This is a genomic window from Thiobacillus sp. (genome assembly GCA_024235835.1).
In the GTDB taxonomy this organism is placed as follows: Bacteria; Pseudomonadota; Gammaproteobacteria; order Burkholderiales; family Thiobacillaceae; genus PFJX01.
Genome location: JACKLQ010000002.1, coordinates 628,094 through 740,330, shown reverse-complemented (window position 1 = coordinate 740,330; position 112,237 = coordinate 628,094). Strand labels below are relative to the sequence as shown.

Genomic DNA, 112,237 nt, shown 5'->3' with positions numbered 1-112,237 from the left:
GTCAGGACGCAGCCAGGGCAGCCGGCCGTCCTTGCGCAGCATGGCCTGGCGCTCCACCAGGCGGTGGGCCAGGTAGATGGGCATGGGCATGAGGGAAGGCGTTTCGTCGCAGGCGTAGCCGAACATCAGGCCCTGGTCGCCCGCGCCCTGGTCCAGGTTGTCGTCGTAGGCCTTGTCCACGCCTTGGGCGATGTCCGGGCTCTGCTTGTCGTAAGCCACCAGCACGGCACAGCCCTTGTAGTCGATGCCGTACTCCGTGTTGTCGTAGCCGATGTTCTTGATCACGTCCCGGGCCACGCCAATGTAGTCCACGTTGGCGTGGGTGGTGATCTCGCCTGCCAGCACCACCAGGCCGGTGTTGCAGAGGGTCTCGGCAGCGATGCGGGCGTGCCGGTCCTGGGTGAGGATGGCGTCGACGATGGCGTCGGAAATCTGGTCCGCCACCTTGTCGGGGTGGCCTTCGGACACGGATTCCGAGGTAAACAGATACTCATTGCTCATGGATGGCTCCTGTAAGTTTCCCCTTACTCTTGGGCGTGGCCGCCTCCGGGGACAGGAGCGGGACGCTTTAGCTGCATTTGTACCCCGCCCGCAATTTGTCTCAATGCATGGCTGCAATTAACTCGGCGGCTGCGATAATTCTAGGCATTCGCCTGCTTATCGGTCAAACCTGCGCTATTTTTCCCGCCATCGTCTTGCATTCGACCCTGATCCTCGGCCTGCGGCTGTTTGCCCATCTCCCCTTGCCGCTGGTGCACCTGCTGGGCACAAGCCTGGGCATCCTCAGCCTGCTGCGCACCCGGCAGCGCCGTCTCATCGCCGACAACCTGCGCCAGGCGGGGTTGTATTCCTTCCCCATGCTGGTCGCTGCAGGCAGGGAGTGGGGCAAGAGCATGCTGGAAATGTTTCCCATCTGGCTGCGCCCCCTGGAAGAAGCCACTTCCTGGGTGCGGGAAATCCGTGGCTGGGAACACGTGGAGGCTGCCCGGGCACGAGGACGGGGCATGGTCCTGCTGGGACCCCACCTGGGCTGCCTGGAACTGGCGGGACTTACCATCGCCGCCCGGCTGCCCGTCACCGCCCTGTATCGCCGCCCCCGCCAGGATTGGGCCCACGAGATCATGCAGGCAGGACGCAACCGGGGCCAGGCCCACATGGTGGAACCGAACATGAGGGGCGTGCGCGCACTGCTCACCGCCCTGAATCGCAACGAGGCGGCCTGGGTGCTGCCGGACCAGAAGGCCAACAAGGGCGAAGGCATCTGGCTGAAGTTCTTTGGCCGCTGGGCCTACATGCCCACCCTGCCTTACCGACTGATCGAAAGCACGGATGCCGCCCCCCTGCTGTTCCACTGCGAACGCCTGTCCTGGGGCAGAGGCTTCAGGCTTGTAATCGAACCCCTGTCTCCTTTGCCCGATGACATGAGCGAGGCCGGCCAGCAGTTGATCGCCGCCCTGGAGGACCTCGTCCGGCAACACCCGGAACAATATCTCTGGACCTACCGTATCCACCGCCTGCTCATCGGGGAAGTCACCCCCGACGGAGAAACCGTATGAGCCGCCTCGGCATCGGCCTCCTCTGGCTGCTTTGGCGTCTGCTGCCTTCCCGGGCCCTGGGCCAGGTGGGCGCCTGGCTGGGTGCCGCCCTGTACAGGCTGGCCCGGGCACGGCGCCGCATCGCCGAAATCAACCTGGGCCTGTGCTTCCCGGAATGGGGCCACGAGCACCGCACCCGGGTATTGAAAGCCAACTTCCGCGCCATCGGCCAGGCCACCCTGCAGGAGTCCGTGTCCTGGTGGGGCAGCCGCGCGGAGATGGAAAAACTCACCCGCATGGAAGGCCTGGAAAACATCCGTCCCCATCTGGGCAAGCCGCTCATCTGCCTGGCACCCCACTTCGTCGGCGTATCCATCGCCGGCATTCGCTTCGCCTCGGCCTTTTCCCCCGCCGTCACCGTCAACGCCCGGATCAGGAACCCCCTCATCGAGCGACTGGTGTTCAACGCCCGCAACCGCTTTCCGGGCAACGAGGTCTACATGCGCCACGAGGGCATCAAGCCCGTGCTGCGGGCCCTCAAGAAGGGGCTGCCCTTCTACTTCGCCCCGGACATGGACTTCGGTCGCAAGGATGCGGTGTTCGTGCCCTTCTTCCACACCTCCGCCGCCACCCTGGCCGCCTTGCCCCGCCTGTGCAAGGCCACGGGGGCCGTGGTGGTACCCGCCATCGCCCGCCAGGACAGGGACGGCTACGTATTGCGCTTCTACCCGGCCTGGCAGGATTACCCCACGGGTGACGTGGAAGCCGATGCGCGCCGCATGAACGCCTTCATCGAGGACCGCATCCGGGAAATGCCGGAGCAGTACTTCTGGGTGCACAAGCGCTTCAAGACCCGACCTGAAGGGGAACCCGGCGTCTATGGATGAAATGGAATTCGGCCTGCTGCGACTGGAAGAGGCGGAGGCCCTGGTGGAACTGGCGGGCCTGGTCTGGCGGCGCCACTACCCGGGCATCATCACCGAGGCCCAGATCGAGTACATGCTGGCCCAGCGGTACAAGCCGGGCCTCGTACGCCAGCTCCTGGCCCGGGGCGATCTTTGGCTGGCGGCCCGGGCCGGCGAAGAGCTCATCGGTTTCGCCCATGGCCACCCCCTGGCGGAGGGGGATTACAAGCTGGACAAGCTCTACGTGCACCCGGACTGGCAGCGCCACGGCATCGGCGGCCGGCTCATCGGAGAAGTGGCGCGGCATGCCCGGGAGCATGGCTGCACCCGCCTGGCCCTGCGGGTGAACCGGCAGAACCACGCCGCCATCCGGGCCTACCTGAAGCACGGCTTCCAGGTGGCGGATATCATCATCGAAGACATAGGCAACGGATTCATCATGGACGACTACATCATGGTTAAGGACCTGGCATGAACTTCCGCAATCCCTCCCCGGACGAGATCAAGGCCCTGCTGCAACGCGTGAAGACCATCGCCGTGGTAGGCCTGTCGCCCAAGCCGGACCGGCCCAGCTTTGGCGTGTCCCGGGCCATGCAGGGCTTCGGCTACCGCATCGTGCCGGTGCGCCCGGCGGTGAGCGAAGTGCTGGGGGAAAAGGCCTACGCCCGCCTGGCGGATATCCCCTTCCCCGTGGACCTGGTGAACGTGTTCCGGGAATCCGCCGCCATTCCCGGCCTGGTGGAGGAATCCCTGGCCATCAACGCCCCGGCCCTCTGGATCCAGGAAGGCATCGTCCATGACGAGGCGGCGGAGCGGGCCCGGGCCGCAGGCCTAACCGTGGTGATGGGCCGCTGCATCTGGAAGGACTACGTGGGGCTGATGACCTGAAGAGGCACCATGGACCTGGAAACCTGGGAACTCCTCTCCTACGTGGTCACGGTGGTGGGCCTGCCCTTCGCCATCGGCGTCTTTCTGTATGAACAGCGCCGGGAGCGGGAAAACGAGGACGAGGCCATCTGGCAGGAACTCTCCGATGCCTACGTGGAATTCCTCAACGTGGTGCTGGCCAACCCGGACCTGAAGCTGCGCAGCCATGCCCAGGTGGCCAACCGCAGCGAGGAGCAGGTGGAGCGCATGCTGGTGATCTTCGACATGCTGGTGTCCCTGTTCGAGCGGGCCTACCTGCTGGCCTACGAACCGGACATGTCGGACAAGCAGCGCCGCCGCTGGCATTCCTGGGAGGACTACATGCGGGAGTGGTGCCGGATCGAGGACTTCCGCACCCGCCTGCCGGACCTGCTGCGAGGCGAGGACAGCGAGTTCTCCGCCTACATACTCAGGCTGGCGCAAGAGGAAAGCCCTTGATCCCACCGACGTCATTCCCGCGAAAGCGGGAATACAGCGCATTCCCGGGCCCCCGCCTGCGCGGGGGTGACACCCCCCTTTACGACTTTATCAATCCGCCATGGCCAGCATCTACGACCTGAAGCCTGCCTTCCAGAACCTGCTCCGGCCCCTCGTCCGGGGCCTGGCCCGGGCCGGCGTCACCGCCAACCAGGTCACCCTGGCGGCCCTGGCCCTGTCCCTGGCCACGGGTGCCGCCATCGCCTGGCGGCCGGACGAGCCCGCCCTGCTGCTGCTCCTGCCGGCGATGCTGTTCCTGCGCATGGCCCTCAATGCCGTGGATGGCATGCTGGCCCGGGAGCACGACCAGAAATCCCGCCTGGGGGCGGTGCTCAACGAGCTGTGCGACGTGTTCTCCGACGCCGCCCTGTACCTGCCCCTGGCCTGGGTGGCGGGCTTCAATGCGCCCCTGGTGGTGGGCATCGTGCTGCTGTCCGCCGCCTCGGAGATGACCGGCGTGCTCATGCAGACCCTGGGGGCCAGCCGACGCTACGATGGCCCCATGGGCAAGAGCGACCGGGCCTTCGTCTTCGGCGCCCTGGGCCTGGTCCTGGGGCTGGGCTTGCCCGCCGAGAGCTGGCTCACCCCGTTGCTGGCCGCTGTCCTGGCCCTGCTGGCCTGGACCATCCTGAACCGGGCCCGGCGGGGCCTGGCCGAAGGGGGCGCGTGATGCTGCATGCCCTGACGCCCAATGCCGCCTGGTTCCTGGCGGGCATCTTCGCCCTCCTGGTGTTCGCCAGCCTCATCGTCCTGGCCTTGAAGCGGGCCCATCCCGACCGGGACTACGCGGAACTGGCGGCCCGGGTGAATTCCTGGTGGGTCATGGCGGGCGTGTTCGCCGCCGCCATGGCCCTGGACCGGGCCCTTTCCCTGGTCTTCCTGGCCTTCGTCAGCTTCCTGGCCCTGAAGGAGTATTTCTCCCTCATCCCCACCCGGCGGGCGGACCGGCGGGTGCTGTTCTGGGCCTACCTGGCCATTCCCGTGCAGTTCTGGTGGGTGCACCTGGGCTGGTACGGCATGTTCATCATCTTCATCCCCGTGTACCTGTTCCTGCTGCTGCCCCTGCGCATGGTGCTCATCGGCGAGACCTCGGGCTTCCTGCGGGCGGCGGGCAGCCTGCACTGGGGGCTGATGCTTACCGTGTTCAACCTGTCCCACATGGCCTTCCTGCTGGCCCTGCCCGAGACCGGCAACCCGGCCGGGGGCAGCGCGGGCCTGGTGCTGTTCCTCATGTTCCTCACCCAGTTCAACGACGTGGCCCAGTACGTGTGGGGCAAGACCCTGGGGCGCCACAAGATCATCCCGAAAGTGAGCCCCAAGAAGACCTGGGAGGGCTTCCTCGGCGGCGTGGCCACCACCACCCTCATGGCCTGGCTGCTGGCGCCCCTGCTGACCCCCCTGACGGGCTGGGAAGGTCCGACCGCTGGCCTGCTCATCGGCCTGGCGGGCTTCGTCGGCGACGTGAACATCTCGGCGCTCAAGCGGGATCTGGGCATCAAGGACAGCGGCAGCCTGATCCCCGGCCACGGCGGCGTGCTGGACCGGGTGGACAGCCTCACCTTCACCGCGCCGCTGTTCTTCCACTTCCTTTACTACCTGCACTATTGATGGCCGCGTTCCTGGCCCAGCCCCTGCGTCTGTTGTTCTACGCCCTGGTGGCCCGGCCCATCGCCTGGGTGGTGCTGGGCCTCAACGTGCGCCACCGGCAGCGCCTGCCCCAGGCCGGCCCGGCCATCGTCGCCGCCAACCACAACAGCCACCTGGACACCCTGGTGCTGATCTCCCTCTTTCCCCTGCGCCTGCTGCCCAGGCTGCGCCCCGTGGCCGCAGCGGACTACTTCACCCGCAACCCCCTCCTGGCCTGGTTCTCCCTCAACGTCATCGGCATCCTGCCCATCCGCCGGGAGGCCAAGGGCGGCGCCGACCCCCTCAAGCCCTGCGAGACGGCCCTTGAGCGGGGCGACATCCTGGTGCTGTTCCCCGAGGGCAGCCGGGGGGAGCCGGAGGTCATGGGCCGCTTCAAGCGGGGCATCGCCGTCCTGGCGGCGCGGCGGCCGGACGTGCCGGTGACCCCCGTGTTCCTGCACGGCCTGGGCAAGGCCCTGCCCAAGGACGACCCCCTTCTGGTGCCCTTCTTCTGTGACGTGTTCGTGGGCGAGGCCCTGGGCGGCGGCGGGGACCAGGCCGCCTTCATGGCGGAACTGGAAGCCCGCATGCGCGGCCTGGCGGCGGAGATGCCCCAGGACGCGTGGCAATGAAGGCTCGGCTCCACCCCGCCGCCTTCCTCTGGGGCCTGGCGGAGGCGACCCTGTTCTTCATCGTGCCCGACGTGCTGCTCTCCGCCGCTGCCCTGCACCGACTGAAGACGGCCCTGGTGGCCTGCGCCTGGGCCACGGCGGGCGCGCTGCCGGGCGGGCTGGCCCTGTACCTCTGGGGCAGGGCCGCGCCGGCGGAGGCCTGGACCGTCCTGGACCGGGTGCCCGCCATCCGCCCGGCCATGCAGGCGGACGTGAGCGCGTCCCTGGCCGAACACGGCCTCGCTGCCCTGTTTCTGGGGCCCCTCACCGGCACGCCCTACAAACTCTATGCCGTGGCCGCCGGCCAGCAGGGCTTCGACCTGATCCCGTTCCTGCTGGCGAGCGTGCCGGCAAGGGCGGCGCGTTTTGTCCTGGTTTGCCTGCTGGCTTACACTGTTTCCCGGCTGCTGGCCGGCCGTTTCTCCACCCCCGCCCGTTACGGCATCCTGGCGGCGTGCTGGCTGGTTTTCTATGGTGCCTATTTCGCCCACATGGGCTGGTAAACAAGACCCAAGATGCGTCTCCGCTTCACGAAAATGCAGGGTGCCGGCAACGACTTCGTCGTGCTGGACGGCATCAGTCAACGCGTCGAGTTGGGCCCAGCGCAATATCAGGCCCTGGCGGATCGTCACTTCGGCGTGGGCTGCGACCAGATTCTGCTGGTGGAACGCCCCAGCCGGGACGACGTGGATTTCCGCTACCGCATCTTCAATGCCGACGGCGGCGAGGTGCAGCAGTGTGGCAACGGCGCCCGTTGTTTCGTGCGTTTCGTGCACGACAAGGGCCTGACCCCCAAGCGGGAAGTCCGCGTGGAGACGGCCTCCGGCATCATCGTGCCGAAGCTGGAAAACGACGGCCGGGTCACCGTGGACATGGGACCACCCCGCTTCAAGCCCGCCGAGATTCCCTTCATCGCCGATGCCCAGGCCCTCACCTACGTCATCGACGTGGATGGCCCACTGGGCGTGGAGCCCATCGAGATTTCCGCCCTGTCCATGGGCAACCCCCATGCCGTGCGGGTGGTGTGCAATCTGGACGCCGCTCCAGTGCAGGAACTGGGGGCCAGGATCGAGCATCACCCCCGCTTTCCCGAACGGGTGAACGTGGGCTTCATGCAGGTGCTGCACCGGCGCGAGGTGCGGCTGCGGGTGTTCGAGCGGGGCAGCGGCGAAACCCTGGCCTGCGGCACCGGCGCCTGCGCCGCCGTGGTGGCGGGCATCAACCGGGGCCTGCTGGACCATACCGTCACCGTGCATACCCGGGGCGGCGATCTGTCCATCCGCTGGGCAGGCGGGAATGCCTCCGTATTCCTCACCGGCCCGGCCGTCACCGTTTTCGAAGGTGAAATCGAGTTATGACCCCCCTATCCGTCATTCCGGCGCAAACCGGGATCCAGGCTCCTACTGGACATCGGCTTGCGCCAATGTGACGTCCTTGTAAGGCACCCACATGAATATTTCCCCCGAACAGATCAAGGAATTCCTCCAGCTCAACCCGGACTTCTTCCAGGGCCATCCAGAACTGCTGGCGGACATCACCGTCCCCAACCCCTATAGCGGCCAGGCCATCTCCCTGGGTGAACGCCAGGTATTGGCCCTGCGGGACAAGTCCCGGGGGCTGGAGCAGAAGCTGCGGGAGTTCATCCAGTTCGCGGAGGAAAACGACGCCATCGGCGACAAGCTGCACAAGCTGGGCCTGGGCCTGATGCGGGCCCGCAGTCTGGAAGCGGTGTTCCAGTCCCTCTATCTGGGCCTGTCCGACAGCTTCGCCGTGCCCCATGCCGTGGTCAGGATCTGGGCGGACGAGGACAGGGGTCTCCCGGAATTTGCCGCCGTGAGCCCGGATATCCGGGTGCTCATGGCGGGCCTGACCCAGCCCCAGTGCGGCCCCGACGTGCCGGACGAGATCCGCGCCTGGTTCGACGCTGCCGGCCCCCATCAAAAGTCCTTCGCCATCGCCCCCCTGCGGGAGGACAACCTGAACGGCTTGCTGGTGCTGGCCTCCGAGGATGCCAAGCGTTTCTATCCGGAGATGGGTACCCTCTACCTGTCCTGGCTGGCCCAGCTTTCCGGCGCGGCCATCTCCCGCTTCATCTAGTCCATGGTTATGGGAGCCTCCCCCGCGGCTCCCCCCTTTGCAAAAGGGGGGTTGGGGGGGATTCCCGCCGCCTCCACCCCCACCGACACTCAAATCCCCCCTGCCCCCCTTTACAAAAGGGGGGAACGGCATGGCTGACGACCGTGGGGAACTCGGCATCGCCATCGACGCCTTCCTCCTGAACCTGCGGGCCCGCAGCTACAGCCCCGCCACGGTCACCACCTACGCCTTCGACCTGGGCCACCTGCTGGAGCGGGTGGGCGAAGTGGACCCGGCCAGCCTCACCAGCCATCACATCCGCCGGGCCCTGGCGGGCCTCCATGCCCGAGGCTCGGCCCCCAAGACCCTGGCCCGCACCCTGTCCGCCTGGCGCAGCTTCTTCAACTGGCTGGCCCGCCAGGACCGGGTGGAAGCCAATCCCTGCCTGGGCCTGCGCCCCCCCAAGGGCGACAAGCGCCTGCCCAACGCCCTGTCAGTGGACGAGATGGCCCTTCTGCTGGAACCCGAGCCCGAGGATACGGTGTGGTCCCGCCGGGACACGGCCATGTTCGAGCTCATGTATTCCTCGGGGTTGCGACGGGCGGAGCTCATCGGCCTGGACCTGGGCCAGGTGGACATGAGGGAAGCGGAGGTCCATGTGCTGGGCAAGGGCAGCAAGGCCCGCATCGTCCCCGTGGGCAGCCGGGCGCTTGCCGCTTTGGAACACTGGCTGGCGGTGCGGGACAGCGTGGCCAAGGACACTCCGGCGTTGTTCGTGGGCGCCCGGGGGGAGCGCATCGCCCCCGGCGTGCTCACCCAGGCGTTGAAGAAACGGGCGCTGCGCCACGGCGTCAGCGCCCACGTGCACCCCCACGCCCTGCGCCACTCCTTCGCCAGCCACGTGTTGCAGTCCTCCGGGGATTTGCGCGCCGTGCAGGAGATGCTGGGCCACGCCAGCCTGTCCACCACCCAGGTTTATACGCACCTGGACTTCCAGCACCTGGCCAAGGTGTATGACCAGGCCCATCCCAGGGCGAAAAAGAAGTAATCAGGCTGCGGTCGATTCATCGTGAGGCATGCGCATGGTGCATGACCTCACCGATAGAGCGGGCACCGGGTGCATAGGCTGCCATGGCCACACCCACAAGCGCCAGAAAAACCGCCGTCAACCCAAACGGCAACATGGTTCTTCGCAGTGCCGTTGTCAGCCAGTGCTGGTGATCGACCCCACGCCACCTGCGATAGAGGGTGTAGGAAAGCGCACCGTCTATAAGCAGTTCGGCAAAAAGCACTGGTGCGATATACACGACATAGAACGACGCCAGGGCCAAGCCTATTGCCAAGAGCACAGCAACGATGGGAATGGCCAGTTCATCCGCGTCGAAAGCAGAGCCGGCCGCATCGCCGATTGATGAAAGCGGTTCGGAGTCCGTCATGGATATGGGTTCCTGGCCGAAGAACGACCCGTTGGCTCCTCCACCGCCAAAATTGCCACCACCACCCTGGATTGAATCTATTACGTTTCCGGTGCTTCTCGAAGGCACAAGATTGGTGAGATCCGGAAGGTCTACGAAATCGTCGGCCCGAGTCCGCAACCACAGCCAGAGCAAGAACAGGAAGACCAGATACGCCCCTGCCAATGCAAGCGGGTAACGCAGAGCCATGCTTTCAACGCCTGAATGCAGAAGCAGGAAAGACCACAGCAACCCTGTTGCACCTGTCAGGGTCACGATGAGCCCCATCTGGATGCGGGGGTACGACTCCCGCTCCAAGTGGCGCCTCATGCGAAAAACAGCCAGTGAGCGGGTGAAGCGCATGCCTACGAAATGATTCGGTTGTCGCGGGCCTCGGCATGCAGCTTCAACCCCAACGCCCCGATAACCTTGAGGATGGTGTCAAAGCCGGGGCTGCGGTCGCCGGATAACGCCTTGTAGAGGCTTTCCCGGGACAGCCCTGCGTCCCGGGCCACCTGGGACATGCCCTTGGCGCGGGCGATGTCGCCCAGGGCCTTGGCGATGAAGGCGGCGTCGCCGTTGGCTTCCTCAAGGCTGGCTTCCAGATAGGCGGCCATTTCCTCCGGAGTCCGAAGGTGCTCGGCCACGTCATAGCGGGTAGTGGCGGTGTTACCCATGGTGATTACTCCAATAGATCGCACGCAAGACGGAGGGCGGTCTTGATGTCCCTGGCCTGGGTACGCTTGTCGCCGCCCGCCAACAGGATGATCAGTTCCTGCCCCCTCTGCTTGAAATACACCCGGTAGCCGGGACCGTAGTTGATGCGCAATTCCGAGACGCCCTCACCAACGGGTTGGACATCCCCCGGATTTCCCATGGCCAGCCGTTCGATCCTGACCTGGACACGGGCCGGGCCTGGATGTCGCGTAGGCCATCGAGCCAGTGCGCGAAGGCTTCGGTCTTGCGGACCTCAAGCATGGAACAAACGTAGCCAACGGGCTACATATTATCAATGAAGAGTGTGAGCCCGGTTGGAATGGCCTGTCTGGATTTGCCGTGGCGCATGGCTGTTTCTCCCTGTTTTTATTGATTTCGGGTGGCCTGTTTGACCATCCCATCCCCTCCGCGTCTGGATGGCGAAGTGGGGTGCTGCTCTTAAACCTTGTACCCCACGTGCAAAGCCACCACCCCCGCCGTCAGGTTGAAGTAGTCCACCCGTACGAAGCCCACCTCCTCCATCATGCCCTTCAGGGTTTCCTGGTCCGGGTGCATGCGGATGGATTCGGCCAGGTAGCGGTAGCTCTCCGAGTCCTTGGCGACGATGTCGCCCATGCGGGGCAGGAGCTGGAAGGAATACAGGTCGTACAGGGGGGCCAGGGGTTTCCACACCTTGGAGAACTCCAGCACCATGAGCTTGCCGCCGGGTTTGAGCACCCGGCGCATCTCCGCCAGGGCGTTGTCCTTGTGGGTCATGTTGCGCAGGCCGAAGGCCACGGTGACCAGGTCGAAGTAGTCGCCGGGGAAAGGCAGCTTCTCGGCATCGCACTGGGCCACGGGCAGCATGAGGCCCTTGTCCAGCATGCGGTCCCGGCCCACGCCCAGCATGGAGCCGTTGATGTCCGTGAGCCAGACCTCGCCGGTGGGGCCCGTCTCCTTGGCCAGCAGGCGGGCGATGTCGCCGGTGCCGCCGGCGATGTCCAGCACCCTGGCGCCGGGCTTCAGGCGGGCCTGCTGGGCCAGGAAGTGCTTCCAGGTGCGGTGCAGGCCGGCGGACATGAGGTCGTTCATCACGTCGTAGCGGTCGGCCACGGAGTGGAACACCTCGGCCACCTTGCGGGCCTTCTCGCTTTCGGCGACGGTCTTGTAGCCGAAGTGGGTTTCTTTGTCGGACATGGATTTTGCGGTGAGGGGTTCGGTAAGGGGGGATTGGCGAGCGGCCGGATGGGACGGGGTTTCCCCCTCACCGCTAACCGCTCCCGATATCCGTCAGTGGGGCCGGAAGCCTTCCGGGGCCCCCACGCCCTCGCCGAAGAAGTACTTCTCCGCCTGCTCCATCAGGTACTTGCGGTGCTGGGCATCGGCCAGATTGAGGCGGTTCTCGTTGATGATCATGGTCTGGAGCTTGATCCAGCCTTGCCAGGCTTCCTTGGAGATGCTCTCGAACACCCGCTTGCCCAATTCACCGGGCAGGGGGGGGAAGTCCAGACCTTCGGCCTCGCGGCCCAGTTTGACGCAGTTGACCATGCGTGCCATGGAAGTGCTCCTGATTTCAAGACAAAGGGATTGAATGGGATGGTAGCCCAGGGGGGGGTGGGGCGTCACCCAACACCTGGGGTGTCGTCCGGTTGCGTCAACTGCTTCTCCAGACGCCTGGCGAACACCTGCATTTCCTTCACGGCCTGGATGTCGCCCTTTTCCTGGGCGGCGGCGATGCCCTGGCGGTAGGTGTCCAGGGCCTCCCGGGCCTGGCCGGCCTCCGCCAAAAACTTGCCCAGGAGCTTCCAGGCGGCGGAATAGCGGGCATCGAAACCCAGGGCGGCCCGCAGGTGGGCGATGGCGTCCTCCAGGCGTCCGGCCTTGTGGCATTCGTTGCCCAGGGAAAAGCGTAGCATGGCGCTGTCCTTGCCTTGGGCCAGCAGCTTTTCGAAGGTTTCCAGGGCGCTCATGGCGATGCTTTCATAGGGAAAGCCCGTATATGGGTATAAGGCAAGGGAAAGCAAGCCGCAGAGGCCGAGCCGACCATCAGGCGCCACCGCAATAGCCATTCTGCCGCCAGCCTTCGAAAACCGCCACGGCCACGGCGTTGGACAGGTTCAGGCTGCGTTGTCCGGGCCGCATGGGCAGGCGCAACCGCCGCGCGGGGGGAATTCCTTCCAGCACTTCCGGGGGCAGGCCACGGGTTTCGGGCCCGAACACCAGTACGTCGCCGGGCCGCATCGAGGCCTGGGCGAAGGCTCCCCGGGCACGGGTGCTGAAGGCGAGGAAGCGGCGCCCCGCCAGGGCCGTGGCCAGGGCAGACCAGTCCTCATGCACCCGCAGGCTGGCGTATTCATGGTAATCCAGGCCAGCGCGGCGCAATTGCTTGTCTTCCAGGTCGAACCCCAGGGGTTTCACCAGATGCAGGCCGCAGCCCGTATTGGCGCAGAGGCGAATGACGTTGCCGGTATTGGGGGGGATTTCCGGCTGAAAGAGCACGATTTCGAACAGATTGTCGGGCATGTCAACGAAGTTGGGATTTTCCCGTCAATATACGAGTACTGGAGGGCGAGGACATCCGTTCTTGGCACGGGCCGAGCGTTTCCGTCTATTTCTCACGCCGGCGTAATCCGGGATGTACGGTCAAAGCAAAGATCTGGGCCCGGCCTTCCGCCGGGCTCACGCGGTGGTGTCACGAATTGATCCAAGCATCCCTTACACTCGTCACTCGCATACCTGATCTTGCCTATCACGCCCACCATGGTCCCCCATCTCACCACCGCCCTCACCGGCCCCCTGCTGGACATCGAGCGCCACGTCATCGAGGCCCAACCGGACATCGAGCACTGGTTCCGCAAGCAGTGGCTGGACCACCCGGCCCCCTTCTATACCTCCGTGGACCTGCGCAACGCCGGTTTCAAGCTGGCCCCCGTGGATGCCAACCTGTTCCCCGGCGGCTTCAACAACCTGAACCCGGACTTCCTGCCCCTGGCTCTCCAGGCCGCCCAGGTGGCGGTGGAGAAGATGTGCGTCTCCGCCAAGCGCTTCCTGCTGATTCCGGAGAACCACACCCGCAACGTGTTCTACCTCCAGAACGTGGCCACCCTGGCGGACATCGTGCGCAAGATCGGCCTGTCCGTGCGCATCGGCAGCCTTATCCCGGACCTGAAGGCCCCCCTGACCCTGGACCTGCCCGACGGCGGCCAGTTGACCCTGGAGCCTGTTGTCCGGGTGGGAGACCGCATCCTGCTCAAGGGTCGGGACGAGGAGCCGGACTTCGACCCCTGCGCCATCCTGCTCAACAACGACCTGTCCGCAGGCATCCCCGAAGTGCTCAAGGGCCTGAACCCGGCCCAGACCCTGCTGCCGCCCCTCCACGCCGGCTGGTCCACCCGGCGCAAATCCCTGCACTTCAAGGCCTATGACGAAGTGGCCGGCAAGTTCGCCGCCCTGGTGGGCATCGATCCCTGGCTCATCAATCCCTTCCATGCCAATTGCGGCGAGGTGGACTTCCACGCACGCAAGGGCGAGGAATGCCTGGCCCAGCACGTGGAGGAAGTCCTGGCCAAGACCCGGGTGAAATACAAGGAATACGGCATCGACCGGGAACCCTTCGTCATCGTCAAGGCGGACGCGGGCACCTACGGCATGGGCATCATGACCGTGAAATCCTCCGACGACGTGCTGGACCTGAACCGCCGTGCCCGCAACAAGATGGCCGTGGTGAAGGAAGGGCTGGCTGTGAGCCACGTGCTGGTGCAGGAAGGCGTGCCCACCTATGAAAGCATCAACCAGGCCGTGGCGGAACCCGTGGTGTACATGATCGACCACTTCGTGGTGGGCGGCTTCTACCGGGTGCACACGGGCCGGGGCGCGGACGAGAACCTGAATGCCCCGGGCATGCATTTCGTGCCCCTGGCCTTCGACCTCACCGGCAGCTTCTGCGACTGCGGCGCCCGCCCGGATGCGCCGGTGAACCGCTTCTACACCTACGGCGTCATCGCCCGCCTGGCGGCCCTGGCATCGGCCATCGAGCTGGAGCAGACCGCGCCATGAGATTTCTATTCGTGGCCGACCCCCTGGCCGGCTTCAAGACCTACAAGGACACCACCTACGCCATGATGCGGGAGGCGGCCCGGCGGGGGCACGCGCTCCATGCCATGGTGGCGGACGACCTGGCCTGGCGGGATGGCCTGGTGTTGGGCCGCTGCCAGGCCATCCGCATGACCGGGGGCGAGCCCTGGTACGAGGCGGGCGAATACACATGGCAGGACCTGGCGGACTTCGATGCGGTGCTCATGCGCAAGGACCCGCCCTTCGACCAGGGCTACCTCAACGCCACCTGGCTCCTGGAGATGGCGGAGCGTCAGGGGGCCCGGGTGTTCAACCGGCCCCAGGCCCTGCGGGACTACAACGAGAAGCTGGCCATCGCCCGCTTTCCTGCTTTCATCGCCCCCACTTTGGTGAGCAACGATGCCGGCCTCATCCGCGAGTTCCTGGCGGAACAGGGGGACATCGTGGTGAAGCCCCTCAACGCCATGGGCGGGGCTGGCGTGTTCCGCCTGCGTCCCGCCGACCCCAACCTGGGGGCCATCCTGGAGACCGTCACCCGGTATGGCGGGGAAACCATCATGGCCCAGCGCTACCTGCCCCAGATCGCCGAGGGCGACAAGCGGGTGCTGGTCATCGACGGCGAGGCCGTGCCCTTCGCCCTGGCCCGCATCCCGGCTGAGGGCGAGACCCGGGGCAACCTGGCGGCGGGAGGCACCGGCGTGGCCCGGCCATTGACGGATCGGGACCGGGAGATCGCCCTCGCCCTGGGGCCCACCCTGAAAGAGGCGGGCATCCTGCTGGCGGGCCTGGATGTCATCGGCGACTGTCTTACGGAGGTGAACGTCACCAGCCCTACCTGCTTCCAGGAGATCACCCAGCAGATGGGCTGCGACGTGGCGGCGATCTTCGTCGATGCCCTGGAACGGAACGTGAAGGGGAAAGGGTGAAAGGGGGAGGGTGGATGTGGCGCGGATGGCTGGCCCTGGCGGCGCTGTTCTTGCTGGCGGGTTGCGGACCCAAGCTCCACAAACAGCAGTCCTACGTATTCGGTACCCTGGTGGAGATCACAGTCTACGGCGAGGAGGAGGCCAAGGCCCGCCAGGTGACGGATCAGGTGCTGAAAGACTTCGACGAACTGCACCAGACCCTGCACCCGTGGGAACCAGGCACCCTGGAGCGCATCAACGCCATTCTGGCCCTGGCCTCGCCGGAGGCCCCCGCCCGGGCGTCGCTACCCCCCGGCGTCCTCCCCATCCTCCAGGACGCCGCCCGCTTGTCCGAGTTGTCGGTAGGCCTGTTCAACCCGGCCATCGGCAACCTGGTGCGGCTGTGGGGCTTCCATGCCGACACCTTCGAACCCCGCCTGCCGGACCCGGCGGCCATTGAAAAGCTAGTCCAGGCCCATCCCCGGATGTCCGACCTGCGCCTGGAGGGCTTCACCCTCAGCGGCACCAACCCGGCGGTGCGCATCGACCTGGGGGGCTATGCCAAGGGCTACGCCCTGGACCTGGCAGCGGCCTATCTGAAACGCCAGGGCGTGGACAACGCCCTCATCAACATCGGCGGCAACGTCATGGCCCTGGGGCAAAAGGGGGGGGAGCCCTGGAAGGTGGGCATCCAGCATCCCCGCAATGCCGGGGCCCTGGCGGTGCTGGAACTCCATGACGGCGAGGCCATAGGCACCTCCGGCGACTACCAGCGTTTCTTCGAGGTGGACGGAAAACGCTATTGCCACCTGATCGACCCCCGCACCGGCTGGCCGGCGGGCCAGGCCCAGGCGGTGACGGTCATCGCCCGGGGCCCCCATGCGGGCACGCTTTCGGACGTGGCCAGCAAACCCCTGTTCATTGCCGGCCCCGGGGAATGGCAACGCCTGGCGGCCAGGATGGGCGTGGCCGAGGCCCTGTTCGTGGCGGCGGACGGCAGTATCTCCGTTACCCGTCCCCTGAACCGTCGGCTGATTTGGGAGAATGGGGTACCCCAAGCCCGGGTAGTGGACTGATCACACAAGGAGGAGACCAACATGTATTCATGGAAAACCCATTTCGTCAGCCAGGCGGACTACCAGCACTGGGCCAACGAGGTCATGTTCACCGCCCTGGACCATTTCCAGCCCGAGGTCATCGGCAGCGACCAGGGCCTGTTCTTTCGCAGCATCCACCACACCGTGGACCACATGCTGGTAGTAAGCCAGGCCTGGCTGGCCCGCCTGAAGGGAGAGTCCTTCTCCCCCGATTACAAGGTGATCAACCACCCGGACTGGCGGGAGTTGAAGCTTGCCCTGCGCAAGGAGATGCGCCACCTGCAGGACTGGCTGGATACCCGGCCGGAGGGTTTCTACGAGGGGCATATCCGCTTCAGCGGCAGCGACGGCAAACCCAGGGAAATGTGGACGCGGGACGCCCTCATTCACCTCTTTACCCACTATGCCCATCACCGCGGCCAGGTATCGGCCGTGGCCACCCGCCTGGGGGGGCCCTGCCCGGAGATGGATTTCGTGTACTACCGGCGGGAAATGGACAAGCTCATGGCAGAAGCCCAGGCCGAGGCTCGGCAAGCAAAGGACCAATGAGATCCTCCAGGCGGCCGGCATGGAGCTGGCCGCTGACCTTGTGGCGGACGCGCCCCTGGCGGTCGATGATGAAGGAGGTGGGCAGCCGGTCCACGCCGCCGAAAGCGGCCTCCACACCGGCTGGAACCAGGGGGGCCGGGAAGGTGTAGCCTTCCCTGGCCATGAAGGCATCCACCTCCTGCTGGGTTTTATCCGTGCTGTAGGCGACAATCTCGAATCCCCGGCCCTTCTGGGCGCGGTAGTAGTCCTCCATGGCAGGCATCTCGTGGCGGCAATAGGGGCACCAGGTGGCCCAGAAGTTAACCAGCACCACCTGGCCCCTAAGGGCCACCAGTTCCGGCACCGCCGGCGCAGTCTGGTCCAGGTCGCTCACCCAGGCCGGGGGACGGAACCACAGGTAGGCGATGAGGCCCAGCAGCACCAGCGTCACCGGGCTGGGAATGAATTTCTTGAGGAACGCACTTGTCGGCATCTGACAAACCCAAACAACGTAAGACCCTGGGCATCAAACCCGAAGGCAAGGCCGACACGCAAGCGTCGGACAAACACCGGCCCCCCGTGCGGGGTCGCCACCTGGCCGGCGCGGCCAAGCCCCGCACCAAGACCGTCCAGGAGGAGCGTCAACCCCGGCCCAAGGCCGGCGGCACCCCGGCACCGTCCGAAGGCAGGCCAGCCAAGCCCCGCCGCCAGGAGGCAAGGCCCGGGCAAGAGAGGAATGGTCGCCATCGTGAAAATGCCCGACCCGACACCCGCAATGACCGGCGCGGCGAAGATATGCCCCGCCGCCGTCCTCGCCCTGCTCCGGAGCAAGCCGCCGCTCATGCCTTTTTCGTGCCATGCCCCAAGGGCCTGGAAGCCGAACTGGTGAATGAACTGGCGGAGATGGGCATCACCGACGCCCGCCCCGCCCCCGGAGGGGCCGCCTTCAAGGGCAGCCTGCCCCAGGCATGGAAGGTCAACCTGTGGAGCCGTCTTGCCGTGCGGGTGCTATGGCGGGTGGGGGAAGGCCCCTACCGGCTGGAGTCCGACCTCTACGACGGTGCCATCAAGGTGGATTGGCCCACCCTGTTCGAGGTATCCCGCACCATCGCCGTCCACACCGTGGCGCGCCACAGCCCCCTCAAGAGCCTCAATTTCGCCAGCCTGAAGGTGAAGGACGCGGTGTGCGACCGTTTCCGCGCCGAGCTGGGGGAGAGGCCCAGCGTGGACACCCACGCCCCCGAAGTGCCCCTGGTGCTGTACCTCACGGAGGAGCGCTTCAGCCTTTACATCGACCTCTCCGGCGAGCCCCTCAACCGCAGGGGCTTCCGCGTGGAACCTGCCGCCGCGCCCCTGAACGAGAACCTGGCGGCCGGCATGCTGCGCCTGGCGGGCTGGCGACCCGGCACCCCCTTCTTCGACCCCATGATGGGGGGCGGCACCCTGCTCATGGAGGCGGCCATGATGTGGCTGAACCGGGCCCCCGGCCTGAAGCGCCATTTCGCCTTCGAGAACCTGAAGGATTTCCAGCGCATCGAGTGGCAACGCCTGCGCAAGGACGCCGAAGCCGCCGCCCACGATCCGGTATCCCTGCCCATCTTCGGCTCGGACATCGACCCGGCCATGGTGCGGGCCACGGGCCTCAACCTGAAGGCGGCTGGCCTGCTGGACTGCGTGCAACTGCTGGAGGCGGATTTCCTGGAGGTGGACGCGCCCCCCGTGGACCCGGGTGTCATCGTCAGCAACCCGCCCTATGGCGTGCGACTGTCCCTGGAGGAGGCTCACGCAACCCCGGCCGCCTTCTACCGGCAACTGGGCGACGTGCTGAAGCGAAAATATCCCGGCTGGTCCGCCTATCTCATCTCCGCCGATCCGGAACTTCCCAGGCACATCGGCCTGTCCGCCAGCCGGCGCACCCCCCTGTTCAACGGTCCCCTGGAGTGCCGCTTTTACGAGTTCCGCCTGGTTTCCGGCTCCAACCGGCGCTGAACGTCACGGCAACTCGGCACCCTACTGTAATGATTTTGTGCAAAAATATGTAAACGAGTTTTTGCCAACCATCGAAAGGATCTCCATGAACCCCAGCAAGCACCTCCTGGCCCTGAGCGCCCTGTTGATGCTGGCCGCCTGCGGCGGCAAGGAAGAAGCTGCCCAGCCGGCCCCCGAGGCCACCGCCGAAGCCCCTGCCGTTGCAACCTCCGAACCTGCGGCGCCCGCCCCGGACGCCGGTGCCGAGCCAGCCTCCGGCCCAGGCGTGGATGCCTCTGCACTCTACGCCGGACGCTGCGCCAGCTGCCACGGTCAACTGGCGGAAGGCCAGGGCGGCAACCCCAGCCTGGTGGGCCTGTCCGCCGCGGACATCCAGACCAAGCTGGAAGGTTACCGCGCCGGCACCACCTTGGGGCCCAAGACCGCGGTCATGGCACCCATGGCCAAGAGCCTCACCGACGAGCAGATCCAGGCCCTGGCCAGCTATCTGGGCGGCTGAGCCGGCTCCTCAAAGGACGGCCAAGCCGCCTTGGTGCTTTTGCGGCACCGGACCACCGTCCGCAGCAGGGATTCCCGGTCAAAATCACCGCCCCGGCAGGTTTGCAGGGCGTCATCCAACCGGCGGGCAGCCTCGCTGACCATGACGTAGTCGACGCCGCCGGCACGGTCCAGGCCCGGCTTGACGGTGGCCAGCAGCACGGCTTCCGCCACTTCCGGAAGCCCGGTGTGTCGCGCCAGGCCCTCAGCCACATCCCGGGGCCTGCGGAACCAGTCCTCGTAGTGCACGATGTGGCATTCCCCCCGGGTGTGCCACAGGGCGTCACAGACCCGTTGCAGCCAGACCCGCTCGGCCACCTCCGGCGGGGTGTCGTAGGCCCGCATGAAAGAGCGGATGACGCTGCCCGGCTCCCGCAGGGCCAGGATGTACTTGGGCATCAGGCCCTCCTCCGCGAACAGCTGCTGCCAGACAGGCAGGAAGGCGGCGGTGCGGGGATCCTTGAAGCCCCATAGGTTGTCCAGTCCAAGGCGCCGGCCCAGCACGGTTCGCAAGGCCTCCCGAGCCGCCGCCGTGGCGGGCAGTTCCAGCCAGTCCGCCGGCAGGGGATGATAGGGCCAGGCCCCCAGGGCCCGCAGCAGGTCGGCCTGGATCCTGACGATGGGGGCGTCCTCGAAGAATCCCTCCGGGTTGTCCCGACGGGCCTGGATCAGTTCTTCCGACACCCCCATGCCCAGGACGGCCAGCACCTGCATGAGCAGGGAGGTGCCACTGCGGCCAGAGCCCAGGACGACGATGACGGGGCGGGCGGCGGTGGGCGGCATGGGGCAGTGGGCAGGCGTTTTCATGGGCAGGGGATTGTATGTCGACCGGTGCGGGGAAAAGCCTGTCCAGTAACAAGGTTTCCCCGGGGGGCTTCTTGTGCTCAAATCCCCTCCTTTTCTCCGCACCGGATTGGAGCATGGCGGGCCAAATGGGTCACCTGGGCCACCGCCGCCCAATTGAAATGAAAGTCAGCGTCAGCGAACTGATCGTCCGTTACCTGGAGCGCCTGGGCGTCCAGGTCATCTTCGGCATGCCCGGGGCCCACGTGCTGCCCATCTACGACCAGCTCCATGCCTCTGCGGTGAAAACCGTGCTGGTGAAGCACGAGCAGGGGGCCGCTTTCATGGCGGGAGGCTATGCCCGGGCGTCCCACCGGGTGTCCGCCTGCATCACCACGGCGGGCCCCGGCGCCACCAATCTGGTGACGGGCATCGCCAATGCCCACGCGGACCGGCTGCCGGTGCTGGTGATCACGGGCGAGACCTCCACCTACATCTTCGGCAAGGGCGGCCTCCAGGAAAGCTCCGGCGAGGGCGGCGCCATCGACCAATGCGCCCTGTTCGCCGGCATCACCCGCTACCGCAAGCTCATCGAGCGCACCGACTACCTGGGCCAGGTACTGAACCAGGCCACCCGGGCCCTGCTGGGGCCGAATCCTGGGCCGGTGCTCCTGTCCATCCCCTTCAACCTGCAGAAGGAGATGGTGGATACCCGGGTGTTGGAGCAGGTGCACATACCCCATGCCCACGCACCTGCCCCGGCCCTGGCCGGTCCCTTGCCTGCCCTGGCGCAACTGGTGCGGGAGGCCAGCTACCCCGTCATCGTCGCCGGCTACGGCTGCATTCGGGCCGGGGCCCGGGGCGAGGTGACCCGACTGGCGGAGGCCCTGAACATCCCCGTGGCCACCAGCCTCAAGGGCAAGGGCGTGGTGGCGGAAGGCTCGGAGCTGTCCCTGGGCTGCCTGGGGGTTACCTCCAACGGCGATGCCTACCGCTACATCACGGACCAGGCGGACCTGGTGCTCTTCCTGGGGGCCGGCTTCAACGAGCGCACCAGCTACCTGTGGGATGCCCGGCTTCTGGAGGGCAAGCGTCTGGCCCAGGTGGACCGGGACGCCGCCCAGCTGGGCAAGGTTTTCAACCCGGACGTGGCCGTCCAGGGCGACATCCGGGAGGTGGTGGGGGACCTGCTGGACCTGCTGGAGGCGGAGCCCTGCCCCCCCAAGAACCTGGACCGGCTGGCCGGCCACCGCCATGGCCTGGCCAACCCCAACGATTCCAGGTCCGCCCTGCGGGCCAAATTCCGCCTCATGGAGGCTTTCTTCCAGGGCCTGGCCCGGCGCTTCCCGGAAGACGCCCTGATCTTCGACGACAACATCGTCTTCGCCCAGAGCTTCCTGGACGTCTCCCACACCAACCACTACTTCCCCAACTCCGGCATCTCCTCCCTGGGCCACGCCCTGCCGGCGGCCATCGGTGCCAAGCTCTTCTTCCGGGATGCCCCGGCCTTCGCCATCCTGGGGGACGGGGGCTTCCAGATGTGCGGCATGGAACTCATGACCGCCGTGAACTACGGCATCCCCCTGAACACCGTGGTCATCAACAACGGCAGCATGAGCCTCATCCGCAAGAACCAGTTCCAGCTCTACGGCGAGCGCTACATCGACTGCGACTTCGTGAACCCGGATTTCAAATTGCTGGCCGCAAGTTTCGGCATCCAGCACCATCGCATCGAGACCGAGACCGACCTGGATGAGCTGTTTGCCCGGGCCGACCTGACCGGTGGCCTCAACCTCATCGAAATCCTGTTGGACAAGCATGCGTTCCCCAGCTACTTATCAGCCCGTTAGTTGCGGTCTCGCTGATCTCGACGAGCAGATCGCCGCCCAGCGGCAGGCCATCGCCCGTTTCGAGGCCGCCCTTTGGGAAGGCGGCTTCAACGATAAGCTGTTGCCCTCCTACCAGGCCGCCTGGCGCCGGCTGGAGACCCTGATCCAGTCCCGGGGCGAGGATCGGCGCCACGGCTTCGTCATCGTCATTCCCGTGGCGGACAGTCCCCAGCACCTGCGCACCTGCCTGGCCAGCCTGCTGGCGCTGTGCCGGGCCTACGGCTACGGCGGCATGGCGCAGGGGCGCTGGCGCAAGGTTTCCGTGCTGCTGGCGGACGATTCCGCCGAGGCGGCCGTGCTGGCGGAGAACCGCGCCATCGCCGGGGAATTCGAGGCCCAAGGCCTGCGGATGCATTACTTCGGCCCTGCGGAGCAGATGGACCTGCTGGACCGGCTGAAGGACCTGGACCTGGCGCCCATCGTCGGCGAGCACGCCCGGCCCGGCTTCAGCCACAAGGGCCAGGCCATGATGCGCAACATCGCCTTCCTGAAGCTGGCCGAGATGCGGGCGGCGGAAAGCGAGGCCCTGGGGGGCCCCCTGTTGTTCTACACCATCGACACGGACCAGGCCTTCCAGGTCAAGGTGGCCACGGCGGCAGGAGACGCCAACGTGGCGGCGGTGAGCTTCCTGCACCAGTTGGACGGAATTTTCTCCCACCCCCAGGTCCAGGTGCTCACCGGCAAGGTTGTGGGGGACCCGCCCGTCTCCCCGGCCGTCATGGCCGCCAACTTCCTGGAGGACGTCATCTGCTTCCTCGCGGAGATGGCCCACACCGAACCCGGACGCCCCTACCCACCCAGCGTGGCCAGCACCCGGGGCTCCGGCGAGGCGGCCTACCATGACATGGCGGACCTGTTCGGCTTCCGGTCCGGGGGCGAGGCCTACCGCTACCGCTGCACCCTGCCGGGGGATCCCGACAACGCCGCCTGCTTTTCCGACTTCGCCCGCCGCCTGAACAGCTTCTTCCACGGCGAGCATCCCACCCGCATCACCTACTACCGCCATGATGGCGCCCAATGCGGCGTGGCCCCGGCCCGCACCGTCTACACCGGCAACTATGTGTTCCGCCCGGAGGCCCTGGAATGGTTCATCCCCTACGCCCCCCTGCGCCTGCGCATGTCCGGCCCCACCATGGGCCGCCTGCTGAAGTCGGAACTGAAAGGCGGCTTCGTCTCCGCCAATGTGCCCATGTTGCACCGGCGCACCCTGGAGGCCACGGGCCAGTCGGAATTCCGCCCCGGCGTGGTGGAGGAAGACCGCCTCGTGGACCTGTGCGGCGAGTTCGAGCGCCAGTTCCACGGTGACGTCATGCTCTTCGCCATGGAACGCCTCACGGCCCTGGGCTACCCGAAGAAGCCTCTTCCCGGACGCGAGGTGGCGGACATCCTGGAAGCCATGGGCAAGGAAATGCGCCAGCGCTACCTGGCCAAGCAGGAAACCATCCTGGCGCGGCTGGAGGATCTGGAATCCTTGCTTAGCGATCCCTCCCACTGGTGGAACCAGGCCACGGGACTGGAGGAGAGCGTAGCCCATTTCCGGGCCTTTGCCGCCAACCTCCGGCACAACTTCGGGCCGGACTCCCCCTGCTATGCCCGCATCGACGCGCCAGGCAACCGGGAGAGCTGGCGCGTCCGCCAGGTGGCCGCCATCACCGGCTTGCACGACCACCGGCGCACATGGGACCAGGCCCTGGATCGGCTGCGGCAAACCGGCGGCCCATGATCCCCGCCCTGCGCCACTGGCTGCTCCGGCGCCGCCATCCCGGGCGCTACGCCCAGTTGGATGCCCTGCTGCAAAATCAGGCCCTGAGCCGGCCTGCCCTGTTGGAAAAGCAACGGCGCGATTTCATCGGGATGGCACGTTTCGCCACTGCCCACACCGCCTTCTACGCGCAACGCGATGGCGACCTCACCGGTTGGGACGGCAAGCCGGAAAGCCTGCCCCTCCTCAGCAAGGGGGACGTGCGCGCAAACCTGGACCGTTTGCTGGCCCGGAATGCCGATCCTACCCAGGTCAAGCTGGGCCATACCGGCGGCTCCACCGGCCAGCCCCTGGCCTTCTGGTACGACGAAGCCAAGCACGAACTCATGCGCGCCGGCATGATGCGGGGATTCATGATGTCCGGCTGGCGGCCGGGCCAGAAGGTGCTGTACCTGTGGGGAGCCCGCCAGGACACTGGCCGGGACGGAGTGTTCGGCCGGCGCCTCGCTGACGCCATCGGCGGGGAACAGACCATCGCCGCCGTGGAATACACCGAGGCCGGGCTCCATGCCTGGGCCACCCGCATCCGGCGCTGGCGCCCTGCCCTGATCTACGGCTACGCCTCCGCCCTGGCGGAACTGGCCCACTTCGTCCTGGACCGGAAAATGGTCATGCCGGACAGCCTGATAGGGGTGTATTCCACCGCCGAGATGCTGGACGACAGTCAGCGACCACTCATGGAGCAGGCCTACGGCTGCAAGGTGTTCAACCAGTACGGCTGCCGGGAGGTGCCCAACATCGCCTGGGAATGCCGACACGGCCGCATGCATGTCATGGCCGACCTGGTGCTGCTGGAGTCCGTGCCCATGGAAGGGGAGGACCGATTGCTCGTCACCTCCCTCACCAACCGGATCATGCCCTTTATCCGCTACGACCTGGGGGACGCCGGCCGGCTGCTGGAAGAGGCCTGCGACTGCGGCTCCCCTTTCCCCCTCATGGAGATGGGGATGTGCCGCCGCAACGACCTGATCCGCACGCCCTCCGGCAAGCGGGTCCATCCCGCCTGGTTCAACCGCCAGCTCTACGGCCTGACCCAGATACGGCAATACCAGTGGGTGCAGGCGGCCCCGGAACGCATGGTACTGAACGTGGTGTGTCCGCACAGGCTGGAGGCCGGCACGGTGGCGAGCATGATGGAAAACCTGAGGCGGGAGGTGGACCCTGCCATGGTCCTGGACGTGCGCTACCTGGACGAGATTCCCCGTACCGCCTCAGGCAAACACCGCTTCGTCATCGGCCTGGCCTGAACCGGCGGGCGCCGGTTTCTAGCCCCCGCCAATGGGGACGGCGGATTTTCCCCTGCCCCCACTGCGTTTCTTCTGCCAGCCGATGCGGTCGACCTGCAGCGAGTAGATCTCCACCTTCCGGTGTCCGCACTGGCAGCGGTAGATCCGATCTTCCCCATCCTTGCCCACGAACACATGCTGGTGCATGCCGGCGGCACATAACAGTTCCTGAATGATCGCTTTCATGTCCACCCCCCTTTGGCCCGGGCCGGCCAAACAGGCTTGTCGGCCTGCCCGGTTATGTCGCGAAAACTCGCCCCCTCCCTGGGGAGAGTCCTATCTGGCTAACTGGCGCGGGGGAGTACTAGGGGAATGGCCTGCAAAGGGCGATGGTGCTCATGATGTCTCCTGTGTGATGGCCTGTTGAGGCCGTTTTTGGCCTTCTTATATACCGCAAATTGACCAAGGTCAAAAATCCGTGGCCCGGTCAGGCAGGCCGGCTCAATGGGCAAGGCTGGATTCCTCCAGGGCCTCGCTGACACCAAGGGCCCACGCCAGGGCCTCGATGTGACGCTGGTTCACCTGGAGGGCATCATGGTCGCAGGCGGCCGCCAGGGCATCGATGGTGTCCCGGTCGCTTTCCTCGCAGGCAATGGCCAGGCGCAGGTAGGAGGCGTAGGGGCCTTCCCGGCGCAGCAGGGCCTGGCCCATGGCCTCGGGCAGGGTCAGTTGGGCCAGGATATCGGCCATGGGCATCTCGAACAGGGCGTCCATCACGGACAGGATGCCCACCACGAACACCTCGTCGCAGGCCTTGGCGGACAGGCGCCCCTGGGCCAACTGTTCCGCCAGGCGGGCCCTCACCAGGGCGTTTTCCCGCAGGGCCTCGTCCAGGGGATGGGTCTCCTTGCCCAGGCTGAACAGCAGCAGGGTGAGCCAGCGATACAGTTCGTCCCGCCCCACGTAGGTCATGGCCCGCTTCACGTTGTCCACCTTCTCACGCAGGCCGAAGGCGGCGGAGTTGACGAAGTGCAGCAGGCGGTAGGCCAAAGCCGGGTCGTACCAGGCGATGCCGGCCAGTTCGTCGAAGTCCGCCTGGCGCCGCACGCCGTTGAGGAGTTCCACCACCACCATGCGATACGGGGACAGGTTCTTGCCGGGCTGGGCCGGGCGATGGGTGACGAAGTCCCCCTGGAAGAGGGCCATGCCCATCTGCCGGCAAGCCTCATAAAGTTCCTGGGAATCGACCTGCCGGGCCACCAGGTGGGCCTCCGGATAGGCTTTCGTCAGGTGGTGCACCCGGTCCAGAAGTAGCGTTGGGTCGGCACCGGCCAGGCCGTCCAGGACAATGTAACGGGACCAGGCCAGGGCCTCGGCCATTCCCCGCCGTTCCAGGTCCTGGCCACAGGCCAGGGTCAGGCCCATATCGACCAAGCGCTTCAGGCCGGCCAGCACCGTCTCCCGGTCCAGAACCGCGTCGGCGGGGGGCGCGAAGACGATGACCAGGTTTTCCCTGGGCAGTCGGGACAGGTCCGGGTGCTCCAGCCCCCCCGGCCCCAGGGGCAGGAAGGCCAGGCGCTTGCCCAGCACCGGCTGCATGCGTCCATCGCGGAATTGGGCAATCAGGCTGGCGTCGAAGAATTTCTCCGACGCGGCGCTCCAATGGCGCTGCGGCCTTTCCACGGAGAAGATGTAGGCGGCCACCTGCTGGCGCCGGTCCAGCAGGGCCTCCCGGCGCAGGAAGGAAGGCGCTGGCCGGGTCTCCCGGGACTGGACTTGCGGTGCCTCGACGGTTGCGGTTCGTCCCGTTCGGGTACCGAACAAGGCGGCGAACAGGCGTGCGAACATGCCAAAGCCCTCAGGTGCCGTGGTACTGCCTGCTCTCTTCCCGCACCGTGTCCACCAGCACCGCCACGCTCTCAGGCGGCGTGAACTGGGAAATGCCGTGGCCCAGGTTGAAAACGTGTCCCGAACCCTGGCCGTAGCTGGCCAGGATACGCCTGGCCTCGGCGGCCACGGCCTCGGGGGTGGCCATGAGAATGGTGGGGTCCATGTTGCCCTGCAGCGCCACCTTGTCGCCCACCCGCTTGCGGGCGTCGCCGATCTCGATGGTCCAGTCCAGGCCCACGGCGTCGGCGCCGCAGGCGGCGATCCGTTCCAGCCACAGCCCGCCGCCCTTGGTGAAGACGATGCGGGGCACCACGCGGCCGTCCCGCTCCCGGGTCAGGCCCGCCATGATCTCGGCCATGTAAGGCAGGGAGAATTCCAGATAGGCCGCCTGGGACAGCATGCCGCCCCAGGAGTCGAACACCATTACCGCCTGGGCGCCCGCCTCGATCTGGGCGTTCAGGTAGTCGGTCACCGCCCTGGTGGTCACCTGGAGGATGTGGTGGAACAGGTCCGGCCGGCTGTAGAGCATCTTCTTCACCGTGGCGTAGGTGTCGCTGCCCTGACCCTCCACCATGTAACAGGCCAGGGTGAAGGGGCTGCCGGAAAAGCCGATGAGGGGTACGGAGCCGTCCAGGGCGCGACGGATCTCGGAAACGGCATCAATGACGTAGCGCAGCTTGTCGTGGGGGTCCGGCGCGGCCAGGTCGCGGATCTCCCATTCCTCCCGCAGGGGGCGCTCGAAGCGGGGTCCCTCGCCCTGGGTGAAGGACAGGCCCAGGCCCATGGCGTCGGGGATGGTGAGGATGTCGGAGAACAGGATGGCCGCGTCCAGGTCGTAGCGTGCCAGGGGCTGGAGGGTGACTTCCGTGGCCAGGGAGGGGCTCATGCACAGGTTCATGAAGCTGCCGGCCCGGGCCCGGGTGGCGCAGTACTCGGGCAGGTAGCGGCCCGCCTGGCGCATGAGCCAGGTGGGGGTGTAGTCCGTGGGCTGGCGCAGCAGGGCGCGCAGGAAGGTGTCGTTTCTCAGTGGGCTCATGTCTGTTCCATCCAGGTCAGGCCGGCATTCTACTTTACGCGGCGCCGTTCCCCCGCGCCCCGAGCCAGCCCTGGGAATGGAACAGCATGTAGAGACCCAGATTGGAAAGAAGCAGTAACGCCACGGCCAGGGGAGAGATGAACCGGTCAGCGATGAAGCGGGGCGCCAGCCAGCGGGTAAGGCGCCAAAACGGCCGGGTAATGGTTTCGAAGAAACGCCAGACCACGTTATCCCGGTAGGCAGGACCCGCGATCAAGGCCAGCAGGCCCTTGCCGATGAAGGTGTAGGCCAGGAGCCGGAGAACCATCTGCAAGACCTGGAACAGGGCAAATGCTTCCATGTTGGCCAGGCGGTCAGTCCCTGAGTCGGGGATAGCGCACGCTCTCCACCAGATCCTGGGTCGCCTGGTCTGGTTCGGGCGTGAGCAGGCTTACCACCAACGTCGTGAGGAAGCCCGCCGGAATACCGAAGATACCTGCAGAAACGTCGCTGATGCCAAACCACTTGGGCATGCCCAGGAACTTCACGCCCACCAGGTAGAACAACGTCAGGCCCATCCCCACCACCATGCCCGCGATGGCCCCCTGCTTGGTGGTGCGCTTCCAGAATATCCCGAGCACCAGAGCGGGAAAGAAGCAGGCCGCGGCGATGGAGAAGGCCCAGGCCACCATGGAAAGGATGGTGGCGGGCTTGAGAGAGGCGACGTAGGCCGCGACCAGTGCCACCAGCAGCAGCAGGCCCTTCGAGACAGCCAGCCGCCTGTTGGCGGAGGCCTGGCGGTTGACCATCTGGTAATAGACGTCATGGGAAAGGGCGTTGGTGATGGTCAACAGCAGGCCATCGGCGGTGGAAAGGGCGGCCGCCAGCCCTCCCGCCGCCACCAGCCCGGCCACTACATAAGGCAGTCCCGCGATCTCCGGTGTTGCAAGCACGATCACGTCCGGGTTCAGGGCCAGCTCGGCCAGCTGGAGGATGCCGTCGCCGTTGATGTCCTCCACGCTCACCAGGCCCAGCTTGGACCAGGATGCCACCCAGCCTGGAAGTTCGATGATGCTGCTGCCGATGAGGTTGGTATAGACCTCGTACTTGGCGAACACCGCATAGGCCGGCGCGGTGAAGTAGAGCAGGAAGATGAAGAACAGGGACCAGAACACCGATTCCCGTGCCTCCCGTACCGAAGGCGTTGTGTAATAGCGCATCAGCACATGGGGCAGGGAGGCGGTCCCCACCATGAGGCAGAAGGTAAGGGCGATGAAGTTCAGCCGGGCGGTGTTGCGTTCCTCCTCGGTATCGCCCGGGAAGGGCTCGCCGTGATGGGTGATGGGCTTTGACCTGTCCTCGGCGGCGGCTCGCTCTTGCTCGAGCTTCGCCACTTCATCACCGTCGGCGCCTTTCGCCTCCAGGGAGGCAATGCGTTCCCCGAGGGCTTCGGCCTTTTGCTTGAAGGCCTCCCGCGCGGCCAACTGGGCCGGGTCGGCCTTGATGTCGTTCTCCCGTTCCGTCACCTTTTCCAGCACGGCCCCGTAGGCCAGCTGAGGGACAGGCACGCTGGTGATCTGGTAGGACATGAACACCACGGGCACGAGGTAGGCGATGATGAGAATGATGTATTGGGCCACCTGGGTCCAGGTCACCGCCCGCATGCCGCCCAGGAAAGAGCAGAGCAACAGGCCGGCCAGGCCAACGAATACGCCTATCTCGAAGGTGATGCCCAGGAAACGGCTGGTGATGATTCCCACCCCGTAGATCTGGGCCGTGACGTAGGTGAAGGAGGCCAGGACGGTGCCCACCACCGCGAGGCCCCGGGCGGCATGGCCGCCGTAGCGGGCCCCCATGTAGTCGGGGATGGTGAACTGGCCGAACTTGCGCAGGTAGGGGGCCAGCAGCAGGGCCACCAGCACATAGCCGCCGGTCCAGCCCATGACGAAGGCCAGGCCGTCGTAACCCTTGGCGTAGAGGGTGCCCGCCAGGCCGATGAAGGATGCGGCGCTCATCCAGTCCGCACCCGTGGCCATGCCGTTGTAGATGGCCGGGACTCTGCGTCCGGCCACGTAGTATTCGGTCACGTCGGCGGTGCGGCTCATGATGCCGATGCCCGCGTAGAGGGCCACCGTGGTGGCCATGAAGGTCCAGCCGATCCACTGGTCCGGCATGCCCATGTATTCCGCCACCGCCAGGGCCAGCACGAACATGACGAAGCCGCCGGTATAGAAGCTGTAGTACTTCTTCAGGCGGTAGACGAAGGTGTGGGGCATCAGCGCCCTTCCTCGGCGACTCCGTATTCCTCGTCCAACTCGTTCATGCTCAGGGCGTAGTGCCGAACGAGTATCAGGTAGACGATCAGCGCCCCCTGGGCACCCACCCAGAATGGCAGGGGGAAGCCAAGGAAGATGATGTGGGCCAGGTCCCTGGCGAACCAGACCACCAGAAAAGTCACGGCAAACCAGATGGCCAGTAGCGTTCCGGTCAACTTCAGGTTGCGACGCCAGTACTCGTGGTGTTTTTCCGTCAACTGCATACCGTCTCCTTCGGTGGCGTGAGTATAAGAGCCTAACTTCCCCAGGGGCACGCCCGCGCCCCGCGCGCCACCGGGGGGACTGCTGCTGGCGACTTCCCGGCTGTAAGGTTGCTGTCAGCCTTCCGCCCTAAGATGCCTGCCCCATAAGGGGGGGTAATAGGGGCCCGGGCTTTGGCACGGTGCCGAAATCGAATGTATTGCTACATAAGGCAAGGAGACACGCCATGGCAAATCCCGGGAATTACGATTCCAACGCCTACTGGAAGGCGACGCTGGGACTGATCACCAAGGTATTGGCGATCTGGTTCATCTGCTCGTTCGGTCTGGGCATCCTGTTCGCTGAACCGCTCAACAACATCTCCCTGGGTGGTTACCCGCTGGGCTTCTGGTTTGCCCACCAAGGCTCGATGTACATCTTCGTCGGTCTGATCTTCTGGTACGCCAGGAAGATGGGCCAGATCGACCGCAAGTTCGACGTCCACGAAGACTAAGGAGCGACCACATGGATCTGCAAACCACAATTTACCTGGTCGTCGGCGTCACCTTCGCCCTCTACATCGGCATCGCCATCTGGGCCCGGGCCGGTTCCACCAGCGAGTACTACGCGGCCGGCGGCGGCGTGCCTCCCGTGCTGAACGGCATGGCCACGGCGGCCGACTGGATGTCCGCCGCGTCCTTCATCTCCATGGCCGGCCTCATCGCCTACATGGGTTATGGCGGCGGCCTGTTCCTCATGGGCTGGACCGGCGGCTACGTGCTGCTGGCCTGCCTGCTGGCCCCCTACCTGCGCAAGTTCGGCAAGTTCACCGTACCCCAGTTCATCGGCGACCGCTTCTACTCGAAGTCCGCCGCGACCGTGGCCGTGATCTGCCTGCTGGTGGCCTCCATCACCTACATCATCGGCCAGATGACCGGCGTGGGCGTGGCCTTCTCCCGCTTCCTGGGCGTGGACAAGGAAACCGGCATCTACGTGGGCATGGCCATCGTGTTCACCTACGCGGTGTTCGGCGGCATGAAGGGCATCACCTACACCCAGGTGGCCCAGTACATCGTGCTGATCTTCGCCTACGTGATCCCGGCCATCTTCATCTCCCTGGCCCTCACCGGCAACCCGATCCCCCAGCTGGGCCTGGGTTCCGACATGTCCGGCACCGACAAGTCCCTGCTGGACACCCTGAACCAGGTGGTGAATGACCTGGGCTTCGGCAAGTACACCACGTCCCTGCCGGAAAACAGCATGCTCAACATGTTCGTGTACACCATGTCGCTCATGATCGGTACCGCGGGCCTGCCCCACGTGATCATGCGCTTCTTCACGGTGCCCAACGTGGCCGCCGCCCGCGCCTCCGCCGGCTGGGCCCTGGTGTTCATCGCCATCCTGTACACCACCGCTCCCGCCGTGGCCGCCATGGCCCGCATGAACCTGCATGCCACCATCACCCCCGCCGTCATGAAGTCTGACGTGGACGTGTTCTCCGCGGATGCCAACATCCAGTATGAGGCGCGTCCGGACTGGATGAAGCGCTGGGAAGTCACCGGCCTGCTGAAGTTCGAGGACAAGAACGGCGACGGCCGCATCCAGTACTACAACGAGAAGTCCAAGGACGAGGCCTTCCTGGCCAAGGCCGAGGCTGCCGGCTGGAAGGGCAACGAGCTGACGGTGAACAACGACATCATCGTGCTGGCCAACCCGGAAATCGCCCTGCTGCCCAACTGGGTGATCGCCCTGGTGGCCGCCGGTGGCCTGGCCGCCGCCCTGTCCACCGCCGCCGGCCTGCTGATGGCCATCTCCGCCGCCATCTCCCACGACCTGGTGAAGGGCATCTTCGCGCCCAACATCAGCGACAAGGGCGAACTGATGGCCGGCCGAATCGCCATGGCCTGCTCCATCGTGGTGGCCGGCTACCTGGGCCTGAACCCGCCCGGCTTCGCGGCGGGTACCGTGGCCCTGGCCTTCGGTATCGCGGCCTCGTCCCTGTTCCCGGCCATCATGATGGGCATCTTCTCCAAGAAGATGAACAAGGAAGGCGCCATGGCCGGCATGATCGCTGGCCTGGGCGTGACCCTGTTCTACGTGTTCGCGCACAAGGGCATCTTCTTCATCAAGGGCACGGAGTACCTGGACCTCATCGGTGGCAAGAACTCCTTCTTCGGCATCACCCCGGAAGCAATCGGCGCCATCGGTGCCCTGGTGAACTTCGGCGTGGCCTTCCTGGTGGACAAGATGACCAAGGAACCGCCGGAGCACATCCAGCACATGGTGGAAGCCGTGCGCATCCCCCGCGGTTCCAAGGCCGTGGATGGTTCTCACGCCCACTAAGCCCTAGAACGCGACAGCCCGGCCATGCCGGGCGTCGCCTACAGCCCCGCCGGGTTAAACTGGCGGGGCTTTTTCTTTGGAGTTATCCATGGTTTTTGATGTCCAGGTTGCCATGACATGGATCCTTTTCCTGGCTCTGTTCCCCATCACCTTTTTCTGGACGCGAAACGCCTGGCGCATCCTGTTCAGGCGCGACTATTCCTTCGTCGCCCTGAAACACGGCGTGCCTCCGGCGAACCCGGCCAAGTTCGCCCCCTTCTCGGCGGCCATCAACCTCATCGGCGCCGGCATCATCGTGTTCGTGATCCTGGGCATCGTCACCGGGTCCATGGCCTACGCCACCTGGTCGGCCATCGCCGGATCGACGATCTGGATGAAGATCATCTTCGACTTCATCCTCAGCCGGCACGCGCACATGAATTTCGGCAAAAAGAAGTGAGGCCCCGCCCGGCAGGGAACATCCCTGACGGGCAATAAAGGCTCGAGCCCATGGGAAGAGGCGGCACCACTTCCCGGGGCCCGGATCCTTTCCCCACCAGAAGCAGGAGGGTGGCACAGCGCTGGCGGAGACATCAGGGATGGCATGCTGCAGGTCGGTTTCCAGCATAATTGCCGCTGCTCGTGCCAGGAACCATGGTTTTTACACCCTGAAAACCCCCTCGTTACATGCGCATCCTCATCGTTGAAGACGACGAAATCCTCGCCAACAGCCTGGTCCGTGCCATGACCGGCGCCGGTTATGTCAGCGACCACGTGTCCGACGGCGAGCAGGCCCTGGCCATGCTCCTGGATGGCTGCCATGACCTGGCCATCCTGGATATCAACCTGCCGCGCATGGATGGCCTCATGGTGCTGCGCCAGGTGCGGGCGGACAAGAGAACCCTGCCCGTCATCATCCTCACCGCCAGGGATTCTGTGGAGGACCGGGTGCGCGGACTGGACCTGGGGGCGGATGACTACCTCACCAAGCCATTTTCCCTGGCGGAACTGGAGGCGCGGGTGCGAGCCCTGCTGCGTCGCGGCCAGGGCGCGGCCATCACGCTTTGCTGCGGCAACCTGGAATTCGACAGCGTGGCCCGGCGCGCGTCGCTGGCCGGCGAGCCGGTGGAACTCTCCGCCCGGGAACTGGCGGTACTGGAGACCCTGGTCTTCCGGCAGGGCAAGGTGGTCAGCAAGGAACAACTCGTGGAGAGCCTCTGCACCTTCGGCGAGGAGGTGAGCCACAATGCCATCGAGGTCTACGTGCACCGCTTGCGCAAGAAGTTGCAGCCCGGAGGGGTCGACATCCGCACGGTGCGCGGGCTCGGCTACATGATGGACAAGGCGTGAATGGCATGAGCGGCCAGGATGCAGGCCGCCCCCCTCCCCACCAGGAGGCCGGAGGGACGGCCGCGCTGAGGCCAGCGCGGCCCAAGGCGGCCATGGAGGAGGAGGACATTCTCTCCCTGCGCCACCATCTCGTGAACTGGCTGTTCACGCCGCTTTATCTCCTGCTGCTGTTCTCCGCCGTGATCGGCTACATAGCCGCCCTGAAACTATCCAACCAGCCCTATGACCTGCTCCTTACGGAACGGGCACGACTGATCGCGAGCCGCTTCGACCTTAGCCCGGAACAGGTCGTTCCGGAGGCGGCCGAATTGTTGCCGGACGGCGCCGAGCACCTGTCCTTCACCCTGTTCGATGCGGACCACAAACCATTGCTGGGCAATGCCACGCTGCCGCGCCCCCGCCCACGGGACTTCGCACAAAAAGGCCCTTGGCTGCGCAACACATCGGTCAGCGGCGAAAAGGTTCGCCTGCTCACCCTGCATTTCCAGACCACCCGGCGCACTCCCGGCAACAATTACGTCCTGGTCATGGCCGAGCCCATCAAGGATCGCCTTGTCCTGGGTCGCAGCATCCTGGCCAACATCGTCATCCCCCAGTTCATCTTCATCCTCATCGCGGGCTTTGCGGTCTGGATCGGCCTCAATCACGGTTTCGAGCCCCTGGAACGCCTTCGGCGACAGGTGGCTTCGCGCCGCCGGGACGACTTGAGCCCCCTGGACGAATCCCAGGCGCCGGGAGAGATCAGGCCTTTCATCCGGGAGATCAACCATCTCATGGAACGATTGAAGGCGGCCATGGACAGTCAGCGCCAGTTCGTGGCCAACGCCGCCCACCAGTTGCGCACCCCTTTTGCCGGCCTCGTGTCCCAGGCGGAACTGGCCAAAAGGGAACAGGCGCCCCCGACGGTGCGCGAGGCGCTGGAGGGCATCTGCCTGGGAGCCAAGCGGTGCGCGCGCCTGGTCAACCAGTTGCTGGCCCTGGCACGCAATGCCCCCGATGTCGGGCTTGAAGAAAGGATCGAACGCCTTGATCTCGCACGCCTGGCCCGTGACAGCGCCGCCCGGTGGGTGCCGGAGGCGCTGGCCAAGGGCGTCGACCTCGGTTACGAGGGCTCACCCACGGGGGTCACGGTGCGTGGCCAGGAGTCCGCCTTGGCAGACCTTGTGGACAACCTGGTGGACAACGCCGTGCGCTATACCCCCCCTGGCGGCCATGTCACCGTAAGCGTCGGTAGCGAGGGCAATGAGCCGTGGTTGCGTGTCGAAGACGATGGCCCCGGCGTTCCCCGTGAAATGCGGGACAAGATATTCCAGCGCTTCTTCCGTATTTCGGGCAGCACGCAGCCAGGTAGCGGCCTGGGACTGGCCATCGTGCGGGAGGCCGCGGGTCATCTGGGCGCGCGAGTGGAGGTTGCGGAGGGCGTGGGCGGTTACGGCACGTCGTTCCTGGTGCGATTCCCCCCCGCGCTGGAGTGCGGACTGCCGGACCCGGGCACGGTCGAACGCCAACAGGCCCGTTAAGCCGGCGTTAAGGGGGGCGCGTCAGCCTCTGTTCCCACAACCCACCTTCGTGAGGAATACCATGACGCGCCTGCTGGTCTGGGACCTGCCCACCCGTCTTTTTCACTGGTTGTTCGCCATCGCCTTCCTGGCCGCCTACCTCCTGGGCGATGCCGAGGGATGGCTGGGCTGGCACAGCTACTTCGGTTACCTCGCGGGCGGACTGGTATTGTTCCGCCTGGCCTGGGGATTCCTGGGCGGTCACTTCAGCCGCTTCAGCACCTTCCCGCCCAACCCCGCCTCCGCGCTGAACTACCTGAAGGATCTGGCCGCGGGCGGTGGCACGCGGCATGTAGGCCACAATCCCGCCGGGGCTCTGGCCATCCATGCCCTGCTCTTCCTGGGCCTGGCCACGGCCTTGAGCGGCATGGCCCTCCTGGGCGCGGACCCGGGGCATGACCCCCTGGCCGGCCTCGTGCAGGGCAGCTGGAAGGACCTGCTGGAGGAAGCCCACGAGTTTTGCGCCAACGCCATGCTGGCCCTGGTGGCCCTGCATCTGATGGGCGTCGCCCTGGGCAGCCTGCGCCATGGCGAGAACCTGCCCCGGGCCATGGTGACGGGCTACAAGGATGGCCAGGCCGACGACGCCAGGCCCGTAAAGCCCGCCCTGCTCGTGGCCGCTCTGATGCTGGCCGGGCTGGGAACCTTCACCGTGCTGCACGACTTCACCATCCCCTGCGATGACAACGTGGCTGCCTGCGGGCAGGCCGGCGAACGCCAAGAACTTGGCGGTGGCGACGATGACGATTGAAGCTTGAAGGCGCTCCCCAGGAGCCTGTGGTACCTCGGCCGCAGGTGCGCCCGAACCCGTCAGGATCCTAGCCCCATGGCCGGTGTTTCCGGTATGTTCCGGGAAACGACTCTGCCCCTCCGCCATGGATCCCGCCCTCTCCGATAACCTCCTGGCCACGCTGTCCAGTTGGCAGGCCCTGATCCAGCACCCCTTGTTCTGGTGGGAGGTGGGCGTCCTGGTCCTGGCCGCCGCGGGCGCCCTGCTGGTGCATCGGACCCTGGGCCAGGGCCTGGCAGTGCGCACGGAGCAGAACGCCGAGTTCGCCATGCGCAGCCTGGCCCTCAAGACCCTGCAACGGGTTCTCTTTCCCATCAGCATGCTGCTGGGCGTGTTCGCGGGCAGGGCCCTGCTGAACCACCGGGGCTACCCGGTGGACCTGCTCAACCTGGCCGTGCCCCTGCTCACCTCCCTGGCCACCATACGCATCGTCGTCTTTTTCCTGCGCAAGACCTTCAGGCCAGGCCCGGCGGTGAAGGCCTGGGAGAACCTGATCGCCACGTCGGTATGGATCTTGGTGGCCCTGCACCTGCTGGGATGGCTGCCCGCCGTGCTGCAGGCCCTGGACGGGGTGGCCATGCAGATGGGGCAGACCCGCGTGTCCCTGCTGGAGACCGGCAAGCTGATTCTTTCCCTGGTGGTGCTGTGGATCCTGGCCCTGTGGCTGGCCCGACTCATCGAGAACCGGGTGAGCCAGGCCCAGTACATCAACGCCAGCATGCAGGTGGCCCTGGTCAAGCTCAGCAGGTTCCTGCTCCTGGTGGCGGCCTTCCTGATGGCCCTCAACGCCGTGGGCATCGACCTCACCGCCCTGGCGGTGTTGGGCGGAGCGGTGGGCGTGGGCCTGGGCTTCGGCCTGAAGAGCATCGCCAGCAACTTCATCAGCGGCTTCATCGTCCTCTTCGACCGCTCCATCCGCCCCGGCGATGTCATCACCATCGACAACACCTTCGGCTGGGTGCAGGAACTGCATGCCCGCTATATCGTCGTGCGGGACCGGGACGGGGTGGAGCGCCTGATCCCCAACGAGACCCTCATCACCACCGAGGTCATCAACTGGAGCTACACGGATCGCAACGTGCGCCTGAAGATTCCCGTCTCCATCAGTTACGACGACGACCCGGAGCAGGCCATGGCCCTGCTGCTGGGGGCGGCCAGGGCCAACCCCCGGGTGCTGGACGACCCCGCCCCCGCCGCCCGCTTGATGAATTTCGGCGACAACGGCATCGAACTGGAACTGCGGGTCTGGATCCAGGATCCGGAGTCGGGCCTGGCCAATGTGCGCTCCGACGTGAACGTGGCCATCTGGCGGGCCTTCAAGGCCGCGGGCATCACCATTCCATTTCCCCAGCGGGACCTGCATATCCGCGGCGGAGCGCTCCTGCCCGAGAAGTAGAATCGGCCACGCAAAATAATAAGGAGGTGACGGGGCATGCCCCTTTCCTGGAACGAGATACGCAGCCGCGCCCTGGCCTTCTCCCGGGAATGGGCCGAGGCCGCATCCGAGAATGCCCAGGCCAAGCCCTTCTGGATCGACTTCTTCGACGTCTTCGGCATTTCCAGCAAGCGCGTCGCCGCCTTCGAGGAACCCGTCAGGAAGCTGGGCGACAGGCAGGGTTTCATCGACCTGTTCTGGAAAGGCGTACTGCTGGTGGAGCACAAGTCCCGGGGAAAGGACCTGGACAAGGCCTATACCCAGGCGCTGGACTACTTCCCCGGCCTGAAGGAACGGGACCTGCCCAAATACGTCATCGTCTCCGACTTCGCCCGCATCCGTCTCTACGACCTGGAAGCCGGCACCAGGGAAGAGTTTGAGCTCAAGCAGTTCCCCAAACGCATCCACCTGTTCGGCTTCATCGCCGGCTACCAGCACAAGCCCGCCAAGCCCGAGGACCCGGTCAACGCCAAGGCCGCCGAGCACCTGGGGCGGCTGCACGACCAGCTCAAGGCCTGCGGTTACGAGGGGCATGCCCTGGAGGTCTTTCTGGTACGGGTACTGTTCTGCCTGTTCGCGGAAGACACCGCCATCTTCGATCGCCGCCGGCAGTTCCAGGACTACATCGAAGGCCGTACCGCCGAGGACGGCGCGGATCTTGGCATGCACCTGGCCCAGCTCTGGCAGGTGCTGGACACGTCCTTGGACAAGCGCCACAAGACCCTGGACGAGGAACTGGCCGCCTTCCCCTACGTCAACGGCCAGCTGTTCAGCGAGGCCCTGCCCATTGCCGCCTTCGACCGGGCCATGCGGGAGACCCTGCTGGACTGCTGCGCCCTGGACTGGAGCCGCATCTCCCCCGCCGTGTTCGGCAGCCTGTTCCAAAGCATCATGGACGCCAAGGCCCGGCGGGCCATCGGCGCCCACTACACCAGCGAAAACCACATCCTGCGCCTCATCAGGCCCCTCTTCCTGGACGGACTGTGGGCCGAGTTCCACAAGGTGAAGGGCAACAAGAACCGGCTGTTCGAGTTCCTCAAGAAGCTGGCTGCCTTGCGCTTCCTGGACCCGGCCTGCGGCTGCGGCAACTTCCTGGTCATCGCCTATCGCGAGCTGCGCCTGTTGGAACTGGAGGTGCTGCGCCATGTAAGGGACAGTGGCCAGATGCACCTGGATATCTTCCAGTTGGTGAACATCAACGTGGACCAGTTCCACGGCATCGAGATCGAGGAATGGCCCGCCCGCATCGCCGAGGTGGCCCTGTGGCTCACAGATCACCAGATGAACATGCGGGTGTCGGAGGAATTCGGCGCCTATTACGTGCGCCTGCCCCTCACCCACGCGCCCCACATCGTTCACGGCAACGCGCTGGCCCTGGACTGGAACGACGTGGTGCAGGCGGAGCGGTTGGACTATCTGCTGGGGAATCCGCCTTTCATTGGCAAGCAGCATCAAACCGAGCAGCAAAAGAGCGAGCTAACGGCGGTATTTCAGGGTACGAAAGGTGCCGGACTCCTGGACTATGTGGCCTGCTGGTACCGCAAGGCGGCGGAATACATGGGATGTGTTTACCCCTCCCCCGTAAGCGGGGGAGGGGTTGGGGGAGAGGGCATCCGCGCCGCCTTCGTCTCCACCAGCTCCATCACCCAGGGGGAGCAGGCCGGGGTGTTGTGGCCGGACCTGTTCGCCCGGGGCGTGAAAATCCACTTCGCCCACCGCACCTTCCAGTGGAACAGCGAGGCACGGGGCAGGGCCGCAGTGCATTGCGTCATCATCGGTTTCGGTCTGGGGGACGTGGCTGAGAAATGGCTGTTCGACTACGGCACGCCCCAGTCCGAGCCTCATGCCGTGAAGGCTTCCAACATCAACCCTTATCTGGTGGATGCTCCAGATGTGGTGCTGGGCAGCATAAGCAAGCCAATGTGGGCCGTACCTCCAATGCTGTATGGCAGCAAGCCCGCGGATGGTGGCCATTTACTACTGAGCGAGGAAGATCGCTGTGAATTGCTCGACTCCGAGCCATCGGCGGCGCCTTGGGTCCGGCCATTCATGAACGCGGATGAGTTCCTTTATGGCTTGCCCAGGTATTGCCTGTGGTTAGTGGATTGTCCGCCTGATGTGCTACGTAAATTGCCTCATGTGCTAGCCCGTGTTGAACGTGTGCGTGCAATGAGGGCTGCGAGCAGCAAAGCGCCAACACGTGAGAAAGCACAATTTCCAGCGGTATTTGGAGAATTACGCCAGCCAATTGATGATTATCTTCTTGTCCCGGCGCACACATCAGAGAACCGTCACTACATTCCCCTAGGCTACATGCCGTCAGAAGTAATTTGTGGCAATGCAAACTTTGCGATACCACACGCCACCCTCTTCCACTTCGGCGTGTTGCAATCCGCCCTGCATATGGCCTGGGTGCGCGCCGTCTGCGGCCGCCTGGAAAGCCGCTACCGCTACTCCGCCGGCATCGTCTACAACAACTTCCCCTGGCCAGAGCCCACTGACAAGCAGCGGGCCGCCATCGAGGCCGCCGCCCAGGCCGTGCTGGAGGCCCGCGCCCAGTTTCCCGGCGCCACCCTGGCGGACCTCTACGACCCCCTCGCCATGCCGCCGGCCCTGCTCAAGGCTCACCAGGCCCTGGACCGGGCGGTGGACGCGGCTTATGGGAAGAAGTCCTTCGCCAGCGAGGCGGAGCGGGTGGCCTTCCTGTTCCAGCGCTACCAGTCGTTGACTTCCCTGTTGCCCAAGGTGTCGACCAAGGGACGTGGCCGCAAGAAGGTGACCTAGCCCGTGCTGGTGCTCATCGACGAGTCCGGCGACGCCGGCTTCAAGATTGCCCGGGGCTCCACGCCTTACTTCGTGGTGGCCATGGTGGTCTTCCGGGATTTCAAGGAGGCGGAGCGGGCCAGTGCTGTCATTGCCGAGGCGCGGGAACGGTTTCGAGTGAAACCGGAGTTCAAGTTCAACAAATGCCATTCCAACGTCCGGGATGGATTTTTTCAGGCTGTATCACCCATGGATTTCAGGGTACGTGCCTTGGTGGTGGAGAAGGCGCGCATCTACAGCGACAGCCTGCGGGAGAACAAGAAGCGCTTCTACAACTACTTTGTCCAGATGCTGCTCAAGCACGACAACGATCTGTTGCAGGGTGCCCGGGTCAAGATCGACGGCAGCGGGGACCGGGAGTTCAAGCGTGAGTTGGAACGGTACCTGCGTCAGCAATGCCAGGCCGGTAAGATCGCCAGCGTGAAATTCGCCGAATCCCATCGGGACAATCTGATCCAGCTCGCGGATATGGCCGCCGGGGCCATCGCCCGGTCCTATCGGCAGGATGACCGCAAGGACGCGGACCGATGGCGCAAGATGCTCGCCGCCAAGATCGACGATATCTGGGACTTCAAATGAGGGGGATCGAGAGGGGAGGGGCGCCGCCGCGTCCTAGACTGGAGAGCTCCAGCCAAGCCCACCCTACGGTGACGATTCGGAACGCGGCGGCTAGGTGATTGAAAAGTAGCAACTTTTTACCCAATAGGTCAATAAAACTTTGATGACGCAGTCCATTCAGTCCATCCACCGCCTGGCGGCGGTCCTCTTCCTGGGCTTCGCCTCGGGCCTGCCCCTGGCCCTGACTGGCCAGGCGATGCAGGCCTGGCTCACCGTGGACGGAGTGGACATCGCCACCATCGGCTTCCTGGGCCTGGTGGGTGTTCCCTACACCTTCAAGTTCCTCTGGGCGCCTCTCATGGACCGTTTCGAGCCGCCCTGGCTGGGGCGGCGGCGGGGCTGGCTGGTGCTGACCCAGCTGGCCCTGGCGGGCATGCTGTGGTGGATGTCGGGCATCAGCCCCAGCGCCGCGCCCATGATGTTCGCGGCGGCGGCGGTGGGGGTGGCCTTCCTGTCCGCCTCCCAGGACGTGGTCATCGACGCCTACCGCACCGACGTGCTGGAACCCAAGGAGCGGGGCCTGGGGGCCTCCATGTCGGTTTTCGGCTACCGGGTCGCCATGATCCTGTCCGGCGGCATCGCCCTCATCTGGGCGGAGCAGTGGGGCAGCTGGGGCGCGGTGTACCGGGTCATGGCTGGCATCTTCGTGGCTTCGGCGGTCATTTCGCTGCTCACCCTGCCCCGGGCCACCGGTGCCGCCAAGCCCCTGGATTCGGACCCGGTGCGGGAACTCCTGGGTTTCCTGGCCATGCTGGCGGGGGTGCTGGCCGGGGCCTTTGCCGCCCGCTGGGGCCTCATGGGCCTGGGCCTCAGCCCCGACGACCCCAACAAGTGGATCCAGCTGCTGTTCGTGCTGGCCGGCATCGCCCTGGCCCTACCCCTGGGCTGGAACGCGGCCAAGGCCGCCAGGTTCGAGACCCTGAACCGCTCCCTGGCCAACTTCTTCGCCCAACCCGGTGCCTGGGCCTTCCTGCTGCTCATCGTGCTGTACAAGCTGGGGGACGCCTTCGCCGGGGTGCTCACCACGCCCTTCCTCATCAAGGGCATGGCCTTCACCCAGGCGGAGGTGGGCATCGTCAACAAGATCATCGGCATCTGGCTCACCATCTTCGGCGCCCTGCTGGCCGGCGCCCTCATGCTGCGCATGTCGCTGTACAAGGCCCTGCTGGGCTTCGGCCTTCTCCAGTTGTTGTCCAACTTCGGCTTCTACGCCCTGGCGGTGCTGGGCAAGGGGGCCTGGGGCAGCTTCACCCTGCCCCCCTTCGACCTGGGCTTCGTGGCCCTGGGCACGGCTTCCGAGATCGACGGCCTGCTCATGGCCGCCATCGCCTTCGAGAACGTGGCCAGCGGCATGGGCACCGCGGCCTTCGTGGCCCTGCTCATGGGCCTGTGCAACCTGAAGTACACCGCCACCCACTATGCCCTGCTATCCGCCCTGTCCGCGGTGGGCCGCATCTACGTGAGCCCCCTCTCCGGCGTGCTGTCGGAGTCCGTGGGCTGGCCCGCCTTTTTCCTGTTTTCCGTGCTGGCGGCGGTGCCGGGGCTTTACATGGTCTGGCGCATGCGCGGCACCATAAGCACCCTGAATCTCCCCGGTAATGCCGCCTAGCCCAGGACCGGGTGCCTCCGGAACGTAACAGCCCCTTAATCCTGCGGGGCTAAATTTCCTTCCGGAGCAGCCGATAATTGGTCGAGCCTTGGATCTTGGGGAGAAAAGCATGATTTTCGGCCGGAAAAACAACAAGAATGCCTTGCAGGAACGTACCCGGGAACTGGAGAACGAGAACGCATCCCTTCGCTCCCAGCTCGAGAGCGCCATGAGGTCGGTGCAGGACAAGGATGTTGAAACCGCCACCCTGGCCTCGCGCATCCAGATTCTTGAGGCTGTGGCCAGGCACATCGGTGTCTTCAGCAATTCCATCAAGGAGTCCCAAACCTCCCTGGCGGCCCTGGCCCTGACCATGAAACACGAGACGGAACAGGTGGGTTCTGCCTCCCACGACGTGGGGTCAAACCTGGATGTCATCCGCCAGATGGCCGGCAGCCTGGGCGGCTTTGTGGATCGGCTCAACCATACCGCCAATGCCGTCACCCAGCTCCATGGCCGCACCGGCGAGATCGGCGGCATCGTGCAACTGATCCACGACATCGCTGACCAGACCAACCTGCTGGCCCTGAACGCGGCCATCGAAGCGGCCCGGGCCGGGGAGTACGGACGAGGCTTCGCCGTGGTGGCCGACGAGGTGAGGAAGCTGGCGGAACGCACCCGCCGGGCCACGGATGAAATATCCCTGCTGGTGCGCACGGTTCAGGAAGAAGCCGACGACGTTCGCGCCCAGGTCCTCGTGGACCCAGGCCATACGAATGCCATCAGCGAAAACAGCGTCCGGGCCCACCAAGGCATGCAGGCCCTGATGAATTCCTCCAGCGACATGGTGCACACCATTGCCGCCAGTGCCCTGCGCAGCTTCGTCGAGACGGCCAAGGTGGACCATCTGGTCTACAAGATGGAGGTCTACAAGGTCTTTCTCGGCATCTCCGACAAGCAGGAATCCGACTTCGCCAGCCATACCGCCTGCCGCCTGGGCAAGTGGTACTACGAGGGGGACGGCCGCAGTTGCTTCTCCCGGTTGCCTGGTTACGCAGAGGTGGAATCCCCCCACATGGCTGTCCACGCCCACGGCGTTCAGGCCATCCGCCACTACCATGCCGGCGAGTATGACGCCGGCCAGCTTGAGCTGGGAAAGATGGAGGCCGCAAGCATGCTGGTGTTGCAGAACCTGGAAACCATGGCGGTCAACGGCGCCACCAATCCCCAGGTGCTGTGCGCAGGCATGCACATCCACTGAAGACCTGAAGTACCTTGTGCTTCGCGGCCTCCCCCTCAGTCCGGGCGGGCAGGTAGGTTTGTGCGGTTGCCGCCAGGCCCGGGGCGCCGTATAACGCCCTCCATGCCGCGATGCCTGTTGCCTTTTCTCGCCTTTGCCCTGTTGAGCTGTTCCGCCCGGGCGGAACAGGAAACGGCCATTCCCCTGCCCTCGGGCCTGGAAGTGGCCAGCCATCGTTTTCCCGCTACCCACGGCCCCATCCTGTTATGGCTCACCGGCCAGTACGGCAACGTGGAGGCTGAACGGAAGGCTGCCGCCAACCTGGCGACAAGGGGCCTGGAAGTCTGGCTCACGGACTGGCTGGCCCCCTATTTCCTACCCCAGTTGCCGGGCAGCATGGAAAAAGTCCCGGACCGGGACCTGGGAGACTGGCTGGCGGCCATCCACCAACGCCATCCGGACCGTCCCCTGCTGTTGCTGGCCTCAGGCCACACCGCCGATCTTGCCTTGCGGGCCGCCCGGGACGCCCGGGACCGCCTGGGAGTGCCGGCCGCCGGTTCGGTGCTGCTCTTCCCCCTGCTGTATCGCGGCCTGGAGGCGGGCAGGGAGCCGGATTACGCCGCCGTGGTGGACTCCACCCGCCAGAAGCTGGCCGTGCTGGTGCCCAAGTCCTCCGCCGGCTACTGGTGGCGGGAGCGGCTCAAGGAACGCCTGGAGGCCGCCGGCAGCCGGGTCATGCTCACCGTGCTGCCCGGCATGCGGGACGGCTTCTACCGCCGCACCGACGCCACCGAGATGGAAATTGCCGCCAGCGAACGGCTGGGTGACACGGTATGGCAGGCGATCCGGAATCTCCTGGGAGAAGAGACCCCATGAAATCATGGCTGGCCATCCTTCTGTTCCTGGGCCTGCTCGGCCCTGCCAGCGCCTCCGGGTTGAAGGACCTGCAGCCCAGACAGGCCGCGGCGCTGGCCCTCCCTTCGGTGGCGGGAGCCGACCTGGACCTGGTCCAGTTGCGAGGCAAGGTGGTGCTGGTGAACTTCTGGGCCACCTGGTGTCCCCCCTGCCGCAAGGAAATGCCCTCCATGAACCGGCTGAACCAGCTCATGCAGGGCCAACCCTTCTCCATCCTGGGCGTGAACGCCGGCGACAGCGCCGAAGCCGTCCGCGTTTTCCTCGCGCAAACCCCCGTCAACTTCCCCATCCTCATGGACGAGGAGGGCGTGAGCCTGAAGCCCTGGCAGGCCTTCGTGTTCCCCACCAGCTATGTGGTGGACAAGCAGGGCCGGGTGCGCATGGGCCTTATCGGCTCCATCGAGTGGGACGAGCCGGCGGTGGTGGCCCGCATCAAAGACCTGCTGGAAGAGTGATGGGGAGCCGTCCCCCAGTGTGCGAGCGGCTTGTTGCGCGCCCGCCCGCAGCACCGCCCGGACGTCGGCGGCCACTCGTTCAACCCCAGGTCGTGGTAATCGGGACCAGCCGATCCATGTCTCAGGCCTGCTCGAGCTGCCTTTTCTAACTGCGGTCCGCTGGCAGTCGGCAGGGGATACACTCAACCCGGCCACCCACGACGAAAGCCCGAATGACCTGCGCCTGTGAAAACCATTGCGCCACCGCCGCCCAGCAAGGCCGGCAGCGGGCCACGCTGCGCACCGTCCTGGCTATCAACGGGGTGATGTTCCTGGTGATTGCCGCCGCTGCCCTGTATGGTGATTCCACCGCTCTGCTGGCGGATAGCCTGGACAACCTGGGGGATGCCCTGACATACGGCCTGAGCTTGTACGCCGTGTCGCGGGGTGCCTCCACCAAGGCCCGAGTGGCCCTGTTCAAGGGCGGGCTGATCCTGCTGGCGGCACTGGTGGTGGCAGGCCAGATCGGCCATCGCCTGATGGTGCCCACCGTGCCGGTTTTCGAAGTGATGGGTCTTTTCAGCCTGCTGGGTCTGGCAGCCAACAGCCTGTGTTTCTGGCTGCTGTGGCGGCACCGGCACGAGGATGTGAACATGAGTTCGGTGTGGGAATGTTCCCGCAACGACATCGCCGCCAATGCCTCGGTATTCGTCGCCGCCGCAGGCGTGGCCCTGACCGGGGCGGCCTGGCCAGATCTGCTGGTAGCCTTGGCGCTGGTGATCCTGTTGCTGCGCTCGGCCTTGCGCGTCATCGCGGCGGCCCGGGCCGAGTTGCGCGGCTGATCCACGCGCCGATCCGGCAAACTCCGGCTCCGGCAGAGCCCCGCCGGGGCGGGACCAGCGTGAAGGCCCTTTTACAGCCAGCTCTCGATCTTCTTTCGATCCGGCACGCCGCCGGAGTGGACCACCTGGCCGTCGATGACCACCCCGGGGGTGCTCATCACCCCGTAACCCAGGATGGCGGCCATGTCGGTGACCTTTTCCAGTTGGACGGCGACCCCCTTGGCGGCGGCGATTTCCTCGATGAGCCTGGCGGTGACTTCGCAATTGCGGCAGCCGCTGCCCAGGACTTTGATTTGCTTCATGGCTCCTCCAGTGGATAGGGCACGTGTGGTTGTGAATGACCACCCTTTCCCGCGCCGCCGCGCACCCCTACCCCGCAAGCGGGGGAGGGGCTGGGGGAGAGGGTAAGGCTCGTGCACCTCATCAAGGTTTGACGGCCTCGATGCTGGCCGAGGCGATGTAGTTTTCCACGCCCCGTCCCGGGGCCCAGTGCTGGATGTATTCCCGGCTGGCGTCCTTGGGGGCGATGCGGATTTCCCTGAAGCCGGCGGCAGCCAGCAGGGCTTCCAGGCTGGGCACGTCCGCCGCCCCCGCCACGCAGGCGGTGTGCAGGGCCACCTCGGCCCGCATGTCCGGCGGCAGGGGGGCGGTGAGCACGATATCGGAAATGGCCAACCTTCCGCCGGGCTTCAGCACCCGGAAGGCGTCCCGGAACACCTGGGCCTTGTCCGGCGACAGGTTGATGACACAGTTGCTGATGATGACGTCCACGCTTGCGTCGGCCACGGGCAGGTGCTCGATCTCGCCCAGACGGAATTCCACGTGGGCGTAGCCCCCCTTCACCGCGTTGGCCCGGGCCTTGCTGACCATGTCCGGGGTCATGTCCACTCCGATGATGCGCCCTGTCTCACCTACCTTGCGTGCGGCCAGGAAACAGTCGAAGCCGGCGCCGCTGCCCAGGTCCAGCACGGTCTCGCCGGGCTTCAGGGCGGCGATGGCCTGGGGATTGCCGCAGCCCAGGCCCAGGTTGGCACCTTCCGGCACGGCGGCGGTCTCTTCGGCGCTGTAGCCGATGTCCTTGGAAAGCAGGTCGGCCACGGACTGGTCGGAGGGGGTGCAGCAGCCGGTGGCGGGGCCACAGCAAGGGCTGTCCGCCCGGGCCACGGCGCCGTAGGCGGCGCGCACCTGCTGGCGGATTTCGTCCTGGATGGTGGGGTTCAATACAGGCTCCTTGGTGGTGGAGGGTTATTCCGTGGCAGCCGGGAAATCAAATGTCATCCCCGCCTGCGCGAGGACGACGGCTCAGCCGTCAGCAACAGGACTGGCCCGAGGCCGTGGGTGTGCAGCAGGCGCCGCCGGTTTCCTTCACGGCGATGTTGGCGAAGGGGTCGGGTTTGATGGCGGGTTTGGCCGGGGCCATGCATTCGGCATAGGCCTCGTCGAACCGGGCGTCCAGCTGTTGCGCCGCCTCGTCCCGGATGTGCCGGGCGATCTCGATGACCGCGTCGATCTGCTCCCTGGCCACGCCATAGCCCTTGAGCTTGTCCACCTGGCACAGGCCCTGCCTGGGGTGGTTGGCGGCGATGTTGGCGGCCAGGGCCACCAGGGCGACGATGGAAGGGTGGAGTTCGGCACTCATCAGAAGACGCTCCTTTCAAGGGACACGAAGGGCCGCCCCGAGTGTTCCTTGGCCCCCACGGGGGGCGAGTCGACGCGAAGCAGAGAATCGGGGGCCGTGCTTAAGCTGTTGAACAGAACACCGACCAGCACGAATGAGACGGCGAGATAGCCGGCGAAGATGCCAAGCAGGGGCCACTGGGCCACCTTGCGCAGGATCAGCATCTCCGGCAAGGACAAGGCGATGACCGCCATCATGAAGGCCAGGACGGTGCCCAGGGGCACCCCCTTGCCCAGCAGGGCCTCGGCCACGGGGATGATGCCCACGGCGTCGGAATACATGGGCACGCCCGCCAGCACCGCGACGATCACCGACAGCACCGAGCCATCGCCGGCGATGCGGGCGACGAAATCCGCCGGCACGTAGCCGTGGATCACGGCGCCGATGCCCACGCCGATCAGCACGTATTTCCAGATGCGGCCCACGATCTGGCGCACCTCGTTCCAGGCATAGTCGTGGCGGGCCTTGAGGGAGGTCTCCGGGGCAGACACTTGCGCTTCTCCCATGCGGATCTGCCAGACGTAGCTTTCCACCCAGCGTTCCAGTTTGAAGGCCTGCAATACGTAGCCGCCCAGGAAGGCGATGGTCAGGCCGGTGAGCACGTAGATGAGGGTCATCTGCCAGCCGATGACCCCGGCCAGCACCACCACCGCCACCTGGTTCACCATGGGGCTGGCGATGAGGAAGGACAGGGTCACCCCCAGGGGGATGCCCGCCTCCACGAAGCCGATGAACAGGGGGATGGAGGAGCAGGAGCAGAAGGGCGTCACCGCACCCAGGCCCACGGCCATGAGGCGTGCACCGGGCCCCGAGCGGCCTTTCATCATGGCCCGCACCCGCTCCGGCGTCAGCAGGGCCCGCAGCCAGCCCATGAGGTAGATCACCGTGGTGAGCAGCACCAGGATCTTCACCACGTCCATGACGAAGAAATGCAGCGCCGCCCCGGCGGGGGAGGCGGGGGAAAGGCCGGCCAGGTCGAAGACCAGGAGGGTGGCGAGGGCGTCGAACATCAGGTCATAGTGCTTACAGGCACGTAGCTCCCGCGCTGGCGGGAACCCAGAAGCAACCGCATGCCAGTGATGCCCGGGATGCCCGCCTGCGCGGGCATGACGAACTGGTGCCTCATTGCGCCTCGAACTCCACGAAGGCCCGGCTCATGTTGCCTCGATGCAGGCCGTCATAGTTCTGCAGGAGACGGAACTGGAGCAGGTCCATGTGCTTGTCCAGGGTGGCGTCCAGGGGTTCCATGTCCCGGGCGGCCTGGCCGATGACGTTGGCCAGGAAGTCCTCGTAGTCGCCGGATTCCCGTTTGGCTTTCTCCAGGTCGCACACGCCACCGTGGCCGGGCACGATGTGCTTCGGGTTCAGGGCCTCCAGGGCGTGGAAGGCCTGCTGGCTCTTCTTCACACTGGACCAGGGCAATACCCCCAGCAGCCGGTCCACGAACACCAGGTCGCCGGTGAACACCACGTTGCGCCTGGGCAGCCACACCCAGGCATCGCCGCTGAAGTGGGCGTCGGTGTAGCGCAGCGCCAGGGTTTCACCCCCCAGTTCCAGGGTCACCTCGTCGCCATCATGGAGGGTGGTGGCGGGCAGGGGCCGGGTGCCGTCCAGGCGTGGCCCCAGGAAGCTCTTCATTACGCCCATGTGTTGGGCGCCGAAATCCGCCTGGGTTGCGGCGGTACGTTTCAGGGCAATGATCTGGGCCCCCCGGGCGGCGAAGTGGTCGTTACCCAGCCAGCGATGGTCCTGGCTGCCGGTGTTGATCACCCAGAGCACGGGTTTGTCGGTGACTTTGGCGATGGCCGCTTCCAGCTTCTGCGCCCCCAGCTTGCTGGCGCCGGAGTCGATGAGGATGACGCCCTGGGGCGTGACGATGAAGCCGTAGTTGGCGTTGAGGCCGTCGTTGTCCAGGTGGCGCTGTCCCAGGGGACCGATGATGGCGTGGACGTTGTCCACCACCTTTACAGCTTTGGGTTGGAATTCGGCGGCCTGGCTGTAGGGGCCGGTAAAAACCAGGCTCAGGGTCGCCAGGGCGGCCAGCAGGTGCTTGAACATGGTGTTGCCTCAGGGTGTGTCGGAGTGAGGCAAGATGACGTTTTCCGCCTGCTTAGGCAAGGTGGGAATCAACCAGAGGAACAGGGCCGTGGCGGCGAAGGCCCCCAGCAACTGGGCGACGATGAAGGCCGGGGCATCCGCCGGGCGGATTCCGGCGAAGGTGTCCGAGGCCGCCCGGGCCAGGGTCACCGCCGGGTTGGCGAAGGACGTGGACGAGGTGAACCAGTAGGCGGCGGTGATGTACAGGCCCACGGCAAAGGGGGTCACCGCCGGCCGCTGGCGCACGCAGCCCCAGATGATGGCCAGGAGGCCGAAGGTGGCGACGAACTCGCTGAACCACTGGCTGGGACCGGTGCGGGCGTGCTGGGAGGCGAAGAACAGGGGTTCCTGGAACATCAGGTGGGCCGCCGCCACGCCGGCGAAGGCGCCCAGCACCTGGGCGACGAGGTAGGGCGGCACCTCCCGCCAGGGCAGCCCCCCCTGCCAGGCATCCGCCAGGGTCACCGCCGGGTTGAAGTGGGCGCCGGAGATGGGGCCGAAGGTGAGGATCAGCACCACCAGGCCCGCGCCGGTGGCCAGGGTGTTGCCCAGCAGGGCGATGGCCGTATTCCCTTCCGCCAGGCGATCGCCCATGATGCCGGAGCCGATCACCACCGCCAGCAGGAAGGCCGTGCCCAGGGCCTCTGCGGTGAGTTTGCGGGCGAGGCTCATGTCCGCCCGATCTGGCTCAGGGCCTGTTGCAGCTTCATGCGGTCCAGTTTATCGAAGGGCAGGTTGGCGAACAGGCTGATGCGGTTCTGCAGCTGGTTGAAGGCCTGAAAGAAGGCGCGGCGCTTGTCCTCGTCGCTGCCTTCCACGGCAGCCGGGTCGGGCACGCCCCAGTGGGCGGTCATGGGCTGGCCGGGCCACACCGGACACATCTCCCCCGCCGCCTTGTCGCACACGGTGAAGACGAAGTGCAGTTCGGGGGCGTCCGGATTGGCGTCGGACTTGGCGAATTCCGCCCAGTCCTTGCTGCGCAGTCCTTCGGTGGGTAGATGATTCTTTTGCAGCAGCTCGATGGCGAAAGGATTCACCGCGCCGGCGGGATGGCTGCCGGCGCTGAAGGCCCGGAATCGTCCCCGGCTCGCGGCCAGGTTGTTGAGCAGGGCCTCCGCCAGGATGGAGCGGGCGGAATTACCGGTGCATAGGAACAGCACATTCATGGGTGCATCAGACATGGCAGCCTCCTTGGGGGCGAATCAGGCGGATAAGGGGTGAACTCAGAGCCCCAGCTTTTCCAGTACGGCCGGAATAAGCCGGGCGCGGATGTCGTCCCGCACGGTGAGGAAGCTTTCCAGGGGCTCTCCGTGGGGGTCATGGAAAGGCAGATGGATGCTGGGTACGGGGCGGGGGAAGACCGGGCAGGTCTCCTTGGCGTTGTCGCACACGGTAACGACCAGATCGATGTCCTGGTTCATGACCGCGTCCACGTCCTTGGGGTACAGGCCCTCGGTATTCAGGCCTGCCTCGTTCAGGGCGGCGATGGCGCCGTCAGCCACCTTGGGCTGGGGTTTGGTGCCGGCGGACAGGGCCCGCACGCGGCCAGCCAGATCGTGGTTCACCAGCACTTCGGCCATCTGGGAGCGGCAGGAGTTGCCGGTGCAGAGGATGAGTACGGTCTTTTCGCTCATGGGATTTCCTGGTGGTTGGGTTAACAGGTGGCGCAGGTTTTCTTGTTCGCCGTCGCGGGCAGGCATAGCTCCGGCCGGCCGGCGCAGCATTCCTCACTCAAAAAGCCGATGAGGCCGGTCATGACGGCATAGTCCGCCGCGTAGATGACGAAACGCCCTTCGTTGCGGCTGGTCACCAGACCGGCGTGGGCCAGTTCCTTCAGGTGGAAGGACAGGGTGGCGGGGGGCACGCCCAGCTCGGTGGCGATCTCCCCGGCGGGCAGGCCCTGCTCGCCGGCACGGACGAGGACACGGTAGGCGGCCAGGCGGGTTTCCTGGGCCAGTGCGGCGAGGGCACGCACGGCAGAGTGCAGGTCGGCGGATTTAATTTTCATATTTCTATGTTCATGGAAATATGGAATTGATGTCAAGCCCCTACAATGGCGACATTCGAACCAGTCATTCCGGCGCAAGCCGGAATACAGGCGAACGCACCCAGGGCCCCGGCTTGCGCCGGGGTGACGCGCACAAGGACCTGCCCACCACCATGCTCAGCTATCGCCACGCCTTCCATGCCGGCAACCACGCGGACGTGCTCAAGCACTTCGTGCTGCTCTGCCTGATGCGCCACCTGGCCAGGAAGGACAAGCCGTTCTGGGTCGTCGACACCCATGCCGGGGCCGGGGCCTACGGCCTGGACGCTGGCTACGCGGCCCAGAACGCAGAGTGGTCGGCGGGCATCGGCCGGCTGTGGCAGCGCACGGACCTCCCGCCGGAACTGGCAGATTATGTGGACGTGGTGCGGGGCATGAACCCGGAGGGGCGGCTCAATTTCTACCCCGGTTCACCCTGGCTAGCCTGGAAGCTGATGCGGCCGGAAGACCGCCTGCGCCTGTTCGAGCTGCATCCCACGGACGTGGACCTGCTGGGCAAGACCTTCCAGGACGCGGGACGCCAGGTGATGGTGACCCGGGGGGACGGCTTCGCCGGCCTGAAGGCCCTGCTGCCGCCGCCGCCCCGCCGCGCCCTGGTGCTGATGGACCCCTCCTACGAGGACAAACGGGACTACGGCCGGGTGGTGGAGGCCCTGAGGGACAGCCTGAAGCGCTTCGCCACCGGCACCTATGCCCTGTGGTACCCCCTGCTGCAAAGGCCCGAGGCCCGGCGCCTGCCGGAACGGCTCCATGCCTTGCGGGTCGAATGGCTGGACGTCAGCCTCGAAGTCCAGCGGCCCGGCAAGGAGGGCTTTGGCATGCACGGTTCCGGCATGTTCGTCATCAACCCGCCCTGGACCCTGGCGGCTACGCTCAACACCTGCATGCCGGTCTTGAAGGAGGTCCTTGCCCTGGGCGACGGGGCTGGGTACCGGATCGAAACTTCCAACCCCTGAACAGCCACGCTGAACATCATGATTCCACCCATGCATCACGCCTACGGCATCATCACCCTGGATGCCGACTACCTGCGCCCCGGCCTGGCGGCCATCCATCTCATCGTCGAGCAGGGCCACGTGGTCCTCGTCGACACGGGCACCAACCATTCGGTGCCAGGCGTGCTGGCGGAGCTTGCGGCCATGGGCCTCACCCCCGGCGACGTGGACTACGTCATCGCCACCCACGTGCACCTGGACCATGCCGGCGCCGCCGGCGCCCTGATCCAGGCCTGCCCCCGGGCGCGGTTGATCGTCCACCCCAGCGGCGCGCGCCATCTCATCGACCCCACCAGGCTGGTGACCGGCTCCATGGCGGTCTATGGCGAGGAGGCGTTCCGGCGGCTCTACGGCGACATCCTGCCGGTGCCCGCGGAACGGGTCGTGGAGGCCCCGGACAACCATCGCCTGGATTTCCAGGGCCGGGTGCTCACCTTCCTGGATACACCCGGCCACGCCCGCCACCATTTCTGCATCCACGACGAGCGCAGCGAAAGCGTGTTCACTGGCGACACCTTCGGCATCTCCTACCGGGAGTTCGACGTGGGGAGCGACGTGGGCGGAGAAGGGGAAACCCGCCCCTTCATCTTTCCCACCACCACGCCGGTGCAGTTCGACCCCATGGCCCTGCATGCCTCCATCGACCGTATCCTGGCCCTGGAGCCGGCGGCGGCCTATCTGACACATTTCGGCCGCGTCACCAATCTGGAAGCCCTGGCGCCCGTGCTGCACGAGCTCATCGACGAATGGTGCGAACTGACCCTGGCGGTGGAAGGACAGGGCCAGGCGCGTCAGGCCGGCCTGGAGGCGGAGCTGTATCAAAGCCTACTGCGACGCCTGCGCGCCCATGGCTGCGCGCTGGAAGATGACGTGTGCCGGGTACTGCTGGCCAACGACGTGCAACTCAACGCCCAGGGCCTGCTGGTGTGGAAGGACCGGTTGAACGTGTCGGGTAACGGCGGGGCGTAGGCTGACCCCGCGCGAGGGGAGCGACCGTTCGTCGGCCGGGGTTTTCATCGTCCCGTTTCTGAGGTATTAATTCGCTGCCGGCGTTTTCGTCGGTGGTTTCTTCCAGGACCCACCCGGGTCAAGGCGGAGCCAAGGGCAAACCCGGTGAAAGCCGGGGACGCAAAGCCATGGGCCTACAGCGCACACCCGCGCCACGGTTGCCAGGTTGCCTCCAGCGTCTGCGGATCCTCCGCATCTGCCCTCCGATTCATCAAGTTTTCAGCAGGCCACCAGGCTTGCGGATGAAAGGAGCAGAGCATGTATAGCAAAACAGCACCCAAGGGCGAAAAAGCCGGGGGTCCACGCAAGCCCCAGAACCATGGGCTCGGTGGCACCGGCCGCTTGAGCACTGAAAGTGTCCCACAACTGGCCGGGCCACCACGTTCATTCGTGACCATGCTGGCCTTTGTCGTGGGCACTTGCCTACTGCCGGCCAGCGAGCAGGCCCTGTCCCAATCAGGCAGCCATGCACCGAAAAAACCCTTCCCCGGCCTCAAGCTGGCCAAGAAGGAACGGGGCGAAAGCGCCATCAGGGCCCTGGGCGAACGTTTGCCGGAGATCGCGACATGGTATGGCATGAGCTCCGAGCGCTTTGCGCGCATGCTGCGCCATGACCGGCACGCCTGGCTGGACCGGGAGGGCCGCCTGGTCTTCATCGACGGCTTCGAGCCCCCGCCCGAGGCCACCGGTGAAGTCGCTGCCACCGCCAATATCAGCGGCAGCGTGCCCGCGCCCCTGGAGCAGACCTTCCAGCTCCACAGCCGACCGGGCGCCAAGCGCGTGATCCATCTGGACTTCGATGGCGGCACTGTGACGGGCTCAGCCTGGAACAGCAGCTGGTCCATCTCCGCCATCAACGCCCAGGCCTTTGACTTGGACGGCAACCCCGCGGCCTTCAGCAGCACGGAACTGCAGCGCATCCAGTACATCTGGCAACGGGTGGCGGAGGATTACGCCCCCTTCGACGTGGATGTGACGACCGAGGAGCCTGCCGCCGAAGCCCTGACCCGCCTCAGTACCAGTGATGAAACTTTCGGAACCCGGGTGCTGATCACCCAGGACTGGACCAGCCTGACGGCCAGCCCCTGCAACTGCGGCGGTATCGCCTATGTCAGCGCCTTTGACGACACCACCGAGTACTACAAGCCGGCCTGGGTGTTCTACAACCGCCTGGGCAGCGGCAACGAGAAATACGTGGCCGAAGCCATCTCCCACGAGGCCGGCCACAACCTGGGCCTGAGCCACGACGGCTTCAACGACGGCAGCACCTCCCAGGGCTACTACGGCGGACACGGCAGCGGCGCCACTGGCTGGGCGCCCATCATGGGGGTGGGCTACTACAAGGAGCTCACCCAGTGGAGCAGGGGGGAGTACGCCTACGCCACCCAGGCCCAGGACGACCTGTCCGTGATGCAGACCCGGGGGGTGCCCCTGATGGCGGATGACCATGGCGACAACCTTGACCAGTCCACCCTCATGGACGCGACGGAATCCGGCGGCATGCAAAGCCTGTTGGCCAGTGGTCTCATCGGCGCCCGCACGGACCTGGACGTCTTCCGCTTCACCATGGGAGCTGGCAACCTGGTCCTCAACCTCACGCCAGGCACCCAGGGGCCCAACCTGGACATCAACGCCGGCCTGTACGACGCAGATGGCAACCTGCTGGCCAGTGCAAACCCCGCCGACAGCCTGTCCGCCAGCATCGCCCTCAGCAGCCTGCCCCAAGGCACCTACTATCTGCTTGTGGACGGTACGGGCAAGGGCGACCCCGCCACGGGTTACTCGGACTACGCGAGCCTGGGCGAATACTTCATCTCCGGCACGGCCCCCGCCGCTGGCGGCGGTATCCCGCCGGTAGCCGTGGCCAGTGCCACGCCCCTCAGCGGCAATGCCCCCTTGCTGGTGAGCTTCTCCAGCAGCGGCTCCCGGGATCCTGATGGGGGCGCCCTCACCTATGACTGGGACTTTGGCGACGGCTCCCCCCATGACTTCTCCACGAACCCCAGCCATACCTATGCCGCCGGCACCTACACCGCGCGGCTGACGGTGACCGACCCCAGCGGCAGCTCGGATCAGGCTACGGTGAGCATCACCGCGAACCAGCCCGTGGTGGCGCCCTCCCTGCATGTGGCCAACATCGCCATGGCCACCCGTACCGGGCGAAAGGGCGTGCGAGCCACCGCCACGGTGTCGGTGAAGGATGCCAACGGCAAGCCCATCGGCGGCGCACGGGTGCAGGGGACCTGGAGTGGAGTCGTAAGTGGATATGTCAGCGGCACCACCACGTCCAAGGGCACGGTGAAACTGCCCTCCGCCTTCAGCAAGAGCGGCGGCACGTTCACGTTCACGGTGACCGATGTCGGCCTGAGCGGTTATGTCTACGAGAGCACGCGCAACACCGAGACCAGCGACAGCATCACCCGATAGTCTCTCCTTAGCCAGAGCGGCTTTTCCGGGCCCCGACGGGGCCCTCTTTTTTTGCCTTTCGCATATCAGGGCCTACGAGGGATACTCCATGTGAAAAGAGGAGCACGCCATGTCAGCCATTCGCCAGGAAGACCTCATCCAGTCGGTCGCCGACGCCTTTCAGTTCATCTCCATCTACCACCCGGCGGACTTCGTCCAGGCGGTGAAAGAGGCCTATGACCAGGAGGAATCCCCTGCCGCCGGGGACGCCCTGGCCCAGATCCTCATCAACTCCCGCCTCTGCGCCGAGGGCCATCGGCCCATCTGCCAGGACACGGGCATTGCCGTGGTGTTCCTGAAGGTGGGGCGGGACGTGCGCTGGGCAGGCGACATGTCCGTGGAGGACATGATCAACGAGGGCGTGCGCCGGGCCTACATGAACCCGGACAACCCCCTGCGGGCCTCGGTGCTGGCGGACCCGGCGGGCGCGCGCCGCAACACCCGGGACAACACCCCGGCGGTCATCCACACCGAGATCGTGCCCGGCAACAAGCTGGAAGTGACCTGCGCCGCGAAAGGCGGCGGCTCGGAGAACAAGGCCCAGTTCACGGTGCTCAACCCCTCCGATTCCATCGTCGACTGGGTGCTGTCCGTGGTGCCCAAGATGGGGGCGGGCTGGTGTCCGCCGGGCATCCTGGGCATCGGCGTGGGGGGCACGCCGGAGAGAGCCCTGCTGCTGGCCAAGGAGGCCCTCATGGAGCCCATCGACATCCACGAACTGCGTGCCCGTGGACCCCGGAACCGTATCGAGGAACTGCGCCTGGAACTGGTGGACAAGGTCAACGCCCTGGGCATCGGCGCCCAGGGCCTGGGTGGCCTGACCACGGTGCTGGACGTGAAGATACTGGACTACCCCACCCACGCCGCCAGCCTGCCCGTGGGCCTCATCCCCAACTGCGCCGCCACCCGCCACATCCACTTCACCCTGGACGGCAGCGGCCCCGCCCACTTCGACCCGCCGCCCCTGTCCGCCTGGCCGGAGGTGGCCTGGGACGGTCCCGCCCGGGCCCGGCGGGTGGACCTGGACACCCTCACCAAGGCCGACACCGCCGCCTGGAAAGCCGGGGAGCAATTGCTGCTCAGCGGCAGGCTACTCACCGGCCGGGATGCCGCCCACAAGCGCATCGCCGACCTGGTGGCCAAGGGCGAGCCCCTGCCGGTGGATTTCACCAACCGCTTCATCTACTACGTGGGCCCCGTGGACGCGGTGCGGGACGAGGCCGTGGGCCCCGCCGGCCCCACCACCGCCACCCGCATGGACAAGTTCACCGACCTGATGCTGGGCAGCCAGGTGGGCCTGCTGGGCATGGTGGGCAAGTCGGAGCGGGGGCCGGCGGCCATCGCCTCCATCAAGGCCCATGGCGGCGTGTACTGCATCGCCGTGGGGGGCGCGGCCTACCTGGTCTCCAAGGCCATCCGCTCCGCCCGGGTCCTGGCCTTCCCGGAGCTGGGCATGGAGGCCGTGTACGAGTTCCAGGTGGAAAACATGCCCGTCACCGTGGCCGTGGACAGCACCGGCAACTCAGTGCACGACACCGGCCCCCGGGAATGGCGCCTGCGAATAGGTAAAATCCCCCTAGCTACTCACTGAGGATGAGCATGGAACTGGTCTGGTGGCATTGGGTGGTCCTGGGCATGGTGCTGATCGGCATCGAGATGCTGACGCCCACCTTCTTCCTCATGTGGTTCGGCCTGGGGGCCTTGCTCATGGGGGCAGTGGTGGCAGTCTTGCCCTTGGGTTTCACCGCCCAGGTGCTGGGCTGGGCCGTCGCATCCCTGTTGATGACCGGCGTGTGGCTGAAGTTCTTCAAGAACCCGGACCGCACCCACGCGGGACAGGCAAAGGAAGGCGTGCTGGGGGTCACCGGCCTGGTGACCCGGGCCATTCCGGAGATGGGCGAGGGGGAGATGATGTTCCAGCGCCCGGTACTGGGCTCGGACCGTTGGCCGGCGGTGGCGGATGCGCCCATCGCCGCCGGTGAGAAGGCGAAGATTGTCGATGTGCTGGGCCAGACCCTGAAAGTTGTAAAACTCTAGGAGGTTGTGATGGGTGGTGAAATCGTATCGGTCATTCTGCTGCTGTTCGTCTTCGTCACCCTGTGGAAGGGCGTGCGCATCGTGCCCCAGGGGGAGGAGTGGGTGGTGGAGCGCCTGGGCAAGTACATGAAGACCATCATGCCCGGCCTCCACGTGCTGGTGCCCTACATCGACAACGTGGCCTACAAGGTCACCACCAAGGACCTGATCCTGGACATCCCCGAGCAGGAGGTGATCACCCGGGACAACGCGGTGCTGGTGACCAATGCCATCGCCTTCGTGAAGGTGACGGACACCCAGAACGCGGTGTACGGCATCACCAATTTCCAGATGGCGGTGATGAACCTGGTGCAGACCAGCCTGCGCGCCATCGTCGGCGACATGGACCTGGACCAGGCCCTGTCCAGCCGGGACCAGATCAAGGCCAAGCTGAAGGCCGCCATCTCCGACGACGTGGCGGACTGGGGCTTGACCATCAAGTCGGTGGAGATCCAGGACATCAAGCCCTCGGTGACCATGCAGCGTTCCATGGAGATGCAGGCCGCCGCCGAGCGGGAGCGGAAGGCCACGGTGACCAAGGCGGAAGGCGACAAGCAGGCCGCCATCCTGGAAGCGGAAGCCCGCCTGGAATCCGCCAAGCGGGACGCCGAAGCCCAGGTGCGCCTGGCGGAGGCCTCCGCCGAGGCCATCCGCCGCATCGCCGACGGCATTGCCGACAAGGAACTGCCCGCCTACTACCTGCTGGGGGAAAAATACGTTGCCGCGTTGAAGGACATGTCGGCCGGCCAGGGCAGCCGCACCGTGGTGTTGCCCGCGGACCTGATGAAATCCCTGGAAGGTATATTGGGGGGACGCCGTTGAAATACCTCGTGGAAATCTGTGGCAAAACACTGGAAAAAAGTTAAAGTGACTTCTAAAGTTTGTTGGGTAATGGCCGATAATTCCGACAGAACAAGTTACAGCGGGGTCCAGTAACAGTCATGAAGAAGTCTCTGCTATACATCACTTTGATGGCCTTTCTGGCAGGGCCCATGGTGGATGTGACCGTGGCCGAGGCCTCTTCAAGTTCGTCTTCGACTCAATCCCATTCATCCGAGTCGAAGTCGAAGGCGAAAAGCGGCAAGAAGCTGAAGAGCAAGGCCAAGTCCCGCATCAAGGCCAAGGCAAAGAAAAAGCTGAAATCCAGGAAGCGCGGCAAGGCGGTGGCCCGGGCCATGACCCCCCTGCGCGCGGCCAGCGCCAACGCCTCCGGTGCTACGGAACTGGACTTGCGTTCCGGCGCCGCCATCGTGGTGGACCAGAAGACCGGCGAAGCGCTTTACGCCAAGAACGTGGACATACCCACCCCCATCGCCTCCATCACCAAGCTCATGACCGCCATGGTGACCCTGGACGCAGGCCTGTCCATGGACGATGAAATCACCATCTCCAGTGAAGACGTGGATCGGCTCAAGGGCACGAGTTCCCGGCTCGCCCTGGGCACAACGCTGAGCCGGGGCGAGTTGATGCACCTGGCCCTAATCGCATCGGAGAACCGGGCGGCCTCGGCCCTGTCCCGGGCCTACCCCGGCGGGCGTGACGCCTTCATCGCCGCCATGAACCACAAGGCCCGCGCCATCGGCATGAAGGAAACCCGCTTCGTGGACGGCACCGGCCTCAACAGCAACAACCGCGCCACCGCCGCTGACCTGGTGAAGATGGTGGATGCCGCCTACCGCTACCCCATGATCCGGGACATTTCCAGCACGGGTGCCTACGACGTGGGCCTGCCGGCCAAGCGGGTGGTGAAAATCAGGGAGGACGGCCGTATCCGTCGGGTGACCCGGGAAGTGACCCGCCAGGTGGCCTTCCACAACACCAACGCCCTGACCCGCAACCATGACTGGGACATCGGCATTTCCAAGACTGGCTACATCAACGAGGCGGGCCGGTGCCTGGTCATGCAGGCCAGGATTTCCGAAAAGCCGGTGATCATCGTGCTGCTGGATTCCTGGGGCAAATGGAGCCGCATCGGTGACGCCAACCGCATCAAGAAGTGGCTGGAGAGCAGTAACCATATGGCCAGCCACGCCTCCGTGCAGGACTCGGTCTGACCAAAGCCCCAGCATGAAAGCAAAGGCGGCCACGGCCGCCTTTTTCATGCCCAGAATCCATGCGCCCCATTCTTGATGTGCGTCAATTTCCACGCGGATTCCCCAGTGCCGGACCCTGAATGCTTTTAATGTTTCGCCCTAGGTGATCGGGCAGGCGCAAGGGGATAAATGATGAATCTGAATCGGAGCAGGTACAAGGCCTGGCTGGCATTCTTGATGGCGATCGCCGGGGCCGGCTATGGGGCCACGGTGGTATCCGGACCGCCCGATGCGAAGCTGCAGCAACTGGCCGCGGAAACCTGCGGTGGCTGCCATGGCGCGGACGGCAACAGCAAGGTGCCGGACTTTCCCAAGCTGGCTGGACAGCAACAGGTATACCTGTTGCGGGAACTCACCGACTACAAGGAAGGACGTCGCCAAAGCGACGTCATGGTGCCCATGGTGGCGACACTCACCACGGAAGACATGGCCAAACTGGCCGCCTATTACGCAGCACAGGAACCCACCCCCGGCACGGTGGCCAGGCCCGAATTGCTGGCCCTGGGCAAACGCATCTACCTGGAGGGTAACACCAAGTCCGGCGTGCCTTCCTGCGACGGCTGCCATGAGGAGAACGGCGAAGGCTCAAAGAAATTTCCCCGCGTGGCCGGCCAGCATGCCGCCTATGCGCTAGACCAGATGAAGCAGTATGCCTCGGGCAAGCGCAGCAATGGCGTGAAGGTGATGCGCACCATCGCCGAGCGCCTGACCAAGGAAGAGGCCGAGGCCGTGGCCGAATACATGGCCAGTCTGAAGTGAGGGAACACCCATGAAATCCACCCTGATCCATCTGGCCTTGACGGTATTCGTTGCCTTGCCTGCCCAGGCCGCTGCCCCGTCGACCCAGGCGACCCACTCCGACGCGGATATGGTCCAGCTGCTGGCTGCCAGGGGGGACCCGGCCAAGGGCCAGGAAGCCTACGTGATCTGTCGCGGCTGCCACCGGGCCGATGCCTCCGGCAAGGCGGAAGCGGGCTATCCGCAACTGGCGGGCCAGCATCCCAGCGTGATCATCAAGCAAATGCTGGATGTGCGCGCAGGGCGGCGGGACAGCCCCAGGATGCATCCCTTCATTACCAGCGAGGTGGTGCCCGGCGAGGACATCGCCCACATCGCGGCCTACCTTTACACCCTGCCGGTGCCGGCCAGCAATGGCAAGGGCAGCGGCCGCCTGCTGGACCTGGGCAGGCATCTCTATGAGCGGGACTGCGCGTCCTGCCACGGCAAGCATGGGGAAGGGGACGGCGCCAGGTTCTACCCCCGGGTGGCGGGCCAGCACTACGCCTATCTGCTGAGAGAGTCCAGGGAGAGCCGCGACAAGGGGCGGCGCAACTCCCATCCGGAGATGGTGCGGCTCATCAGGCACTACTCCGATGACGATCTGGCAGCGGTGAGCGACTACATGTCCCGCCTGGCAGTGCCCACCCGCTAAGCCTCCCCCGCACACGCGACATCCGGCCTGGGGCATCCAGCCGGTGAGGCGTACCCATGCGTTCCAACTTTCAAGGCCTTTGTTGATGCCCATCAAAGTTTTACACAAAAGGCTTTGATAGAAAGTCAACCCCACACTCAGGAGGGTTGAACCATGGATCGCCGCGCATTTGTCATAGCAGTGCCCGTCCTCTTCGCCTTGGGCTGCGCTAGTGCGCCCACGGACCAAGCGGCATCCGCACCCAGCGGGCCCAAGTTCAGCGACGGGGAACGCAAGCTCATCACCGACTACTATGCCGGCGAGCGGCGTGGCCCCCGCCGGGAAATGCCCGCCCAGCGGGTCAAGCCCGGTGACAAGCTGGATACCGGCCTGCGCCCCACCCGCCTGCCGGACGCCCTGGACAAGCATCTGCCCTACTTGAGCGGCCCCTACACCCGCCTGGTCCTGGGCGCCGACGTGATCCTGGTAAACCGGGACACCCATGACATTCTGGATGTGATTCCCCAGGTAGCCTATTGAAGATACGAGTGTATGTAATTCAAAAAATTTTGATGGCCATCAAGTTATGGCAAGTAGGCCATCAGTACTATGGCCCTCCCGGATTAGGGTGATTTACCCATCCGGTCCGCAATCAAACCATCGGCAACCGTCCCGCCTGGAGGAGACAATGAAGAAAGCCGTCATGTATGCCCTTACGGCCGCCAGCTTGTGCGCGGCCCACCCCGCGCTGGCCGTGGACAACGTCCAAGGCCTGGCCATGACCTGCAACAACTGCCACGGCACGGGCGGTGTGAGCGTGGGCCTGTCCATGCCCTCCATCGCCGGCCTGTCCGAGAGCTACCTGAAGAACATCATGACGGAATGGAAGACGGGGGCCCGGGCCTCCGCCAACATGACGCGCCTGATCAAGGGCTACACCGACGACGAGATCGCCGCCCTGGCCCAGTACTACTCCAAGCTGCCCTGGAAGCCGGCGGCCCAGAGCGTCTCCGCCGACATCCTGGCCAAGGGCAAGGAAGTCACCGAGCGCTGCGAGACCTGTCACGGCGCCACCGGCGGCCAGCCGGACGACGCGGACACCCCCATGCTGGCCGGCCAATGGGCCAAGTACATGGAACTGGAACTCCTGAAGTACCGGGATGAAGGCTTCCAGATGACCCACAAGAAGATGACCCGCAACGCCCGCAAGATGGAAGAAGGCGATGTGGCCACCGCCGCCAAGTTCCACGGTGCCCATAGCAAGTGAGAGAGGAAGAGAAATGAGCCAGATCAATCGTCGTCAGTTCATCCAGGCCTTTGCCGCGGTCTCTGCCGCGCCCGCCCTGTCCTTTCCCTCCATTGCCCGGGCCGGTGCCAAGGCCAAGGTCGTGGTCATTGGCGGCGGCTATGCCGGCGCCACCGCCGCCAAGTACCTCAAGCTGCTGGACGGCCGCATCGACGTCACCCTCATCGAACCGAACGCCCTCTACGTCTCCTGCCCGTTGTCGAACGAAGTCATGGTGGGCCACCGTGACATCGGCACCCTGACGGTGGGCTATGACGGGCTTAAGAAGCGCGGCGTCAACGTGCTGCACGACTACGTCACCCGTGTGGACCGGGCCAGGAAGGTCGTCATGACCAAGGGCGGCAAGACCCTGCCCTATGATGCCCTGGTCATGGCCCCCGGCGTCGATTTCCACTACGTGGGCATCGAGGGCTACAACGAATCCATGATCAACGACATCCCCCACGCCTGGAAGGCCGGTGCCCAGACCCTGCTCCTGAAGAAGCAGCTGGAAGCCATGCCCGACGGCGGGGTCTTCGTCATCACCGTGCCCAAGGGCCCGTTCCGCTGCCCCCCCGGCCCCTACGAGCGGGCCTCCCTGGTGGCCAACTACTTCCAGCACCACGGCAAGAAGAAGTCCAAGGTCATCATCCTGGACGCCAACGACAGCCACTCCAAGAAAGGCCTGTTCAACCAGGCCTGGGCCAAGATGTACGGCTGGGAGAAGGAAGGCCTGGGCACCAACGGCATGATCGAATGGGTCAAGGGCGCCGAGGGCGGCGCCATCAACAAGCTGGACGCCAAGACCAAGACCGTATCCTCCGACTTTGTCGACGTGAAGGCGGACGTGCTCAACATCATCCCGCCGCACAAGGCGGGCAAGATTGCCGTGGCCGCCGGCCTGACGGGTGAGACGGGCAACAACTTCGAGCAGGGCTGGTGCAAGGTGGTGCCCATGACCATGGCCAGCGCCGTGGACCCCAACATCTACACCATCGGGGATTCCTGCGTGGCGGGGGAGATGTCCACCTACGGCAACCCCAACGCCGCCTTCGACATGCCCAAGTCGGCCCACATCGCCATGACCCAGGCCAAGGTGGCGGCGGCCGCCATCGTGGCCAAGGTGAACGGCCTGCCCACGCCCCAGCCCTACTATGCCAACACCTGCTACAGCGTGGTGGGGGATGAGTACGGCATCTCGGTGGCCCACCTGTACCGGGTGGAGAACGGCACCTTCAAGTACATCCCGGCCGGCAGCGGCATTTCCCCCGTCACCATGCCGGACAAGTCCCCCGTGCCCGCCATCTATCGCAAGCTGGAGGCCGAGTACGCCGACGGCTGGCTGCGCAACGTCATGGCGGATGCGTTTATCTGATAACCACCTTTGGAAAGGAGGCTCGATGAAGCGAGTGAGAAAGGAAGCAGTGTTTCAGCCACGCGGCTTGGCTCAACACCTGAGTCGAGCCGCATAAGCAAGCAGCAGCCGTACACGTGAAGAAAACAAGGAGATAGACCATGAAGATCGGAACTATGCTGGGACGGATTGCGCTGGGCCTTGGCGCCGCGCTGTTCGCCATCGGCGTGAATGCGGCGGTGGATATACCCAAGCCGCAACTGCCCCCGCCTGCCCCCGAGAAGGCGCCCCCCATCAAACCGGTGGATGCCAAGAAGTGTTATTCCTGCCACGACAACATCGAGGAGTTCCACGCCGACAGCCGCCATGCCACCGTCAACTGCGCCCACTGCCATGACGCCGTGGAGCACCTGAAGACGGCGAAGAACAAGGACATGGGCACCCGTCCCGGCACCAGCAAGGACCATCGCGCCTGTGCCACCTGCCACGTGGAGCAGTACAACACCTTTGTGCAGACCAACTATGACTCCCACGCCCGGGTGGAGAAGGCGAGCTTCAAGTCCCGTTCGCCCCTGTTCGACAAGCTCATGGAAGGCTACGGCTTTACCAAGGAGCATGCCGAGCCCCGCTCCCACGCCTTCATGCTGGTGGACCAGTGGGCCGTGGACCGCGCCTTCGGCGGCCGCATGAAGTTCAAGGACTGGACCTACATCAACAAGGCGGAACTGGCAGCCAACGGCGCCTGGAACGTGATTGTTGACAAGGAGCCCAGCACCTCCGACCAGAAGTCCTTCATGCGCCAGAGCGCCACGGCGGTAAACCCGGTCTGCATGAACTGCAAGACCCAGGATCACATCCTGGACTGGGCCTACAAGGGTGACGAGAACCCCGCCGCGAAATGGAACCGCTCCTCCAAGCCAGTGGAATTCGCCCGCGGCGTGAACCATCCCCTGAACTGCTTCATGTGCCATGACCCCCACTCCGCCAAGCCCCGCGTGGTGCGTGACGCCCTCATCGAAGCCGTGGTGGACCGCAAGGAAGGCACCTATCCCCAGGACCCGGTGAAGAGCCAGCAGACCAAGATGGAGAAGGTCGTGTTCCAGCGCAATGGCAAGGACTTCCGCGCCATCGGCATGCTGTCCAAGTCCGACTCCAACATCATGTGCGCCCAGTGCCACGTGGAGTACAACTGCGGTCCCGGCTACGACTGTGCCGAGAAGGGCAAGGAGTACTACGTGAAGATGTCCGACCCGCGCACCAACCTGTTCACCTGGGTGAACGTGCTGGGTTACAAGGACAAGATGGTGGGACAGTTCAAGTTCAAGGACTTCAAGCACGCCTCCACCGGCGCCCTGCTGCCCAAGATCCAGCACCCGGAAATGGAGACCTTCTGGGGCTCCAAGCACGAGCGTGCCGGCGTGGAGTGCAAGGACTGCCACATGACGAAGATCAAGCACGCCAACGGCAAGGTGACCACCAGCCACCAGCAGATGTCGCCGCGCTATCGTCTGAAGGAATCCTGCCTGAGCTGCCACAAGGACTGGACCGAGAAGGATGCCAAGTACCATCTGGAAGCCATCCAGAACTACATCCGCGGCAAGATGACCAAGGCCGAATTCTGGCTGGCCGAGTTCATCGACTGGATCATGAAGGCCAAGGAAGCCGGTGTATCCGCCGAGGTCCTGGACAAGGTCTACGACCTGCAGTATGACGCCAACCTGTATTGGGAATGGTGGACCGCCGAGAACTCCGACGGCTTCCACAACCCGGACGTGGCGCGCGAGTCCTTGACCCGCTCCATCGACTCTTCCCAGGCCGGCATCAAGCTGATCAAGGAAGAACTTGCCAAACTGAAAGCCACCAAGACCGCCGCCAAGTAAGCATCCGGCGGCTAGCAGAAAGGGGCGGAGTGATCCGCCCCTTTTTTATTGAAGGCCCGCTTTTGTTCGGTGCCTGTTTTACAGGTATTCTCGCCGGGCTCCATGCCCGCTCCCGATATGACCACACCCACCCTTTCAGTCCATGATCTTGCCTGCGCCCGAGGCGACAGGTTGTTGTTCAAGGCCATGAACTTCAGCGTGAAGGCGGGGGAACTGCTGCTGGTGCAGGGGGGTAACGGACAGGGCAAGACCAGCCTGCTGCGCCTGTTGACCGGCCTGGCGCGCCCCGAGGCGGGGGAAGTCCGCTGGCGGGGCGAGCCCATCCAGAAGCAGCGGGAATCCTTCCATGGCGAAATGATGTACCTGGGCCATGCCAATGGCGTGAAGGACGACCTCAATCCGGTGGAAAACCTGCGCTTCGCCGACGGCCTGCAGGGACGGGCCTTCGACGAGGCCCGGGCACTGTCCATGCTGGAGCGCCTGGGCCTGGGACGTTGCCTGGACCTGCCCTGCCGCGTGCTGTCCTTCGGCCAGCGCCGTCGGGTGGCCCTGGCCGCCCTGTTGCTGGCGGACGCGGCGCTGTGGATCCTGGACGAGCCCCTGACGGGCCTGGACGTGCATGCCGTGGCCCTCATGGAGGGGCTGATTCGCGACCATCTGGCGGCGGGAGGCATGGTGGTGGCCACCACCCACCAGGCCCTCAATCTCGAAGGCATGCCCGTGCAGCGCCTGCTGGTGGGCAGCGTGGCCATCCCGGACGCCACCCAGCCCTTATCACCCAAACCCTTATCACATAACCCCTTGCCACCCACCCCTCCCCCAAATGCGGGGCAGGGCTAGGGAGGGGACATGCATCGTTTCCTGATGGCCGTTCTGCGCCGTGACCTGACCCTGGCCGCCCGCCGGCGGGGGGACTGGCTCATCGCCCAGTTCTTTTTCGTCATGGTGGCCAGCCTGTTCCCCCTGGGCGTGGGCCCGGAGCCGGAAATGCTGGCCCGTATCGGCCCCGGCGTGCTGTGGGTGGCGGCCACCCTGGCGTCCCTTCTGTCCCTGTCCCGGCTGTTCGCCGACGACCACCGTGACGGCAGCCTGGAACACATGATCCTGTCGCCGGAACCCACGGTGCTGCTGGTGTTGGGCAAATCCCTGGCCCACTGGCTGATCTACGGCATTCCCCTGCTCATGATCGCCCCCGTGCTGGGCCTCCAGTTCAACCTGAGCGGCGAGGCGATCCTTGTGCTGGAGCTGTCCCTGCTGCTGGGCACCCCCATCCTTTCCTTCCTCGGCAGTGTGGGGGCCGCCCTGACCCTGGGCCTGCGGGGCGGTGGCGTGCTGCTGACCCTGCTGATCCTGCCCCTGTACGTGCCCGCCCTGATCTTCGGCGCAGGCGCGGTGGATGGGGTCATGGCGGGAACTGGAGCCGAGGCTCACTTGTCTTTGTTGGGCGCGTTCCTGGTGCTGTCCCTTATGATTGCACCCTGGATCGCCGCCGCTGCCTTACGTGTGTCCATGGAATGAACCTCTATACCTACGCCTCCCCCGCCACTTTCTATCAACTCGCCGGCAAGCTGATTCCCTGGTTCGGATGGGGCGCGGGCCTCCTCACCGTGTGGGGGTTCTATGTGTCCTTCTTCATGGCCCCAACGGACTTCCAGCAGAGCGAGGCCTACCGCATCATCTTCATCCACGTGCCGGCAGCCTGGATGTCCATGTTCATCTATCTGGTCATGGCCTTCTGGGGCGCCATCGGCCTGGCCTTCAACACGCGCCTGTCCTTCATGATGGCCCGGGCCCTGGCCCCCACCGGTGCCATGTTCACCTTCGTGGCCCTGTGGACCGGTGCCTGGTGGGGCAAGCCCATGTGGGGCGCCTGGTGGGTGTGGGACGCCCGCCTCACCTCGGAACTGATCCTGCTGTTCCTGTACGTGGGCATCATCGCCCTGTGGGCCGCCATCGACGACATCAAGCGGGGCGACCGGGCCGGGTCCCTGCTGACCCTCATCGGCGCCATCAACGTGCCCATCATCTATTTCTCGGTGAAGTGGTGGAACACCCTGCACCAGGGTGCCACCATCAAGCCCAGCGGCACCAGCATGGATGCCATCATGCTCCAGGGCATGCTGGTCATGGCCTTCGCCGCCTGGTTCTACACCATCGCCGTGGCCCTGGTTCGGGTGCGTCGCATCATCCTGGAGCGGGAGCGGCACACCGAGTGGGTGAAGGCGATCCTGGAAAAAGGGGACTGAGATGGAGTGGGCAAGCTGGTCCGAGTTCTGGGCGATGGGGGGCTACGGCTTCTACGTCTGGGGTTCCTATGGCGTCACCGTGGCCTGCATCCTGATAGAGATCATGTTATTGAAACGCGCCGCCGGCGATACTCGCCGTCGCCTGAAGCGCATGCAGCAATGGGAAGAGCAATGAAATCGCGGCACAAGAAACTGGTGGTCATCGTATTGGCGCTGGCGGGCATCGGCATTGCCGCCGCGCTGGTCCTGAATGCTTTCCAGAGCAACCTGGTGTTCTTCTTCTCCCCCACGGAAGTGGCGCAAGGCAAGGCCCCCACGGACCGGGCCTTCCGCATCGGCGGCCTGGTGGAGGACGGCAGCGTGAAACGGCAAGCCGACGGCCTCACCGTGAGCTTCGTGGTGACCGACACCGCCAAGGCCATCCCCGTGACCTACAAGGGCATCCTTCCCGACCTGTTCAAGGAGGGCAAGGGCGTGGTGGCGGAGGGCAAGCTGGGCGCCGACGGCCTGTTCACCGCCACCCAGGTGCTGGCGAAGCATGACGAGAACTACATGCCGCCCGAGGCCGCCCACGCCCTGGAACAGGCAGCGAAGGCCCAACAAACCCTACAACAGTAAAGATGGCAGGGACGCGCAGCCGATGGCCGCGCCCCGACCACACAGGAGACCCGCATGATCCCCGAATTAGGCCATTTCGCCCTCATCGTTGCCCTGCTGCTGGCGCTGACCCAGGCCATACTGCCCCTGGTGGGGGCCCAGCGGGGCAACCTCACCCTCATGGCCGTGGCCCGGCCGGCGGCCCAGGGCCAGTTCGTCTTCGTCATCATCGCCTTTGCCTGTCTGGCCTGGTCCTTCCTGGCGAACGACTTCACCGTGGAGAACGTGGCACGCAACTCCTTCTCCCAGTTGCCCGAGATCTACCGCCTCACCGCCACTTGGGGCTCCCACGAGGGTTCCATGCTCATGTGGGTGATGATCCTTGGTTTCTGGACCACCGCCGTGTCCGTGTTCTCCCGCCACCTGCCGGATGATATGGTGGCCCGGGTCATCGGCATCATGGGCCTGGTGTCCGTGGGCTTCCTGGCCTTCCTGCTCACCACCTCCAACCCCTTCGAGCGCCTGGTGCCCGCCCCCGTGGACGGCCGGGACATGAACCCCCTGCTGCAGGACTGGGGCATGATCATCCACCCGCCCATGCTGTACATGGGCTACGTGGGCTTCGCCGTGGCCTTCGCCTTCGCCATCGCCGCCCTGATGTCCGGCAAGCTGGACGCGGCCTGGGCGCGCTGGTCCCGGCCCTGGACCACGGTGGCCTGGGCCTTCCTCACCCTGGGCATCGTGCTGGGCAGCTGGTGGGCCTATCGCGAGCTGGGCTGGGGCGGCTGGTGGTTCTGGGACCCCACGGAAAACGCCTCCTTCATGCCCTGGCTGGCCGGCACCGCCCTGATCCACTCCCTGGCGGTGACGGAAAAGCGCGGCGCCTTCAAGGCCTGGACCGTGCTCCTGGCCCTCACCGCCTTCTCCCTGTCCCTGCTGGGTACCTTCCTGGTGCGTTCCGGCGTGCTGTCCTCGGTGCATGCCTTCGCCACGGACCCGGCCCGGGGCAGCTTCATCCTCGGCTTCCTGGCGGTGGTCATCGGCGGCTCCCTGATCCTCTATGCCTGGCGCGCCCCCAAGATGATCACCGGCGGCGCCTTCACCTGGTTCTCGCGTGAAGCCCTGCTGCTGGCCAACAACGTGGTCCTCCTGGCCGCCCTGGGTTCCGTGCTGCTGGGCACCCTCTACCCCCTGTTCATGGACGCCATGGGCATGGGCAAGATCTCCGTCGGCCCGCCCTACTTCAACGCCGTGTTCGTGCCGGTGATGGCGCCAGTGCTGTTCCTGGTGGGCGTGGGACCCCTGGCCCGCTGGAAGGAAGCCAGCCTGCCCGACATGATCAGCCGCCTGAAATGGGCCCTGGCCGTCTCCGTGGCCACCGGCTTCCTGCTGCCCTTCACCCTGGACGGCTTCAACCCCTGGGCCGTGCTGGGGTTCGTCCTCTCCATCTGGGTCGCCCTCACCGTGATGGTGGGCTTCATGGATCGCCTCAAGCACGCCCAGGGCAGCATGATGGGCAAGCTCGGCAGCCTGCCGCGGGCCTTCTGGGGCATGCAACTGGCCCACCTGGGCCTGGCCTTGGGTGTGGCGGGTATCACCGTGGTGGCGAACTACCAGCAGGAGCGAGACGTGCGCATGAACGTGGGCGATTACACCGAACTGGCGGGCTACACCTTCACCTTCCGGGGCACCACGGAACGGGCCGGCCCCAACTACCGCGCTGCCCGGGGCACGGTGGAGGTGAGCCAGGACGGCCGCAAGATCGCCACCCTTCATCCAGAGAAGCGCATCTACAACGCCTCCGGCATGCCCATGACCGAGGCGTCCATCCATCCCAATGTCTTCCGTGACATCTATGTGGCCCTGGGCGAGCCCCTGGACGATCAGTCGAGCGCCTGGGCGGTGCGGGTGTTCCACAAACCCTTCATCAACTGGCTGTGGTTCGGCGCCCTGTTCCTGGTGGTGGGCGGGTTCCTGGCGGCCTCCGACCGCCGCTACCGCATCGCGCTGCGCCGGTCCACCATCCCCGCCGGGGCCGCGCCCCAAGGAGTATGACATGATGACCCGACTCGCTACGCTCATCGCCCGCCGTGGGGGAAAGGCCTTCATGGGGGCGATGCAGCAGGAGGCCTGGACATGAAAAGGTGGCTGCCCGTCATTGTCTTCTTCGTCCTGGTGGGGTTCTTCGCCAAGGGCCTGTTCCTCAACCCCCGTGAGGTGCCTTCTCCCTTCATCGGCAAGCCCGCCCCCGCCTTCACCCTGCCCGTGGTGGGGAACGAGGCCGTGACCTTCAGCCCGGCGGACATGAAAGGCAAGGTGTGGGTCATGAACGTGTGGGCGCCCTGGTGCGTGTCCTGCCGACAGGAGCATCCCGTGCTCATGGCCCTGGCCCAGGGCGGGGCGGTGCCCATCGTCGGCCTGAACTGGAAGGACAAGGACCGGGAGGCGGCCCAGCTCCTGGCCCAGCATGGCAGTCCCTATGTGGCGGTGCCGGACGACCTGTCCGGCAAAGTGGGCATTGATTACGGCGTCACTGGCACACCGGAGACCTATGTCATCGACCGGGACGGCATCGTGCGCATGAAGCACGTGGGCCCCATCGATCCGGAGGTGTGGAAGAACAAATTCGAGCCGAAACTGAAGGAGCTGGGCGCATGAAGCACTGGATCTTCACCTTCCTGCTGGCCTGTGCCCTGCCCGCCTTCGCCGGCGAGGCCGCCCCCAACGCCGAGGACCCGGTCATCGAGCAGCGCATGATCAGGCTGTCGGAGGACTTGCGCTGCCTGGTGTGCCAGAACGAATCCCTGGCGGGTTCCCACGCGGAACTGGCCGAGGACCTGCGTCGGGAGATCCGGACGCAGATGAAGGCGGGCAAGAGCGACCAGGAGGTGCTGGATTACCTCATCGCCCGCTACGGTGATTTCGTGCTCTACCAGCCCCCCTTCAAGCCCGTGACCTACCTGCTCTGGCTGGGACCCCTGCTGTTCCTGCTGATCGGCGTCGGCGTCTGGTATGCCACCCTGAAAAAACGCCGTGCCCTCAAGGAAATTCCGGTGGATGAGAAACAGCTCGCCGCCGCCGAAAAACTGTTGCAAGAGAAATAGGATTGTCATGACCCCCTTCTGGACCGTCTCCCTGTTCTGGGTCGCCGCCGTGGTGTGCGTTGCCGTGGCCCTGGTATTCGTTCTCCCTCCCCTGCTGCGCAGAAAAACCGCTGAGGCCAAGGCGGGCCGCCGCGACATCAATATCGCCGTCTACCGTGACCAGTTGAAAGAAATGGACTCAGACCGGGCCAACGGCCTGCTCTCGGAGGATCAGTTCCAGACGGCCAAGCTGGAACTGGAGGCCCGCCTGGCGGAAGACGCCCTGGCGAAGGATGCACAGGATGTCATGCCGGTAGCCTCGGGAAGCCGCAAGGTGGGCTTCTCCCTGGCCGCCTTGCTCCCCGCCGCCGCCTTCGGCCTCTATTTCCTGATGGGCAATCCCGCCGCCCTCACGGCCATCGCCGATGCCCAGGCCAACCCCAATCCCAATGCGGTGCAGGGCGAGCACGACATCATGAAGATGATCCAGCAGGTGGAGGAAAAGACCCGCCAGGATCCCAACGACGCCCAGGCCTGGTCCATCCTGGCCAAGACCTACTCCGCCGTCGGCCACTGGCCAGAAGCCCTCAAAGCCTGGGAAAAGGCCCTCACGTTGCGCCCTGATGAACCCGCCGTCATGACGGGCTATGCCGAGGCCCTGGCCATCAGCAACAACCGGGTGCTGGAGGGCAAGCCCATGGAACTGGTGCAAAAGGCCCTGGAGAAGGACCCCAATGACATCAAGGGCCTGGAACTGTCCGCCATCGGCAATTACCAGCAAAGGAACTACGCCAAGGCGATCTATTTCTTCAAGCAGCTCTATAAGCAGCTGCCACCGGAATCGCCCTACGCCCAGGACGTCCTGGCCGCCCAGCAGGAGGCCGAGGGCATGATCAAGAGCACCCTTTCCGGCATGGATGATCTGTCCGCCCAGGGCACGGACCAGACCAAGGATGGTGCGGGCGCCACCATCAGCGGCGTCGTGGACATCGCCCCTGCCCTGAAGGCCAAGGTGAGCGACAAGGACGTGGTGTTCCTGTTCGCCCGCGGCGGTACCAGCGGTGCCCCCGTGGCGGCCATCCGCGGCCCTGCCAACGCCTTCCCTCTGGAATTCGAACTGAACGACAGCCTGGCCATGAACCCGGAAAGCCGATTGTCCAAGTTCAAGGAAGTCACCCTCATTGCCCGGGTGGCCAAGTCCGGCGATGTGAAGGGCGCACCCGGTGATCTGGAGGGCAGCATCAAGATGGTGAAGGTGGGCGCCAAGGACGTGAAGCTGCTCATCGATAGCGTGCGACCGTAGGCTCCAACGGGCATGGCTTTGAAAAGACACCCCGACGCATGAAAGCCATACCCGCTCCCCTCCCTTGCAGGGCACACCCCGGACTGCATGCCGGGGCCGTTCGCCGGGCGCGGAACATGCTCCGCGAAACCCCCGCCTCACCCCCCACCCCCTCTCCCGCAAGGGGGCAAGGGGAGCTTCGAGAGTCGCTTGCGCGACGTTAACGAAGCCCGCCTCCCCGGCCCGCCTTGAGCAGGCCTGTTTTTTTGCCCGCCCCGGCGCCAAAATGCAGGCTTTATCCCCTATGGAAAAGCCCATGCGCACTCTCATCTGCGGTTCCATGGCCTACGACACCATCATGGTGTTCAAGGACCATTTCAAGAACCACATCCTGCCGGACCAGATCCATATCCTGAACGTGGCCTTCCTGGTGCCGGATATGCGCCGGGAATGGGGGGGCTGCGCCGGCAACATCGCTTACAACATGAAGATGCTGGGGGGCGAGCCAGTGATCATGGCCACGGTGGGGGACGACTTCGCCCCCTACGCCGAACGCCTGAAGGCCCTGGGCATCGAACAGAGCCACATCCACCACATCCCCAACACCTTCACCGCCCAGGCCTTCATCACCACGGACCTGGCCGACAACCAGATCACCGCCTTCCATCCCGGGGCCATGAACTCGGCCCACCGCAACAAGGTGGGCAGTACGGAGGGCATCCGGCTTGGCATCGTCTCCCCGGACGGGCGCCAGGGCATGCTGGACCACGCCCGCCAATTCGCCGAGACAAGCATTCCCTTCATCTTCGACCCGGGCCAGGGACTGCCCATGTTCAACGGCGAGGAGCTGCTGGATTTCATCCGCCAGGCGGAATATCTCACCTGCAACGACTACGAAGCGAAACTCCTGCAGGAACGGACGGGTCAAACCCTGGAACAGATGGCCAGGCAGGTGCGTGCGTTAATCGTTACCCTGGGCGGAGAAGGGTCCAGGATTTATGCCGATGGCCAGGTGCATGAGGTACCGGTGGCAAAACCCGAGGCGGTGGTGGACCCCACTGGTTGCGGTGATGCTTACCGCGCGGGCCTTATGGTGGGTATGCACAAAGGCTATGACTGGCCCACCTGTGGGCGGTTGGCAGGGCTGCTGGGGGCCATCAAGATTGCCCAGCGGGGGGGCCAGAACCACAGCTTTACCTGGGATGAGGTCGCGGACCGGTTCAAGGCAGAATATGGCTATGGACTTTGAGGAGTTGAAGATGAGCAAGCATTTCGTTTTGATGCTGGTCCCGGCACTTTCGGTCGCGGTGTTGACCGGCTGCGCCAGCGGCCTGGGCAGCGGCGACTACGAGCGTACGGAGGCCCGACGCGTCTATGAGGTGAAGATGGGCGTGGTGGAGAGCGTGCGCCAGGTTCGCCTGGAAGGCACGGAATCCGGCGTGGGCGCAGTGGCGGGTGGTGCCATCGGCGGCATCGCTGGCAGCAGCGTGGGCGGAGGCAAGGGTTCCGCCGTGGGCGCCGTGCTGGGCGCCGTGGCCGGAGGCATGGCGGGCGCGGCGGCGGAAGAGGTGACCACGCGCAAGACCGGGGTCGAAATCGTCGTGCGCCTGGATTCCGGCCGCACCATCGCCGTGGTGCAGGAAGATGCCGGCGAGACCTTCGCCAGAGGCGATCGGGTACGGATGCTGGAATCCGGCGGCCAGGCCCGGGTCACCCGGCAATAAGCGATCCGGCCCTTGGCGATTCTCAAGCTGCTGCGCCTGGCCGGCCACCTGATGGCCGGTGTATTGACCATTTTGCTGCTGTTTCCCCACCTGGACGAGACCGAACGAGGCCGGCGCGTTACCCGCTGGGCGGCGAAGATGCTGGCTATTCTGGGCGTGCAGGTGGTCTCCCGGGGGCGCCCCCCGGCGGTCCGCGCCGGAGGTGCCATGCTGGTGTCCAACCACGTGTCCTGGCTGGACATCCACGTCTTCCATAGCCTCTTGCCGACCCGCTTCATCTCCAAGGCGGAGGTGCGGGGCTGGCCCGTCATCGGCTGGCTGGCGGAGGAGGTGGGCACGGTCTTCCTGGTGCGGGAGAAGAAATCCGATGCGCTGCGGGTCAACCAACTCATGGCCCAGCATCTGCGGGACGGAGAACTGCTGGCCCTGTTCCCGGAAGGCACCACCTCGGACGGCACCGCCGTGCTGCCCTTCTATCCTTCCCTGTTCCAGCCTGCCGTGGAGGCCCAGGCACAGATCTGGCCGGTGCGCCTGCGCTACCTGGACAGCCGGGGCGGGCACAGCGAGGCGGCGGCCTATTACGGCGGCATGACCCTGGCCGAATCCCTCTGGCGCGTCGCCCGTCAGGATCGGGTGGTGGTGGAGGTGGAATTCCTGCCGGTGATCCCCAACCAGGACGGACTGGGTCGCCGGGATCTGGCGCGCCAGGCAGAAACGGTCATTCGTGGGGCCGATGCCGGGACTGGCATGGCACCTGGAAGCACCGTCCGTCATCCAGCCTGAAGGCGGTCAGGGTACCGCCCCACAGGCAGCCCGTGTCCAGGGCCACCACGTCTTCCCGCACCAGCAGTCCCAGGGTGGACCAGTGGCCCATGAGCACACGCACGTCCGTGCTCCTGCGACCGGGAAAATCGAACCAGGGGGTCAGGTCATGCGGCGCCGTGCCGAGGCCCAGTTTATGCTGGAACTCCAGGCTGCCGTCCCGGTGCAGGTAGCGGGTACGGGTGAAGGCGTTGGCCAGGAAGCGCAGCCGGTCCTGGCCCTCCAGGGCAGGGTTCCAGCGGCGGGGCTCGTTGCCATACATGTGCTTGAGGAATTTCTTCCACCTGGCCCCCCGCAGGGCGTTTTCCAGTTCCCGGGCATGTATCTCGGCGTCGTCCCCGCTCCAGTCCGGCGACAGGCCCGCATGGACCATGAGCCAGTTTCCCTGGCGATGCACCATGGGCCTGTGCCGCAGCCAGGCGAGGACTTCCTGCCGGTCCGGCGCCCCCAGGATCATCTCCAGGGTGTCCTTGCGATGGGGCGGCACGTAACCCTCGGCCACCGCCAGCAGGTGCAGATCGTGGTTGCCCAGCACCGCCACCACCGCATGGTCGTGGGCCATGCACCAGCGCAGCACCGCCAGGGAATCCTCGCCCCGGTTCACCAGGTCGCCGGTGATCCACGCCTTGTCCCTGGCCGGGTCGAAGTCCACGGTCTGGAGCAATTCAAGGAAGGCCTCGTGGCAGCCCTGGATGTCGCCGATGACATAGGTGCTCATGGGGTAGTCCCCTCTCCCTCCGGGAAAGGGTCTGGGTGAGGCAGCGACGTTTGATCATGCAAAGGCTCCTCCTTCTCACCCAGCCACTCCCCCGGTGTTGGAGGGGGGCAAGTTTGCACCGCCATCAAGGGCCGCATGGTGGCCAGCAGGTTGGCGAAAAGCTGGGGATGCAGCTTCTCCTGTTCCGCCAGCAGACCCTTCATCTGGAAGCGCTGCATGGGCATGGAAAAGCAGGCGGGGCAATTCTCGTGGATCACCGGCAACCCGGCGTGGACGGCGAAGTCCCGGGTCTGGCGTTCCCGGGCGTAGGCGAGGGGGCGAATGACCCGCACGTCGCCGGCGTCGTTCAGGTAATGGGCCTGCATGGTGCGCAACTTGCCGCCAAAGAATGCGCTCATCAGGAAGCTTTCCGCCAGGTCGTCCAGGTGCTGGGCCAGGGCCAGCACGTTGTAGCCCTGCTCCCGGGCGATGCGGTAGAGGATGCCCCGGCGCATACGGGAGCAGTAGGCGCAGAAGGAATCCCCCTTCATGTGCTCCGCGGCGGATTCGACGATGGGCTGGGACTCATAGAAATAGGGCACCCCCAGCTCGGCCATGTAGGCCTTGAGGGGGGAGGGATCGTACTCCGGCGATTGGGGATCCACGGTGCAGCAGGCCAATTCGAATTTCACCGGAGATTTATTTTGCAGATGCAGCAGGATGTGCAGCAGGGAGAGGCTGTCCTTGCCGCCGGACAGTCCCAGCAGGACCCGGTCCCCGTCCCGGATCATGGCGTAGTCGCCGATGGCACGGCCGGCGGCGGCCAGCAGGGTGCGGGACGGCTTGGCCGGCTTGGCCGTGCCCGATGCGGGGGCGGGGGCCTCGACCGTGGCGCTCACAGCAGGGGCTCGACGATGCCGGCCAGGCGCTCCTCAGCCACCTCCCCCACCAGGGTGGCCACGGCTTTGCCGCGGCGGTCGAACACCACCGTATAGGGGAGCCCCCCCAGGCGGTTGCCCGCGGCCAGGCCCAGTTCCACCGCCTTCATCCCGCCCAGGAGGATGGGGTAGTCCATGCCGGTCTCGTCCACATAGGCCTGGACCTTTTCCGCTTCATCCAGGGCCACGCCCACGATCTGCAGCCCCTGGCTGCCGAGGCGCTGCTGCAGGCGGATGAAACCCGGAATCTCCTTGCGGCAGGGCGGGCACCAGGGGGCCCAGAAATTCAGCACCGTCACCTTGCCCAGCCATTGATTCAGGGGCTGGTTCTGCCGGACCAGGTCCGGCAGGGTGGCGTTCCATACGCCGGAGATGTCCACTTCGGCGGGCGCCCCCAGCGTGGCGGATCCCTGCTGCCGGGCTCGCTGGCCTGTTATCCAGGACGTGGTGGCCAGCCCCGCTGCCACCAGGGACAGGATCAGCAAGGCGCGCCGGGAAATCACGGCAGAGCTTTGTCGATGCTGGCGAGGAACTGCTCGGCCTTTTCATAGCCCACGACACGGTAGGCGACTTCCTGGCCTTGGGCATCGAAGAAGATGATGCCGGGGGGCCCGAACAGTTTGAATCGGGCCAGCAGGGCCTTGTCGTCGGCGGTGTTGCCGGTGACGTCCGCCTGGAGCAGCACCACGTCCTTCAGTCGATCCAGTACCTGGGGATCGGAGAAGGTGAAGCGCTCCATCTCCTTGCAGGACACGCACCAGTCCGCGTAGAAATCCAGCATCACCGGCTTGCCGTTGGCGGCGGCCACGGCGGCGTCCAGTTCAGCCACGTTGTTGACCCGCTTGAAGGCCAGGTGGGGCTTGGATTCCGCCGCGCCGGCCGGACCGCCCTGGAACACCGAGAGGGGCTGGAGCAGGTCCCTGCTGCCGCCCAGGGCCCCCAGCAGCAGGGCGATGCCCGCCACCAGGAAGATGACGCCCACGCCCTTCCAGAATCTTGCGAAGCCCTTGGCGTTCACCGCCAGGGGCTCCAGGGCGTGGAGGTACATGGCGGAGATGATCAGCAGGGCCGACCACAGGGCCATGTTCAACACCGCCGAGAGCAGCGGCGAGATGAGCCAGATGGCCACGGCCAGCAGGGCCACGCCGAAGAACTTCTTCACCGCCTCCATCCAGGCGCCGGCCTTGGGCAGCAGTGCCCCGGCGGAGAGACCCACGGCCAGCAGGGGCACGCCCATGCCCATCGCCAGGGAAAACAGGGAGACGCCCCCCAGCACCACGTCACCGGTCTGGCTGATATAGAGCAGGGCGCCGGCCAGGGGCGCGGCCACGCAGGGACCCACGATGAGGGCGGACAGGGCCCCCATGGCAAACACGCCGCCGAAGCGGCCGCCCGGCACCTTGTTGCTGGCCTCGGTGAGGCGGCTTTGCAGGAAGCTGGGCATCTGCAGCTCGTAGAAGCCGAACATGGACAGGGCCAGGGCGACGAAGATGGCCGCGCCGGTGCCCAGGGCCCAGGGGTTCTGCAGCGCGTTGGAGATGAGGGTGCCCGACAGGCCGGCGATGATGCCGACGATGGCATAGGTGGCGGCCATGCCCAGCACGTAGGCCAGGGACAGACTGAAGCCCTTGGCCTTGGTCATGTGCTGGCCCCGGCCCACGATGATGCCGGACAGGATGGGGATCATGGGGAAGACGCAGGGCGTCAGGGACAGCAGCAGGCCAAAGCCAAAGAAGCTGGCGATGATGACCCAGAAATTTCCCCCCTGGAGAATCTGGGCGATGCGTCCGCTCTCCGACGTGTCGGTGGCGGCCGGCGATGGGGCCTCGGCGGCGGGGGTGGCCTCTGCGACCACGGGCATGGCCGTCAGGTCCACGTCCATTTCCGTCTCCTGGGGCGGGTAGCAGATGCCCTTCTCGCTGCAACCCTGGTGCTCTGCCACCAGCTTGAGGTGCTGGGTACTGGCGGGCAGGCCCGCCAGGTTGATGCCCACGGCGAAGGCGTTGTGGTAGACGTAGGTCTTGCCGAAGTTGGGGTCTTCCTTCTCGTCCGCCGGCGGCAGGTCGAGGCCCGTCACCGTGACCCCGGCGGGGTCGGTGACCTTGAAGAGGATCTTGTCCCTGTAGAGATAGTACTGGGGCGCCACGCTGAAGCGGGCCTCCAGCCCCCCACCCTGGCGCGGCGCCACGGCCACCTGGAAAGCCTCCTCAGGCGACAGGAACTCCGGTTCTTCGTCCCCGCCGAAGGAAGAGGCCAGGTTCTTCAGCCGGGCCAGGGCCTCGCTGCTTTGGGCCTGGGAGGATGCGGGCTCGGCCGGAACGCTGGCCGCCGCCGCAACGGGGATGACCATGATGGCGGCAGTGGCCTCCTGGGGCGAGTAGCACACCCCCACGTCGGCGCAGCCCTGGAACTCCGCCTTGAGGTTGAAGCTGCTGGCACCGCTGGCGGTGACGGGAATCCGCACCCGCAGGTCGCCGCGATGAGTCTCCACCTTGCCCAGGAACTCGTCCTGCTTGACCTTGCCAGGGGGCATGGAGGGCGCACCCAGCTTGACGCCGTTGTCGGCGGAGAACTTGAACTTGCTGTGATAGAGGTAATAGCCGTTGGCGATCTGGAATCGCGCCTCCACATGGCCGGGCTCCTTCTGCCGGGCGGAGAACTGGAAAGCCTTCTCCGGCTCCAGCAGATCCTCTTCCGCCTGGGCGGGAACCGCCAGCAGGCCCAGCAGACAAATCAGGGGAGTTACGAATCGATGCACAAATGCTTGAGGCATGAAAGCTCCATTCAGGCCAGTGTGGACGCCTGGGGGTTGGTCGTGTCGGCAACCCAGCGCAGATAGTCCGGAAGCCCCGCCTCGATCCTCAAGGCGATGATCTCCGGCAGGTTGTAGGGGTGGTGCTGCTGTATATAGGCCTCCACGGCGGGGTAAAGTTTCGCCGTGGTCTTGATGAACAGGGGAACCTCCCCATCTTCCCGGGAGGCGCCTTCCCATATGTAGAAGGACCGGCAGGACGCCAGCACATTCACGCAGGCCGCCAGACGCGTCTCCACCAATCCCCTCGCCAGGCGACGGGCCGCATCCGCATCAGGCAGATTGGTTAGGACGAGCAGGGTTTCTGGCACGGGAATAGGATGAAAGGGATCGGATGAGGTTTGGTTTTATCGGGATTATAGCCGTGGCCTTTTTGGCCCTGGAAATAGTAGGAATAGCCCTGGTGGCAGGAGAAATCGGCGGCCTGCGCACCTTCCTCTGGCTGCTGGGCGCCGCCCTGGCCGGGGGCTGGCTGATCCGCAGCGCCGGCACCGGCTTCATGCCTGAACTCGTCCAGGCCACCACCAGCGGCCGGGACCCCTTCAGCGTGATGTGGACAGCAGGCCGCCGCTTCCTCGCCGGCCTGCTCTTGATCTTCCCAGGCCCCATCACCGATGTGCTGGGCCTGCTGCTGTTGCTCACGACGGGCCTGCCCCGCCCCTCCCAGCCCGCCGCCGCCTATCGTCCGGGGCCTGGTCCGCACCCTGAAGGGGGGCGCGCTTACACGCCCGGTGGGGCCCATCGCCCCGACGGCCGCCGGGACGACGATGTCATAGAAGGGGAATTCCGGCGCGAGGACTGACGCCCGCCCCGCCTCTCTACAGTTCGTGGTCGTAGTCCACGATCAGGGGGGCGTGGTCTGAGAAACGCTGGTCCTTGTAAACTCTGGCGGACCGGGCCTTGGCGGCAATGCCCGGCGTGGCGATCTGGTAATCAATCCGACAAAATACCTGATATATTCCGTGGCCATGGACAAGCCACGTGTTTATTCCTATCGTCGGTTTTCGTCTCGGCGTCAGGCGTCGGGACACAGTCTGCAACGTCAGATCGATAGTGCTAGGCGTTGGTGCATTGAGCATGACTTAGAGCTTGATGAGTCGTTGGCACTATCTGATCTTGGCATATCTGCCTACAAGGGCGACAACGTTTCGAGGGGTGCCCTGTCCGGGTTCCTGCGTGCCGTAGAGACTGGGCACGTCCCCAAGGGCTCCATCCTCTTGGTGGAGAGTCTTGACAGGCTTTCACGCAATGCCATTCCGGAGGCTTCGGGGTTACTGACATCGATCGTCAGGGCGGGCATCAGGGTGGTATCCATGATTGATGGGTATGAATGGAACAACGAGACCATCAACGATTTCCACTCCTTTCTATTGTCTGTAGTGCTGTTCTCCAGGGCTAACGAAGAGAGTTCGACTAAGGCGAAACGTGTCAGCCAGAAGTTTCAAAGCAAACGAGAAAACGGTCTGCCAGTCGTTTCAATAATGCATGGACCGGGCTGGGTTATCCCTCGGGCAGACCGCTCCGGTTGGGATTTGGACCCAGATAAAGCGCAATCAGTTAGACAGGTTTTCGCTCTTACGGCCGGCGGTTTAGGTGGGATAGCGATAGCCAGAATCGCAAATAATGAAGGATGGGTAAGACCTTGGCGAGGCAGGCGGAATGCAAGCGATGCATGGGAGCACACCGCTATCAGCCGATTACTGCGTGACAGACGGGTCTTAGGGGAATGGCAGCCACACCGAGTCGTTGCCAGAAAACTGGTCCCAGATGGAGATCCGGTATTGCACTATTTCCCTGCGGTTATCGATGAGCAACTCTGGCATAAAGCACAAGCAGCCATCTCAACCCGCCAAGGTCCAAAACGGATGCAAGGTATCAGGGCAGACATTTTTTCGGGTCTTGTTTACTGCTCCTGCGGAAAGCGGATGCAAAGGAAATCTCCGTCTGGCCGGGGCACTGCACGCTATTACTGTATGGACCGGATAGCAGGCATTACTCAGTGCCCCTCCATTCCAGAAGCGGCATTAACTGGACCAGTTATTGCCGCTATTGCACAAGTAGAGCACGACACCTTCGATGCCAATGCGACTGTAGCGGCGAAGCGTGAGACGCTGTTTCTGGCCGAATCAAAGGTTAAAGATATAGAAGCAAGATCAGAGCGACTGCTTGCCGCCATTGAGGAGAGTGGTCATAACCCGCTCGTAATTAGCCGACTGGCTAAGGTCGAGAAGGAAAGAACACAAGCTGAGGCAGAAGTCATTGCAGCCCGGGAAGCCTTGGCTGTCTTACCCTTCAAACCACCGGAATGGGGGAGGGAGTTCGCTGTCAATGTGGCGGCGGCAGTGAACGATAAGGTTGCGGTTGAGGAACGTTACAGATTAGCCGCCGCCCTGACTGCCGTGGTTGAACGTATTGTGTGGCATGGGACATTCGCCATGATTCACACACTGAGGGGTCCAACATTAAGCATCAACCCCAATCGTCACTCATTGCCCAAACGAGGGCGCCCACGTAAACACATTGCGAATCCGGATGAAGGATTGAACAAAGAAGGGAACCCCGAGTAGCCGGCTCGGGGGCCGCAGCGGGTCTGCCGCAGTCTGAATCAGTGCCATTAGAAATCAGAGCCGGCTCCATCTGACTTCGACTCAATAAGAATGTATTTGGCCTCTGTAACGTATAGCAACCGAACCGCAAAAATCCTTTGTGAGATCAAGGCGTCTGTCCAACCCGCATGACGCAAGTCAGCGCAGACTCGCTCTATGAACGGGGTGTTGGAGACGAACACAACTTTCTGCAACTTGTATCCACCCGGCATATCTACAGGAATATCCTTGCCCCGTGCCGGCGCCCAGATTTTCTTTAGCCAGCTGAGCAGCTTTTCATAATCCCTCTCGTTGCGGCGGCTGCGCTCCACCTCCACCCACCAGACTTCTTTACCGTTGCGCACCAACGCATCCGGCTTCTTGCCTTCAATACCCTCATTGCCGCCCAGCCACTCACCACTGGCAATCTCATGCTCAGAGTTTGCTCGGTAGCCCTGGAGCAGCGCTCCGATGGTGATTTCGTTGGCAAGCCGACGATGATGAAAGAACGACAAGCTCACTCGCCGCACGATGTCTTTGCCGGACTTTGCCGGTATGCCCATGTCCTGCAACTGGCGGACACCTGCCTCGGCCAGCCCGTAGATCAGGCTACCGTCTGGCGCTTTGATGGACAGCACCTTGTTCTGCTGCCTCAAGCGTCGCAGCGTTCGTTGAGCCATACGCCGTGCCGAGTTGGTGACCTCAATCACGATGGGGCGGAAGTCCCCTCCACCCTTTACCCTGGGCATCCAATGCAATGAGGCAAGGTCTCGGGTCCGGAGCCAGCCAAACTTGTGCAACGACTTGAGCACTTTCTGTTCTGAGTGCCGTGCTACCTCACGGCTATCGCTATTTCCCATGTGGTATCTCCAGTTGTGGTGATACCACGTATAGCGACGAGACCTATATGCGGCCCCCCATGCGCCCCGGGCCGCACAGGGAGGTCGAACAGCTAGTCACCGTTCCCTTTTCGCTTTCTGGACGAAAGCGCGCTCACTCGCCCCGTCTGAACGCCGTTTCGTGCCCTGGAAAGGCGAGCGTCCCTTCACCTTGATCTGTCTTGGCGACAGACTCAACGTGCGGGAAACTAGGGCGCCTGGCATCCCTGAACGGGACGCCCGCTCCGGTTCACGCTGTTCACGCGCCCTAGTTTCCCGCACCTTGAGTCCAAGGTTCGGGACGCGGGCAAGCCCCCGCTAATCGTCGGCATTGGGATGCCTCAATCCCGTAGGCGGGATTGCCGATAAGCGGTCCCCCCAGCGCCGGGGTGACCCAACTAGGGTTGGGAGCACCCCGCCGGACTGCGAGCTGGAAGCTCTTGTCCCACCCTCACTCAGCTCGGCAAGTTCCTTGCCGGCACGAGTGGGGCGGCTCCCTGCTCCGTCGCTCGGCTGAAGCCCAGCGACTGCGTGCTTCGCTTGCCAGACAGCGGGCACAGACTGTGGATACAGACTGTGCTGAAAGGCGTGAAACAGCATGGGTTGGCACCCCGATGCTCGTCATCCACCCCTGTTTCGGCGCACTCATTCGTAGCCGCCCAGTATCACCACCCGGACGGGGCGGGCAGGGCACAAGGGCACGCCGTCACGCCAACCGTCAGGGCTTTCGCGGCATAAAGCGGTCCCCCCTGGCGGGTCCCCCCGTTTATTCCACGATCCCTGGATTGTCATGCCGACCTGCTGGCCCTGTTCCCCGCCCCTGTTCCCGTTTGTCTCTCCGATGGTGAGGCGGCTCCGAAGAGCAGCGTTAGTCCGATACAGGAGATAAACCATGACGACGACCATCCACCAACCCACCCAACAAGCTATGGGCGTTCCCCCCATGCCCCCCGAGGCTCACCCAAGAGCAACAGGTATGGACTTCAGGGACCTGCTCAACCAAGCACTGAGCGAGCCGGGCATCGTCAGCCAGGCTTACCGGCGATTTCATCGCTACAGCCTGGGCAATCAAATCCTTGCCGCAGTGCAGCTGAATGAGCGTGGCTTGCCCCTTTCCCCTATTGCAAGCTTTGGCCGGTGGCAGGAGCTGGGACGGCAGGTGCGTAAGGGCGAGAAAGCCCTGGCGCTCTTCATGCCGGTAACCATCCGCCTGCAGGAAGAACGGGATGAGGAGGTAGGGGAAGTCATCGAGAGCACTGCGACGTTCACCCTGTTCAGGCTGGCACGGAACTGGTTCTCCCTGGAGCAGACCGAAGGAACCGCCTACGTGGAACCTATGGACACCCCGGCCTGGGATGCCGATCTGGCCCTGGTCAATCTGGACATCTCAGAGACCCGGTTTGCCATGGTGAACGGCAATGTGCAGGGCTATGCCATCGAGCGTCAGATTGCCATCAACCCCCTGGCGGAACACCCCCACAAAACGAGGTTCCACGAAGTTGCCCACATCGTGCTGGGACACACCCAGGAAGCGGGTTGCTGGGACACGCAGACCCTTTCTCGCCGGCTTCAGGAGGTTGAGGCGGAGAGCGTGGCGTTCTTGTTATGCGCTGTGCTTGAGCTGCCCGGACTAATGGAGTCCCGAGGCTACATCCAATCATGGCTGGGTGAAGAGGAGCTGCCTGCGAAGTCGGCGCAGCGGATTTTCAGCGCTGCTCAGAAGGTCCTTGCGGCCGGCAGAGCCGAACAGGATTGAGTATGCCCAACAGGGCTTGGCATTCATTGAATAGGAGCAAACAACATGACTTTCTGGAATAACTTGCTGTGCTTGTTTGGCTGGGGTGGCGACCACATGGACGATGGGCTTTCCAGCTCCTCAGGGACTGATATGGGCTGTAGCATCAACCCTGCGTTGCGTATTCCACGCCAAACCGGCCACCCATTCCACGCCAAACCGGCCAGTGATTCCACGGCAAACTGGCCACCTGTTCCAGGTTAACCTGGCCACCAGAATCCGTAGCGAAGCGATGCAGGGATAACCCTGGCAGCCTTGGCGATTTTGCCGAGGCTGCCGATGGCGAACACGAGGTTATCCATGCGCAAGATTGAAGACGTATTGCGGCTGCATTTCGCATGCGACCGCTCCAACCGGGAGATCGCGGCCGCGCTCGGCATCGGCCGCGCCACCGTCAGCGACTACCTGCGTCGCGCCCAGATGGCGGGCATCCGCTGGCCCTTGCCGGAGGACATAACCGAACTCGCCCTGGAAGCCCGGCTGTTTCCCAGCCTGCCGGCCTCCAAGGTCAAGCGCCCCGAACCCGACTGGGGCCATGTCCACCGGGAGCTGGGCAAGAAGGGCATCACCCTCGACCTGCTCTGGCAGGAGTACCGGGAGGCTCACCCCGAGGGCTACCAGTACAGCGCCTTCTGCCAGCACTATCGGGACTTTGCCGAGGCCCTGCCGGTCACCCTGCGCCAGGCGCATGCCCCCGGTGAGCGCCTGTTCGTCGACTACAGCGGCCAGACCCTATCGGTCATCGATCCGGGCACCGGCGAGGTCCGCCAGGCCCAGGTCTTCGTCGCCGTGCTGGGCGCCTCGAACTACACCTATGTCGACGCGACCTGGAGCCAGGGGCTGGCGGACTGGACCGCCTCCCACGTGCGCTGTTTCGAGTATCTGGGCGGGGTGCCCGAACTGCTGGTGCCGGACAACCTCAAGAGCGCGGTGTCCGGGGCGAACTTCTTCGACCCCGACCTCAACCCCACCTACCACGACCTGGCACGCCACTACGGCACCGCCATCCTGCCCGCCCGTGTCAGGAAGCCCCGCGACAAGGCCAAGGTCGAGGCCGGGGTGCTCCTCGCCCAGCGCTGGATCCTGGCGCGGCTGCGGCACCAACGCTTCTTCAGCCTGGAGGAACTGAACCGGGCCATCCGGCCGCTGCTCGCCGAACTGAATGCACGGCCCTTCAAGAAGCTGCCCGGCTCCCGGCAAAGCGTCTTCGAGGCCGTGGACCGCCCCGCCCTCAAGCCCTTGCCCCTGGTCCGCTATGAATTCGCCGAGTGGAAGACGGTGACCGCCGGCATCGACTATCACGTCGAGGTCACCGGCCATTACTACTCCGTGCCCTACCGCCATGCCCGGCAGAAGCTGGAGGCGCGCTTTACGGCCAGCACGGTCGAGCTCTTCAAGAAGGGCGAGCGCATCGCCTGCCATCCCCGCTCCCTGAGCAAGGGCCGGCACACCACCCTGGAGGCCCACCTGGCGCCGGCCCACCAGAAGGTGGCGGGCTGGAACCGCGAACGCTTCCTGGCCTGGGCCACCAAGATCGGGGCCCATACCGAGGCGGCCGTCGATCACATCCTGCGCGCCCGCACCCATCCCCAGCAGGGCTACCGCGCCGCACTCGGCGTTCTGCGCCTGGCTAAGGCCTATGGCCCTGACCGCCTGGAGGCGGCCTGCCAGCGCGCCTTCCGCATCCAGTCGGTCACCTATCGCTCCATCGACTCGATCCTCAAGCACGGCCTGGACCGTCCTGCCCGCCAGGCCGCCCAGGCCAGCCTGCCCCTCGACCACGCCAATGTGCGCGGGGCCGAGTATTACCACTGACCGGAGACACCATGCTCAACCATCCCACCCATGACACCCTGACCCAGTTGCGCCTCTATGGCATGGCCCGTGCCTTGGCCGAACAAGCCAGCCAGCCGGAGATCGACGCCCTGACCTTCGAGGAACGGCTCGGCCTGCTCGTCGATCGTGAACGTGTCGAACGCCAGAACCGACAGACCGCCAGCCGGCTGCGCCGGGCGCGCCTGAAACAGCCCGCGGTGGCCGAAGACATCGACTACCGTCACCCCCGGGGGTTGGACCGTGCCTTGTTCCGCCGACTGCTGACGGGGGAATGGGTCCAGAGCCACCAGAACGTCCTGATCACCGGCCCCACGGGGGTGGGCAAGACCTACTTGGCGTGCGCCTTGGCCAACGCCGCCTGCCGGCAAGGCAGGACCGCGCTGTACCAGCGCCTGCCACGCCTGTTCGAGGAGTTGGCCATCGCACGCGGGGATGGCCGCTATGCCAAGTTGATGGCCAGCCTGGCCAAGGTCGACATCCTGATCCTGGATGACTGGGGCCTGGCCATGCTCGATGATGAACGTCGGCGGGATTTGTTGGAGGTCCTGGATGAGCGGTACCAGACCCGTTCCACCGTGATCACCAGCCAGTTGCCAGTGAGCACCTGGCATGACGCCCTGGGCGACCCCACCCTGGCCGATGCCATCCTCGATCGAGTCGTCCACCACGCCCACCTGCTGAACCTGGTCGGCGAATCCTTGCGGAAACTCAGGCCTAAATTGACGGCGGAATCCGTTCAGGAGTAAACAGCTTCCACCCCCCGCGTCGCTTCGCTCTGACTGGCCAGTTTGCTCTGGAATAGGTGGCCGGATTCACGTGGATTGGGTGGCCAGTTTCCGTGGAATGCGCAACCCTGCGTCGGGCTTGCCGATGGTAGGCGGCTGCGCTGGGGTCGATATCGAAGGCAATCCCTACGGGGTTGATTTTCATCACGACGAATCGTGGTCGACTATCGACTCCGGCATTGGTGACGGCTCTTGGATGGACAGCTCAAGCGGGAGCGACCCCTTCTCTAGCAACTCGGACAGCTTTAGTAGTGAGATTGGCAATAGCTGGGATGACTAGAAGAATGCCTAGCAGAGCGCCTTAGTCATTTGGGTCTATCTTGCCGGGATTCACAACGCCTACGATGCCGGTTTGTCGAGGGTCCGTAAGAGTGCCATTGCGTAATCTATCCCCGCCTGAAGCACGAATGTTGGCGTGATCACAAGCCAGAAACCAGCGAAATATAGAACGTCTAGGAAGAGCGCCGTAAGCAGTGGCTTGTTCAGCTTCAGGTCTGCCCATAATGTCGAGGCAGATAGCGGGCGGGGCGAATCTGCGAACCACAGCGCTAACGTTCCGGCAGCAAGGATGATTACCATCCATATGGCGTATGACCTAAGACCATAGAGATTCCGCCGGAACCCATATGCTGCGTTCTCCTTGTGTAGCAAGGCATGGCTTTCGTCACGCCGAGCTTCAATAAGTGCTTTTGTTGCCGACCGATATACCGCATCGCATTTCTCTGGCTGTTGTGCCTCTTCTATCGCACTGGGGAGCGCCACGCCCGTCAACTTATTGAGCTGGCCGTGGTAGCGAGCTTTGGTCATCTCGTCTATGTGGACATCACGATGCCGTAGAAGGATTGTTGTTGGCCATCCTCCCCAACGTGAAATAAGCATTGCCTCTGCCGCTTTGCCCTTATGTCGAGCGATTGTGGCGATCAGATACAGTAGAGCGCTGAATGCCACAGCTGCCACGACACCCTCAAATACCGAAGCCGAAAGGTCAATCCCGAGTAGCGGCAGATACCAGAGCAGCGGGAGGAGAAAGATAACCGCCGGGTAGAGTCTGGCCGTTCTTCCATAAGAGTCAAACAGCTCACGGACGACATCCATGCTCAATCGTAGTCCTCCACTATGGGGGAAAACTCGGTAGCCTCGGCACTCGTATAGTTGGAGCGTGGTGGAAAACCGCCCCAATGCACTTTCTTAGCGCCCTGCGTAATGATGACCCTGCCACCTCGGCGCATGAAGGCATTCAAGACGATCTTGCGGGGATGGGATGCGTCATCCTTCGGTGCAGACACAAATGCGGCGAATCGGTTTGTCTGCTGCGGTTGCTTTGGTCCCAGGAGAGCATCAAGAACAGTAGGTCCAACGTTTCGACGGCTACCGTGGTGCGGCACCTGCACAAAGCTGAACTGCTGCAACGGCAGTCCATTAGCCGTGGCGAAGTTGGTAGCCCACCATAGAGCGTTGACCCCTGCATCGCCTGTCAGAAGGAGACGGTTTTCGGGGTCGAGGTCAGCGTAAAGGATTACGCTGCTTTCATTGCTTGCCGATGTGATACCGCCATCCCGCAGACGTTCATATTCCCAGGATTCGGTCGTCCATTTCTCGGCAGCCCTGGAGGCAATCTCAAAGATTTTCGAGAACATGTTCGGCTTACCAATCCACATATTGGCCGCTTCAATGGCTGCCTGATCCGGCTCAGGCGTTCGGTCGAACTGTGGCAATAGGTAGTTGTATGTTGGGCGGTTTGGAGAAAGGACTGTAAACGGTCCGATTTGGGCACCTTGGCCAGGGAAGTTGATCTTGCACCCCTTTTGAACCGCAAGATCGACGATTTCACTGATGATAGGAAACTCATCCTTTATTGCTTTTTCGAGACCGGCGTCCGTCCAACGCTTATCCTTGAAAAGGTGCCTCGTCTCAGCGGCATGAAGCCAAGGGATGTGCAACCACAGCTCCAGGCAAGTTACCTCTTCGAGAACCCGCCGAAGTCCGGAGGCATGATCGGCATCAGAGTGTGTAAGAACGACGTGATTGAAGTAGGCTGTTGAGCCGAACTCAGTGCGAATGTGATCGATGATCGCATCGCCCGTATCAAGCGTTCCACCATCCACCAGCATTAGCCCATAGGCATTGGGCTCGCCATATCTGACGACGATTGCATCCCCCGCCTTGCTGGCATCACCAACTGGAAGAAACTCGATTTCACACTTCATAACCTGGTTTGCTGATAGATGGCTTATTGGGATTGAGCGACGACATCATCAAACTTGGTCGCCACCACAAACCTTGCCGGGGGCTCATTCACGGCCAGCGCTTCAAAGTGCGCCTTACCGCAGGCGATCTTGGCGCCTTCCTTGCCCCGTAAATCCTCGCTGAACAGGCTCCCTTTCGTTTCCACGACGAAGTAGAGCCGCTCTCCACCTTCATCATCGACCACCACAGCCCAGTCAGGGTTGTAGGTGCCCAGCGGGGTGGGCACTCGGAACCATCCGGGCAGCTTGGCGTAGACCTTCACCGCCTCGTTCTGCTCCAGCTCCTCGGCAAAGGACTTCTCGATGCCACCCGAGTCATACACCACATACTCATAGACCGACTTTTCCGCCTTCAGCATGTTCTTGAGGTAGCCGGTCAGCTCCTCCTGTTGGAACAGCTCCTGGGCGTAGTAGTGATCGTCGCCAATGCGCTGGTATTTAATCCCGTCCACCAGGGCCATGCGCTTGGAGCGGTTGATGGCGTCGCTTGCCTGCTCTATGAACTGCTGCGGGTTGCGGGCGAAGTCCCGCAGGCGTCCGCTGTCGTTGAGGATTCTGACCAGGCTGCGGCGGGTGAGCTGGGTCTTGTCCTGAAGGTCAGAGAGGATGTCGGGCAACTCGATGTCCGCTTCGTCCAGGGTGACGGAAGTCGCCGTGGTGGGCTCCCCGGCGGTCACGCCACCCCGGCCGATGGCTAGGTCCGCCTTGCGGATATGCACTCGGGTCTTGCTGATGGCGGGCGCCTCCCTCACAGCCTTGGCGCAATCGGCAATGAGCTTCTCGTTGTCGAAGGTGACCCGGTATGTGGTCTTGTGCTTGATGCGGTCCCACAGGGCTTTGAAATCGGCGCTTTCCAGCATTGCCTGCCGGGTGCGTATCGGCTTGCGGTCGTCGGCGTTCTTGATATCCAGACGCCCCGCCAGCTTGCGCAGGATCTCCGTGACCTGGGGTAGCTGGTCCTTGAACGCCCCGGGCAACTCTAGCTTGCCGTCCTTCAGCGCCTTTCTCAGGTGGTCCTGAACCTTGCCACGGGCATCCACATAGCCTGCTTCCTTGAGGTGGTTCCAGAGCGCTTCGGACTTCTCCACGCCCAGCGGTTGGGTATGCCCCGCCTCGTCCTTGACCGGAATGACCGCAAACTGGTGCTTCTCCACCAGCCCGAACCGAATGCCCGTGTCTGCCTCGATCTCCTTCTGGAGGTTTTCGGCGAACTGCTCATAGCTTTCCGTGGCAACCACCGTCAGGGTGTTGATGTCGAAGCCCCGCAGCCGGTCGCCGTTCTGGTTCACGCACAGCCGTAGCCCCCGGCCGATGGTCTGGCGGCGTTCCCGCTCGGTGCCCATCTCCCGCAGGGCGCAAATCTGGAACACGTTGGGGTTGTCCCACCCCTCACGCAGGGCGGAATGGGAGAAGATGAACTTCAGCTTGGTGTCGAAGCTGAGCAGCTTCTCCTTGTCCTTCATGATCAGGTTGTAAGCCCGCTCCGCATTGTCCCGGTTGGACTGGTTGTTCTCGGCGGTGTCCGTCCAGGTGCCCTTCTTGTCGATGGAGAAATAGCCGTTGTGCACCTCCGTCGCCTCGGCGCTCAGGTCAATCTCCTTGAACAGGCTTTGGTAGTCCGGGTGCCCCGCCCAGCGGCGGTATTCCTCCTCGAACAGGACCGCATACTTGCCCTTGAGCGGTGCGCCGTCCTCGCTGTATTTGCGGTAGTGCTCCACGACGTCGATGAAGAACAGGGACAGCACCTTGATGCCCTGGGGGCGTAGCCGCAGCTCCTTGTCCAGGTGTTCCTTGATGGTGCGGCGGAGCATCAGGCGCTTCAGCGCATCGGCGTCCACATCGCCAATGGCTTCGCCGATGCGCAGCCAATGCACGTCGCCGGGCACCCGCACTTCCACCAGCTCGTTGCCGGATTCGCAGCGAATCTCGCCAATCCCGCAGTTGGCATACACCGCCCGGCCCGTGGTCTGTTCCAGGTCGTCGCCGTCCTGAACGGTCACTTCTTCCCGGCTCACATGCCCGCCCCGTTGAACGTCCAACTCCAGCCGGGCGGAGATGGCGCCCCGGCGGTTGCTCACATCGAGGAGCTTCACGTAAGCCTTGTTATGGCCGCCGTCCACCTCCAGGGAGGCAACCTCGATTTGCTTCACCAGCTTGCGCTCGTAGGCGTCCACCGCATCCAGCCGATAGACCATGTGGTGCTTGTCCACATGGGTGGCGGAATAGCGCAGGGTGCAGAGGGGGTTCATCTCCCCCAGAGCCTTCTTGCCTTGTCCTGCCAGACCGCCGTCCACGCTTTGGGGCTCGTCCACGATGATGACCGGACGGGTTGCCCGGATAAGGTCAATGGGCTTCTCACCGCCGGTCTTCTCGCTGTCCTTGTAGAGGTTGTTCACATCCTTCTTGTTGATGGCGCCCACGGTGACCACCATGATCTGGATATTCGGGCTGGTGGCGAAGTTGCGCACCTGCCCCAGCTTGCCGGAGTCGTAGAGGAAATACTCGAAGGGCGTGTTGGCGTAGAGGCTGCGGAAATGGTCCTCGGTGATTTGCAGGGTCTTGTAGACCCCCTCCTTGATGGCGACCGACGGCACCACGATGACGAACTTGGTAAAGCCGTAGCGCCGGTTCAGTTCAAAGACGGTGCGCAGATAGACGTAGGTCTTGCCCGTGCCCGTTTCCATTTCCACCGTGAAATCGCCGGACGCCAGGCTGGCCGAGGGCTTCAGCCCGTTGCGCAGCTGAATGTCGTGCAGGTTCTCCAGGATCTCGTCGTCCAGAAGGGTGAGCCGGTTGCCGATGCCCAAATCGGATTCCGCCAGCCCCAGCCCCAGTTGCTGGGGAGCGGTGTCCGGGAACAGGTCGGTGGACTCCACAGCGGCAGGGGAGCGCATGGTGACGGTGAACTCCGTCTTGCAGATTTCCTGCCCCCGAAACAGGTCGCAGACCGCCTCGATGGCGGACAGTTGGTATTCCAGGTCGGATTCGAAATGCAGCTTCATGGCTTACCCCTCAGCGCCATTCAAGCTCAAAGACTGCGCACATGGGTCAGCCCCGCCTGCTGGAGGATGGCGGCACAGTTGGTCTTCGCCACGTCGTCGGCGAAGGCGCTGTCCCGGAACACCACCTGGACTTCGCCCGCCGGTGCCAGGGCCTGGTGCCAGTCAGCGATACCTTGCGCCAGGGCTTCCACTTCCTCACGGGCGATGTATTCCGCCAGGCAGACCAACAACACCCCGGCGCCGATGCTGTGCACCGTCTTGCCGGCAATGGTCTTTGCCTCGATGGGGACGGTAAGGTCCAAGCCCAGCTTCAGCAGCAGCTCATAAAGAATGTCCTGCTCGGAGCGGCCGTCCTTGATGTGCTCGGCGGCGTCCAACAAGGATTTTGGCAAATCATCCCGGTCGGGTTCCCAAGCACGGATGTTGGAGGAATCGAGCTTGAAAACTCGGAAACCCAAATCGCCCTCATAATCGGGGCTCTCAGATTTAACTTTAGCGGCGGCACGACGCAGGCGTTCTTTTGTTAGCTCTGTGATGAAGTATGGTTTTCCAAGTTGACGGCAATACTCAGCGGGTATTTTTTGGTCTCCATTATCCGGATCAATAGGTTCCGGAAGTTGGGCAAGAACAAATCGTCGTTGAGTTTTCTCTTTGGCATTTATGGACATCACAGCCTCACCAAGAGTCCCTGAGCCGGCAAAGAAATCCATAACAATGTCACTAGAGCTGCTGCCAATATGTGTTAGAAGTGACAATAAGCCAACCGGTTTTGGTGTATCAAAAACAGACTTCTTGCCGAATAAAATCTCAAGCTCTCGTGCGGCATGTTGGTTTAATGGCATATCCGGGAGGATTGAGGGCGTGGACATCCCATTTTTTGCTTCTGTTAGAAACAGCTTCCTCATTGGCGTTGTGGCAGTTCCATTTACGCCCCAATAAAGCCTTCCATCCTCTTGAAGTTGCTTCATTTCTGCTTCGGAGTGCCGCCAGCATGTTCCGTCCCGTGGATAGACCAGCTGTTTTGTGTAGGGATTCATTACACCATAATGTAATGAAGCAACATCGCGCCCACCTTTTGCGTTTGCAGTTGTGTCTATCTTTCTAAACCTACCTCGCTTGTCAGGCCCGTTAGGTTCCTTAAATAGTTGGTATTCTGCATCTGCCTTTTCTGTCCTAGGCATGAGATTCAGCAACTCCTCGGCTTGGGTGCGGCTCGACGATAGTGATAACGTCTTCCCATAAACGAGAATATGCTCATGAACAGAGCCAATAGTTCGATCGTTAGGCGCACCGTCTCTCTTGCGCCAAATCAAATCTAATATGAAGCATTCTTCCCCAAACACTTCATTGCATATGATTCGAAGATTGCTGACTTCGGTGGAATCTATTGAGATAAATATCACTCCGTCATCTCGCAAGAGATTCCTGGCTGCTTTCAACCTTGGATACATCATGTTCAACCAGTCGGTGTGGAAGCGCCCACTAGCCTCTGTATTACTGCTGAGCTTGCGGCCGGCATCTACCTGTCCAGTCAGCTCCAGGTAGTTCTTGATGTTGTCCCGAAAGTCGTCCGCATACACAAAGTCCTTTCCGGTGTTGTAGGGCGGGTCGATGTAGATCATCTTGACTCGCCCTGCGTAGCTCTTCTGCAAAAGCTTCAGCACCTCCAGGTTGTCCCCCTCAATCATCAGGTTCTGGGTGGTATCCCACTCCACGCTGTCTTCCGGGCAGGGGCGTAGGGTGCCGGTGCTGGGGGTGAGGGCAAGCTGGCGAGCCAGGCGTTTGCCGTGCCAGTTGAGTCCGTATTTCTCCTCCCGCTCCTCCACCACGCCGCCCAGCATCTGCTTCAATACGTCGAAATCCACCTTCCCCTCGGGGAACGCCTCCGGGAACAGGGCTTTCAGTTGTTCGATATTGCCGTCCACCAAGTCGGCGGAGCGGGTTTCAGGGGCGTTGGCTTCGATCTTGTCCATGGTTGTCTAGTTGTTCTTGAGGGTGGATAACAGGCGGACCAGGTGATGGATGTCCGTGTAGGGGGCTTCGCCGTCATAGGCATTGTGAATGCCGGCGAGATGCTCCGCCCGCTCGTAAGCCTGGGTCAGCTGTGCCTTGGTTCGTCCATAGTGCCCGGACTGTCCCTTGTCATAGCCGGGCAAATACTGGCGCAGACACTCATACACTTCGTTACGGTGAACTGGCGCCAGCACGTCTTGGTAGTGCAGGAGCAGCCAGAGTTCGAAACAGGGCACCGAGGCAACGGCGGCGAAGTGCAGAGGTCGATTGTTGTCATTGCGCAGCTTGCCGTCCAGCGCCGCCGCTTTGGCCAGGGCGTTGTGATAGGTGGCGTGGTCGTCCCGGTCAAAGACGGCGAAGACCTGCTCGAAGGCACGTCGTCCGATGTCCTTTTCAGGGTCACCGTGCTCAAACAAGTGCTGGGCGTATTCCACAACTTGCAGGGGCGTGGTGCCATGGCGGCTCGGATGGACTTGCACGTTGGCCGTGGGCAATCGGTATTCGGCTCGCAGCTCCGACAGATATTGCGGCTCGGTCTTGCTGCCTTCGCTGACGACCAGGATGCGGTCGAAGGGCGCACGCCGTCCCGCCTTGCGGGCGAGTTCTGCGGCTTGCCTGGCTTTCGGTTGGTTGTCCTTGCCCATGCGCTCCCTGTCCGCTGAGTCAGCTTATCGCCTGGGTGGGCGGTGGGCGGTCCTCGAAGAAGGGCACAGCGCCATAGCGACCATTCAGGTAACCCCGCTCCCATGCTTCCGTGTCCCGGGGGCTGAAGTCGCTGAGGGGATAGACCCGGGTGGCTTGGTCCGGGTCTTTCTCCGTGAACCAGATCTGGTCACGCCGGAACAGTCCACGATCCAGTAGGGAGGTGTCGTGGGTGGTGAACAGGAGCTGCGCCCCCAATGGGTTGTATTCCGGTTGATGGAAAAATCGCACCAGCCGTCGCACCAGCAGGGTATGCAAGCTGCTATCCAGCTCGTCAACGATGAGCAGGCGCCCATGCTTGAGCACGTCGAGCACCGGGGCAGCCAAGGCATACAGCCGTTGGGTGCCATCGGACTCTTCCTGTAGGTCGAAGGTCGCCGTGCCACGCTCGGTCTTGTGGGTAAAGCGGGGCATCATCATTTCCCGCTCTTCACGGGATACCTGGGTGCCCTCGGGTCCAAACATGATTTTCTGGTGGAAGCCCCGCCGAGGCACGCTCTCCACCTCGCTGATGCTGATGTCCGCCGACGCCAGAAAGTCACGCACGGCGAGCTTGCCTTCGTCGGTTTGCAGCAACTCCGTGGTGAACTCGGGCAGGGGTGTCGCCCCCGCCCCAAAGTAGATGGGTTGCTCCACCAGCCAGCGGAACACCGGACCCAGCAGGTCACTGTTGAGTTGGGCAGCGGTGGACAGAAACAGGGCATTGGGCCGGGTGGTTTCCTGCCAGAGCTTGCGTGGACCGGTGAGATGGGTGCTGAAGTCGTAGTGACTGCTTTGCGACTTCTCGTCGTAACGGCGGTGGAACCACTGTTGGGGCTTGGCGGTGCGGTAAACCAGGAGCCACTCGTCCATGATGCGCTTGGGCGTCATGGTGAAGCCGTATTGGTGGCGCACACCGTCCAGCAGGAAACTGATCTCGAAGCTGGTCGGTTGCTCGGCCCACGCCGGGTCTAAACGGAAGGTCTGCACGTTGTAGGTTTGACCCAACTGGATGACCGTGGCTGACTCCGCCACGACCGCACGCATGTAGTCCATCGCCCGTAGCAGGGTGGACTTGCCACTGGCATTGGGTCCATAGACGACGGCGCTGCGCACCACATGGGGCAAGGCCTTGATGCCCGTGGACATCAGGTGGGTGTCTGCCAGCTTCTTGTCCTTGGACGCGACCATGCTGATGACTTGCTCATCACGTATGGAACGATAGTTGCGGACACGGAACTCGAGCAGCATGATGTCCCTCAATCAGAAAATATTCTTCATTATCGTCATTTATTTACATAAATAAAGTTAATTTTTTATTTTCTGTGCTGTTTGAGCTGGCTATGGTCGGCTTTGGGAAGTGCCTGCTCAGGCAGGCACGGCGGCTTCAATGGCCAGGATTTCCCGCTGGATGTAGTCCTTGAAGGCGTGGACCGAGGTGAAGCATCGATAGCCCGCAGCGCTCGCCAGTGCCAGGATATCCGCCCCCTCGTTCAGCAGGACAGCCACCGGGACGCTGAGCTCTTCCTGGACACCACTGGGCCAGGCGAGGTCGAACACCGCCACTTGCTCGCCGGTCTCGGGGTCGGCGTGGTCGTAGGCGATCTGTCCGGCGGGCAGTCCTTGCGCAGCCATCCAGTCGTTGAGGGCGCTGAGTTCTTCCTCCTCGGTCTCGCTGGTGATGCCACCCACTACCATGGGCTGGGGCGCCGCCATGGGAGCGGCGGTGCTCAGCCACTTGGCGTCGCCATGCAGGAGCTCCGTGAGCTGGTGGTTTGATTCTTCCGCCAACAATGCCTTGCGGGCTTCCAGAAAGTCCCGGTAGTTCTCCACCTTCCACAAGACCGGATCGGCTGGAATCCATTGCGATTTCAGGGCACCGGGATGCTTGTCCTCGATTTCCGGGAAGTAGACCTCGGGCAGGCGGTCGCTGATGTCGAGATTGGTGTCCTTGGTCAGGAAGCAGAAGTTGGCGAGGGCATTCACCTCCGGGCGCTTGTGCTTGCGCTTGTAGAGCTGCGCCTTGGGGAAGATGTGATGCACCTCCAACTTGTTCATCTTGCCCAGCAGGCTTGCCTTGAGGGGCAGTCCACTGCCCCAATCCCTGGCGCCACCCATGCGGGTGAGCATGTAGAGAACGGGATAGAAGCGGGCACCGAGGCTCCAGCCGGTGAAGTGTCCCGCCTCCACCCGCAAACCGCCGTGCCAAAGCCGCAACTGTTCCAGCAGCTTGTCCAGATCCCCGTCCTGCCCTTCCAGGGCCGCCAGGTCCTGGTCGATCATGGATTCGGTGGAGCCTGAGAAGCGCCCCCACATGCCGGCTTGGGCGAACCAGAACAGCAGCTTGTCCCGCTCCAACTCGCTGAGCTGGGATTTCTTCTGGTCCAGATACCTTGCCATGACCGGCAGGGCGAAGCGTCCGAACAAGACCTGGTCATGGTCCAAACCCAGCCTGCCGCTGATGAGATTCAGGCAGTTGTCCAGGTGCTTGTTGGCACGTTTCAGACCCTCCTGCACTTCCTCGGCTGTCTTGTCATGCAGGAAACTGAACTTGGCTTCGCCCGTGAGAACCGTATTGACTGAGCGCAGCAGCCAATCCAGGTTGAAGTGGAAGCCGTGCCCGTTCCATTCCTTGAGCTTGGACTTCATGGACTCCCGTCCCTCCGGCCACTCGGCGCAGATTTTCGCCAGCGCCAGGTCGCCCTTGGAGAGCTTGGTCCCGCCACTGTTGACCCGGTTGAAGATGTCCACCACCACATCGAGGGTCTTGTCGGGACCCGTGACTTCCTCAATGTGCAGGTCGATATCCGTGATGCTCAACAACCGGCTGAGACGCCCCACATAGTCGCCCACCTTGGAAGCGTGTTCGGGATTGGTGGTGAGGGCGGTGACGAAGGTGCCAAATCCGGCGGTGCCCGCCTGCATGAGGGCGGTGACATCAATCCACAGGGGGTCGTCCTGCATCTTGAGGGGCTGGTAGAACGCAAACGCCTCATTCCCCAAGTGGAAGCGGAGCCCGGTAAATGCCTGGGCATTGCCATCGAAAAACTTGGGGGGTTTGCCCCGCACCACGCCATAGAGGGAGGTCATGCGTTGCTGCCCGTCCAGGAGCAGCTTGACGATGCCTGCCGCCAGCTGACCATCACCACGATGGGTGGCGGATTTCGACTCGGTTGCCCAGACCAGTAAGCCGCCGACCGGGTGCCGGCGATAGAGGGAATCGAAGAGTCCTCGCACCTGGTCACGGTTCCAGACATACCCCCTCTGGAACTCGGGCAGGGCCATGTGACCGCTGTCGATATGGTCAAGGATGGTGGAGATTTTCATTGTTCTGCTTACCTCATGGCTTCGATTGTTTTCGTGAGCTCGGCTTCCAGGCGCTGGATTTCCAGGTTCAACGCCACACGGCGGCTGATCTGGGGTTCCTTGGTCGCCATGGACCGCAGACTGGTGAGCTCACGCATCAGACGTTCGTGGTCGGTCAATGCGACCTGACGGGCTTCAGTCTGCTCAGGGCTGTCCGGCAGGTTGAAGTGTTGGGTGACCTGACTGGCCGCAAAGGCGGTGAGACGGTCTATCCAGCCCTGATACAGCACATACAGATTCGACCGGGGCTGTTGTTCCAGGGCAAGGCTTTGAAGGAAGGTGGTCAATCGCTGGTCGGGTGAGTCCAGCTGGAGAGCTGGGGTGGCACGCAAGTCTTCAATCACCACCTTGCCGGCTTCACCTTGGGATTGTCGCTTGTGAGCCAGCGAGATACTGACACCGTCCTGATTTGCCGTCGCCAGCAACACTGGATAGGGGACAGCCCGGTGGATGAGCTCCACCAGGCGCCCGGTCTTTGCCTTAGCCCGCAAGGAAACGCTGAGGACGGCGATTTCCAGATACTCCCTCGTATCGTCCTGATAGGCTGGCACACCAATGTTTGTGGGCTTCAGGGCGGCTATCCAGGTTATTTCCTCGATGCCGTCTTGTATCTGGCGCCTGTCACTGGCCGTGGGAGCGTCGTGCTCCAGCAGGAGTTTCTTCGGCACACGCTGCTCGATCAGCGCATCCGGTGGCAGATCCAGCGCCGCTACGACCTCTGAGAGACTCATGCAATAACCGTCTCCGGCAGGATGACGAGGAAGGCGACCACCTCGAAATCGTTGATGCCGGCGAACTCGCCCTTCTTGGCGTGGGTGCCACCAGGGGTGAACAGACTGGCAACCGCACGTTCTTCCGTCTTTCCGACTACGGCTGCCACGGCCTTGGCAAGCAAGGACTGATATTTGCTCATGTCCTGACCCAGCCGGGTATGTTTGTCGAAGTAGTTGCAGGCACTTGCGTCGGGCAGGTCCTTGCCCATGCAGAGCCGCTTCAGCGTATCGAGGGTTTGCTTGGCTTGTGTATAGGTCAGCTGGACGGCGCCGTCCTCGCCGACATGGACCAGATAGTGGGGCGCCAGGGGATAGCCCGGCTCCAGGGGTCTCTTGGCGGCTTCGCCTTCAGCACGCAAACAGAAGACCACCCCAGGGGCGATGGAGGCTTCCGGTGTGGTGGTGACGGCATAAGCGCCCAGGGGGAGGTTGTCCAGCTTGTCCGGGTGCTCCTTCAGGAAGCTCGCCAGGTCTATCCGGAAATCGCTGAGGTTCAGGTCGGTAATCGAGACGCCGCTGGACAGGTCTTCCAAATCAATCACGGCTTCCTGCAGGCGTATGAGCTGGCGGCGGCGATACTCCAGATCGTTCATGGGGTTGCCGGATTGCTGCTCGATGAGGTTCTCCTCGCCGGTGGCAGAGATATCCAGCAGCACCATGCGCCCACTGACCCGTTGCTCCAGGTTGATGTATTCCTCCAGCTCCATGTTTGGCCAGAAGTTAATGAGCTGGATGCGCTCATTGGGGGACCCGATTCGGTCTATCCGGCCAAACCGCTGAATGATTCGGACGGGGTTCCAGTGGATGTCGTAGTTGATAAGGGCGTCGCAATCCTGAAGGTTCTGACCCTCGCTAATGCAGTCGGTGGCGATGAGCATGTCCAGTTCGCCGTCGCTGTCCAGTTCGGACGGTCGTTCCTTGGCACGGGGTGCAAAGGCGGAGAGCACGCTCGCCAGGTCCCGGCGCAGATGGGGAAGCGTGGTCTTGTTGCCCCCGGTGCCCGTGACCACCGCACAATGGAGCCCCAGTTCGTCCAGCATCCAGCCAGAGAGCTGATGGTAGAGGTAATCGGCGGTATCGGCAAACGCAGTAAAGACGATGATTTTCCGATTGCCATTGTTGAGGGGGCTGCGCAACTTGTGGGCGATGGTCTCTTTGAGGGCGGCGAGCTTGGCATCCCTCTTCTCGTCCACTGTCCGTGCCGCTGAAAGGAGCGTGGCGAGACGATTGCGGTCTTCAATGAGATCCTGGCGCCAGCGGATACGGTCAACGTCCTGGAGCAGCACCTTGACCTTACGACCCAGCAGAAGCGATTCATAGGCCGGGTCGTCCACCTCGATATCGTCGATGGAGAGTTCCTCCACGGACTCCTCATGGGCATCGATGCGTGCCAGCATGTTTTCAACGTCCGCCAGCTGACGGGACAAGGTGAGAGCGAAGGAGGCGACCGAGCTCTCCATGCGCTTGAGGATGTTGACCCGCAGCAAATGGATCAGGCTCTCCTCACGGTCGAGCTGACGGAAGAAGCCCTCTCCCCCGCGTATCTGGGTGCTGTATTTGGCGTCGTAGGCAGCTTGCTTGTGGGGCAAGACGTAGCGCAGCGGCGCATAGGCGGAGAGATTGATTCGACGAATCTCGTTGTTGATATCCCGGATGGCCGGGAACTCGCCGGTCAGGTCCACGTCCGCCTTGATGTTGATGGGGCGCAAACGCTCGGGGAACCGCCCGGTTTCGTGGGTTCCGTAGTATTTCTCGATGTGCTTACGAGACCGGGCAATGGTCAGTAAGTCCAACAGGCGGAAGTAATCGAACCCCAGCATGTCCATCAGCCGAGAGGGCTTGCGGTCCACCTCCTCCAGCTGGAGCCAACGGTTGAACTGAAGCTGAGCCAGCCGGATGGTTGTTTCGATACTGGGAATGCCGTGCTCCGTTAAAGCCGTGTCATCCCCCTCCGTGGCGAAGGCGATTTGGTTCTTTAGGTCGGCGAGACGGTTGTTGACCGGGGTAGCCGACAGCATGAGGACTCTGGTTTTGACGCCCGCCTTGATGATATTGCGCATCAGCCGGCCATAGCGGGTGTCTCGGTCCTTGTGGGTGGCTTTGTTGCGGAAGTTATGGGATTCGTCGATAACCACCAGGTCGTAGTTGCCCCAGTTCACATGGGCCAGCTCGATATCCCCAGACTTGCCGCCATCCCGGGATAGGTCGGTATGGTTTAGGACATCGTAGTTGAAACGGTCATTAGCCAGGATGTTCCGGCGGTCGTTGGCTTTGTAGAGCGTCCAGTTGTCTCGCAGGCGCTTGGGCACCAGCACCAGCACACGGTCATTGCGCAGCTCGTAATACTTGATGATTGCCAGCGCTTCGAAGGTCTTACCCAAGCCCACGCTGTCGGCGATGATGCAGCCGCCGTGACGCTCCAACTTGTCTATGGCGCCCACGACACCGTCACGCTGGAACTTGTAGAGCTTCTTCCAGACGGTGGTGTTCTTGATGCCGGTGGCGGACTTGACGATGCGTTCCTCGTCGAGCTCGTCGCCCAGGTCTTTGAATAGGTTGTAGAGCGACTGGTAGTAAATCAGCGATGCCGGCTTATGAGCGGCGAGCTCATGGAGCTTGCCCAAGAGCTTTGTCTTGGCGGCGGACTTGGGCGGCAAGCTGCTCCACATGGTAGCGAGCCAGCTATCAAGCATCTCTGCTTCGTCGGCGTTCTCGGTGACCTGAACGAGTCCAAACTGATTGCCCGGAGTAATGCCCAGACCTTCCGTAGAGAAGCTACAGCTGCCCGTCATGGCCTGAAGACGACCCGCATCTTCGGCGTGCGTGAGGATCATGGACTGGGGGATGCCGCCAGGCGCCGACTTGATTTCCGCCTTCTGTTCCAGCCATTGGGCGCATTCTTTGGCCAGCCACCGTGCCCGGAGTTGGTTCCGATAGGAGCGGTCGAACACGCCACCGAGGAGGGACACGTCGTTCGCTTCTGGGTCCGGCAGGACGATGCGGCTTGCCTCAACGCCAGACAGTTCGCCCAGCAGTTCACCCATGGCAAAGAGGGAAAACGAGGGTGAAACAAGGTCTAGGGAGGTGCCTGGCTGGAGGCATCGACGCAGAACATCGATAACCCGCTCGTTACCCGTATTCTTCAGAAGCTTCATGTTCTGGGAACCCGTTTGCTGGGAGTGGACTGGGTTGGGGGTGGCACCACAAGCCCATGGGTAGCCGCACGCTCCAGGACCAAGACCTCAACCATCGAGGCGACCGAACGACGCTCTCCTTCAGCCAACTGGCGGAGCAAGCTCTTGATTTCCGGAGTGGTGCGAATCGAGAGGGTTTCGTTCTTGTATCGTGGCATGAAGCCTCCCTGTCCCATGTGTGGCAAATGTAATGCCATCCTGCTCCAGCATCAACATGAGCAACCCAGCAGCGGGCTGTCCAGAATACCGGGGGGTTTAAGAGGCCGCACCAATAAAAAAGCCCCGGCATTTAGCCGGGGCTTGCTTCTTCACTGGCAGATATATCCTTGCCGAAAACGCACCTTGGGATTGAGTCAGTTTTCTATTTTTTCGTTTTTAAGCGGTCAAGCAACTCCATGGCATCTCTTTTTATTGAGGTCTTTGGATTCTGCATTATTATGGCGGTTAGCACGCTTTCTGCCTCATCGTAATATCGGTTCCCTAACCGCATACAGCATTTCGCAAGATTCAAGGCAAGTCCAAAATCTCCAGGTAGACTCCTCATGGCACTTCTAAAATGGTTTAGTGCCTCTAAATCTTCCCCCTGATACTCAAACCATAACCCTAAGTTAGTGTGTGCGTAGGGATTATCTGGATGAATATCAAGGGCACTGCGACTGGCAGCAGCGAATTCATCAATTAACCCTAATCTTGAATAAGCTACGCCAAGCCCTGTCCAAGCACTGGAGTGGTCAGGTTCCAGGCTCACACAAAGCTTCAAAGACTCAATGGCTTCATGATACAGTCCCATCTCGGTCTGACAGATGCCCTTGTTGTAGAGCACCCTTGGGTCTGGCGAATCTGACATGGACTCCAAATATCCCAAGAATCGAAGCCCATCTTCCAACTGCCCTTCGTTTAATAGATGCACGGCAGTCTCAAAAAACATCGAGTAGGTATCAAGCATTGTGATAACCTCGATTCGGCCATCATCCATTATGACCGCCTTACCAAAGAAGTTTTGGTGGTTATTCAAGGCATAACCAATCAAGTCCTCGACTTTTTTGCTAGCCTTTCGTTTTTTTGTTTTCATGATTCTTCCTTTTCAAATATTGGAGTGGATTTGTTAACAACCATTAGATAAATATTCTCAAATGCCGGCGTCGGCAGCCGTGGACAAACGGCCCGTATTGCTCAACCGTTCCCGTGCTAGTGCGCAGTATTCGGTGTCAATCTCAAAGCCAACATAGTTTCTGCCCAGATTTGAGGCTGCTTCTGCTGTAGTCCCTGAACCGAGGCATGGGTCCAGAATGATGTCTCCGGGGTTGCTGGAAACGGAGATGAGGTATTCCATCAATCGAAGAGGTTTCTCCGTCGGATGTCGCTTTGACCGTCCAACTGGAAACTTCCAAACCACCCCCGCACAGTGCTCATTGAAGGTGGCACCAGGCTTCTTTCCGAAAACACATGCCTCGATACTGGATAGCCAGATGACTTTTCCATTCATAGGGCTGGGATTTGTCTTCTCCCACACGCAAAGGCGAGTCGAATAGCCGAGCTCTTTGAGCTCCTTTATTGCTTCGGAGACTTGTTGCTGGCCCACGAATGCATAGAACGAACCGGACGGAGCGAGTGTTTTGTCGACGGCCCTGATAAAGGGCCGAAGTTCAAAAGTGACTTTATCAGCCTTGCCTTTGTTGAGATTGCGCAGCCCTGGGGCAAAAGAGTTGCACTCGCCATACGGAATATCCGTTAGGACCATGTGAACTGATTTGTCGGGGATGCGAGACAGACCCAACATGCAATCTTCGTTGAAGACCGTGTTGGTTAGCTCTTGAGGGAATCTGGCGGTGTTGTGATTACTACAAGCCGACACCACCGTCGGCTTAACAGCGATACTACTTTTCATATGCCACCTCATTGCGAAGGTGGCACCTCCTTGACTATTTACACGAGGGCTGACCAGTTATGATGGCCAGCCAAGTCAGCTTTATTAGGCGAAACAGGCATCTTGGTGCCGGTTATAAAATATCCTGCTAAACAAGTGTCTCACTTGGCCGTCTTGACAACAGCGCAACTTCGACGGCATTAATGATACGATTTCGGCGTTCTTTTGTCAATACATTTTCCGCTTAAATCCGAAAGAAACTTGCGCATGTTTGTATCGGATTTTTATCTGGCGAACGCCCCTCGTTGTTAACCTAAAAATCGGTATGTTTCGGTTTTTTATTTGCCGATGATTCCTCGATAACATTAACAGTTATCTTAGGGGATTTACCAGGTAGTTGTTCCACCGAAACCAATCCATTTTGTTCTAAACGGCGAAGAGCGTCATATTTAGCATCCCTGGAAACTGCGAAGCGTTTCAGCCGCTTTTGCCCGAGCGTAATAGTGCTCTGTCGTTCCAGACCCACTTGATACCAAATCGCCAAAGCCACATGCAAAGCCTTGCCTGGCAAAGCGGCCGCCCGCTCAATCCACTCTAAAGGGAGAGGTCCTTTGATAAAGTGCCTGATACTTTGCTGCGGAGATGGGTCAACCTGAAACCTCGTGGTGGCTGCATTCCATACGAAGCGGGTTGATGGTGTGTGCTCATGCTGCTTCATATACCACCTCCCCGCTCTTTATGGCGTTTAGCAAGCCGGTAACGGTGTTCCACATCGCAGCACCTCTATCGTCTGCATAGCGGTCGGGATAGCGGATGACCGTGACATCAGACCGCAGCTCAAATCCGTCGAGAACTTCCCGACTCGCCGCAAGCATGACCCCTTGCATGGACTGCACGGCTTTGTCGAGTTCGTGAAGAGGTGCTTCAATCAGAACAGCATCATGGATTGGGGCGATGACTCGAATGCCTGTCTCCGCAGCCAGCGTGCAGGCAAGTCGGAGCATGTCTGCGCCGTTTGCCTGCATCGGAAAGTTCCGTAGAGAACGTTCATTGGCCGTGCCAGTTACCTGCAGGGACCACCCGAATACCGTCCAAAGCCGCTTTTCAAGAGTGGCGAAGTCCACCACCGCATCCGACCATTTCCAAAACACCTGGTAAGTCTTGTGGTGCAGCCTTAACAGCTCCTTGGCATATACAGGGGGCTGATTTATCCGCTTTGCCAGGGAGTCAGCCCCCATTCCATACTGGACCGCCAGGACACAAGCCTTGAACTGCTCCCGTTCCTTTGGATGGCTTGTCTTTGTTGCGTCCCAAGGCACTGCCCCCGCTTGCTTGGCAAACGTCAGATATGGATCTCCGGACAAATAGGCTTCCTGCATCTTGTTGTCGCCCGAGAGCGCAGCGGCGATTCCAAACTCCTGCTGGCTCCAATCGATGTATGCCAGCCCAAACCCTGGGACAGGTTTGATTAAGCCCCGAAGCCAGGCCGGCAGCCCGAAGATGAAACGGGAGTTCGAAGGCTGGTTGCGTCCCGTTTTCGCCCGGAACATGGAGAGGATGGTTCTGTTTCTGCCATCCTTACCTACGGCCAACTCATGCAATCGCAGTTGTCCCAGCGCATGGCGCAGATCTTTCAAGGGGCGCAGAGCCGGGAACGACTTGCACATGTCGCTGAAAGTGTCGTCGTCCAACGCCAATCTCCCGGTGGGTGTGGTCGGCCAAGAGATGTCGTGCTGACGAAGATATTCGGCGAAACGGTCATGCTTGAACGTTTGCCCGTCATAGACATGGAAGGACGCATCGACCTCGGCGATCAGGCGCCCCTGGATTTCCTGCCAGTTCGCTTGCAGGTCTGCCAAGAGAGCCGTGTCTATAGGTATGCCGTTGTGCTCCATCAATCCGATGGCACAGGTATATCTGCCCCTCAATAGGGCTTGTTCTAGCCGGGTTGACTCGAACAGCTCCGGACCCATGGCATTGAATAGACGTTCAAGAGCCAACACATCCGACTCGCAATATTCGAGGATGTCCAGGCGTTCCAACTCGGTGTAGTCGCCACCACGCAGGATGAGCTCTCGCATGGCTTCCTTCTCCAAGCTGGCTATGCCATCCAAGCCAAAGTAGGAGAGCGCCCCCAGCAAGCCATTGCCGCAGGGCAGCACCTGTCCATTCGTCAGACTGCGGAACTCGGCATAGAGGTCGATTACGTTCTCGGGCAACTGCCAGCCAAGGGCCAAGTGACAACCCATTTCAGCACTGGCGTAATAAGCCAGTATGAGGGAGTCGTTGCCAATACCAAACGGTGGGCTCGGGCAATTCAGCTCATCGCCCCACAAACGGATGGTTTGCCCACTGATTATCTCCTTAGCGACCATGCAGACCACCTCGGGAACCTCGCCGGGTGGCGCCCGGAACTCAAAGTCCAGCGCCCAGATTTCGTTAAACCGCCTATCCATCACAGTTCTCCACGTAGGCGGCGAATCACCGGATGGTCGGCGCTATTGATGACTCGGTCCTTAAACGCCAACTGGAGCACTGCCTCAAAGTCCAAGTCCGGCCAGTTTGGCTCGTCCAGGTTGCCTGTCGCCTGCATCACGTCGTAGGCACCAAATCCCCGGTTCGCAACGAGCCTTACCCAGGAGCTTTCAGCGATTTGGGCAGCCGCATGAGCGGATTGAGACCAGCTGTCCAGGCGACCATCCTCCCCCGGCAGGTTCACCGGCCAAAGGAAGGGGATGCCGTCACGGGTAAGGGCGTAATACAGCTGCTTAGCCCTGATTTCCTGCGCCACATCCGGCACGATAGGTCGGGACACAAGGAAGCACTCCCCGTCGTCCTTGAGTTGAAGCATCGCAGCCTGGAAGCGCCTGTCAGCATCAGGATGGACTCGAAAGAAGGTTTGATTCCCCGGCTTCCGCATGGGGATACTCGTGATGACCTTTTTTACGCTCACCCCCGTTGAGAAATCCTGGGGAAGACGGAGAGCGGACAGGTCCAAGGAACCTGAGCCGGCGCTCAAGGATGACTGAGAGATAATGGGGTCCGCCGTAGCGGCTATGTTGTTTTGCATATCGACACCTTTCCAATAGATTGTTTACAGCCCGAGGATCCGGGCTGACCCATGTCGTGTGCTGCCACTCCACGACATGACGGGAGAGGTGTTCTGCTTCACGACAGGATGTATAGGAACAAGGCCTGCCGATTTTGAAGAAAATGGCTGGTATTTTCATACCAGCCCATATCTCGCTAGGGGGGAATCCGGTGTTTGAGAGGGCGTCCATCATCACTCGTTTGAACCGGGCACCCGTAGCAAGCGGACTGAAGTGGTGGAGGCTCATCACCACACCCGTCCAATCTTCTATAGGTCTGTATTACTTGTAAGCTATGCCCGGCTTGACCAGGGACTGCGCAGTATCAGCAAACAATAACGGCCATTTAGGCACACGTAGGTAGTGGCATGACTCGAATCATCACAATCAACCTAAACGGTATCCGTTCCGCCGCTAAGAAAGGCTTCTTCGACTGGCTGCCAAAGCAGAACGCCGATGTCATCTGCGTGCAGGAACTCAAGGCGCAGGTCGCTGACATGACTGCGGAGATGATCAACCCGCCCGGCTACTATGGCTACTTCCACTATGCGGAGAAGAAGGGCTACAGCGGCGTGGGTATTTACTCACGTCGGCAACCCGATGAGATCGTGGAGGGACTCGGTATCCCTGACATCGACTGCGAAGGTCGCTATATCGAGGCTCGGTTCGGCAACCTCTCTGTGGTTTCGCTTTATCTGCCATCGGGCTCAAGTGGCGAGCATCGCCAGGCCGCCAAGTTTCTGTTCATGGACCACTTATTCCCTCATTTAGATGAACTGACGAAGTCAGGGCGGGAGGTGGTCCTGTGCGGCGACTGGAACATCGCCCACACCGAGAAGGACCTCAAGAACTGGAAGTCCAACCAGAAGAACTCCGGATTCCTGCCGGAAGAACGGGCGTGGCTGAGTCGGGTGTTTGGGCAGCTTGGTTGGGTTGATGTTTACCGTAACCTCTATCCGGAAGCTACCGATGAGGGCTACACGTGGTGGTCCAACCGAGGCCAGGCTTGGGCCAAGAACGTGGGTTGGAGGATTGATTATCAGATCGCCACAAGAAATCTTGCCTTGAAGTGCGCATTCCACGGAAACTGGCCACCCAATCCACGTGAATCCGGCCACCTATTCCAGAGCAAACTGGCCAGTCAGAGCGAAGCGACGCGGGGGGTGGAAGCTGTTTACTCCTGAACGGATTCCGCCGTCAATTTAGGCCTGAGTTTCCGCAAGGATTCGCCGACCAGGTTCAGCAGGTGGGCGTGGTGGACGACTCGATCGAGGATGGCATCGGCCAGGGTGGGGTCGCCCAGGGCGTCATGCCAGGTGCTCACTGGCAACTGGCTGGTGATCACGGTGGAACGGGTCTGGTACCGCTCATCCAGGACCTCCAACAAATCCCGCCGACGTTCATCATCGAGCATGGCCAGGCCCCAGTCATCCAGGATCAGGATGTCGACCTTGGCCAGGCTGGCCATCAACTTGGCATAGCGGCCATCCCCGCGTGCGATGGCCAACTCCTCGAACAGGCGTGGCAGGCGCTGGTACAGCGCGGTCCTGCCTTGCCGGCAGGCGGCGTTGGCCAAGGCGCACGCCAAGTAGGTCTTGCCCACCCCCGTGGGGCCGGTGATCAGGACGTTCTGGTGGCTCTGGACCCATTCCCCCGTCAGCAGTCGGCGGAACAAGGCACGGTCCAACCCCCGGGGGTGACGGTAGTCGATGTCTTCGGCCACCGCGGGCTGTTTCAGGCGCGCCCGGCGCAGCCGGCTGGCGGTCTGTCGGTTCTGGCGTTCGACACGTTCACGATCGACGAGCAGGCCGAGCCGTTCCTCGAAGGTCAGGGCGTCGATCTCCGGCTGGCTGGCTTGTTCGGCCAAGGCACGGGCCATGCCATAGAGGCGCAACTGGGTCAGGGTGTCATGGGTGGGATGGTTGAGCATGGTGTCTCCGGTCAGTGGTAATACTCGGCCCCGCGCACATTGGCGTGGTCGAGGGGCAGGCTGGCCTGGGCGGCCTGGCGGGCAGGACGGTCCAGGCCGTGCTTGAGGATCGAGTCGATGGAGCGATAGGTGACCGACTGGATGCGGAAGGCGCGCTGGCAGGCCGCCTCCAGGCGGTCAGGGCCATAGGCCTTAGCCAGGCGCAGAACGCCGAGTGCGGCGCGGTAGCCCTGCTGGGGATGGGTGCGGGCGCGCAGGATGTGATCGACGGCCGCCTCGGTATGGGCCCCGATCTTGGTGGCCCAGGCCAGGAAGCGTTCGCGGTTCCAGCCCGCCACCTTCTGGTGGGCCGGCGCCAGGTGGGCCTCCAGGGTGGTGTGCCGGCCCTTGCTCAGGGAGCGGGGATGGCAGGCGATGCGCTCGCCCTTCTTGAAGAGCTCGACCGTGCTGGCCGTAAAGCGCGCCTCCAGCTTCTGCCGGGCATGGCGGTAGGGCACGGAGTAGTAATGGCCGGTGACCTCGACGTGATAGTCGATGCCGGCGGTCACCGTCTTCCACTCGGCGAATTCATAGCGGACCAGGGGCAAGGGCTTGAGGGCGGGGCGGTCCACGGCCTCGAAGACGCTTTGCCGGGAGCCGGGCAGCTTCTTGAAGGGCCGTGCATTCAGTTCGGCGAGCAGCGGCCGGATGGCCCGGTTCAGTTCCTCCAGGCTGAAGAAGCGTTGGTGCCGCAGCCGCGCCAGGATCCAGCGCTGGGCGAGGAGCACCCCGGCCTCGACCTTGGCCTTGTCGCGGGGCTTCCTGACACGGGCGGGCAGGATGGCGGTGCCGTAGTGGCGTGCCAGGTCGTGGTAGGTGGGGTTGAGGTCGGGGTCGAAGAAGTTCGCCCCGGACACCGCGCTCTTGAGGTTGTCCGGCACCAGCAGTTCGGGCACCCCGCCCAGATACTCGAAACAGCGCACGTGGGAGGCGGTCCAGTCCGCCAGCCCCTGGCTCCAGGTCGCGTCGACATAGGTGTAGTTCGAGGCGCCCAGCACGGCGACGAAGACCTGGGCCTGGCGGACCTCGCCGGTGCCCGGATCGATGACCGATAGGGTCTGGCCGCTGTAGTC

111 protein-coding genes, 2 pseudogenes and 1 riboswitch (2 of these 114 cut by a window edge) are annotated in these 112,237 nt (G+C 63.6%); of the genes and pseudogenes, 66 read left to right on the top strand and 47 right to left on the bottom strand.

Annotated features, from left to right (window positions below; genetic code table 11):
• On the bottom strand, positions 1-501 hold the 5' end (the start) of the coding sequence (locus H6935_11690) for a methionine adenosyltransferase (GenBank protein ID MCP5279008.1). 681 nt of this gene lie to the left of the window's left edge; only the first 501 of its 1,182 coding nucleotides appear in the window; its start codon is at positions 499-501; its stop codon lies off the left edge, out of view.
• Positions 502-695: 194 nt separating this feature from the next.
• Between H6935_11690 and H6935_11685 the strand changes: the two genes are divergently transcribed.
• The 12 genes from H6935_11685 to xerC all read left to right on the top strand — a co-directional run bounded on the left by H6935_11685 (position 696) and on the right by xerC (position 9,265).
• Positions 696-1,556, top strand: a complete 861-nt coding sequence (locus H6935_11685) for a lipid A biosynthesis lauroyl acyltransferase (protein ID MCP5279007.1) — start codon at positions 696-698, stop codon at positions 1,554-1,556.
• Positions 1,553-2,422 (top strand): lipid A biosynthesis acyltransferase, encoded by an 870-nt coding sequence (locus tag H6935_11680; GenBank protein ID MCP5279006.1) that lies wholly within the window; start codon positions 1,553-1,555, stop codon positions 2,420-2,422. Before H6935_11685 ends, H6935_11680 begins: the two co-directional genes overlap by 4 nt.
• Entirely contained in the window at positions 2,415-2,915 is a 501-nt protein-coding gene (locus H6935_11675; protein MCP5279005.1) for a GNAT family N-acetyltransferase, read from the top strand. The genes H6935_11680 and H6935_11675 overlap by 8 nt, the downstream gene beginning before the upstream one ends.
• Positions 2,912-3,328: a CoA-binding protein gene (locus tag H6935_11670; GenBank protein MCP5279004.1), complete on the top strand. Its 417-nt coding sequence runs from the start codon at positions 2,912-2,914 to the stop codon at positions 3,326-3,328. Before H6935_11675 ends, H6935_11670 begins: the two co-directional genes overlap by 4 nt.
• A 9-nt stretch (positions 3,329-3,337) precedes the next feature.
• Positions 3,338-3,805 carry a hypothetical protein gene (locus tag H6935_11665; GenBank protein ID MCP5279003.1) on the top strand — a complete coding sequence of 156 codons (468 nt, stop codon included), beginning with the start codon at positions 3,338-3,340 and terminating at the stop codon, positions 3,803-3,805.
• Positions 3,806-3,905: 100 nt separating this feature from the next.
• Entirely contained in the window at positions 3,906-4,514 is a 609-nt protein-coding gene (locus H6935_11660) for a CDP-alcohol phosphatidyltransferase family protein (protein MCP5279002.1), read from the top strand.
• Positions 4,514-5,452 (top strand): phosphatidate cytidylyltransferase, encoded by a 939-nt coding sequence (locus H6935_11655; GenBank protein MCP5279001.1) that lies wholly within the window; start codon positions 4,514-4,516, stop codon positions 5,450-5,452. The genes H6935_11660 and H6935_11655 overlap by 1 nt, the downstream gene beginning before the upstream one ends.
• Positions 5,452-6,102, top strand: a complete 651-nt coding sequence (locus H6935_11650) for a 1-acyl-sn-glycerol-3-phosphate acyltransferase (protein ID MCP5279000.1) — start codon at positions 5,452-5,454, stop codon at positions 6,100-6,102. The genes H6935_11655 and H6935_11650 overlap by 1 nt, the downstream gene beginning before the upstream one ends.
• Positions 6,099-6,644 carry a hypothetical protein gene (locus H6935_11645; GenBank protein MCP5278999.1) on the top strand — a complete coding sequence of 182 codons (546 nt, stop codon included), beginning with the start codon at positions 6,099-6,101 and terminating at the stop codon, positions 6,642-6,644. Before H6935_11650 ends, H6935_11645 begins: the two co-directional genes overlap by 4 nt.
• 12 nt (positions 6,645-6,656) lie before the next feature.
• Positions 6,657-7,499, top strand: a complete 843-nt coding sequence (gene dapF / locus H6935_11640; GenBank protein ID MCP5278998.1) for a diaminopimelate epimerase — start codon at positions 6,657-6,659, stop codon at positions 7,497-7,499.
• Between the two features lie 91 nt (positions 7,500-7,590).
• The gene (locus tag H6935_11635) at positions 7,591-8,238 is read left to right on the top strand and encodes a DUF484 family protein (protein MCP5278997.1); all 648 of its coding nucleotides are present in this window, start codon (positions 7,591-7,593) and stop codon (positions 8,236-8,238) included.
• A 130-nt stretch (positions 8,239-8,368) separates the two neighbouring features.
• Entirely contained in the window at positions 8,369-9,265 is an 897-nt protein-coding gene (gene xerC / locus H6935_11630; GenBank protein ID MCP5278996.1) for a tyrosine recombinase XerC, read from the top strand.
• 16 nt (positions 9,266-9,281) lie between these two features.
• On the opposite strand, the gene H6935_11625 is transcribed toward xerC, so the two are convergent.
• The 7 genes and pseudogenes from H6935_11625 to H6935_11595 all read right to left on the bottom strand — a co-directional run bounded on the left by H6935_11625 (position 9,282) and on the right by H6935_11595 (position 12,878).
• Positions 9,282-9,959: a hypothetical protein gene (locus tag H6935_11625; protein ID MCP5278995.1), complete on the bottom strand. Its 678-nt coding sequence runs from the start codon at positions 9,957-9,959 to the stop codon at positions 9,282-9,284.
• Positions 9,960-10,036: 77 nt separating this feature from the next.
• Positions 10,037-10,348 carry a putative addiction module antidote protein gene (locus tag H6935_11620; protein MCP5278994.1) on the bottom strand — a complete coding sequence of 104 codons (312 nt, stop codon included), beginning with the start codon at positions 10,346-10,348 and terminating at the stop codon, positions 10,037-10,039.
• Positions 10,349-10,353: 5 nt separating this feature from the next.
• Positions 10,354-10,649: pseudogene (locus H6935_11615) on the bottom strand (type II toxin-antitoxin system RelE/ParE family toxin).
• Positions 10,650-10,826: 177 nt separating this feature from the next.
• Positions 10,827-11,564, bottom strand: coding sequence for a bifunctional demethylmenaquinone methyltransferase/2-methoxy-6-polyprenyl-1,4-benzoquinol methylase UbiE (ubiE, locus tag H6935_11610; GenBank protein ID MCP5278993.1), 738 nt, complete (start codon positions 11,562-11,564; stop codon positions 10,827-10,829).
• A gap of 93 nt (positions 11,565-11,657) precedes the next feature.
• Entirely contained in the window at positions 11,658-11,924 is a 267-nt protein-coding gene (locus tag H6935_11605; GenBank protein ID MCP5278992.1) for an oxidative damage protection protein, read from the bottom strand.
• Positions 11,925-11,989: 65 nt separating this feature from the next.
• Positions 11,990-12,337, bottom strand: a complete 348-nt coding sequence (locus H6935_11600; GenBank protein ID MCP5278991.1) for a hypothetical protein — start codon at positions 12,335-12,337, stop codon at positions 11,990-11,992.
• A gap of 76 nt (positions 12,338-12,413) precedes the next feature.
• On the bottom strand, positions 12,414-12,878 hold the full coding sequence (locus tag H6935_11595; protein MCP5278990.1) for a tRNA (cytidine(34)-2'-O)-methyltransferase: 465 nt from the start codon (positions 12,876-12,878) through the stop codon (positions 12,414-12,416).
• A gap of 249 nt (positions 12,879-13,127) precedes the next feature.
• Here H6935_11595 and gshA point away from each other — a divergent pair, with 249 nt between their 5' ends.
• Genes gshA through H6935_11575 form a run of 4 tightly spaced genes read left to right on the top strand, consistent with a single transcriptional unit; the run spans position 13,128 to position 16,992 of the window.
• The gene (gene gshA, locus H6935_11590; GenBank protein MCP5278989.1) at positions 13,128-14,423 is read left to right on the top strand and encodes a glutamate--cysteine ligase; all 1,296 of its coding nucleotides are present in this window, start codon (positions 13,128-13,130) and stop codon (positions 14,421-14,423) included.
• On the top strand, positions 14,420-15,367 hold the full coding sequence (gene gshB, locus H6935_11585; GenBank protein ID MCP5278988.1) for a glutathione synthase: 948 nt from the start codon (positions 14,420-14,422) through the stop codon (positions 15,365-15,367). Before gshA ends, gshB begins: the two co-directional genes overlap by 4 nt.
• A 14-nt stretch (positions 15,368-15,381) precedes the next feature.
• Entirely contained in the window at positions 15,382-16,422 is a 1,041-nt protein-coding gene (locus tag H6935_11580) for an FAD:protein FMN transferase (protein ID MCP5278987.1), read from the top strand.
• A 21-nt stretch (positions 16,423-16,443) separates the two neighbouring features.
• Positions 16,444-16,992 carry a DinB family protein gene (locus H6935_11575; GenBank protein MCP5278986.1) on the top strand — a complete coding sequence of 183 codons (549 nt, stop codon included), beginning with the start codon at positions 16,444-16,446 and terminating at the stop codon, positions 16,990-16,992.
• Here H6935_11575 and H6935_11570 read toward each other — a convergent pair.
• On the bottom strand, positions 16,946-17,464 hold the full coding sequence (locus H6935_11570) for a TlpA family protein disulfide reductase (protein ID MCP5278985.1): 519 nt from the start codon (positions 17,462-17,464) through the stop codon (positions 16,946-16,948). The genes H6935_11575 and H6935_11570 overlap by 47 nt on opposite strands.
• 302 nt (positions 17,465-17,766) lie before the next feature.
• On the opposite strand from H6935_11570, the gene H6935_11565 reads away from it, so the two are divergent.
• Together H6935_11565 and H6935_11560 are read left to right on the top strand one after the other, a co-directional pair.
• The gene (locus H6935_11565; GenBank protein ID MCP5278984.1) at positions 17,767-18,960 is read left to right on the top strand and encodes a class I SAM-dependent RNA methyltransferase; all 1,194 of its coding nucleotides are present in this window, start codon (positions 17,767-17,769) and stop codon (positions 18,958-18,960) included.
• Between the two features lie 85 nt (positions 18,961-19,045).
• On the top strand, positions 19,046-19,459 hold the full coding sequence (locus H6935_11560) for a cytochrome c (GenBank protein ID MCP5278983.1): 414 nt from the start codon (positions 19,046-19,048) through the stop codon (positions 19,457-19,459).
• Here the strand turns inward: H6935_11560 and H6935_11555 are convergent.
• Positions 19,444-20,304, bottom strand: a complete 861-nt coding sequence (locus H6935_11555; GenBank protein MCP5278982.1) for a sulfotransferase — start codon at positions 20,302-20,304, stop codon at positions 19,444-19,446. The two genes, H6935_11560 and H6935_11555, sit on opposite strands and share 16 nt — an antisense overlap.
• 158 nt (positions 20,305-20,462) lie before the next feature.
• Here H6935_11555 and H6935_11550 point away from each other — a divergent pair, with 158 nt between their 5' ends.
• From H6935_11550 to H6935_11540, 3 genes are read left to right on the top strand one after another with little or no spacing between them, the layout of a single operon-like run.
• Positions 20,463-22,130, top strand: a complete 1,668-nt coding sequence (locus H6935_11550; protein MCP5278981.1) for a thiamine pyrophosphate-binding protein — start codon at positions 20,463-20,465, stop codon at positions 22,128-22,130.
• The gene (locus H6935_11545; GenBank protein MCP5278980.1) at positions 22,099-23,892 is read left to right on the top strand and encodes a hypothetical protein; all 1,794 of its coding nucleotides are present in this window, start codon (positions 22,099-22,101) and stop codon (positions 23,890-23,892) included. Before H6935_11550 ends, H6935_11545 begins: the two co-directional genes overlap by 32 nt.
• Positions 23,889-25,178 (top strand): phenylacetate--CoA ligase family protein, encoded by a 1,290-nt coding sequence (locus tag H6935_11540; GenBank protein MCP5278979.1) that lies wholly within the window; start codon positions 23,889-23,891, stop codon positions 25,176-25,178. Before H6935_11545 ends, H6935_11540 begins: the two co-directional genes overlap by 4 nt.
• An 18-nt stretch (positions 25,179-25,196) precedes the next feature.
• Here H6935_11540 and H6935_11535 read toward each other — a convergent pair whose 3' ends face one another.
• The 6 genes from H6935_11535 to H6935_11510 all read right to left on the bottom strand — a co-directional run bounded on the left by H6935_11535 (position 25,197) and on the right by H6935_11510 (position 30,601).
• On the bottom strand, positions 25,197-25,403 hold the full coding sequence (locus H6935_11535) for a hypothetical protein (GenBank protein MCP5278978.1): 207 nt from the start codon (positions 25,401-25,403) through the stop codon (positions 25,197-25,199).
• A gap of 255 nt (positions 25,404-25,658) precedes the next feature.
• Entirely contained in the window at positions 25,659-27,005 is a 1,347-nt protein-coding gene (locus H6935_11530) for an HDOD domain-containing protein (GenBank protein ID MCP5278977.1), read from the bottom strand.
• 10 nt (positions 27,006-27,015) lie between these two features.
• On the bottom strand, positions 27,016-28,083 hold the full coding sequence (locus H6935_11525) for a uroporphyrinogen decarboxylase (protein ID MCP5278976.1): 1,068 nt from the start codon (positions 28,081-28,083) through the stop codon (positions 27,016-27,018).
• A 34-nt stretch (positions 28,084-28,117) separates the two neighbouring features.
• A complete protein-coding gene (locus tag H6935_11520; protein ID MCP5278975.1) occupies positions 28,118-28,423 on the bottom strand; it encodes a hypothetical protein in 306 nt (101 codons plus the stop codon).
• Between the two features lie 13 nt (positions 28,424-28,436).
• Positions 28,437-30,338, bottom strand: coding sequence for a cation acetate symporter (locus H6935_11515; protein ID MCP5278974.1), 1,902 nt, complete (start codon positions 30,336-30,338; stop codon positions 28,437-28,439).
• On the bottom strand, positions 30,338-30,601 hold the full coding sequence (locus tag H6935_11510; GenBank protein ID MCP5278973.1) for a DUF4212 domain-containing protein: 264 nt from the start codon (positions 30,599-30,601) through the stop codon (positions 30,338-30,340). The genes H6935_11515 and H6935_11510 overlap by 1 nt, the downstream gene beginning before the upstream one ends.
• Before the next feature lie 224 nt (positions 30,602-30,825).
• Between H6935_11510 and H6935_11505 the strand changes: the two genes are divergently transcribed.
• The 14 genes from H6935_11505 (at position 30,826) to H6935_11440 (ending at position 46,494) form a co-directional block, all read left to right on the top strand.
• Entirely contained in the window at positions 30,826-31,092 is a 267-nt protein-coding gene (locus H6935_11505) for a DUF4212 domain-containing protein (protein MCP5278972.1), read from the top strand.
• Between the two features lie 11 nt (positions 31,093-31,103).
• Positions 31,104-32,921, top strand: coding sequence for a cation acetate symporter (locus H6935_11500; GenBank protein ID MCP5278971.1), 1,818 nt, complete (start codon positions 31,104-31,106; stop codon positions 32,919-32,921).
• Between the two features lie 88 nt (positions 32,922-33,009).
• Positions 33,010-33,360 carry a hypothetical protein gene (locus H6935_11495; protein ID MCP5278970.1) on the top strand — a complete coding sequence of 117 codons (351 nt, stop codon included), beginning with the start codon at positions 33,010-33,012 and terminating at the stop codon, positions 33,358-33,360.
• A 227-nt stretch (positions 33,361-33,587) separates the two neighbouring features.
• Complete coding sequence (locus H6935_11490) at positions 33,588-34,250, top strand: response regulator transcription factor (GenBank protein MCP5278969.1); 663 nt, start codon at positions 33,588-33,590, stop codon at positions 34,248-34,250.
• A gap of 5 nt (positions 34,251-34,255) precedes the next feature.
• Positions 34,256-35,770: a sensor histidine kinase gene (locus H6935_11485; protein MCP5278968.1), complete on the top strand. Its 1,515-nt coding sequence runs from the start codon at positions 34,256-34,258 to the stop codon at positions 35,768-35,770.
• A 61-nt stretch (positions 35,771-35,831) separates the two neighbouring features.
• The gene (locus H6935_11480) at positions 35,832-36,560 is read left to right on the top strand and encodes a cytochrome b/b6 domain-containing protein (protein ID MCP5278967.1); all 729 of its coding nucleotides are present in this window, start codon (positions 35,832-35,834) and stop codon (positions 36,558-36,560) included.
• 124 nt (positions 36,561-36,684) lie between these two features.
• On the top strand, positions 36,685-37,995 hold the full coding sequence (locus H6935_11475; protein ID MCP5278966.1) for a mechanosensitive ion channel: 1,311 nt from the start codon (positions 36,685-36,687) through the stop codon (positions 37,993-37,995).
• 36 nt (positions 37,996-38,031) lie between these two features.
• Positions 38,032-40,818, top strand: coding sequence for a class I SAM-dependent DNA methyltransferase (locus tag H6935_11470; protein MCP5278965.1), 2,787 nt, complete (start codon positions 38,032-38,034; stop codon positions 40,816-40,818).
• A gap of 3 nt (positions 40,819-40,821) precedes the next feature.
• The gene (locus H6935_11465; GenBank protein ID MCP5278964.1) at positions 40,822-41,436 is read left to right on the top strand and encodes a DUF3800 domain-containing protein; all 615 of its coding nucleotides are present in this window, start codon (positions 40,822-40,824) and stop codon (positions 41,434-41,436) included.
• Between the two features lie 142 nt (positions 41,437-41,578).
• Positions 41,579-43,084 carry an MFS transporter gene (locus tag H6935_11460; GenBank protein MCP5278963.1) on the top strand — a complete coding sequence of 502 codons (1,506 nt, stop codon included), beginning with the start codon at positions 41,579-41,581 and terminating at the stop codon, positions 43,082-43,084.
• A 109-nt stretch (positions 43,085-43,193) separates the two neighbouring features.
• Entirely contained in the window at positions 43,194-44,324 is a 1,131-nt protein-coding gene (locus tag H6935_11455) for a CZB domain-containing protein (protein MCP5278962.1), read from the top strand.
• 102 nt (positions 44,325-44,426) lie between these two features.
• Complete coding sequence (locus tag H6935_11450; GenBank protein MCP5278961.1) at positions 44,427-45,179, top strand: hypothetical protein; 753 nt, start codon at positions 44,427-44,429, stop codon at positions 45,177-45,179.
• Positions 45,176-45,673 carry a TlpA family protein disulfide reductase gene (locus tag H6935_11445; protein ID MCP5278960.1) on the top strand — a complete coding sequence of 166 codons (498 nt, stop codon included), beginning with the start codon at positions 45,176-45,178 and terminating at the stop codon, positions 45,671-45,673. The genes H6935_11450 and H6935_11445 overlap by 4 nt, the downstream gene beginning before the upstream one ends.
• Positions 45,674-45,885: 212 nt before the next feature.
• Positions 45,886-46,494 (top strand): cation transporter, encoded by a 609-nt coding sequence (locus H6935_11440; protein MCP5278959.1) that lies wholly within the window; start codon positions 45,886-45,888, stop codon positions 46,492-46,494.
• A 71-nt stretch (positions 46,495-46,565) separates the two neighbouring features.
• Here the strand turns inward: H6935_11440 and H6935_11435 are convergent, their stop codons facing one another.
• The 9 genes from H6935_11435 to H6935_11395 form a co-directional block, all read right to left on the bottom strand.
• The gene (locus H6935_11435; GenBank protein ID MCP5278958.1) at positions 46,566-46,796 is read right to left on the bottom strand and encodes a thioredoxin family protein; all 231 of its coding nucleotides are present in this window, start codon (positions 46,794-46,796) and stop codon (positions 46,566-46,568) included.
• A gap of 121 nt (positions 46,797-46,917) precedes the next feature.
• A complete protein-coding gene (locus H6935_11430) occupies positions 46,918-47,715 on the bottom strand; it encodes an arsenite methyltransferase (GenBank protein MCP5278957.1) in 798 nt (265 codons plus the stop codon).
• 88 nt (positions 47,716-47,803) lie between these two features.
• Positions 47,804-48,133 (bottom strand): hypothetical protein, encoded by a 330-nt coding sequence (locus tag H6935_11425; protein MCP5278956.1) that lies wholly within the window; start codon positions 48,131-48,133, stop codon positions 47,804-47,806.
• Positions 48,133-49,182 (bottom strand): permease, encoded by a 1,050-nt coding sequence (locus H6935_11420; protein MCP5278955.1) that lies wholly within the window; start codon positions 49,180-49,182, stop codon positions 48,133-48,135. Before H6935_11420 ends, H6935_11425 begins: the two co-directional genes overlap by 1 nt.
• Positions 49,183-49,294: 112 nt before the next feature.
• Positions 49,295-50,230: an MBL fold metallo-hydrolase gene (locus H6935_11415; GenBank protein ID MCP5278954.1), complete on the bottom strand. Its 936-nt coding sequence runs from the start codon at positions 50,228-50,230 to the stop codon at positions 49,295-49,297.
• A gap of 9 nt (positions 50,231-50,239) precedes the next feature.
• Positions 50,240-50,941 carry an aquaporin family protein gene (locus tag H6935_11410; GenBank protein MCP5278953.1) on the bottom strand — a complete coding sequence of 234 codons (702 nt, stop codon included), beginning with the start codon at positions 50,939-50,941 and terminating at the stop codon, positions 50,240-50,242.
• Entirely contained in the window at positions 50,938-51,450 is a 513-nt protein-coding gene (locus H6935_11405; protein MCP5278952.1) for an arsenate reductase ArsC, read from the bottom strand. The genes H6935_11410 and H6935_11405 overlap by 4 nt, the downstream gene beginning before the upstream one ends.
• Before the next feature lie 42 nt (positions 51,451-51,492).
• Positions 51,493-51,903, bottom strand: coding sequence for an arsenate reductase ArsC (locus tag H6935_11400; GenBank protein MCP5278951.1), 411 nt, complete (start codon positions 51,901-51,903; stop codon positions 51,493-51,495).
• A gap of 20 nt (positions 51,904-51,923) precedes the next feature.
• Positions 51,924-52,277, bottom strand: a complete 354-nt coding sequence (locus H6935_11395; GenBank protein MCP5278950.1) for a helix-turn-helix transcriptional regulator — start codon at positions 52,275-52,277, stop codon at positions 51,924-51,926.
• Between the two features lie 152 nt (positions 52,278-52,429).
• Here H6935_11395 and H6935_11390 point away from each other — a divergent pair, with 152 nt between their 5' ends.
• The 25 genes and pseudogenes from H6935_11390 (at position 52,430) to H6935_11270 (ending at position 76,599) form a co-directional block, all read left to right on the top strand.
• Complete coding sequence (locus tag H6935_11390; protein ID MCP5278949.1) at positions 52,430-53,272, top strand: 23S rRNA (adenine(2030)-N(6))-methyltransferase RlmJ; 843 nt, start codon at positions 52,430-52,432, stop codon at positions 53,270-53,272.
• A gap of 18 nt (positions 53,273-53,290) precedes the next feature.
• Positions 53,291-54,280, top strand: coding sequence for an MBL fold metallo-hydrolase (locus H6935_11385; GenBank protein MCP5278948.1), 990 nt, complete (start codon positions 53,291-53,293; stop codon positions 54,278-54,280).
• A gap of 124 nt (positions 54,281-54,404) precedes the next feature.
• Positions 54,405-54,493, top strand: a riboswitch (cyclic di-GMP riboswitch).
• 222 nt (positions 54,494-54,715) lie between these two features.
• Positions 54,716-56,413 (top strand): annotated as a pseudogene (locus tag H6935_11380) (PKD domain-containing protein).
• A 442-nt stretch (positions 56,414-56,855) separates the two neighbouring features.
• Positions 56,856-58,376: a fumarate hydratase gene (locus H6935_11375; GenBank protein ID MCP5278947.1), complete on the top strand. Its 1,521-nt coding sequence runs from the start codon at positions 56,856-56,858 to the stop codon at positions 58,374-58,376.
• Positions 58,377-58,384: 8 nt separating this feature from the next.
• A complete protein-coding gene (locus H6935_11370; protein MCP5278946.1) occupies positions 58,385-58,822 on the top strand; it encodes an NfeD family protein in 438 nt (145 codons plus the stop codon).
• A gap of 9 nt (positions 58,823-58,831) precedes the next feature.
• Positions 58,832-59,683 (top strand): SPFH/Band 7/PHB domain protein, encoded by an 852-nt coding sequence (locus tag H6935_11365; protein MCP5278945.1) that lies wholly within the window; start codon positions 58,832-58,834, stop codon positions 59,681-59,683.
• A gap of 170 nt (positions 59,684-59,853) precedes the next feature.
• The gene (locus H6935_11360; GenBank protein ID MCP5278944.1) at positions 59,854-60,915 is read left to right on the top strand and encodes a serine hydrolase; all 1,062 of its coding nucleotides are present in this window, start codon (positions 59,854-59,856) and stop codon (positions 60,913-60,915) included.
• A 216-nt stretch (positions 60,916-61,131) separates the two neighbouring features.
• Complete coding sequence (locus tag H6935_11355; GenBank protein MCP5278943.1) at positions 61,132-61,713, top strand: cytochrome c4; 582 nt, start codon at positions 61,132-61,134, stop codon at positions 61,711-61,713.
• Positions 61,714-61,723: 10 nt separating this feature from the next.
• Positions 61,724-62,386, top strand: a complete 663-nt coding sequence (locus H6935_11350) for a c-type cytochrome (GenBank protein MCP5278942.1) — start codon at positions 61,724-61,726, stop codon at positions 62,384-62,386.
• 153 nt (positions 62,387-62,539) lie between these two features.
• Complete coding sequence (locus H6935_11345; GenBank protein ID MCP5278941.1) at positions 62,540-62,905, top strand: hypothetical protein; 366 nt, start codon at positions 62,540-62,542, stop codon at positions 62,903-62,905.
• Between the two features lie 148 nt (positions 62,906-63,053).
• On the top strand, positions 63,054-63,632 hold the full coding sequence (locus H6935_11340; protein MCP5278940.1) for a c-type cytochrome: 579 nt from the start codon (positions 63,054-63,056) through the stop codon (positions 63,630-63,632).
• A gap of 13 nt (positions 63,633-63,645) precedes the next feature.
• A complete protein-coding gene (locus tag H6935_11335) occupies positions 63,646-65,025 on the top strand; it encodes an FAD-dependent oxidoreductase (GenBank protein MCP5278939.1) in 1,380 nt (459 codons plus the stop codon).
• A 155-nt stretch (positions 65,026-65,180) separates the two neighbouring features.
• The gene (locus H6935_11330; protein MCP5278938.1) at positions 65,181-66,884 is read left to right on the top strand and encodes an ammonia-forming cytochrome c nitrite reductase subunit c552; all 1,704 of its coding nucleotides are present in this window, start codon (positions 65,181-65,183) and stop codon (positions 66,882-66,884) included.
• A 117-nt stretch (positions 66,885-67,001) separates the two neighbouring features.
• A complete protein-coding gene (gene ccmA / locus H6935_11325) occupies positions 67,002-67,724 on the top strand; it encodes a cytochrome c biogenesis heme-transporting ATPase CcmA (GenBank protein MCP5278937.1) in 723 nt (240 codons plus the stop codon).
• A gap of 9 nt (positions 67,725-67,733) precedes the next feature.
• Complete coding sequence (ccmB, locus tag H6935_11320) at positions 67,734-68,402, top strand: heme exporter protein CcmB (protein ID MCP5278936.1); 669 nt, start codon at positions 67,734-67,736, stop codon at positions 68,400-68,402.
• Positions 68,399-69,130 (top strand): cytochrome c biogenesis protein CcsA, encoded by a 732-nt coding sequence (ccsA, locus tag H6935_11315; protein ID MCP5278935.1) that lies wholly within the window; start codon positions 68,399-68,401, stop codon positions 69,128-69,130. The genes ccmB and ccsA overlap by 4 nt, the downstream gene beginning before the upstream one ends.
• Before the next feature lies 1 nt (position 69,131).
• Positions 69,132-69,305 carry a heme exporter protein CcmD gene (ccmD, locus tag H6935_11310; GenBank protein ID MCP5278934.1) on the top strand — a complete coding sequence of 58 codons (174 nt, stop codon included), beginning with the start codon at positions 69,132-69,134 and terminating at the stop codon, positions 69,303-69,305.
• Positions 69,302-69,748, top strand: coding sequence for a cytochrome c maturation protein CcmE (gene ccmE, locus H6935_11305; protein ID MCP5278933.1), 447 nt, complete (start codon positions 69,302-69,304; stop codon positions 69,746-69,748). Before ccmD ends, ccmE begins: the two co-directional genes overlap by 4 nt.
• Positions 69,749-69,802: 54 nt before the next feature.
• A complete protein-coding gene (locus H6935_11300; GenBank protein ID MCP5278932.1) occupies positions 69,803-71,782 on the top strand; it encodes a heme lyase CcmF/NrfE family subunit in 1,980 nt (659 codons plus the stop codon).
• An 81-nt stretch (positions 71,783-71,863) separates the two neighbouring features.
• Positions 71,864-72,385 carry a DsbE family thiol:disulfide interchange protein gene (locus H6935_11295; GenBank protein MCP5278931.1) on the top strand — a complete coding sequence of 174 codons (522 nt, stop codon included), beginning with the start codon at positions 71,864-71,866 and terminating at the stop codon, positions 72,383-72,385.
• Positions 72,382-72,831, top strand: a complete 450-nt coding sequence (locus tag H6935_11290; protein ID MCP5278930.1) for a cytochrome c-type biogenesis protein CcmH — start codon at positions 72,382-72,384, stop codon at positions 72,829-72,831. Before H6935_11295 ends, H6935_11290 begins: the two co-directional genes overlap by 4 nt.
• Before the next feature lie 7 nt (positions 72,832-72,838).
• Positions 72,839-74,113 carry a c-type cytochrome biogenesis protein CcmI gene (ccmI, locus tag H6935_11285; protein ID MCP5278929.1) on the top strand — a complete coding sequence of 425 codons (1,275 nt, stop codon included), beginning with the start codon at positions 72,839-72,841 and terminating at the stop codon, positions 74,111-74,113.
• Between the two features lie 295 nt (positions 74,114-74,408).
• Positions 74,409-75,341 (top strand): carbohydrate kinase family protein, encoded by a 933-nt coding sequence (locus H6935_11280; GenBank protein MCP5278928.1) that lies wholly within the window; start codon positions 74,409-74,411, stop codon positions 75,339-75,341.
• A gap of 10 nt (positions 75,342-75,351) precedes the next feature.
• Positions 75,352-75,816: a glycine zipper 2TM domain-containing protein gene (locus H6935_11275; GenBank protein ID MCP5278927.1), complete on the top strand. Its 465-nt coding sequence runs from the start codon at positions 75,352-75,354 to the stop codon at positions 75,814-75,816.
• A 12-nt stretch (positions 75,817-75,828) separates the two neighbouring features.
• Entirely contained in the window at positions 75,829-76,599 is a 771-nt protein-coding gene (locus tag H6935_11270; GenBank protein MCP5278926.1) for a 1-acyl-sn-glycerol-3-phosphate acyltransferase, read from the top strand.
• Here the strand turns inward: H6935_11270 and H6935_11265 are convergent.
• The 5 genes from H6935_11265 to H6935_11245 form a co-directional block, all read right to left on the bottom strand.
• A complete protein-coding gene (locus H6935_11265; protein MCP5278925.1) occupies positions 76,535-77,356 on the bottom strand; it encodes a symmetrical bis(5'-nucleosyl)-tetraphosphatase in 822 nt (273 codons plus the stop codon). The two genes, H6935_11270 and H6935_11265, sit on opposite strands and share 65 nt — an antisense overlap.
• Positions 77,353-78,126, bottom strand: coding sequence for a tRNA 2-thiocytidine biosynthesis protein TtcA (locus tag H6935_11260; GenBank protein MCP5278924.1), 774 nt, complete (start codon positions 78,124-78,126; stop codon positions 77,353-77,355). The genes H6935_11265 and H6935_11260 overlap by 4 nt, the downstream gene beginning before the upstream one ends.
• Positions 78,127-78,230: 104 nt before the next feature.
• Positions 78,231-78,773: a TlpA family protein disulfide reductase gene (locus tag H6935_11255; GenBank protein MCP5278923.1), complete on the bottom strand. Its 543-nt coding sequence runs from the start codon at positions 78,771-78,773 to the stop codon at positions 78,231-78,233.
• Positions 78,773-81,046 carry a protein-disulfide reductase DsbD gene (gene dsbD, locus H6935_11250; protein MCP5278922.1) on the bottom strand — a complete coding sequence of 758 codons (2,274 nt, stop codon included), beginning with the start codon at positions 81,044-81,046 and terminating at the stop codon, positions 78,773-78,775. Before dsbD ends, H6935_11255 begins: the two co-directional genes overlap by 1 nt.
• 11 nt (positions 81,047-81,057) lie before the next feature.
• Positions 81,058-81,396 (bottom strand): divalent-cation tolerance protein CutA, encoded by a 339-nt coding sequence (locus tag H6935_11245; protein ID MCP5278921.1) that lies wholly within the window; start codon positions 81,394-81,396, stop codon positions 81,058-81,060.
• Between the two features lie 53 nt (positions 81,397-81,449).
• Here H6935_11245 and H6935_11240 point away from each other — a divergent pair, with 53 nt between their 5' ends.
• Together H6935_11240 and H6935_11235 are read left to right on the top strand one after the other, a co-directional pair.
• The gene (locus H6935_11240) at positions 81,450-81,887 is read left to right on the top strand and encodes an FxsA family protein (GenBank protein ID MCP5278920.1); all 438 of its coding nucleotides are present in this window, start codon (positions 81,450-81,452) and stop codon (positions 81,885-81,887) included.
• A gap of 160 nt (positions 81,888-82,047) precedes the next feature.
• Positions 82,048-83,652 (top strand): recombinase family protein, encoded by a 1,605-nt coding sequence (locus H6935_11235; GenBank protein MCP5278919.1) that lies wholly within the window; start codon positions 82,048-82,050, stop codon positions 83,650-83,652.
• A 47-nt stretch (positions 83,653-83,699) separates the two neighbouring features.
• Here the strand turns inward: H6935_11235 and H6935_11230 are convergent, their stop codons facing one another.
• Positions 83,700-84,530 (bottom strand): replication-relaxation family protein, encoded by an 831-nt coding sequence (locus H6935_11230; GenBank protein MCP5278918.1) that lies wholly within the window; start codon positions 84,528-84,530, stop codon positions 83,700-83,702.
• A 910-nt stretch (positions 84,531-85,440) separates the two neighbouring features.
• Between H6935_11230 and H6935_11225 the strand changes: the two genes are divergently transcribed.
• From H6935_11225 to H6935_11215, 3 genes are all read left to right on the top strand, one after another.
• On the top strand, positions 85,441-86,304 hold the full coding sequence (locus tag H6935_11225) for a DUF1738 domain-containing protein (protein MCP5278917.1): 864 nt from the start codon (positions 85,441-85,443) through the stop codon (positions 86,302-86,304).
• Positions 86,305-86,622: 318 nt separating this feature from the next.
• A complete protein-coding gene (locus H6935_11220; protein MCP5278916.1) occupies positions 86,623-88,158 on the top strand; it encodes an IS21 family transposase in 1,536 nt (511 codons plus the stop codon).
• A gap of 11 nt (positions 88,159-88,169) precedes the next feature.
• On the top strand, positions 88,170-88,925 hold the full coding sequence (locus H6935_11215; protein MCP5278915.1) for an ATP-binding protein: 756 nt from the start codon (positions 88,170-88,172) through the stop codon (positions 88,923-88,925).
• 378 nt (positions 88,926-89,303) lie between these two features.
• Here H6935_11215 and H6935_11210 read toward each other — a convergent pair whose 3' ends face one another.
• From H6935_11210 to H6935_11145, 14 genes are all read right to left on the bottom strand, one after another.
• Positions 89,304-90,059: a hypothetical protein gene (locus H6935_11210; protein ID MCP5278914.1), complete on the bottom strand. Its 756-nt coding sequence runs from the start codon at positions 90,057-90,059 to the stop codon at positions 89,304-89,306.
• A 2-nt stretch (positions 90,060-90,061) separates the two neighbouring features.
• Positions 90,062-91,171, bottom strand: coding sequence for a hypothetical protein (locus tag H6935_11205; protein MCP5278913.1), 1,110 nt, complete (start codon positions 91,169-91,171; stop codon positions 90,062-90,064).
• 23 nt (positions 91,172-91,194) lie between these two features.
• The gene (locus tag H6935_11200; protein MCP5278912.1) at positions 91,195-94,212 is read right to left on the bottom strand and encodes a DEAD/DEAH box helicase family protein; all 3,018 of its coding nucleotides are present in this window, start codon (positions 94,210-94,212) and stop codon (positions 91,195-91,197) included.
• 26 nt (positions 94,213-94,238) lie between these two features.
• On the bottom strand, positions 94,239-96,185 hold the full coding sequence (locus H6935_11195; protein MCP5278911.1) for a site-specific DNA-methyltransferase: 1,947 nt from the start codon (positions 96,183-96,185) through the stop codon (positions 94,239-94,241).
• 6 nt (positions 96,186-96,191) lie between these two features.
• Positions 96,192-96,869, bottom strand: a complete 678-nt coding sequence (locus tag H6935_11190; GenBank protein ID MCP5278910.1) for an RloB domain-containing protein — start codon at positions 96,867-96,869, stop codon at positions 96,192-96,194.
• A 19-nt stretch (positions 96,870-96,888) separates the two neighbouring features.
• Positions 96,889-98,157 (bottom strand): ATP-binding protein, encoded by a 1,269-nt coding sequence (locus H6935_11185; protein MCP5278909.1) that lies wholly within the window; start codon positions 98,155-98,157, stop codon positions 96,889-96,891.
• A gap of 117 nt (positions 98,158-98,274) precedes the next feature.
• Positions 98,275-100,233, bottom strand: a complete 1,959-nt coding sequence (locus H6935_11180; protein MCP5278908.1) for a DUF262 domain-containing protein — start codon at positions 100,231-100,233, stop codon at positions 98,275-98,277.
• An 8-nt stretch (positions 100,234-100,241) separates the two neighbouring features.
• Complete coding sequence (locus H6935_11175) at positions 100,242-101,003, bottom strand: DUF4391 domain-containing protein (GenBank protein ID MCP5278907.1); 762 nt, start codon at positions 101,001-101,003, stop codon at positions 100,242-100,244.
• The gene (locus H6935_11170) at positions 101,000-104,200 is read right to left on the bottom strand and encodes a DEAD/DEAH box helicase family protein (protein MCP5278906.1); all 3,201 of its coding nucleotides are present in this window, start codon (positions 104,198-104,200) and stop codon (positions 101,000-101,002) included. Before H6935_11170 ends, H6935_11175 begins: the two co-directional genes overlap by 4 nt.
• A gap of 400 nt (positions 104,201-104,600) precedes the next feature.
• Positions 104,601-105,311, bottom strand: coding sequence for a tetratricopeptide repeat protein (locus H6935_11165; GenBank protein ID MCP5278905.1), 711 nt, complete (start codon positions 105,309-105,311; stop codon positions 104,601-104,603).
• Positions 105,312-105,368: 57 nt separating this feature from the next.
• The gene (locus H6935_11160) at positions 105,369-106,127 is read right to left on the bottom strand and encodes a site-specific DNA-methyltransferase (GenBank protein ID MCP5278904.1); all 759 of its coding nucleotides are present in this window, start codon (positions 106,125-106,127) and stop codon (positions 105,369-105,371) included.
• 292 nt (positions 106,128-106,419) lie between these two features.
• Positions 106,420-106,824 (bottom strand): hypothetical protein, encoded by a 405-nt coding sequence (locus H6935_11155; GenBank protein MCP5278903.1) that lies wholly within the window; start codon positions 106,822-106,824, stop codon positions 106,420-106,422.
• Positions 106,811-108,562: a DNA polymerase I gene (locus H6935_11150; protein MCP5278902.1), complete on the bottom strand. Its 1,752-nt coding sequence runs from the start codon at positions 108,560-108,562 to the stop codon at positions 106,811-106,813. Before H6935_11150 ends, H6935_11155 begins: the two co-directional genes overlap by 14 nt.
• On the bottom strand, positions 108,562-109,176 hold the full coding sequence (locus H6935_11145; protein MCP5278901.1) for a hypothetical protein: 615 nt from the start codon (positions 109,174-109,176) through the stop codon (positions 108,562-108,564). Before H6935_11145 ends, H6935_11150 begins: the two co-directional genes overlap by 1 nt.
• A 387-nt stretch (positions 109,177-109,563) precedes the next feature.
• On the opposite strand from H6935_11145, the gene xth reads away from it, so the two are divergent.
• On the top strand, positions 109,564-110,379 hold the full coding sequence (gene xth, locus H6935_11140) for an exodeoxyribonuclease III (protein ID MCP5278900.1): 816 nt from the start codon (positions 109,564-109,566) through the stop codon (positions 110,377-110,379).
• Here the strand turns inward: xth and H6935_11135 are convergent.
• Both H6935_11135 and H6935_11130 read right to left on the bottom strand, forming a co-directional pair.
• Positions 110,370-111,125, bottom strand: coding sequence for an ATP-binding protein (locus tag H6935_11135; protein MCP5278899.1), 756 nt, complete (start codon positions 111,123-111,125; stop codon positions 110,370-110,372). The genes xth and H6935_11135 overlap by 10 nt on opposite strands.
• Before the next feature lie 11 nt (positions 111,126-111,136).
• On the bottom strand, positions 111,137-112,237 hold the 3' portion of the coding sequence (locus H6935_11130) for an IS21 family transposase (GenBank protein ID MCP5278898.1). The gene runs 435 nt beyond the window's last position; the window shows 1,101 of its 1,536 coding nt (coding positions 436-1,536); its start codon lies off the right edge, out of view — the gene reads right to left on this strand; it ends in the stop codon at positions 111,137-111,139.

What these genes read in the sequence shown, in the direction of transcription:
- ubiE (MCP5278993.1), bottom strand. Translation starts at nt 11,564, where the DNA reads ATGTCCGACAAAGAAACCCACTTCGGCTACAAGACCGTCGCCGAAAGC.
- H6935_11300 (MCP5278932.1), top strand. Translation starts at nt 69,803, where the DNA reads ATGATCCCCGAATTAGGCCATTTCGCCCTCATCGTTGCCCTGCTGCTG.
- H6935_11275 (MCP5278927.1), top strand. Translation starts at nt 75,352, where the DNA reads ATGAGCAAGCATTTCGTTTTGATGCTGGTCCCGGCACTTTCGGTCGCG.
- H6935_11645 (MCP5278999.1), top strand. Translation starts at nt 6,099, where the DNA reads ATGAAGGCTCGGCTCCACCCCGCCGCCTTCCTCTGGGGCCTGGCGGAG.
- H6935_11395 (MCP5278950.1), bottom strand. Translation starts at nt 52,277, where the DNA reads ATGAAAATTAAATCCGCCGACCTGCACTCTGCCGTGCGTGCCCTCGCC.
- H6935_11575 (MCP5278986.1), top strand. Translation starts at nt 16,444, where the DNA reads ATGTATTCATGGAAAACCCATTTCGTCAGCCAGGCGGACTACCAGCAC.
- H6935_11445 (MCP5278960.1), top strand. Translation starts at nt 45,176, where the DNA reads ATGAAATCATGGCTGGCCATCCTTCTGTTCCTGGGCCTGCTCGGCCCT.
- H6935_11350 (MCP5278942.1), top strand. Translation starts at nt 61,724, where the DNA reads ATGAAATCCACCCTGATCCATCTGGCCTTGACGGTATTCGTTGCCTTG.
- ccmB (MCP5278936.1), top strand. Translation starts at nt 67,734, where the DNA reads ATGCATCGTTTCCTGATGGCCGTTCTGCGCCGTGACCTGACCCTGGCC.
- H6935_11440 (MCP5278959.1), top strand. Translation starts at nt 45,886, where the DNA reads ATGACCTGCGCCTGTGAAAACCATTGCGCCACCGCCGCCCAGCAAGGC.
- H6935_11230 (MCP5278918.1), bottom strand. Translation starts at nt 84,530, where the DNA reads ATGGGAAATAGCGATAGCCGTGAGGTAGCACGGCACTCAGAACAGAAA.
- H6935_11525 (MCP5278976.1), bottom strand. Translation starts at nt 28,083, where the DNA reads ATGAGCCCACTGAGAAACGACACCTTCCTGCGCGCCCTGCTGCGCCAG.
- H6935_11180 (MCP5278908.1), bottom strand. Translation starts at nt 100,233, where the DNA reads ATGAAAATCTCCACCATCCTTGACCATATCGACAGCGGTCACATGGCC.
- H6935_11460 (MCP5278963.1), top strand. Translation starts at nt 41,579, where the DNA reads ATGACGCAGTCCATTCAGTCCATCCACCGCCTGGCGGCGGTCCTCTTC.
- H6935_11360 (MCP5278944.1), top strand. Translation starts at nt 59,854, where the DNA reads ATGGTGGATGTGACCGTGGCCGAGGCCTCTTCAAGTTCGTCTTCGACT.
- H6935_11560 (MCP5278983.1), top strand. Translation starts at nt 19,046, where the DNA reads ATGAACCCCAGCAAGCACCTCCTGGCCCTGAGCGCCCTGTTGATGCTG.
- gshA (MCP5278989.1), top strand. Translation starts at nt 13,128, where the DNA reads ATGGTCCCCCATCTCACCACCGCCCTCACCGGCCCCCTGCTGGACATC.
- H6935_11515 (MCP5278974.1), bottom strand. Translation starts at nt 30,338, where the DNA reads ATGCCCCACACCTTCGTCTACCGCCTGAAGAAGTACTACAGCTTCTAT.
- H6935_11505 (MCP5278972.1), top strand. Translation starts at nt 30,826, where the DNA reads ATGGCAAATCCCGGGAATTACGATTCCAACGCCTACTGGAAGGCGACG.
- H6935_11405 (MCP5278952.1), bottom strand. Translation starts at nt 51,450, where the DNA reads ATGTCTGATGCACCCATGAATGTGCTGTTCCTATGCACCGGTAATTCC.
- H6935_11210 (MCP5278914.1), bottom strand. Translation starts at nt 90,059, where the DNA reads ATGGATGTCGTCCGTGAGCTGTTTGACTCTTATGGAAGAACGGCCAGA.
- H6935_11415 (MCP5278954.1), bottom strand. Translation starts at nt 50,230, where the DNA reads ATGTTCAAGCACCTGCTGGCCGCCCTGGCGACCCTGAGCCTGGTTTTT.
- H6935_11660 (MCP5279002.1), top strand. Translation starts at nt 3,906, where the DNA reads ATGGCCAGCATCTACGACCTGAAGCCTGCCTTCCAGAACCTGCTCCGG.
- H6935_11675 (MCP5279005.1), top strand. Translation starts at nt 2,415, where the DNA reads ATGGATGAAATGGAATTCGGCCTGCTGCGACTGGAAGAGGCGGAGGCC.
- H6935_11190 (MCP5278910.1), bottom strand. Translation starts at nt 96,869, where the DNA reads ATGGGCAAGGACAACCAACCGAAAGCCAGGCAAGCCGCAGAACTCGCC.
- dsbD (MCP5278922.1), bottom strand. Translation starts at nt 81,046, where the DNA reads ATGCCTCAAGCATTTGTGCATCGATTCGTAACTCCCCTGATTTGTCTG.
- H6935_11200 (MCP5278912.1), bottom strand. Translation starts at nt 94,212, where the DNA reads ATGAAGCTGCATTTCGAATCCGACCTGGAATACCAACTGTCCGCCATC.
- H6935_11565 (MCP5278984.1), top strand. Translation starts at nt 17,767, where the DNA reads ATGCCCCGCCGCCGTCCTCGCCCTGCTCCGGAGCAAGCCGCCGCTCAT.
- H6935_11495 (MCP5278970.1), top strand. Translation starts at nt 33,010, where the DNA reads ATGGTTTTTGATGTCCAGGTTGCCATGACATGGATCCTTTTCCTGGCT.
- dapF (MCP5278998.1), top strand. Translation starts at nt 6,657, where the DNA reads ATGCGTCTCCGCTTCACGAAAATGCAGGGTGCCGGCAACGACTTCGTC.
- H6935_11620 (MCP5278994.1), bottom strand. Translation starts at nt 10,348, where the DNA reads ATGGGTAACACCGCCACTACCCGCTATGACGTGGCCGAGCACCTTCGG.
- H6935_11435 (MCP5278958.1), bottom strand. Translation starts at nt 46,796, where the DNA reads ATGAAGCAAATCAAAGTCCTGGGCAGCGGCTGCCGCAATTGCGAAGTC.
- H6935_11185 (MCP5278909.1), bottom strand. Translation starts at nt 98,157, where the DNA reads ATGCTGCTCGAGTTCCGTGTCCGCAACTATCGTTCCATACGTGATGAG.
- H6935_11355 (MCP5278943.1), top strand. Translation starts at nt 61,132, where the DNA reads ATGGCGATCGCCGGGGCCGGCTATGGGGCCACGGTGGTATCCGGACCG.
- H6935_11650 (MCP5279000.1), top strand. Translation starts at nt 5,452, where the DNA reads ATGGCCGCGTTCCTGGCCCAGCCCCTGCGTCTGTTGTTCTACGCCCTG.
- H6935_11155 (MCP5278903.1), bottom strand. Translation starts at nt 106,824, where the DNA reads ATGAAGCAGCATGAGCACACACCATCAACCCGCTTCGTATGGAATGCA.
- H6935_11655 (MCP5279001.1), top strand. Translation starts at nt 4,514, where the DNA reads ATGCTGCATGCCCTGACGCCCAATGCCGCCTGGTTCCTGGCGGGCATC.
- H6935_11680 (MCP5279006.1), top strand. Translation starts at nt 1,553, where the DNA reads ATGAGCCGCCTCGGCATCGGCCTCCTCTGGCTGCTTTGGCGTCTGCTG.
- H6935_11400 (MCP5278951.1), bottom strand. Translation starts at nt 51,903, where the DNA reads ATGAGCGAAAAGACCGTACTCATCCTCTGCACCGGCAACTCCTGCCGC.
- H6935_11500 (MCP5278971.1), top strand. Translation starts at nt 31,104, where the DNA reads ATGGATCTGCAAACCACAATTTACCTGGTCGTCGGCGTCACCTTCGCC.
- H6935_11150 (MCP5278902.1), bottom strand. Translation starts at nt 108,562, where the DNA reads ATGGATAGGCGGTTTAACGAAATCTGGGCGCTGGACTTTGAGTTCCGG.
- H6935_11295 (MCP5278931.1), top strand. Translation starts at nt 71,864, where the DNA reads ATGAAAAGGTGGCTGCCCGTCATTGTCTTCTTCGTCCTGGTGGGGTTC.
- H6935_11330 (MCP5278938.1), top strand. Translation starts at nt 65,181, where the DNA reads ATGCTGGGACGGATTGCGCTGGGCCTTGGCGCCGCGCTGTTCGCCATC.
- H6935_11215 (MCP5278915.1), top strand. Translation starts at nt 88,170, where the DNA reads ATGCTCAACCATCCCACCCATGACACCCTGACCCAGTTGCGCCTCTAT.
- H6935_11165 (MCP5278905.1), bottom strand. Translation starts at nt 105,311, where the DNA reads ATGAAAACAAAAAAACGAAAGGCTAGCAAAAAAGTCGAGGACTTGATT.
- xerC (MCP5278996.1), top strand. Translation starts at nt 8,369, where the DNA reads ATGGCTGACGACCGTGGGGAACTCGGCATCGCCATCGACGCCTTCCTC.
- H6935_11385 (MCP5278948.1), top strand. Translation starts at nt 53,291, where the DNA reads ATGATTCCACCCATGCATCACGCCTACGGCATCATCACCCTGGATGCC.
- H6935_11390 (MCP5278949.1), top strand. Translation starts at nt 52,430, where the DNA reads ATGCTCAGCTATCGCCACGCCTTCCATGCCGGCAACCACGCGGACGTG.
- ccsA (MCP5278935.1), top strand. Translation starts at nt 68,399, where the DNA reads ATGAACCTCTATACCTACGCCTCCCCCGCCACTTTCTATCAACTCGCC.
- H6935_11290 (MCP5278930.1), top strand. Translation starts at nt 72,382, where the DNA reads ATGAAGCACTGGATCTTCACCTTCCTGCTGGCCTGTGCCCTGCCCGCC.
- H6935_11570 (MCP5278985.1), bottom strand. Translation starts at nt 17,464, where the DNA reads ATGCCGACAAGTGCGTTCCTCAAGAAATTCATTCCCAGCCCGGTGACG.
- H6935_11455 (MCP5278962.1), top strand. Translation starts at nt 43,194, where the DNA reads ATGATTTTCGGCCGGAAAAACAACAAGAATGCCTTGCAGGAACGTACC.
- H6935_11665 (MCP5279003.1), top strand. Translation starts at nt 3,338, where the DNA reads ATGGACCTGGAAACCTGGGAACTCCTCTCCTACGTGGTCACGGTGGTG.
- ccmI (MCP5278929.1), top strand. Translation starts at nt 72,839, where the DNA reads ATGACCCCCTTCTGGACCGTCTCCCTGTTCTGGGTCGCCGCCGTGGTG.
- H6935_11160 (MCP5278904.1), bottom strand. Translation starts at nt 106,127, where the DNA reads ATGAAAAGTAGTATCGCTGTTAAGCCGACGGTGGTGTCGGCTTGTAGT.
- H6935_11530 (MCP5278977.1), bottom strand. Translation starts at nt 27,005, where the DNA reads ATGTTCGCACGCCTGTTCGCCGCCTTGTTCGGTACCCGAACGGGACGA.
- H6935_11370 (MCP5278946.1), top strand. Translation starts at nt 58,385, where the DNA reads ATGGAACTGGTCTGGTGGCATTGGGTGGTCCTGGGCATGGTGCTGATC.
- ccmD (MCP5278934.1), top strand. Translation starts at nt 69,132, where the DNA reads ATGGAGTGGGCAAGCTGGTCCGAGTTCTGGGCGATGGGGGGCTACGGC.
- H6935_11475 (MCP5278966.1), top strand. Translation starts at nt 36,685, where the DNA reads ATGGATCCCGCCCTCTCCGATAACCTCCTGGCCACGCTGTCCAGTTGG.
- H6935_11625 (MCP5278995.1), bottom strand. Translation starts at nt 9,959, where the DNA reads ATGGGGCTCATCGTGACCCTGACAGGTGCAACAGGGTTGCTGTGGTCT.
- H6935_11480 (MCP5278967.1), top strand. Translation starts at nt 35,832, where the DNA reads ATGACGCGCCTGCTGGTCTGGGACCTGCCCACCCGTCTTTTTCACTGG.
- H6935_11555 (MCP5278982.1), bottom strand. Translation starts at nt 20,304, where the DNA reads ATGAAAACGCCTGCCCACTGCCCCATGCCGCCCACCGCCGCCCGCCCC.
- H6935_11260 (MCP5278924.1), bottom strand. Translation starts at nt 78,126, where the DNA reads ATGATCCGGGACGGGGACCGGGTCCTGCTGGGACTGTCCGGCGGCAAG.
- H6935_11600 (MCP5278991.1), bottom strand. Translation starts at nt 12,337, where the DNA reads ATGAGCGCCCTGGAAACCTTCGAAAAGCTGCTGGCCCAAGGCAAGGAC.
- ccmE (MCP5278933.1), top strand. Translation starts at nt 69,302, where the DNA reads ATGAAATCGCGGCACAAGAAACTGGTGGTCATCGTATTGGCGCTGGCG.
- H6935_11520 (MCP5278975.1), bottom strand. Translation starts at nt 28,423, where the DNA reads ATGGAAGCATTTGCCCTGTTCCAGGTCTTGCAGATGGTTCTCCGGCTC.
- H6935_11175 (MCP5278907.1), bottom strand. Translation starts at nt 101,003, where the DNA reads ATGAGTCTCTCAGAGGTCGTAGCGGCGCTGGATCTGCCACCGGATGCG.
- H6935_11485 (MCP5278968.1), top strand. Translation starts at nt 34,256, where the DNA reads ATGAGCGGCCAGGATGCAGGCCGCCCCCCTCCCCACCAGGAGGCCGGA.
- H6935_11420 (MCP5278955.1), bottom strand. Translation starts at nt 49,182, where the DNA reads ATGTTCGACGCCCTCGCCACCCTCCTGGTCTTCGACCTGGCCGGCCTT.
- H6935_11205 (MCP5278913.1), bottom strand. Translation starts at nt 91,171, where the DNA reads ATGAAGTGTGAAATCGAGTTTCTTCCAGTTGGTGATGCCAGCAAGGCG.
- H6935_11145 (MCP5278901.1), bottom strand. Translation starts at nt 109,176, where the DNA reads ATGCAAAACAACATAGCCGCTACGGCGGACCCCATTATCTCTCAGTCA.
- H6935_11540 (MCP5278979.1), top strand. Translation starts at nt 23,889, where the DNA reads ATGATCCCCGCCCTGCGCCACTGGCTGCTCCGGCGCCGCCATCCCGGG.
- H6935_11470 (MCP5278965.1), top strand. Translation starts at nt 38,032, where the DNA reads ATGCCCCTTTCCTGGAACGAGATACGCAGCCGCGCCCTGGCCTTCTCC.
- H6935_11265 (MCP5278925.1), bottom strand. Translation starts at nt 77,356, where the DNA reads ATGAGCACCTATGTCATCGGCGACATCCAGGGCTGCCACGAGGCCTTC.
- H6935_11670 (MCP5279004.1), top strand. Translation starts at nt 2,912, where the DNA reads ATGAACTTCCGCAATCCCTCCCCGGACGAGATCAAGGCCCTGCTGCAA.
- H6935_11335 (MCP5278939.1), top strand. Translation starts at nt 63,646, where the DNA reads ATGAGCCAGATCAATCGTCGTCAGTTCATCCAGGCCTTTGCCGCGGTC.
- H6935_11340 (MCP5278940.1), top strand. Translation starts at nt 63,054, where the DNA reads ATGAAGAAAGCCGTCATGTATGCCCTTACGGCCGCCAGCTTGTGCGCG.
- H6935_11135 (MCP5278899.1), bottom strand. Translation starts at nt 111,125, where the DNA reads ATGCTCAACCATCCCACCCATGACACCCTGACCCAGTTGCGCCTCTAT.
- H6935_11410 (MCP5278953.1), bottom strand. Translation starts at nt 50,941, where the DNA reads ATGAGCCTCGCCCGCAAACTCACCGCAGAGGCCCTGGGCACGGCCTTC.
- H6935_11195 (MCP5278911.1), bottom strand. Translation starts at nt 96,185, where the DNA reads ATGGACAAGATCGAAGCCAACGCCCCTGAAACCCGCTCCGCCGACTTG.
- H6935_11605 (MCP5278992.1), bottom strand. Translation starts at nt 11,924, where the DNA reads ATGGCACGCATGGTCAACTGCGTCAAACTGGGCCGCGAGGCCGAAGGT.
- H6935_11550 (MCP5278981.1), top strand. Translation starts at nt 20,463, where the DNA reads ATGAAAGTCAGCGTCAGCGAACTGATCGTCCGTTACCTGGAGCGCCTG.
- H6935_11365 (MCP5278945.1), top strand. Translation starts at nt 58,832, where the DNA reads ATGGGTGGTGAAATCGTATCGGTCATTCTGCTGCTGTTCGTCTTCGTC.
- H6935_11425 (MCP5278956.1), bottom strand. Translation starts at nt 48,133, where the DNA reads ATGAGTGCCGAACTCCACCCTTCCATCGTCGCCCTGGTGGCCCTGGCC.
- H6935_11535 (MCP5278978.1), bottom strand. Translation starts at nt 25,403, where the DNA reads ATGAAAGCGATCATTCAGGAACTGTTATGTGCCGCCGGCATGCACCAG.
- H6935_11220 (MCP5278916.1), top strand. Translation starts at nt 86,623, where the DNA reads ATGGCGAACACGAGGTTATCCATGCGCAAGATTGAAGACGTATTGCGG.
- H6935_11345 (MCP5278941.1), top strand. Translation starts at nt 62,540, where the DNA reads ATGGATCGCCGCGCATTTGTCATAGCAGTGCCCGTCCTCTTCGCCTTG.
- H6935_11225 (MCP5278917.1), top strand. Translation starts at nt 85,441, where the DNA reads ATGACGACGACCATCCACCAACCCACCCAACAAGCTATGGGCGTTCCC.
- ccmA (MCP5278937.1), top strand. Translation starts at nt 67,002, where the DNA reads ATGACCACACCCACCCTTTCAGTCCATGATCTTGCCTGCGCCCGAGGC.
- H6935_11490 (MCP5278969.1), top strand. Translation starts at nt 33,588, where the DNA reads ATGCGCATCCTCATCGTTGAAGACGACGAAATCCTCGCCAACAGCCTG.
- H6935_11635 (MCP5278997.1), top strand. Translation starts at nt 7,591, where the DNA reads ATGAATATTTCCCCCGAACAGATCAAGGAATTCCTCCAGCTCAACCCG.
- H6935_11545 (MCP5278980.1), top strand. Translation starts at nt 22,099, where the DNA reads ATGCGTTCCCCAGCTACTTATCAGCCCGTTAGTTGCGGTCTCGCTGAT.
- H6935_11510 (MCP5278973.1), bottom strand. Translation starts at nt 30,601, where the DNA reads ATGCAGTTGACGGAAAAACACCACGAGTACTGGCGTCGCAACCTGAAG.
- H6935_11280 (MCP5278928.1), top strand. Translation starts at nt 74,409, where the DNA reads ATGCGCACTCTCATCTGCGGTTCCATGGCCTACGACACCATCATGGTG.
- xth (MCP5278900.1), top strand. Translation starts at nt 109,564, where the DNA reads ATGACTCGAATCATCACAATCAACCTAAACGGTATCCGTTCCGCCGCT.
- gshB (MCP5278988.1), top strand. Translation starts at nt 14,420, where the DNA reads ATGAGATTTCTATTCGTGGCCGACCCCCTGGCCGGCTTCAAGACCTAC.
- H6935_11170 (MCP5278906.1), bottom strand. Translation starts at nt 104,200, where the DNA reads ATGAAGCTTCTGAAGAATACGGGTAACGAGCGGGTTATCGATGTTCTG.
- H6935_11580 (MCP5278987.1), top strand. Translation starts at nt 15,382, where the DNA reads ATGTGGCGCGGATGGCTGGCCCTGGCGGCGCTGTTCTTGCTGGCGGGT.
- H6935_11375 (MCP5278947.1), top strand. Translation starts at nt 56,856, where the DNA reads ATGTCAGCCATTCGCCAGGAAGACCTCATCCAGTCGGTCGCCGACGCC.
- H6935_11450 (MCP5278961.1), top strand. Translation starts at nt 44,427, where the DNA reads ATGCCGCGATGCCTGTTGCCTTTTCTCGCCTTTGCCCTGTTGAGCTGT.